The sequence below is a fragment of the Paenibacillus sp. URB8-2 genome, assembly GCF_013393385.1.
Classification (GTDB): domain Bacteria; phylum Bacillota; class Bacilli; order Paenibacillales; family Paenibacillaceae; genus Paenibacillus_AQ.
The window spans coordinates 2,246,995-2,362,337 of sequence record NZ_AP023239.1; the positions used below are offsets into that span (position 1 = coordinate 2,246,995).

The window sequence follows — 115,343 nt, forward strand, 5'->3', positions numbered from 1 at the left end:
TGCATCTGGGTCAAGAACGCGGCCACCTTTGGCTGGGAGTCGACCTATTCGGCGGCAGCGGCTCAACGCTTATGACTTGTGACCAGATCGGTCGTGTTTGCCGGACCATGGAGCTCGATCCGGTTTTCTGCGACGCTTTCAAGAAGCGGTATAAGGAAGCTACAGGCATTGAGCCGGTATTACTTCATCGTGATGATAGCGCAGCATAAAGATTAGGCATCTAGGTTAATGTATAAAACAGGAAAAAGTTGTATGATTGTTTCTCTTTATTTTCCTTATTTACATCGTTATCATTAGTTTGACCCAAACGATGAAGGAGGAGCAGATGTTAACCAGAATGCCTGTTCATAAAAGAAAAGCCTTGTATTTATTTGGATTTCTTCTCATTTCGGATATCGTGTTGTACTTATTACAAAGGCTTGGATATTATCTCATGCCGTATCTTAGCCCACCTGGATTCTATATTCTTCTTTATCATGTAATTCTTATTGTTGTTATTCTGCTTTTGCTAAAAAAAGTGATTCTCACTGCGGTTACAAGTCCATTTTTGTTGATTATATTAGGTATGGGTCTTTTTCTTTTTTCATTCATGGAATGGAAATACGCATACCTACAATCTCCAGGGCATAAAGAAACACTGGTTGTAAAATATAGGGTAGCCACCTTAGGAGAAAGCACTTATTCCTATGAATTTTATCAACAAACACTTTGGCTTACTGATGAGAAAACTTGAGGGGCAGGAGTATGGAGATATGATCAGAGAATATAAAACACCTGAAGAGGTTCTAGGACTGGACTATCCAAAGTGGATTAACGAAAAGGAGCTTATTTTTAGTACATTAGCGGGAGAGAAGAAAATAATAATGAAATAAATAAAGCCGCCTAACTATCTGGGCGGTTTTTGCAGAGCAGCAGCTCATAGATCAGGTGGACACGGACCTGATTATTCAGGCGAACGAGTCCATTTATCTCCTGACTATCCCGCCTCACACATGAAATAGAAGATTGTAATAGTTTCACACGTATAAATGGCTTATTCGAGCGGAGGGCAGGGGGCAGAAATTTTTTTCTTCAAATTCTTTACCGATCGTTCTCAATATGCTAAGATGGTTTTGCAAGGAGGCTGGGGTGAAGAAATATGGCTAGAAGCAAAGAGTTTGACGTGGATACGGTGTTACTGAAAGCGATGCGGTTGTTCTGGAGTCAAGGCTATGAGAAGACTTCGATGAAAGACCTCGTGGAGACGATGGGCGTTCATAAACGAAGCATGTATGATACGTTTGGAGACAAACATGCTTTGTTTATGCAAGCAATGGAGCGGTACCATGAGACGGTGGGAGCTACCGTCAAAGCCCGCATTCAAGATGCGGCTTGCCCGAAGCAGGCGATCCGGGCCATTTTCGACATGACAATTCACGCGGGGGATGTCCGGCCCGAAGGATGTATGATCGTCAATACGGCGTGCGAGTTGTCCTTGCTCGACCCGGAAGCAGCCGCCAAGGTCAACAATTATTTTGCCAAGACTGAAGAACTGCTGCGCGAGCTGATTGAGCAAGGTCAGGCCGCAGGAGAAATTTCCAAAAAGCGCGACGCGGCGCAGCTTTCTCAATATCTGTTCAATGCGTTGACGGGTTTGAGAGTTTTGGTAAAGACAACAAAAGACAAACAGAAGCTGGAAAATATTATCGAGATGACGCTGGCTGTATTGAATTAATTTTTTTTTTGATTATTTGAGAATGATCATTCTCAAATAAAAGGGAATTTAACTTTGTCCACCTGGTAGCCTAGCAACCTGAGAAATGAGGAGATATTTTTATGGAAGCCATATCTGATATAGAGATACTCAAAACAAGAGAAAAATCGTTTAATGAGAAATTGATCGTCCCCTTCTGGAGCTTGGCGGCGATGTTCGTGGTCATGAATACGACGATGTTTAACGTGGCTCTCCCCAGAGTAGCCCATGAATTTTCGTTAACTCCAACGGTGGCATCATGGATTGTAACCGCCTATTCCATCGTTTTTGGGATAGCAACCATTACTTACAGCCGCCTGTCCGATTTTTTGCCGATTCGTAAAATGGTTCTGTTCGGCGCCTTTTTATTGGTCCTGTCCTCATTGCTCGGCTTTTTCGCCCATTCCTTTATTCTATTAATGACCGCCCGGATTTTTCAGGCGATAGGGGCTGCGGCTTTCCCCGGGCTGGGCTATGTATTGTTTTCCCGGTATATCCCGCAAGAACGTAGAGGCAGCGCCATGTCCTTCATTGCTTCAGGCACTTCGCTTGGGTTCGGATTGGGACCGGTGATCGGGGGCGCCTTGACCCAGTATCTCGGATGGAATTTCCTCTTTGTTATGACAGCCGCCGTTTTGTTTATCACTCCGATTTTTAACAGACACGTGCCTATGGAAGAGAAAAAATCCGTCCATTTTGATATCGTCGGAAGCGTCCTGGTGGCGGCTTCGATTACGGGTTTGTTACTGTTTGTTACGACTTTCGCTCTTTGGCCGCTTCTCGTTAGCCTAGTTACTATGGGGCTGTTGTGGTGGCATATCAATCGAATCCGTTCGCCGTTTATCCATCCGGAGCTGCTTCGCCAGAAAGGGTTCACACAGCTGCTTTCGATCAGCTTCACCGCGTATTTCATCAATTTCGCCACGCTGTTCGCTATGCCAATCATCCTGGCTCAAATCTTTCACCGGAGTCCGATGGAAATCGGCTTGATTATCTTCCCGGGTGCGATGGTTACTGCGTTTGCTTCAAGAAAAATAGGGAAAATCATCGACCGGTTTGGAAATGGCATCGTCTCCAGGTGGGGGGCAGGGTTTCTATTGCTTTCCGTCGTCCTGTTTGCAACTGTGGCTAGTGTTTCGATCTACGGAGTTCTCATCAGTTACTTTTTTATGAGTCTTGGATTTTCCAGTTTGACAGCAAGCAATTCCAATGAAATATCACAGTATCTATCGACAGAACACATGGGAGCAGGTATGGGCATGAATCAACTGGGCGGCTTCTTCGGAGGTGCGTTCGGGGTAGGCATTACGGGGATGCTGATTGTTTTACAAAAAGGAATAGGGACGGCAAGTGTGTTTCAACACATTTATCTTGGCCTTTGCGTGCTGCCCCTTATTTCCCTGTACTTGCTCCACAAATATGCACAACGAGATCGCGGGTTAATCACATCAAAATCATAAACATGCTGGAGCATCTGAAAGAAATCGTAGATGCGGTCCGTGGGGTAGGCATTCAGGTGTTTTTTGTGCCGCATCAGCCAAAGCCCAACCCTTTGCCAAAGGCACCTGGGGCGGCGAGTTTCATCCCGATTTCCAGCCGCAGGATGGCGACATTATCATCAAGGAGCATTGGTCTCAAAGCGGATTTGCAAACACGGACCTCGATCACCAGTTGAAAATGCACGGCATCAGCAAAATCATAATTATTGGAATGCTCGCGAATACGTGCATTGAATCGACCGCAAGGTTCAGGATGGAGCTCGGCTACCACGTCACCCTTGTCAAGGATGCGACAGCGGCCTTTAGCCGGGAGGCGATGCATGCGGCGCATGACATCAACGGCCCGACCTTCGCCCATGAGATCCTTACGACGGATGAACTCATTGGCGTCTTGACTTCACGGTAAGCAATGGACGGGAACTCTTCCGGCATTGCAGAAGAAATCTGACATTGACCTCGCCGCTTCCGGCTGTATTGGCGTTCAGTTTGAGGCGGAAGGCATTCCTTTTGAGCATCGTTTTAACCTGCAAGGGCGAGAGACAAGGCTTACGCTGGAGAAGTTGTGCGGCCGCTCCGGAGACGATGGGCGTAGACATGCTGGTGCCGGAGAGCGAAAAGTATTTTTTGCCGACCCGCAGGGAAGGATCCTCGCGGTCCAGCGTAGAACGAGGGGCCCGCAGCGAGATGATCGACTCTCCCGGCGCGACCAGATCCGGCTTGTTTCCGCCGCCCCGTACCGGCCCGCGGCTGGAGAACCAGGTTATGCGGTCGTCCGCTTGCGGGAGAGTGCGGCGGTCGTCAACCGCTCCGACCGTAATGGCCGAAGGGCTGTTCCCGGGGGATTCAATCGTCCCGTACCCCGGACCGCCGTTTCCCGCCGCGATAACAACGCTGAGCCCGGCCTTGACCGCTTGTTCCACGGCCTGGCACATGGGATCGTCCGAACAGGGGGAATTGACCGGACCGCCGAAGGACATAGAAAGAATACGCAGTTTCAGCCGTTTCCGGTTAGCGATGCACCACTCTATTCCTTTAATAATCGTGGAATCGAATCCGCTGCCGTCCCGATCCAATACTTTGACTCCCACTATGCCCGCTTCCGGCGCGGGACCCTTGTATTTCCCCTTGCTCGACCAGCCGTTTCCAGCCGCATCCCCGGCGGTGTGAGTCCCGTGGCCGTTATCGTCGTACGGGCTTCGCCTATGATTGACGAAGTCCTTAAAGGCTATTATCCGGTTTGCGGGCCGGGTCAGGTCCGGATGTGGGTAGACTCCGGTGTCCAGCACGGCGATATTTATCCCTTTTCCGGTAAGCCCCTTTTTTCTTTGAACAGCAGTGGAACCGATGGAAGGCGTCGCTATATTGAGCGACGTTTTTTTGATTCCGTCCAGATATATTTTCTTAACTCCGCCGCAGCCGCACATCCGCTTCAGGCAGTCTACCGAAATCCTGGATGATACCGAATGAAGCAGCGGAAGCCGGTGAAGGACCGGCAAGGCATGCGAACCTGCATGCCGTTTCAGGGAATGGAGCCGGGCCGGGGTTATTTTGTGTTTCAGTTGAATAATGACCGGAATGGCGGCTGTCTTGGCGCCGCCGGATTTAGACAACTGTTGAATTTTTTGCCTCAAAGGCCGATGAAGCTTCGCGGCATGCTGCTGCGGCCAAATCTGTCCGTTCATAGTTCATGCTCACCTCGCAGTGCATTGTATGCACCATTCCGTCTATGGGTGCCAATCTATGAAACTTGGAGGTTGGCACAAGTTAAATAAAACCCTCGGCTGCTCCAGCTAGAAGACGTAGGGTCAGACAAACACTCGAGCAAGGTGTTCGAGAGTGGGGAAGGTTAGTGGTGGATAGGCGGGCTGCGGAAATTCCTGCGTTTATACATCTTTTTCATTGCCCCCTGTCCCTCCCAAACCCAGTTTCTGCAAAAGTGCAGGAAATCTATTCCTATTCTTCCATTTGGCAGCGCGTAGGCTCTAAAAGATGCACAATTGCGCTTTTTCTTCTTCCTGCACAAATTTCACCGGATAAACCTGCAGATTTGCAGGAAGATGCCCAGCCACCGTACTCCGGACACAGACTGAATAGAAGGAATTAATTAGTTAGTGGAAGGCGGTGAAGGGGGGAGTGAGTTGGCGGTTGGTTAGTTGGTTAGTGGGGGCGGTGGATAGGTGTGGAAGGTTAGTTGGTGGGTTGCGCATTAAACAAGCTGCCCGCGCAGCGTCACCCGATGACCGTTTGCCCGGAGTGAATTTCCGGGTCCGCGGCGTAAATGTATTGCAGCATAAGACGATCAAACACGGCGTCCCAATCTCGGGATTTTGCCGTTTCAAGCGCTCTCGCTCCCAGAATCGTCCGATTATGCGGATTGAGCATTTTAATGATCGCCCTGGTTAATTCCGACACGCTGCCGTACTTGCATACTAGAGCATTTTGATGGTCCTCCGTGAAATCGGTCACTCCACCGGAATCGGTGCAGATGACCGGAAGCCCGCTCGCCATGGCCTCAAGCAGTACATTCCCAAACGTCTCGGTGCCGGAAGGAAAGATGAAGACATCTGCGCTCGCATAAATTGCGGCCAGTTCATCGCCCCGGCGGTTCCCCGTAAAAATGGCGTTCGGTATCTTTTGGGCGATCAGCTCCGGCAAATAAGGCCCTTCTCCGGTGAAGACCCATTTTACTTGCTTCTCGTAACGTTGATTAACAACCGCGATGCTGTCGGCCAGCGTCCGCAGCCCTTTCTCCACCGCGATGCGGCCTACATACAGAAATACGATTTCTTCCGATACGCCCATCTCCTCCCTAAGTTTAGGGGAGTAATGCCCGGGATGAAATCGCTCAAGATCAATTCCCCGGGGCCAAAGGTCCAAATTTTGAATGCCGCGCCGTGTCAATTCCTGCATCGTACTTCGGGAAGGGGCGAGGTTGACCAGCGCGAAGCTGTGGAACCAGCGCATGTACGTCCACAAGGCTTTGCTTAAATATGGCATATGGTAAAATTGAAGGTACTTGTCGAAGCTTGTGTGGTACGACATGACGATCGGTATATTTAGCGCTTTCGCGGCCCGCAAGCCGCTCCAGCCGATGCCGAGCTCCGTAACAATATGGACCACATCGGGCTTGAAGTGAGAGAGCTGTTCGAGGATCTTGGGATAAGGAGGGAAAGAAAGGCGGCAATCCGGGTAGATATGAGGTGTAAATCCTTTGAACCGTACGACAGGGACTCCGCTCGCTTCAGGCTCATCGGTCTCATAATCGGGGGCGAAGAACATATGTTCAATCCCGCTGCGGGTCAAATATTGGCTCAAATACATCAACGTATTGGACACACCATTGATTTGCGGGTAAAACGAATCCGTGAAGAAGGCTATCCTCAACCTAATCAAATCCTTTGCCGTTGAATTGAACCACTTTTGTTTAACTATATTATTCATATGCAAATCCCAAACTGCCGAAAGGTAAAATAGCCATTAAATTTAAATTTTAGGGTGGTCGATTAGAATGCTGGAAAATAAAAAGATAATTATTACAGGCGCGGCTTCCGGGATCGGAAAAGAGATCGTAAAGTTAAGCTTGCGCGAAGGCGCTTCGGTGATAGCCTGCGATATAAACGGCCGGTTGCTGGAAGAGCTGAAGCAGTCAACGGATGCTTGCTATGAACTGCACACCTATCAAGTGGATGTAAGCGATTATAAGCAAGTTTGCGATTTTTTTGCCTATGTTGAAAGGGAACACCCGGATTCGGACAACCTGGTTAATAATGCGGGGATTTACTTGGCAAAAAGCATTCTGGATTATCAAGAGAACGAGATCGACAAGGTCATGGATATTAACATCAAGGGAGCCGTCTATTTCTCGCAGCTGTTCGGACGGCGAATGCTTCGCAATCAGCAAACGGGAACGATCGTCAATATGTCATCCGTATCCGGTTTGGAGGGAAGCTCGGATGCGATTTACGGATTGACCAAAGCAGCCTTGCTGGGGTTAACCAAAAGCTGCGCCATGAATTTTTCCCCATACATACGTGTTAATGCTGTCGCGCCCACAATGGTCGACACCTCGATGATGGAGACCATTCCCGAATGGAGAAAGAAGGAGTATCTCAGTCACCAATTGATCCAGACCCCGGTATTGCCTGAGGATGTGGCTGAAACGGTCGTGTTTTTGTTATCCGATAAATCCAAGCACTATACGGGAGCAACCTTTGACATTAACAACGGCGGTTATTTAAGATAATTCGCCGGGGCCGCTTGACTTCGAGTAAACTCTAAGAAATATAATACGGGCATCAATAATCCAATTTGGAGGAGAGATGCCTAATGTTAAACTCAAGAGTAATCGTTGCCGAGTACGGCGGGCCGGAAGTTCTGAAAGTGGTTCAGGAACCCCTGAGGATGCCTCAAAAAGACGAGATTCGCGTTAAAGTTCAAAGTGCCGGTGTTGCGCTGGCGGATATCATGAGAAGAGAGGGGAAGTTTCTCAATCCGCCAACACCGCCGTTTACGCCGGGTTACGATGCGGTTGGCATTGTTGATGAGCTGGGAGAGGATGTGCGGCAATTTAGCAAAGGGGACAAAGTGGCCGTCTTTTATAACGGAACGGGCGGCTATGCGGCTTATGTGTATGCAAAGCAAGACGAACTGGTGGCCGTTCCCCCGCAGGTCGATTCATCACTCGCCGTTGCCGCAATATTAAACTATGTGACCGCCTATCAAATGCTTCACCGGATCGCCAAGGTATCGGAGGGGGAGAGCATTCTTATTCATGGCGCAAGCGGCGGAGCCGGCACCGCCCTTCTTGAACTGGGCAGATTGGCGAAGCTGAAGATGTACGGCACGGCTTCGCTTGCGAAGCACTCCACCGTTTCCGGGTACGGCGCCATACCGATCGATTACGGGAATGAAGATTTCGTCGATTTTCTTCAGCTTCATGCCCCCGAAGGAATGGACGCCGTGTTTGATGCGATCGGAGGCGAGAACTACGTGCGCTCGCTGCGGACTTTAAGCCGGAACGGCCGGTTCGTCAGCTACGGCTACACTTCGGTTCTGAATGAGGAAGACTCCGGAAATTAGCCGAAGGAATGGGGCCATCTGGCGGCAAGCCAAACATCGGAGCAAGGTCACCCTATCCTTCTATACAGCATCACGCTTCTGAAGAAAGAACGGCCGGACTGGTTCCAAGAAGACGCAAAAGCCGTCCTGTCTCTGTTGGCGGAAGGAAAAATAAATCCGCTGGTATCGCATCGCATTCCGCTTCAAGAAGCCGCCCGGGCGCAGGAACTCCTTGAACAGTCTTTGGCCGTTGGCAAAGTGGTGCTGATTAACTGAGCATTTTGTAAATGCTGAATTAACAAAGGAAATGAGGGCGGCCCGCATGTACTCGATCAGCGAAGTATCCAAATTAACGGGGATCACGGCTTTTACCCTCCGGTTCTATGAAAAAATAGGCGTACTGCCGAACCCCTCCCGGAAGGATGGGAAGGAGAACGGACGCCGGCGATACGACGATCAGGACATCCGGTTTATCCGCTTCATCCATGGATTAAAGCAAACGGGAATGAAATTCGGCTATGCTGAATGACCGTTCGTTTTTTTCAGAAGTATGAACCCTATGGCGTGTTTACGGAGGATGAATCGAGAGAAGAAGCGCTGAGGCGTTCATCGGATTCTGCTTTTTGGGCCGTGTGTCTTACGGCTGAACTTCCGTAGAGAAGGCCACTCCCTGCAGACGGTCTATTTTAAATGCGACAAGGATGGAAAACCGCTTTGGCATGATACTTTTTAATATGCTCGGCTTGGAAGCGAATGGTGTGAATAAACAAGTAATAGACCGCAGCCATCGGCAAGGCGGTCTATTGACGGAGCGGCATCGGCATGCCGCGAAATGAGGTTCTCTTGTCAATTGGCGAGCGAGAAGTGGAATATATCTTCGAGAATAATGGAGGCGGCTGCCAATAAGTTCGCCTCTTCGCCCAATGTTGACGGGCAAATTTTAAGGTCGCGCAAAATCGGAAGAGCGTAAGACGATACATACTTTTCAACATTTTCCAGCAACCGGGGGTTGTTCGAGCCGATCTGCCCGCCCAGGATCAAAATTTCCGGATTGAACAAATTGATGAGATTGACCAGGCCAAGACCCAAATATCCGGATATCTCATCGGTTATATCGATCGCGAGTGAATCCTGCATCTTCACGGCCTGATTGAACATCTCGGGTGTGACGCGGGCAATGTCGCCCTCCGCCAAGTCCATGATGGCCGTCTTTCTGCCGCGCGTCGCAGAGGCGATAATCCGTGAATAAACCGCGGGCCAGCTGATATAGTTCTCCAGACAGCCCGAGCTTCCGCATTCGCAGCGGACACCGTTGCGGTCAACGATGATATGCCCAAGCTCTCCGGCCCCGCCGTTGCTGCCTCTAAGCAGAATGTCGTGAAAAAAAATCCCCGCCCCCACACCGTCCGAGATCGAGACGTAGATCAAATTTTGGACCTTCCCGTATGGACCGAATTTCTTTTGGGCAAGCACTGTGGCGTTCAGGTCGTTTTCCAGCCATGTTTTAATATTGAAACGGCTTTCAACAATGGCTTTCAGATTGATATGCTCCAGCCGGAGCTTGGAGTTAAAGTATACAATGCCTAAATCCTTGTCGATAACGCCGGGAACAATAATCGAGATTCCGAGGCATTTCCCGGTACTGGGGCAGTTCTCCAAAAAAACTTCAAGCTCTGAAATGATTGCAGCAATAAGCTCCTCCCCGTATAACGCTCGAATCGGTCTTGATTGTTTACGGCTGATCTTTGCCTCCAGGTCCATCTGGGCAATATCGATGGAAGAATTGGAAACGGAAACCCCGATCAGATAAAGGCGGTCGGAAGCCAGCTTCAACATAATCGGTTTTCTTCCTCCGTTGGAAACCCCCTCGCCCATTTCGCACACATAACCGTCCCGTATTAGCTCCTGAATGGCGGAAGCCACCGTTGTTGCGCTGATGCCGTAGTGCTTCGCAATTTCGCTTCGGGAGACGGGGCCTTTATCCCGGATCACATTTAAAATAATCGATCGGTTCAGTTCCTGTACCAGTTTCAGATCTCCAGTTCTTATCTTGTTCACTTCGTTCAACCTCGCTTTAGGAACAATATAAAATCTACTTTATCACGGCTGCTTTATTCGTCCAACAAGAAGAAGCGCCTGACGGCATCCTTGAAGGACGCAAGTACGTTTCTCGTAGAAATATAAGACCATTTATAAGCGTGAAACTTATTAGTTCTTATATTTTGAAAAAAGTATCTAGTCTTAACTACGAGAACTTAATACACCTAATAGAATAAGATTGGAGGTGAGGTGCAATAAATCTATAATAGTATGTGATAAAAATTAACGCAATGTATTGAAAATATTATTTTTTTGTGACTATAATAGCTTCAATGGTATGTAATCGGACATGTAAACATCATTTTCTTTCATTTTTTGATAGGGAATATAACATCATTGTACATCCATTGGAGAAAGTTGGCAGGAAGGGAGGGCTTCATTAAATTTCTGGTAATCATTAACCCGGCTAAATCGCTGGCGATGGCGTGCCCGTCGTACTTCAAATCCTAATTTTACTGGGGGGTTCTTATGAAACGGAAATCATCAATTATGGTATTGCTTCTGATTGTATTGGCAGTAGCGGCGTTGTCCGGATGCGGAAATAATTCGAATTCGGCGGCCGAAGGCAATACAAAGACTAACGCGGCCAGTAGCGATAAGCCATATGCCGGAGTCGTCCTGCGCACCATCTCTAATCCGTCCAATCAGGAATACTTCGCCAAGGTGAATAAAGAGTTTCAGGAAAAGACGGGTATTGAAGTACAGACCGATACGGTCGGTAATGCCGATGTTACACCAAAATTGATGAATTCCTTCATGTCCGGCGGATCTACGTACGATATTTTTGTAATGGATGTCATCGACTTGCCCCGGTTTGTCGTATCGGGATGGGTTGAACCGGTCGATCAATGGCTGACCGACGACATGAAGAACGAAATGCTGCCTTTTGCAAAACAGGCTTTACAGTATCAGGGCAAGTATTACGGTCTTCCTTTCGCTTCCGAGTACAAGTCCTTTGTATATAACAAGACGATGGTGGAAAAAGCCGGTTTCTCGGGTCCGCCGAAAACATGGGATGATTTCATTAAATACAGTCAGGCTTTGCAGGAAAAAGGAATCGTAAAATACGGATCGGCCTGGGCCTGGAGCCAAACCGAAGGCCTCGTCTGCGATTTCATCGCGATTGCTTCCAGTATGGGAGGCAAGCTGTTTGATGAGGACGGAAACCCTGTCTTCAACAGCCCGGAGAACACCGCAGCGCTGCAGCTGATGGTCGATATGATCTATAAATATAAAGTCGTTGACCCCGCTTCGATTCAATACAATGAAACCAATGTGCTTGACGCAATGTCCGCGGGCGATATCGCCTTTGAATTGAACTGGGGACTGCCGCTCACGCCGCTTAATGATGAATCCAAGTCCAAAATCGTGAACCAGGCTGATGTCGCTCCGCTTCCATATACCGTATCCAGCGCAACGATTGCCGGACCGATGTCCTATGCGATCTCCTCGGGTTCGAAGAATAAGGAAGCGGCATGGGAGTATATCAAATTCCTGAACGATACAGAGGGCAGCAAACGGCAGGCGATTGAAATCGGAATGTTCCCGGGCTGGAAGAGCGTATATGAAGATCCGGAAGTGAAAGCGGGCGTTCCCGGACTTGACAAGATTCTGGAGCAGGCGGAAGTTGCCGTCAACCGTCCGCAAATTCCTTGGTACAATGAATGGTCTTCCAAGTTCCAGGTTGAACTCCAGAATGCATTGACTCAAAAGAAAACACCGGCTCAGGCGTTGGCAGACGCGTTCGCTGAAACGCAGAAAATCCAGGAGAGCAACAAGTAAGGAGAATTGCTATGGATAAGAGCAAACATAGTGACTCGGTCGCGATTCAGAAAGAAGGACTTTCTATGCGGGGTCAAGCGATGCTTCGACAGGCGGCCCGGTCCGGTTCGAACTCGAAAAAAATGATTTCCGAGTCGAAATTTGCGCTCCTTTTACTGCTTCCCACTATCGTTATCCTGCTTGGCCTGCTGCTTTATCCATTCCTGTACTCCATCTACCTGTGTTTTGTCGATCTGAATTTGACGAAACCATGGGTCGGTGCCAAGTTCATCGGACTGGATAACTTCAGCGCGGTGCTTCAGGATGGCGAATTCTGGCTCAGCATGGAGACGACTCTTTATTTTGCGGTATTCAGTGTTGCGGCGAGTATGATTCTGGGGCTTGCCGCGGCCCTTCTCTTTAATGTCAAGTTCCGCTTGCGGGGACTCGGCAGATCGCTGCTCCTGATTCCGTGGGCGATGCCAGGTGTCGTTAACGCCATGATCTGGCAGACGATGCTGCACCCGAACTACGGTCTGCTGAACGGTGTACTGCTGAAGACGGGCCTGATCGAAAGTCCGGTCGGATGGCTGTCCGATCCGAAGCTGGCGCTGGCATCCGTCATTATGGCGCAGGTATGGACATCGTTTCCTTTTGTCGCCTTGATGTATCTGGCCGCTCTTCAGTCGATTTCAGGGGAATTGATTGAAGCCGCCAAAATTGACGGGGCGGGCAGCATACGTATTTTTAAAGATATCGTCGTAAAATTGCTGGTGCCCGTTACACTGGTTCTGCTCGTTCTGCGCACCATCGACTCCTTCCGGGTATTCGATCTGGTCTTTGCCATGACCAAGGGCGGTCCGGCCAATTCCACACAGCTATCCGGCCTGTATCTGTACAAGCAGGGCTTCATGTTCAGCGATTTCGGGCTGGGCTCTGCCGGAAGCTATATCCTGACGGGATTTATCCTGGTGTTCGTGCTGCTGTATATGCGGATACTCCGCCAGAAGGATGGGGTTTGAGAAAGGAGGAGCGGCTGTGAGCAAGTCCGTAAAAAAGGTTTTGTTATTTATTGGCGTCGTGCTTGTCATGATCTTTACTTTAGCCCCTCTGATCTGGGCTTCTATCATCAGTATTTCGCCCGGAAAAGAACTGGCGTCGCTTGCCCGGCATTGGCTTCCGGATAGCTTCACCCTAATGAACTACAAGCAGGTGCTGAGCTTGTCCGACAATGCAGCATCGTTCAAAAACTCGCTGCTTAACAGTTTCATTGTGGCCACCGTCACGACGTTCTTCTCGCTGATCTTCGGCTCCTTGGGAGCCTACGCCTTTGCCAGACTTCGTTTCCACATGAAAGACCGCCTGGCGGTCATCTTTCTGATTACGCAAATGGTGCCCAGCATCGCGATTGCGCTGCCGATGTATTTGATTTTTAACCGGATCGGGCTGCTGGACACCAAATCGGCTCTCGTACTGGCCAATCTGTCTTTCACTCTTCCTTTTATCATTTGGATGATGCGGGCATTCTTCGAATCCATTCCCAAAGAGCTGGAGGAATCGGCCTTTGTGGACGGTTTGGGGCGGTTCGGCGCTCTGCTCCGAATCATTCTGCCGATCTCGGCTCCGGGCCTGTTTGCTATAGGCGTATTCGCCTATTTGAATACCTGGAATGAATTTAATACGGCCCTCGTGCTGACAGGCTCCTCGCAATCGAAGACGATGCCGGTCGTAATCAACGAGTTTCTCGGACGGTTCTCCGTTGATTACGGCTTGATGGCATCGTCTGGAATCATCGGCCTGCTTCCACCGGTGCTTCTGACCCTGTTCTTCCAGCGCTATCTGGTGGACGGGATGACTGCGGGCGCCGTGAAGGGCTAACTATGGAAAAGAGGTGCGCTATTGCCGAGATTAGAAGTCAGGCAGGTACAAAACCGCGAAGAAATCGACAGGATATTTGATTTGCTGGGAAAAGTATTTCCGGAAGACCGTTCGTTTTTTCAACAAAGGCTGGATTACGATGCCGCGTATGATCCCGAAACGACCTGGATCGCCTTGGCGGACGGGGAATTGGCCGCTTCGGTGCAGCTGTTTCCTTACCGGATTCATATTGGAGCCGCGGAACTGCTTGTCGGCGGCATCGGGAGTGTGGCGGCGGACCCGGCTTACCGGGGACTTGGAGCCGTACAGGCGATTTTGGCGGAAATGAGTTTGTGGATGCGAAGTCGCGGCTATGATCTGTCTCTATTGTTTACCGGCATTCATCCCTTTTACGAGAAGGCGGGCTGGGAGACGGTGGAAGCCCCCCTGTACGTGCTGAACGCCGAATCGGTATTCATGGAAGACAGCAGGGGCACGCCCTATCGCATCTCGAAGTTTGAGTCCGGAGATTTGGGCGAAGTGATGGAGATTTGCGAGCGGTACAACCGGAAGAACGCCAACACCCGGGTGCGGACGCGCGAATACTGGGAAGGTCTGCTGAAATGGACCGATAGTATAACGGAATGCTTCTGGGTGGCCAGGAAGGGAAGCGAGATTGTCGCTTACGCCATCGGGGGGAAAGAACAGGCCGGAAAGCTAGGTCTGCTGGATTGCGCTTATCTGGATGGAGAGGGCGAAGCAGTGAAGCCGCTCCTGTCCATGCTGGCCGCCGGGGAATCCGTCAAGCAGTTGGAAGCCACAATACCGGAGGATGGCGTCCTGCCGGAAACCCTCAGGCAGCTCGGTTCCGTGCAGACTGCCGACAACAGCGAGACCATGTGGAAGATTATGGGATTTCCCGCCATGCTGGCCAAGCTTGCTCCTGAACTGACGAACCGGATCGCCGCTCTGACCGGGGAAGAGCTGTCCGCCCTGCCGGAACGACTGCTGCTTCGATGCGGATCCGAGCGGGCCGTGCTTGTTCTGGAGCCGTCTTCGGTAACCGTCCAGACTTCTCCCTGGGGACTGGTCTATGATGAGGAAATCAAATGCACCTCCGCCGAATTTTGCGCCATGCTGACCCAAGGCATTCAGGCGGTGAAGCGGGAGGCGCTGAGAAACCACGCGGCGCTTCAGGCGCTTTTTCCGGGGCAGCGTTATGCGATGTGGATAACAGAAAGGTACTAAAGGCATCCCTTTCCAAAAGGAGACGAGACCAGAATGAAGAATGTGTTGTTGATTGGGGCCGGTACGATGGGGAGAAAGCACGCGGAAGCCTATACGGCCATGAAGGAAGTATTCCTGCTGGGTATCGTCGATTCGGATGCGGCCGCGGCGGACAAAGCCGCCGAGCGGTTCGGCACCCGGGCATTCGGCAGCTATGAGGAAGCGATGATGGAGCTGGATGCCGTCGATGTGGTCGACATCTGTCTGCCGACTTATCTGCACCGGGAGTATGTGCTCAAGGCGGCGGATGACGGCAAGCACATCATATGCGAAAAACCGCTGGCCGGCAGCCTGAAGGACGCGCGCGAGATGATCGACTACTGCAAGGACAAGAAGACGAAGCTGTTTGTAGGACATGTTGTGAGGTTCTTCCCGGAATATGTCCAAGCCAGACAGGTAATGGAGCAGAATGGTCTGGGCGATGTTGCCGTGGTGAAGGCCAGCCGGACCTCCGGTTTCCCGCGCGCATGGAACAACTGGTATGCGGATTCCAGCAAGAGCGGCGGCCTTCTGTTGGACCTGTCCATCCATGACTTCGATTATTTGCGCTGGTGCTTCGGAGAGGTGGAGCGGGTATTCGCCAAAGCCTACGCACCGGAATCCCCGGAAGGGGGAGGCTATGCATTGACAACACTGACCTTCCGCAGCGGCGTCATTGCCCATGTCGAAGGCTCCTGGTCCCATCAGAAATTTACGACATCTTTCGAAATTGCGGGAACCGAAGGGATCATCGATTTCAACAGCGCGAGTGACAATCCTATCCTGTCCTTTAGGAAGGCGCCGGATAAGCCGTCGGAGGGCGCTGCCGTTCCGGAAAGTCCGCTGCTGGAAGCTCCTTATTACCGGGAACTGGCCCACTTTCTGTCTTGTATGGAGACGGGGGAAGAGCCGATCGTTACCGCCGAGGACGCGTATCAGGCGCTGGCCATCTCGCTGGCCGCAATCGAATCGTCCCGAAGCGGCATGCCCGTGGCGCTTGCTTAAGTGTTCGGGTGCAAGACGCCTCATCTCAAACTCAAACAAGTACAGGAGGGTCTTATGATTAAAATTGGCGTAGCCAGTCTTGCTCATATGCATGCCATAGGCTATATGGACGCTTTATTGGAAATCGACGGCGTGGAGCTGGCCGGGATCTGGGACGAGGATGCCGTGAAGGGCAAAGAGATTGCCGACCGGTATCAAACGACATACTATCCGGAGCTGGAGCAGCTGACGGGCAGCGAGATTGACGCGGTCATCGTCTGCTCCGAGAATGTGCGGCATATCGATTGTGTCATGGCGGCCGCAAAAGCGGGTAAGCATGTTCTCTGCGAGAAGCCGCTGGCCACAAGGGTAGAGGATGCGCTGGCGATGATCGAGGTCTGCCGGGAGAACGGCGTACTTCTCCAGACCGCTTTTCCGGTCCGGTTTCAAACCTCGATCAAACGGGGGAAGGAGCTGCTGGACAGCGGAGCTTACGGCAAAATTCTTGCCATGAAAGGGACGAACCGTGGACGCATTCCCGGCGGCTGGTTCCTGGACCGGGAGTTGTCGGGCGGGGGAGCGGTGATGGATCATACCGTTCATGTCGTTGACGTCATGCGCTGGTACATGGGCGCGGAGGTGACGAATGTGTACGCCGAGGCCGCCAGCCGGTTCTCGGAAGGAAAAATCGACGATTGCGGCATCCTGACGATGGAGTTCGATAACGGCGTGTTTGCCAGCCTGGACTGCAGCTGGTCACGCAACAAGAAGTTCCCGACCTGGGGAGATGTGACGCTGGACGTGATCTGCGAATATGGCGTACTGTCGATCAACGCCTTCAATCAGAAAATGAGCGTTTACAGTAATGAAAACGGAGTGAGCTGGGATTACTGGGGAGACAACATGGACCTGGAGCTGATCCGCGATTTTGTCCAGTCGGTCCGTGAAGGAGCGAAGACCGCCTCGGTAACGGGGGAAGACGGGCTTAGGGCGCTTGAAGTCGCGCTTGCCGCTTACCGGTCCGCCGAGGACCATCGGCCCGCTCCAATCACCCTGGCCCACTGAGAGGGCAGGCGCATCTTTCTGGCAAGCCCCCGGGGTGATTTGATCCCGGGGGCTTTTTGCTGAGTGGGGCGGAGTTCCCGGCTTCTTGCTGAGGGGCGGAGTCCCTGCTCTTTTTGGCCATGATGTAATGTTCTCTTCCATTCATCCGACTTTATGGTCAGAAGGTTAGTTATTATGCACAATTAATAGTGAGAAATTTAGATAATATGACAATTAACATGCCATCAAGATTTAAACGGCTCATTAGACAAGATATAATATGATTAATGGCACATATGCTGATTTTAAGCCGCGATTTATATCCTATAAATAAACGCCACTGAAAGGTATGAGGAAGCATGAGTCTGGAAGCTTTGAATGAACGTGTGAAAACCGATCTTTCCTACCTTGCCTTTGGAGGCGCGGCTTGGGTGCAGCCGAAGGCGCATTCCGAAGGGCAAGTCTATGACGTTGTAATTATCGGAGGAGGTCAAAGCGGCTTGGCTGCGGCTTTCGGCCTGCTGCGTGAACGGGTAACGAATATTCTGGTCATTGATGAGAACGCCGAGGGCTTGGAAGGACCGTGGGAAACTTATGCGAGAATGGTGACGCTGCGTACGCCCAAGCATTTAACTTCCATCGATCTTGGCATACCCTCCCTGACCTTCCGCTCCTGGTGGGAAGCGCAGTTCGGACCACAGGGCTGGGAGGAGGTCGTGAAGATTCCGCGGGGCGACTGGATGGACTATCTGCGCTGGTACCGGCAGGTTCTGGATCTTCCGGTCATCAACGAAGTTAAACTGAAGCTGATCGAGCCCGCCGGTGGCGGGATTCATCGCTTGCATATTGAAGGGGCGGGAGCGCCTTCGGAACATTTGCTTACGCGAAAGGTCGTACTCGCCACAGGGATTCAGGGAGGCGGCGAGTGGCATGTGCCTCCAATAATTGCTGATAAATTGCCGGGCCATCTGTATGCCCATACCTCGGAAATGATCGATTTTGAGAATCTCCAGGGCAAAAAAATCGGGATTCTGGGCGGCGGAGCCTCGGCCTTCGATAATGCCAATTTCGCCTTGTCCCAAGGCGTAGCCGAAGCTCATGTCTTTGTCCGCCGGGAGAAGCTGCCGAGTGTCAATCCGATCCGCCAGATGGAATCCTCGGGGATGATCGAACGTTTCCATGTGCTGTCGGATGCCGAAAAATATGCGGCGATCTCCCATTTCTTCAAATTCAATCAGCCGCCGACCAACGATACGTTTGAACGCGCGGCGTCGTGGCCCGGATTTCAGCTGCATCTCGGCGCCCCATGGCTTGATGTGGAGGCGACCGGCGAGGGCGTGGCCGTGACCACACCTCAAGGCAGATTCACCTTTGATTACCTGATTGTCAGCACCGGTCTTCTCAGCGATCCAAGCTTGCGTCCCGAGCTCCGGCTTATTGAGAGCCACATTGCCCGCTGGAGCGATGTCTACGATGCTCCGGAAGAGGTAGCCAATACGCTGCTTGACGCGCATCCTTATCTCAGCCCCGGTTTTGCGCTTACAAGCCGTGACGAAGAGGGAGAGTCGCTTTTGCACGGACTGTTTGTCTTTAACTATTCGGCGTTGGCCAGCTGCGGCCTTTCGGCTTCCGCGATTTCGGGGACGAAGAACGCGGTTCCGAGACTCGTCTCCGGCGTGGCGGACCAGCTGTTCCTCGACGACCGAGAAGACATTTTGCAAGCCTTTCTGGACTATAACGAGGCCGAATTCGTCGGCGAATGGCCGATACAAACGGCGAATGATGTGCTTGAGCAAAAAATATAATCCGTCTGGATCAAGAGCGCCCGGGAAACCGGGCGTTTTTGGCTTCTGCGGATAGCCCCCCAATCTCCGTGATGCTTAAAACGGAATCAGAATATACGGATTGGCATAGAGTTTATTTCGGGTTCCGGTGAAACCGCTCCGGCTCAACGGACGTATTAACGCTCAGACGGCTGGAAGAGGAAGAGGCCTTGAACTAACCTTTAGGAGGAATTGGAATTATGGGAGCGCATGAAATCGATTATGTCATTATGGGTGAAGAAATGCAGTGCGTGGAGGTTCAGCTTGACCCCGGCGAGAGCGTAATTGCGGAAGCGGGCAGCTTCATGATGATGGACCCTGAAATCCGAATGGAGACGATTTTCGGTGACGGCAGCGGCTCAGGGCAGGGTGGCGGCGGTCTGATGGGCAAGCTGATGGGCGCTGGCAAAAGAGTGCTGACCGGCGAAAGCCTGTTCATGACCGTGTTCACGCACGGCGGCGGCCATGGCCGGAAATCCGTAACGTTCGCCGCGCCGTATCCGGGGAAAATTATCCCGCTCGACCTTCTTCAATATGGCGGGAAAATTGTCTGTCAAAAGGACGCCTTTCTCTGCGCCGCGAAGGGCGTTTCCGTAGGGATTGAATTTCAGCGCCGGCTCGGCGCCGGATTCTTCGGCGGCGAAGGATTCATTATGCAGAAGCTGGAAGGCGACGGCCTGGCCTTCGTCCATTCCGGCGGTTATGTAATGGAGAGAACACTGCAGCCCGGAGAAGTGATCCGGCTGGACACGGGTTGTCTTGTCGCCATGACCTCTTCGGTGGACTATGATATCGAGATGGTCAAAGGTATCAAATCGGCGCTGTTCGGAGGGGAAGGCCTGTTCTTCGCCACGCTGCGCGGACCGGGCAAGATATGGGTTCAGTCGCTGCCGTTCAACCGGATGGCCGACCGCATTCTGTCCGCAGCCCGCGGCACTGGTCGCAAGGAAGAGGGCAGCATCCTCGGCGGATTGGGCAATCTGCTGGACGGCAGATAATCCGGTTTCCGCTGCAGCAGTCGCTGCTGAGGGCAGGGGCTTTGATTACATGGGGAAAAGACCGCATCCTTTGAAAGGGAGGCGGTCTTTTCCATGTCTGCGGGATCAGCAGGATATCAGCTTGCCGGTGTACTTGGAATTATTCAATCTTTATAATGGATAGAAAAGGAGCTGATGGTTATGCAAAAGATTGCCCCTTTTCTGTGGTTTGACGGCAAGGCTGAAGAAGCGATGAATTTCTATACCTCAATCTTCAAGAATTCCAGGATCAAGGACATCAGACGCAGCCGGGGAGGAGGACCTTGGCCGGAAGGGACGGTAATGTCCGGAACGTTCCAGCTTGACGGACAGGAGTTTATGGCTCTCAACGGCGGTCCGCAGTTTTCTTTTTCCCCGGCGGTATCGTTCTTCGTCAACTGCGAAACGCAGCAGGAGATAGACGAACTATGGGATAAGCTTTCGGAAGGCGGAGAGAAGCAGAGATGCGGCTGGCTTAAGGACAAGTTCGGTTTGTCTTGGCAAATCGTGCCCACTGTCTTGGGAGAACTCTTGCAGGATAAGGATGGCGAAAAAGCGGGAAGAGTCATGAACGCGATGCTTCAAATGGACAAGCTGGATATTGAAACGCTGAAGCGGGCATAGGGCGGAATTCGACCTGCCTTCTTTTTTTTTCCGGCAGGACCAGACGGGTTCCAGACCATTCTCCAGGCAATAATCAATCAGAGCCGCACAGACATGAGAGGCATAGCCCTTTCCCCGGTGCTGTTCGTTCGTTTCAATTCCGATTTCCAGCTGACTATCCTCTACAAACGCCGCAAACGCGGTCGAGGCGGCTTCGCCGCCGTCCATCAGCGTATAACCGATTCCCCGTTCCGCAAACTGTTCCGCATTTCTCCAGAAAAACTTCGGGGCCACGCCGCCCTCCAATTTCAGAAATATACAGTTCCCTGCAGTGAATATGTATTTTTTTCCTGATTCTACTCACTTATTATCGAGTTAACAAGAGTTGCATTAAAAGTTCAGATCCTCGCCATATCATATCTGTAATTTGATGTTTATGATCATAATCAACATGGGGGTGTGGAAGCTTGATAGACGCGGAAATTGTTAATTTCATTTGCTCCAGATATTTGTCCAAAGGAACGGAGCTTGAGCCCGGGACTCTCAGCGAATCGGGAAGAAGTTTCGAAATCGATATTTTCAGGACAGGTTCAAGAACCCGCAGGCGCATCGGCAAAATTACCGGCGGTCACGCGGACACTGGTCTTTCTCATGAAAAAAATGTCCCTGAAGCACTGGAACGGCTGTTTCATAGTCCAAAGGTCCGGAAGGGCGAACGGGAGCTGCTGCGTGAAATTCAGGATGAATCGCTGTGTTCCGGCGGATTGGCAGAGGGATGGATTATGCGGAAAGACCTGTACGGGTCTGACGGGAAAACTGTGGTGCGGACGGAATACGTTATGGGTTATACGCTTTATCTTCATCTTGAGCGGAAAAAAAGCCGGACGCGGGAACGGGAGAAGCAGACCATTGCGAACTGGAATGCGAGGCTAGGAGCCATACTGAATGAGCGGAATACAGTCAAGATCGACTTGGCCGGGGAGGAAAACCGGCATCTATTGTGGAATTTTATAGAGGATATAGCAGCAAAGATCGAACACTGCACCGTTGTCAAAGAGGTTTCTGAGGTAATTTGGAACAAAGAGCAGCCATGGCAGGGCAGGAAGCTGGAGTTCTATGTTGATTTTATTATCGCACTGGCCGAAATCGCTGCCGCCCGCGCTCATTTTGACTGGAAAGAGATAGGGGCGCGTTATTACCGGGAAATCGGCGGCTCGAAGCGCTTTGATCCCTATAAGGTGGAATTTCTGGAGGAAGCGGAGGAGCAGATCGGCTGTCCTCTCCCGCTGCTTGGGTTATGCAGCGCAGGAACGGTTACCCCGATTTTCTTTGCCGGAGAACTGAGCGGCAGCGGCGGATTCGCTTATCCGCAAGGCTTTTTACATGTGGTTACGGATGTGACGGTTTGGAGGACTGAATTCCAAACCGTCTGCCGGACATTATGGCTGACCGAAAATCGGGCCGTGCTTACACGGATGAGCGCCGAGCCGGACTTTCTCCGAAAATCGGGCAGTCTGATTATAGGGCTGGACGGGCAGCTCAGAAGCGGACATCGCAAACTGATCAAGGATGTATTAGCCGGATCGGAGTCGATCAGGCAGATTATCGTATGGTGCGACAGCGACCGGGCCGGGCTGACCATTTCACGAAATGTGCAAGCCCTGCTGCAAATGGCGGCTCCTGTGGCCGTTAAATGGATTTTACCGGACTCACTGAACCGTAAGGACAACCCGGCAGGATGTGTCTTCCGCACATGGGATGCGTATGAGGCTGAGGCGCTTGCCAGACTTGACCGAAGACTGGCCGGTGAACAGGAAGCGGAAATGGGGGATACGGATAGTTGGAACCTATGGATGGAAATCTGATCTCTATTTTCGGTGATGGGACGCCCGATCACCTTCGCAAGGAATCGCTGCGCGATCTCATCAAGCTTGCGGGCGTGCTGACCGAACTGCGGGAATACTTCGAAGAACCGCTGAAGGTGCTGGAAATTTTAAAAATGTTGAATCTGATTCAGCAGGAAGCGTTGGGGATTGATGAGCCGCTTGAGGATGCGGATGCGCTTTTTTACCGCTTTAGAAACCGCTATGGATATGAGCCGGAAATTCCCATGGACCGCTTGCTGAATGTGTTGCAGAAATATAACTGGATTATTCGCGGCAAGCGCAGGCTTACGATGATGGATGTCGGCAAACGTATGATGGATATGCTGATCCGTCTCGCCAACGATTCGCTGGCTTACTATATGCAGGATGACGTAGCCCGGGCCCTGTTCCAGGCGAAAAGGGACGCGGATCTAAGCGAGGCTTACGACGATAAAGGGATTTCGGGAGGCAACCGGCTTGCCAGCATGATCCGCAATGCCACGGATGCTGTGGACAAGCTGAAAGAGCGGCAGCTCGAGCTTCTCGCTGACAGGAACGCCCTTCCGCAGATCCGGATTATCGTAGATTTGATGCAGGAACTGAACACGCGGATGAATGAGAGGCTGAATAAATTTTCAACTTTTGAGGAAGGAATTTCTTTTTCGCCTCTGCTCAAAAAAGGAACGGAAATCATGCTTGAGGGAACCCATGTATCGATGGGCACATTGAATAAATTTCTGGGTTTTGCACATTTGCAGCAAACCGAGATCAGGTCCGACATTTCCCCGCAAGCCATTCGTCAGTTTATTGTCAACTCCTTCTATAAAACAGCTGATTCCGAACTGCCGAACGGTCATGAAATATTGAGCTTTCTGGAGCAGGACCGCGTTCCCGGAGAACGGATGGACGGAATGTGGGTTCCTGTTCAGTTCGCTTCACCTGTGTCCAATATTCAACTAGCGGATACAGTAAGCTATCTTGAATCCTATGTGCCTTCCACGGAGCCGATCCGGGAACATCTGGAGCCCGAATATGCGGAGGCGGAGGAATGGACCGAAGAGGAAATAGGACATCATTTGGCGCAGATCGAATGGCAGTTGACCAAAGAGAGGATTCGGACGGATGAAGCGGAGCGGATTCTGCATGAAAGGGAAAGCGTCGGGCTAGAGCAGCTAGTACTGGAGGCGGGTTCGGAGCGCTGGAGCGATGCCTTGAATGCGCTGCTGGCGGTCTCCGCTCTGGTGGGCGGGCAGCGGGCGGCCATCGATAGCGAGGAAGACCCGGCCCGGGAGCCAGAAGTGACGGATGAGAAGACCGAATGGCAGCTTATGAACAAGAAAGGAGAAAATCATGTCGTTACAAGAACCGGAGAGCACATACAGCAGCCTGCAGCTGGGAGCGATGGAACGGCTGTCGGCGGTTCTAAGTCCCGATGAGGAATATGCCTTCGTGCAAATTATGTTCTCGTCATCAGCCGCGGTGCGCAGTGACAGCTTCGGCTTGTCCCGGCGCGAGGTCATGAAGATTTTAAAGCTTAAACCTGATGATGATCAGGGTTTTGCCTCTTTTGTCAAAAGAGTAAATCAATCGGTCGCTCGCTACTACAGACTTGTCTATGATGAGCGGAGAGACCGTGCGGTCGTGCTTATTCATGTGCCGGCAAGGCAGGCCAGAGAACTGTTATCCTCCGAAAGTCTGGCACTGCTGATGTTTATTTTTTATCACCAGGAAGTGCTTCAGAACGAGTTCACCCTGTTCACCCAACTGCTGGAAACGTTCGGTCATGAATCGCTTGATGTAAGGAGGAAAATACTTGCGAACCTGGATACGCTCATTAAGCTGGGCGCCGTGTCCAGATATGAGAATCCATCCAATGAAGAAGCTTATGGACTGACTGCGATCGGGGCACGCCTCTTCTCGGATTCCTATTTGAAGCGGTTCGCGGAATTCAGCCATTCCCAGCAATTGAATATGGAGGATGTGCTGAAGTTCTTTAAACGCTACAATTTGGAGGCAGGTGAGGGAGTTTGAACCCTTGGGGGCTGGAATTCAGCGGTATCCGCGATTTCTCCGATACCCGGCTGGAATGGGGCGGTCCGGAAGACCATGTGCTGATCGGGGGGCCGAACGGTTCGGGGAAATCGACGATTACGTTCTGTATGGGAGCGGTGCTTGCTTCGTCAAAAGTCGATCTGGAAGGACTTCGTTCACGTAATTTGCCGCAGGATACCGTTTGGAGAGCGACGATTCAGCTTGTATTTGCCAATAGCGGAGCCTTCCCCGTCGACGCCGCGGCTTACATCGGTTTCCGGCTGAACCTGGAGCAAAAGCCCGGCGATCCGCTGCGGAAGGAATATTTCATTTGCGAGGGAGAGGCGCCGTGGGAATGGGACAAAGAAACCCGTTATACGCCGGGAGGAGGAACCAACCACCTTCATGAGTACCGGCATCAGCTTCAGCATAAATATAAAGTGGACCCTGACGCCTTTTACCTGATCTGGTACCAGCAGGATGTGAACCAGTTTGCGGTGATGCGGCCGGAGGAGCGCTTCCGCATTTTCAGCGAGATGACCGGGATTCAGCGGATGCAGCATCACTGGGAGAAGGTTAAGGAGGAAAGAAAAGATGCGCTCTCCGCGCTCCAGACGGCGGAAAGCAACCAGCATTCGCACAAGCTGAACCTGGGCAACTGGCAGCAGGAACGGGACCGGCTGCTCAGCCGGAACGAGCGGCGCAGGCTGGGGCTATGGAACGTGCTGACGGCCTCGGCCGCGCTCGAGAGGCTGTACGTCAAAGAGCAGGATCTCCTGAAGGAGCAGATGGACGAGCGCGACGAGCGACATGAGGCCGAGCGGGACCGGCGGATGAAGCTGGAAGAGGAGCATGGGGAGTATCGGAAGGAGCTTGAGGAAAAGACTTGGCGCATGAATGAGCTGAACCGGCTGCTTGAGGAACTGGAAAGCGAAGCGGCTGAAGAACGCGCCGCGCGCGAGGAATTGAACGCGGAGTACCGGCAGCTTGAAGATATTCTCAAGGAGCTGGACCAAGAGGTAAGGGCGATTCCCTACTCCAAAGCCGAGGTTGAAGCGAGACTGGCGCAGGATCGGACGGAGCTGCGGGAGAAGGAAGCGAGAAGCCGGGAGACGGACGAGGCTTACCGTGAGGCGCAGACGCACCTGGATTGGCTTGCTGAAGAGATTGGAAAGTTGAATTATGCGATTGAAGAGGACTTCCGGAAGCTTGGCGACGCCAAGAAGATGCTTGCCCAGTACGGGGGCAGCGCCGCGCTTGAACGTGAGACCGAAAATCTGGAAAGCCGGCGCTCTTCCTTGCGCGACAGCGAGCGCGATCTGGAGCGGAGCATCCGGACGCTGAAGGATGAACTGGAGACGTTAACCACTGGAAACGGAATGAATAGCGTGAGACAGGAGACGTCCATCCGCCGCCTGCGGGGCAAAGGGATGACTGTCTTTACCCTGCGGGATCTGCTGGAAATGGATGAGCAAATTCCGCTGGAGCGGGAGGAACAGCTCGAAGCTGTCAAATATACGCTGTTTGTGGATGCGAAGGGTTTTGCGGCTTCGACGGATATTTATCATGTGGAGCTGCCGACGGTTGTGCCGGAAAGAACGGCGAACGAGCTGCCGTCCCTCGGACTCCGGGTGAGAAAAGAACTTGACGACCAGACATACGCCGCGGCTCAAAAAGCGTTATGGTGGGTCGGAACGCTGATTTCCAGTTCGGGCTCCGTCTCTTCAAACCCTAGGCTGAAGAACGGTCAGCTTGTCGATTCCCTGGGCCGGAGAGGCCCGCAGGAGGATAGACGGTGGATACTTAATCCGCGCGGAATCAAGCTGCGGGTGAAGCGCGCCGGCGAAGAACTGGAGAAGCTGGAGCTTCAGCTTGAAGCCGCCCGCCGTGATTTGACGCAATGCGAAGAACGCCTGAGTCTCGTCCGTTCGGTGCTTCAGCTCATTAAGGAAGCGGAAGCGGTTGTGGGCGCCGTTGCCGAACGGGATTTGAGAAAGCGAGAACTGGACCGTAAGACCGGAGAGCAGAAGAAATGGACGGAAATCCGAAACAGCTCCGATGATGAGCGCCAGAGACTGAATCTGGCGGCGGCGGAACTTAAAGTTCGGCTCGATACATTTGAGGGCTACCGGCAAATCTATGACCGCGCCGATCTTGAAAGCGTGAAAATCGAGCGGTTCAGACAGCTCGGCAAAGAGCTGGAGGCCTCCGGAGAGCGGGTCCAAAGAATGGACAGAGAGCTCCAGGACCGACTGGAAGAAAGCGACCGGCTGGATCGTTCGCTGGAATCGACAAAGAGAAGGATCAGGGAGAAGCTTCAGTACATTGAGGAAGTGAACAAGACGCTGGAGGCGCTTGACCGTGAAAAACGGGAAGTGCTTGAGAGTCTGGAAGTTATCCAGGAGAAACGCGCCGCGGAGCGGCAGTTTTACAGCGATTGGACCGTTCGTCTGTCTGCCGTATACGCCGGGTTTCTTGAGGAATCTCCGGAATTTCCTGTGATCCCGGACTGGAATCCGGCGCAGGCGAAGTCGCATAAGGAAGATGCTTTCGTGCAGTTAAACCATGCCCTGAACGAAATCGTCGACGAGAATGCGGTGGAGAATTACGAAAAGGTAAAGCTGGAGTTTGAGCGCGGCGAGCAGGAGGTACAGGATGCCCGCACGCTCCTTCGCCAGCTGGAGGAAAGTCTGGCCGAGCTGGAAGAGAAGCTGGTCAGCACGACCAATTATGAAATCAACCGGGTAAGCAGCCGGTTTGTCCGTTATATGGACCTGTTCTCGTTTGACGGCGAAGTGAGCTGGGATATGCAGGAGATGAAGCAGGGGAATGTAAAGTATTATCTGAACATCAGGGCAAGAAAGCAGGGGCACCGGGGCCCGTTGGAGGAAATCGGCATGAAGGGCCGGGGAGGACGGGTCGGAAAAGGAGTATCAGGCGGCGAGGAATCGCTAAGTTCGCTGCTGTTCGCCCTCGCTCTGCTGAAGACAATTCAAGCGGAACCGGGATATATCGTTCTCGATGAATTCGACAGTGCCCTTGATGAGGGTAGAAAATCCAAAGTGTTCGCGCTGTATGAGCAGGAGCTTTCGAGAAAAATGATCATTTTGTCCCCGAAATCTCATGAATCGGATTATTTGCGGCATTTTAACGAAGCATTCATCGTTTACCATGACGCGAGAATCCCTAAGAGCGCGGTTATAAGGATCAGGAAAAAAGCGAACATAGAGGTTTAAAGACGATATGACATTGACGCTTGGGTTACCCGGGCGTCTTTTTGTTGACTTCGTGCACGGATTGGATTATTCTACTTTTGTCACTGATTTAGTAAATTAGTAAATTAGTAAATTAGTAAATAAAAAGATCGAAGGAACAGGTGAAATTGAAGATGAAAATTCCCACAACGCTTAAGCATAAACCGGTCATTGTGTCCGAGAATTACGAAAATGTGGACGGAAGATACGCCAATCAGACGGACGCCAAGGGATTGTCGCTCGGGCTGGCCCAGTGGAACGACCGGGGAAAAGTGGATATCTCGGCCAAAGTGTGGCGGTACACCGGCGAGAAGTGGTCCAGACAATCGGAGGAACTCCCGCTGCATCGGGTGCTCGATCTCGCCATTCTGGTAACGAGAAGCATGGTTCATTTTCGTGAGGCGTACCAATATCAGAATCTGTATGACCCCGAGAATCCAGTCATTGACCGTGTAGGCCTTCAGGGAGATGCGATGACCGTATCCGTATGCACGGACAACGACAGAATCAATGAAGATATCAAGCTGTTCAGCCAGGCCCTCAGCGATGACGGCGAACTGATCGGAGAACGACTGAAGACGTTGTCCACCATTTTGAAGGAAATGGGCTACTAAGCGGTCCGAAGAAGAAGGGAGGAAGAATGATGGCACTGGACAAACAAAAGAAGAAAGAACTCGCCTCGGCGTACGCGCATTCGTTTCGCCCAATGGGCGTTTACCAGATACGGAATGTGAAGAACGGCAAAGTTCTGGTGCTCGGCAGCATGGACCTGACCGGCGCCAGAAACCGGCTAGCTTTCATGCAGCAATCGAACCTTAACTCGATCCATGAATTGCAAAAGGACTGGAAAGCCTATGGCGGGGACAGCTTCGTATTCGAGGAACTGGATCAGATCAAGCCCCGCGAGGAAACGGTGAACGACATCTCCGAATTAAAAGATTACCAGGAAGAGGTGGATGCCTTACTTGAGCTGTGGATCGAGAAGCTGCAGCCCTTCGGGGACAAGGGGTACAACAAGCCGAAGCGAAAATAATAAGACTGCTGCCGAAGCCGTCCGGCCGGATCACGATGATAAGCGCAAGTCAAAAGAGCGGGCTGGGCGACTTGAGCAGATGATTAAACGGGTTAGAAGTTTAAATAGCACAAGACCGTACCCCTACCCTGGAATACGGTCTTGTGCTTGGTTCCGTCTGTTACCCTTCCGTTTCAAGGCTGCGGCCGTCAAGCGGCTGGACCGGGCGGTTATCATGCGGAAAAATGCTTCGGAACGCGGCGATCTGGTCTGCGGACCATTCCACCGGCTGCTTCAGGACGATCCACTGCACCCCCTCGGTGCACGGCGGTGTTGTCAGTGAACCTTGGTAGCGGTAAGTGTGAAGATCTCCGGGAAGCAAAGCATTCAGGTCGAACTTTCCCTCGATCACCGTCGCCTTTTCGTTTTCTTCCTTAGGGAGCCGGGACCACAGCTTGTTCAGCTCCGCGTTCTCCGCGCCACTGTTAATCAGAGCGCCAAGCACCGCAAATTCCCCGTCTGCGCTCTGGTGAACCAAATGCAATTCCATCTCGCCGTGCTTGCCGCTTACTTCATGCTCACTTGGCAAATGAAAGTGAAACTGTTTCAGCTTGTAGGTCTTTCCCTCCAGAACGATAACGTTGTTCTCCCCTTTAACGCTTACCTGAATGGTATGGCCGTTATTGACGAGAGACACATCCGAGGGAGAATAATTGACTTTAACCGGTGAGAGATTGCTGTCTTTCTCCACAGCGTCGTCCTCAATATCGATCGGCGACTGTTTCTTCCCCGCTTCGCAGGTCTTGAACTCTTCGCCAAGCTCGCCCCAATGTTCGGGAGAAGTCTCGCCCTCATAGGACCAGTGAATCGTCTTGGCACCGGTCCCCTGCACCGGCTTGTTTTCTGTGTTTGGTCCCGAATGTTCCCGGTCCGCGCAGCCTGCAAGCAGGCCGCCGAGCATCAGTCCGGAGAGCAAAAGCCGGGAATACGTGATGGTTGAACGCATCCTCATTCCTTCTTCCATATTATGTATTTGTGCACATGCTGCTCATTTTACTGGATGGAAAATACAGGAACAAGGGCGTGCGGTCCCATTTGGAAGTCTCTTTATCGACGGGACATTATGAGATGGAAGGGATTTCATCTTCCGAGCCCAAAAAAGCTGCTCCAAACGTCATAGGACAGTCCCGCCTGTTAGACGGGAGTTAGTCCCCATGACTTAGGGGGCAGCTTTATTTGAATGGCATAGGCTGGCTTGAATGATTACCGCTTCTTAACTTGCGCTTGTTCCGGCGCCTTCAGCGACCAATTCCGCCGAATCGGCATTCAGGGAAGCGTAGATAGCCTCCACCAATTGGTCCAGTTCCGGCAGCTGCTCCGGCTTAAGTGCGGAATGGATTTCAAACGGCTCGCCGATGAACTCGATTTTCTTCATGCTCTCCAGAATTTCCGTCATGTCTCTGACAGCCGCATTCGCCCAGGTATAGTTGCCGACCAGGGACACTTTGCGGTTCTGAAGGTTCAAAGACGCCATTTCATGAAGCAGGGCCTGCATACCATGGTACAGTCCGAGGTTGTAGGTCGGAGAACCGAATACGAGATGGCTGAACTTCCAGGCGTCTGCGATAATATAGGACGGATGGGTTTTGGACACATCGTACATGCGGATATCCTGAACTCCCTTGGCTGCGAGCTTGCCCGCGATCAGGTTCATAGCATTTTCCGTATTGCCGTACATGGAGGCATAGGCCAGAACAACGCCTTTCTTTTCCGGCTGGTAGGTGCTCCACTGTTGATACTTGTCAATGATATAGGACAGGTTCTCGCGCCATATCGGGCCGTGCAGCGGACAGATCATGTCGATCTCCAGCTTGGCCAGCTTTTTCAGCACCGTCTGCACCTGAGGCCCGTATTTGCCGACAATATTGGAATAATAGCGGCGGGACTCATCGAGGTATACTCCTTCAAAATCCGTCTGATCGGCAAAAATATTTCCCGAAAGCGAGCCGAAACAGCCGAAGGCGTCGGCGGAGAACAGAATTTTCTCCGAAACTTCATACGAGAACATGACCTCCGGCCAGTGAACGAAAGGAGCCATGAAGAAGCGGAGAGTGCGTTTGCCGAGCGGAAGCTCGTCCCCCTCTTTGACGATGAGGTAATTGTCCGGTTTGCTGAACGTGTAAAATTGCTCCATGAACTGGAACGTCTTTTTGTTGCCGACGATTTTCAGATCCGGATAACGGCGCAGCAATTCTTCGATATTAGCGCAGTGGTCGGGCTCCATGTGCCCCACAACCAGATAATCCAGGGAACGGCCATTCAACACATGCTCAATATTTTCCAGAAACTGGGCGCTGATCGCGGCATCCACGGTGTCCATCAGCGCGGTCTTTTCATCCAAAATCAAATGGGAATTATAGGCAACGCCTTGGGGCAGCGGGAACATATTCTCGAAGCGTTCCAGTCTTTTGTCGGTTCCGCCCACCCAAAATATTCCGGATGCGATTTCTTGTACATAATACATCGGTATTCCCTCCACATGCCTAAAATTTTTCTAATAATATACCAATAACGGCCAATAAAATAATTGACATATATCATGTTTTCAGAAATAAAGAGAAATTTTTCAAGATGTACATGTCAATAAATATTACATCGATTGGGCCGGGATTGGACATTTTTTCGAATAATAAATGGAAATGGAGGGGGTTTTCCGTATTTTAAAAGTATTCGGTCCAGAAGGCACGCAAAATATTACAAAATGGAGAACATGTCTGAATTTCAAAACCGTTTTCTCTTGGCGGAAGACAGAATCCGCATTTCTTCCCGGTATTTGGCCACGGTCCTGCGGGAAATCTCCAGACCTTCCTTTGCTAACAGTTCAGCAATGGTCTGATCCGCCAGCGGCTTGCGCTTATCCTCGGCATCAATCAACTGCTTGATGAGCCTTTTGACGCTCTCCGAGGAAGCGGACTCACCGTCCGCCGCGGCGAGAGCGGAGGTGAAGAAATATTTCAATTCGAACAGACCGCGCGGCGTCTGCATGTATTTATTGCTGACCGCCCGGCTGATCGTGGATTCATGCAGGCCGGTCTTTTCTGCGATTTCTTTTTGAGTAAGCGGTTTAAGTCCTTGAATACCCTCATCAAAAAAATCGCGCTGCATTTCCACGATGGCCTCGGCGACGCGCGTCAAGGTCTGCCGGCGCTGTTCCAGGCTTTTGATGAGCCAGGAGGCCGTATTGAACTTGTCATGGATAAACTGGCGGGCTTCCTCCTGATTGGGGAGTTCACGCAGCATTTGCCGGTAATAGGGATTAACCGAGACTTGCGGAGAACCGATGTCGCTCAGCCGAACCAGGTATCCGTCGTCCGATTTCTCAACCGTTATATCCGCAATGATGTACCGGTGCTCGTTATGGGCAAACACCGAGCCTGGAGACGGATTCAGCCGGCGTATCCGGTCGGCCGTTTCCTGGATCTCGGCAATGCTGGCCCCGAGCGAATCCGACATTTTTTGCAACCGATTGCATGACAAATCAGTCAAATGGAGCTGTACCATTGATACGGCAAGCGGATCTTCCTCGCCGCTGCGCCGAAGCTGCAGAAGAAGGCATTCTTCCAGACTGCGGGCGGCAATTCCCGCCGGTTCGAAACTCTGCACCAGCGTGAGGGTGTCCAGTACCTCACCTACGGGGATGCCCAACAGCCCGGCGGCCTCCCGGGCGTCCGTCTCCAGATAGCCTTTTTCATCCAGATTGCCGATAAGATATAACGCTGTCTTCCGCCGGGTGCCGGTCAGACCGCGCACCAGCCCAAGCTGCGCTTTCAGATGCTCATACAGAGTATCCGGCGGTTCGGCGATCCAATCCAGCGTGTCAACGGGATTCGCGCTTTTTGACTTGGAATATTCATCTCTTGTTTGTTCCCGCCGGCTGCTTGCGCCCGATATCGATATATCGTATTCCTGCAGATCAATTACCGGATTTTCATTCGCCTGTTCGCGTAAGTAGGACATCAGATCAGCAGAAGAATACTGCAGGATTTGGATGGCCTGACGCAATTCGGGCGTCATTGTCAGCTTCAATGCCTGTTCTTGTTTCAATCCAAATCGTATCATTGATCTGTCACAACTCCTTCGGGAACAAAACAGCGGCAGCTTGCCCGTGTCAGTTATCTATAAGTAGAGCATTTCGCGAATCCTATACGGGTTTCCTGCTAAATATCGAGCTTTTAGTTACACTTTTTTTGTTGCATTTGCACATCGAATCTATCACATTTTATTAGGGTGCATTTTTCATAGAGATTCATTTCCGGTTCATATATACTGAATCTCTAAAGTATTTTATAATGGTAAGCGCTTACTGTAAACAAGATTTGGGCTGGAGGTGTGCAAATGAAACGAATCGACCGAATTTTGGAATATATCGCGGAGCATACGAGAAAGCTCGCCGAAGAACATTTGCTGTACGACGGAGGAATTACCGCGGCCGAAATCGCCGCTCATCAGAACATGCTGAGGAACAACGTGAGCAAAGAGCTGAGCGACCTTCTCCGCGCCGACCATATCATCAAAATCAAGGGAAGACCGGTCAAGTTTCTGCATAAGCAGACCATCGAGGACATCTTCCGGATTCATCTGAAAGAGAAGCAGATTGAGGTGGGGAGTCTGGACGAGATCCTGCGACCCGGGGAACAGGTTGATCCATTTCATTCCCTGATCGGCTTCAAGGACAGTATGCGCAACCAGGTGGAGCAGGGAAAGGCTGCGATTCTGTATCCGCCGAGAGGCTTGCATACGCTGATTGTGGGTCAGACAGGAGTGGGCAAGACGCTGTTTGCCAAACTGATGTACAACTACGGCAAGCATATGAAGCGATTTTCCGAGGATTCTCCCTTTATCGTATTCAACTGCGCGGATTATTACAATAATCCCCAGCTTCTGATTTCCCATATTTTCGGTCATGTCAAAGGTGCGTTTACCGGAGCCGATTCGGAAAAAAAAGGACTGGTGGAAAAAGCGGACGGAGGCATTCTGTTTCTCGACGAGATTCACCGCCTGCCCCCGGAAGGCCAGGAAATGATTTTCTACTTCATGGATACGCATACGTACAACAAATTGGGAGAATCGGAGCGAAACCGGAGTGCGAATGTGCTGCTTGTTGCGGCTACGACGGAAGATCCGGGCTCTTCCATGCTGAAGACCTTTATCCGGCGCATCCCGATCACAATCAACATTCCTCCCTTGCAGGAGCGCACGCCTGCGGAACAGCTGCAGATTCTGAAGCATCTGCTGGAGAGCGAGGCCCTTCGCGTCAACAAGCCGATCAAGGTCGAATCGGAGGTCGTCAAAGCGCTAATCGGCAGTGTTACCTACGGAAATATCGGGCAACTGAAGTCGAATATCCAGCTCGTTTGCGCCAAAGGGTTTCTGAACAGCATCCGCGAGAACAGGGATGAAATTATACTCGATTTTAAACTGCTGCCGGGGAATATCCGCGAAGGTCTGTTCAACCTTGGAAAGAACCGCAGGGAGATTGAGGAATTCGGAGCGATTGCATCCCAGCTGTATATTACGCCCGAAGGAAGCCATGCGACGGAAGAAGAGGACGTTCTGGAACCGCCGTTCAACCTGTACAAGCTGATTGAAGACAAAATAAGCCTGCTCAAGGATGAAGGCCTCGACGACAGCTACATCAACAGATTCATCACTACGGACGTCAACATCCATATCAAAAGCTTCTATAACCGGTTCTACAACCTGAAAGGCAGCAGGGAACGGATTCTCAAAATCGTGGATAATGAAGTCCTTGAATTTGCCGAAGAGGTGAAGCTGCTGGTCGAGGAGGAGCTGGACCGAAAATGCAGCGAACGGTTCGTCTATGCCTTCAGTCTTCATCTGAGCGCTTTCCTCAAGCGAATCCGGGAGAAGAAATACGGCGGCAAGCCCGTCTATGATCCCGTTAACCAGAATGATGAAGAATACAGAGTGGCCCTGACCATCAAGGACATGATCGAAGCCAGGTTCGGGATAGATGTGCCCGGAGCCGAAATTACGTATGTGGCGATCCTGCTCAAATCGGTGGAGGAGGAGCGGCAGGGCAATGTGGGAATAATCGTCGCGGCGCACGGCAACAGTACGGCGAGCAGCATCGTCGGCGTTGTCGACAGTCTGCTCGGCAGTTCGAATATTTGCGCGGTTGATATGCCGCTTGATGTCAGCCCAAGAGAAATCTTGGAGATTATTATCGACAAGGTTAAGAGCATCGACAGCGGCAGGGGCGTCCTGATGCTGGTAGATATGGGCTCCCTGCTCAGTTTCGAAGCAACCATTATGGAACGGGCCGGAATCAAGGTCAAGACGATCGACATGGTGTCCACGCCGCTTACCCTTGAAGCTGTGCGAAAGGCCAGCATACTCGATATGGAGCTTGAGGATATTTACCGGTCGCTGAAGGATTTCAGAGGTTACAATAATATGGAAGCTTCGGTAAACGCCATATTGGATAACAAGGTCATCGTCACGGTCTGCTCCTCCGGCAAAGGCGCCGCGATCAAGGTTAAGGAATTTGTGGAGAAAATCGTTTACGATCTTACGGAGAAGAAAATGACGGTAATTCCGGCGAAGATCAAGGAACTGGACAAAGTGGTCAAAGAGCTGCAGACCAAGCAAAGCGTTCTGGCCGTTATTGGAGTAAAGCGGCCTAGCGACCGGGGCGTTCCGTTCATTCCTTTGGAACAGCTGATTGATGCAAGTGGCGAAGAGCTGCTGAGAGAACTGCTGCTGCACAATGAGCTTCCTGTCGCACAGACCAATGAGAGTGTGGTCATCAAGGATTTGTGCGAAGACAGCCTGAAGGAATTCCTGACGTATCTGAATCCGCACAAAATATTGGGAACCTTGATGAGATTTGTTCAGGAGCTTGAACGGGAACTGCAGACCGATTTCGAATATGCGATGAAAGTCCAGATTGCCATCCATACGGCCCACGCGCTGGAGCGGATGGTCATACATGACGGGCTGGTTTACCGCGGGGAGACGGAGACGCTCGATTCTCATATCATGAATGCGGTGAACCGCGCTTGTGGCATATTCGCCTCAGGTATTAATTTAACCCTGTCCGACGATGAAAAATATTATATTTGCGAAATGTTGGGCGATGTATATAAAACGGCTCCATTATAGAAGTCAAGAGTATGAAGCGTTTTCATTAGTGTATGACAAATTAAAAATAGAACAAAAACATGCACTTTCAAAAGAGCGAAAATCCCTGATACAGTCGGGGATTTTTTGTTTTTTCGAAATTTTTTGGGGTTATACAGAAGTTTGGCACGGGTCTTGCATATCTAATATAGGCGTAGGGTTATCCAAGGGGGTGAGTAAATGATTGGAGTTATTGTAGGTACACATGGAAAGTTTTCAGAAGAACTGCTGAGGTCGACGTCCATGGTTTACGGAGAGTTGGAAAATGTGGCAGGAGTAACGTTCGAACCCGGTGAAAGCGTTAACGGGCTTGTCGATAAATTCAAAGCGGCTTTGAATACGCTTGATTGGAGCGACGGTGCTATTTTTCTTGTCGATTTGTTCGGTGGCAGTCCGTACAATGCCGCCAGCCGGATTGCGGCCGGTTATGAGAACATAGACATTGTATCCGGAGTGAACCTGCCCATGATTGTTGACGTTCTGGTCAACCGATCGTCGGAGGAATTAGGAGGTTTGGCTCAGCTGGCGATCAACGCAGGTTGTGATTCAATGAAATCGTTCCGCAGCATTAGAGACAGTCAAGCAGAGGAGGAGTTGTAAGATGGAAATTTCATTTGTTCGGATTGATGACCGTCTGATTCACGGCCAAGTGGCAACGGTATGGGTGAAAGAAACGAAGTGCAACAAGATTATCGCGGTCAGCGATGAAGTGGCAGCGGATACATTGCGGAAAACCCTGCTGCTGCAAGTGTCTCCCCCGGGGATCAAGGCTTACGTCGTTACCATCGACAAAGCGATCGAGGCATATAACAATCCGAAGTATGCCGATTTCAAGACCTTGTTCCTCTTTACCAATCCGACTGACGTAGTGCGGGTGGTAGAAGGAGGGGTGCCGTTCAAGTCGGTGAATGTCGGCGGCATGTGCTACAAGGAAGGCAAGACACAGATTACGGGAGCGGTATCTGTCGACAAGCAGGACGTCGATGCTTTCCGCAAGCTTCATGAAAAGGGAATCGAATTGGAGATCAGAAAAGTCGCCAGCGATCCGAAGGTGAATCTGATGTCCAAGATTCATGATTTATAGTCGAGGAAATAAGAGAGGGGTTATAACATGAGTACTTTTGAAATCGTAATGGTAGCGCTCGTTGCGGCCATATGCGGCATGGGCAGCGTACTCGACGAAGGACAGACGCATCGGCCGCTGATTGCATGTACGCTGATCGGTCTGGTCCTTGGCGATATCAAGACAGGGATCATTCTTGGCGGCACATTGGAACTGATGGCGCTGGGCTGGATGAACGTCGGCGCATCCATGGCTCCCGACGCCGCGCTCGCGAGCGTGGTATCGACGATCCTTGTTATCGTAGGGCATCAGTCGATAGGCGCCGGTATTGCCGTAGCCATACCGATTGCGGCCGCAGGCCAGGTTCTTACCATTTTTGTTCGAACGATCACCGTATTCTTCCAGCATTTGGCGGATAAATACGCGGAATCATCGAATTTCAGGGGAATTGAGCTATGTCACTTTATAGCGCTGCTGCTTCAAGGTTTGCGCGTCGCGCTGCCGGCTGTTCTGGTAGCGGTTGCAGCTGAAACGGGGCTGGTTACGAGCCTGTTGGATTCTATTCCGGAGGTCGTAACGAGAGGTCTGCAAATTGCGGGCGGATTTATCGTCGTCGTCGGTTATGCCATGGTTATCAATATGATGTCCGCCCGGTACCTGATGCCTTTCTTCTTTCTCGGTTTCGTCGTTGCCGCCTTTACGGGCATCAACCTGGTCGGCTTCGGTATTGTTGGCGCGGTTCTGGCCATTCTGTACATCCAATTGAATCCGAAATATAACGCGCAGAGCGCGGCGGTGGATGAAATCGATGAGCTGTAGCAAGCTTCCAAAGAAAGAGGGGATTATACAATGGAAGATAAGAAATTAACTAAAAAAGATTTAAACAGCATGTTTGTTCGCTCTTGGTTTCTGCTCGGATCGTTCAACTTTGAACGGATGCAGTCGATCGGCTTCTGCGTCACGCTGATCCCGGCAATCAAACGGCTTTACAGCAAGAAAGAAGATCAAAAAGAAGCTTTGAAGCGACATCTGGAGTTCTTCAACACACAGCCGTTTATTTCAGCCCCGATTATGGGGGTAACGGCCGCAATGGAAGAGCAAAAGGCCAACGGACAGGAAATTGATAACGCTACCATAAGCGGTGTGAAAGTCGGCCTGATGGGTCCGCTCGCTGGTGTAGGCGATCCGATTTACTGGGGAACCTTGCGTCCGGTATTCGCGGCGCTCGGCGCTTCCATCGCCCTGACCGGCAGTATTGTCGGACCGCTCCTGTTCTTCCTCCTCTTCAACGTTTGCCGTCTGGCGACCAAGTGGTACGGCTTGAAGTACGGTTATGAGAAGGGAACGGAGATTGTTTCCGATATGTCGGGCAACCGGCTGCGCAAGCTTACGGAATCGGCTTCCATACTTGGACTCTTCGTCATGGGCGCGCTGGTTTCCAAATGGACTAGTATCAACGTGCCCCTGGTAGTCTCCAAATATACGGGCGCGGACGGCAAAGAAGTGATTACTACGGTCCAGATGATTCTGGACCAATTAATGCCGGGACTGCTGCCTCTTCTGCTGACTTTCCTGTGCATGAAGCTGCTGAAGAAGAAAGTGAACGCAATCGCCCTTATCTTTGCATTATTTGCGGTAGGCATTATCGGATATGCGCTGGGCGTATTGGCATAAAGCGAATACAGCTTTCCGCCCGGTTCCGTCAGGAGCCGTCCATTGGCAGGCCGGTCAAGGATAAAACCTTGGCCGGCCTGTTTGCTTGTGTAAACCTCAGAACTCCGCTAATGACTCATTTTTGCAGTCTTTGGATGTGTTTTTTCGCGTTATGCCTTAAACTGGGGTCATGAGAAGGCTGCCCGAGTGGAGATCCAAGGCAGTGAATTTGTCGAATGAAACCGCAGGGGGTAAGGCATGGAGAAGCTGGTGGAAGCCATACAGGAGGAACTGTTAAAGCATTTGGTCTTGGAGAGCGTTCAACCGGAAGACCCGATCAAGGTCCGAAATGTTCCGGGGCCATGGGTGCTGCTCGGATCGGGGAATTATGCGGCGGTGCTCCTCCATCCCGAATACGAGGATTATGCGGTGAAGGTGTATGCGCCCGGAAGACCGGGCCTTACGGAAGAAGCGGAGGTTTATCGGCGTCTCGGCGCTCACCCCGCTTATTCGGTGCTTTATCATGCCGGACCTAATTTTCTGCTGCTCAAGCGGCTTAGGGGAATTACCTTTTACGACTGCATCAAAAGGGGGATTTCCATTACTGATCAGTCCATCCGCGACATTGATGAGGCATTGAAATATGCAGTTTCACGGGGGCTTCACCCCCATGATGTCCACGCTAAAAATGTAATGCTGGGGGACGGGCGCGGCCTGATTGTGGACATCTCGGATTTTCTGAAGCAGGAAGACTGCACCATGTGGAACGACTTCAAAAAAGCGTACAGCCGCCTGTACCGGCCGGTAGCCTCCTTCGGGGTGTTTCCGGTTCCGGACACGGTGCTGGAAGCGGTCAGGAAAGGTTACCGGTTGTGGAGGCGCAAACGGAGCTGAAGAACCAGCGGGATCGACTGTAAAAGCACGAAGGAATAGTTGATGGCAGGTTACTTTTCCCTTTTGCAAGGCATCCTACAGCTTGGGGCCGATCTTCGGATCGCGCCGGACAAGCAGACCAAGGGTATGCGCGATCCTTCGGTTCTAGGCGATGTCAAGCGAAACGGCGGCTTTTTAACATTTCAGGGAACCAGACCTTTCTGGTTTCTCCAAGTCTTTTAGCTCGCCCGCGCGGATCAAAGTCGGGTCCGGCAGCTTCGTTGCAGCGAATCGCCCAAGGCATGGTGAACGGTGAATAAAAAGGGTAAATGTGAAGTATACCGTTAAGACAAATACGATTAGGTTCACTACAAAGGAGATGCGGAAATGATTGTTACTTTGACCGTTAACCCAAGCGTAGACGCCAGCACCGGAATCCATGAGGTCGTTCCCGACCATAAGCTCCGCTGCCGTGAAGCGACTTATAAACCCGGAGGCGGCGGGGTTAACGTCTCCAGAGCCATCCACAGATTGGGAGGAGAGGCTCTGGCTCTGTATACATCGGGAGGTCTGCACGGACAACTTATTCATCAAATGCTGGAGAAAGAAGGCGTTAGCCATCAGGCAATTCCGATACAAGGACAAACGAGGGAAAATTTAATTGTACTGGAGGAGTCGACCGGGCAGCAGTTCCGGTTCGATATGCCGGGTCCGACATTCAATGAGGAAGACCGGCAGCGGTGTCTCGATCAATTGAATAAGCTAACGGCCAAACCGGATTATCTTGTCTTGAGCGGCAGTCTGCCCCCCGGATGTCCGGCAGATTTCTACGCCCGGATCATCAGGTCCGTTAAGGATTGGAATTGCCGGGTAATCGTGGATACATCGGGAGAAGCTCTTCAACTTGCAGCCGATGCGGGCGTGTATCTGCTAAAGCCCAATGCGCGCGAGCTTGAAGAGTTGACCGGAATGAAGCTAACGGGCGATGATGAATTGAAGGCTGCAGCGAAGAGGCTCATCGCGGAAGGCCGGACCGAAGCGGTCATCGTCTCGCTGGGAGCCAAAGGGGCTTTTATGATTTCTAAAGAAGGAACCGAGCATATTTCCGCTCCCAAGGTTCCCGTTGCCAGTGTTGTGGGCGCGGGCGACAGTCTGGTAGCCGGAGTCGTTCACCGGTTGGAGCAGGGGGGACCTTTAGCGGAAGCCGTCCGCTTCGGAATTGCCGCCGGAGCGGCTGCCGTTATGAATCCCGAGAGGGAGCTGTGCAAACGGGAGGATACCGAAAGGCTGTTCAAGAGCATGACGCAGAATTAGTCAGTCCCTTTCAGGCGGACGGGAGCTGAGAGGATGAATGGGCTGCGCCATCATCCCTAGCAGGAACACGCAAGGACGGGAAAACCTCCCTTTTATTATTGGGAAAAAGGGGTATCGCAAACAATAAGCGGGAAAAGCTCCGGCTTATTGTTTGCGTTTTTTTAGTTTTCGGCAAAAACGCCTGATTTAAGGGGAGGAATTCCCCTCCAATCTTGGCATAGCCCCTTATTGATAAAATAAGGTGGAGGAATTCCGTTTCATTGAAAGGTCGAGCCGGGTAAGCCGTGTACCCGCTGCACGACCTTTTTAACATGGGAAAAAATCGAACGAAGCTGTCCCCCAGTATAGAGAAGCCACTTACGGGACAGCTTCTTCATGTTTTCATTCCGTTAACTGTTTTACGAAAGTTTTACCTCAGCCTGAATTTTCCAATGTTTATGTTTTACATTCAAGTCTTACACTGGCAGAGGTTGTACAAGAGATGATTGTTAATCTTAAGGAGGCATTCGCAATGAGCGAGCTTGATAATCAATGGAGCCTTCCCGCTGGAACAAGAAGGGCTTCTGCCGGTGCCGGCCTGCGGACGGTTTCGTTGAAAAGGCTGAGAATACGGGAAAATATGCTTGCCTATGCCTTTCTGGCGCCTTCGCTGCTGCTGTTCGGGGTGTTTTTGTTCTATCCTCTGCTGCGATCGGTCTATCTTAGTCTGTACAGCACGGACCCGGCTGGAAGAGTGGCTTCATTTGTCGGGACGGAGAATTTCAAGGCACTGTTTACCTCCGGCCTGTTCCTGGATGGCATTCGCGTGACCGCGCTGTTTGCGCTTCTCACCGTTCCGTCAGGGATGCTGATCGCTCTCGTGCTTGCGGCTTTTACCCATAATCTTCTGAGGGGCAAACGGCTGTTCCAATTCGCATTCTCGCTTCCGATGGTGCTTTCCGTCGGTTCCGCGGCCGTCATCTGGAAGTTCCTGTTTCATCCGTCGCTTGGCATGCTGAACTACGGACTGGAGCAGGCCGGTTTCGCGCCGGTTCCCTGGCTGATCAGCCCGAAGTGGGCGCTGCTCTCCGTCTCGCTTATGACCGTCTGGATGAATCTTGGCTTTAATTACATTATTATTTCCAGCGGCATGCAGGGCATTCCCGATGATATGTACGAGAGCGCCAAGATCGACGGTGCAGGTCCGGTGGCGATGTTCCGCCAAATTACGATTCCGCTTCTGTCTCCGACTCTGTTCTTCGTTTTGGTTGTATCGATCATAAGCGCCTTTCAATCATTCGGACAGATTAATATTTTGACCCAAGGCGGTCCGATGAACAGTACCAATGTCTTTGTCTACTCCATTTACCGGGAGGCCTTCGTCAATTTCCGGTTTGGAACGGGCAGTGCGCAGGCGCTAATGCTGTTCCTGGTCATCATGCTCCTTACCCTGGTTCAATTCAAATGGGTCGAAAGGAAAGTGCATTATCAATGAAAAAGCATACCGCTGAACAAGCCGCTGTCTATCTTATCCTCACCGTGACTGCCGTATTTGTGCTGTATCCGGTGGTGTACAGCTTCTTTCTGTCCGTGATGAAGCCGGAGGAAGCAAGCGCCTTTCCGCCGTCAATCGTTCCGCATACGTTCAATCCGGCAAATTTCATCGACGTATTCGGCATCGTGCCGATCGCAGCCTTTATCGGAAATACATTTCTCGTATCGGGCATCGTTATGGCCGGCCAGCTCATTACGGCAAGCCTTGCGGCTTACGCTTTTGCCAAAATGGATTTCAAGGGTAAAGGCTTCATTTTCAGCCTGTTTGTCGCTTCGATGATGGTTCCCTGGGAAGTGACGATGATCCCGAATTATTTGACGGTCCGCAGCTTGAACTGGCTCGACACCTATCAGGGCCTTACGGTTCCTTTTCTGGCGACGGCGTTCGGCACTTTCCTGCTGCGCCAGTTCTTCCTCCAGCTGCCGAAAGAGCTTTTCGAAGCGGCGAGGATGGACGGCTGCGGACATATCCGCTATTTTGTGCTGCATGTGCTGCCGCTGTCCCGGCCTGCGATCGGCACCTTGGCCGTCTATTCCTTTTTGAATATGTATAACTCCTATCTGTGGCCGCTGCTGATTACGAATAGTGAAATGATGCGGACGGTGCAGATCGGCATATCCATGCTGGAATTTCAGGAATCGACGTCGTGGAATCTGGTGTTCGCCGGAATTACGCTCGCCATTTTGCCTTCGCTGCTGCTGCTTGTATTCGGTTTGAAGCAGCTGGTGCGCGGCATGTCGGCGGGAGCGTTGAAAGGTTAGAAGGCCTTGGGCCTTTGGGAGAAATCAACTGCTTCTTGCAGATGATAGATAGAACCAAAAGATGGATAATCGAAAAGGAGAGGTTCGTATCATGAAGAGGTTTATCTTGGGAAGGCTGCGCTTCAGACGCGGCATGATTCTGGTACTCGCAATGTTTTTGGTGGTTTTGGCAGGCTGCGGAGGGAATTCGGGCGCGAACTCGAATACGGAAGCAAACAAAACATCGTCTAACAACGCAGAAGCCAGTGATAAGGCGGTTAGCGCCGCAGCCACACCGGTGAAAATTACGTGGTGGCACTCCATGTCGGGCGCTGGAGAGAAGGCCATCAACAAGATTGCAACCGACTTTAACGCAAGCCATCCGGAGATTCAGGTTGAAGCGATCTATCAGGGCAAGTATGACGAGAGCCTTAACAAGCTAAAAGCTTCGCTCGGTTCTGACAGCGGCCCGGATCTGATGCAGGTATATGAGATCGGCAGCAAATTCATGATCGACTCCAAGATGATTACTCCTGTGCAGAAATTTATCGACGAGGATAAATTTGACTTGTCCTCACTGGAACCGAACATCACCCGCTATTATACGATCGGCGGCCAACTGAACGCGATGCCGTTCAATACGTCCAATCCGATTCTTTATTACAACAAAGACGCTTTTAAAGCGGCGGGACTCGATCCCGAGAATCCGCCCAAGACCTTCGAAGAATTTGAAGCAGCTGCCAAAGCGCTGAGCAAGAACGGCAAGCCGGGAGCGGCGATCGCGATCTACGGCTGGTTCATGGAGCAGCTGTTCGCCAATCAGAATGCCGAGTATGTCAACGGCGGCAATGGACGGGATACGGCTGCGACGGAATCTCTACTTGCTTCGGATGCCGGGGTGAAGACGCTGGAATGGTGGAAAAAGCTGGTGGATGAAAAAGCTGTCGCCAACCTTGGACGCGATACGGATGACACGGACAGCGCATTTGCCGCCGGACAAGTGGCGATGACTCTCAATTCGACGGCCGCCCTGCGGAAGATGGTGGACGCGGTTGGCGGCAAGTTTCAGGTAGGAACCGGCTTCCTGCCGAGACCGGCCGATGCCAAAGAAGGAGGCGTTGTTGTCGGCGGAGCCAGCCTTTATATCATGAACAACAAGTCGGAAGAACAACAGAAAGCCGCATGGGAATTCATCAAATATGTGGCTTCACCTGAAGTACAGGCTGAGTGGAGCGTTAGCACCGGCTACTTCCCGATCACGAAGGCTGCATACGATCAGCAGGTTTTGAAAGACAACATGGTCAAATACCCGCAGTTCCAGACGGCCGTCGACCAGCTTCATGCTTCCAGCGCTTCAAATGCCACTTCAGGTGCGGTAATGGGTGTCTTCCCGGAAGCGCGCCAGATCGTTGAAGGCGCCATCGAAGAGGCACTGAACGGACAGAAGCAGCCGAATAAGGCGCTGCAGGATGCAGCGGCGCAGATAACCGACAAGCTCAAGCAGTACAATGAAACGGTAAAATAATATCATTTAGGGTTCTGAAGCATGGCCGTCGGGTTGCCTGAAAAGGGCGCTTGGCGGCCATTTGAATTTCTTGTGGCGATCTGCATCAATATTATTTTTGTAAACGGTTGCAATTGCTGCGCGATCTAATTTTTTTGTTGAATAATGTCGAAGAAAAGATAAAGGGAGTTTTTTAATAAAACAGGAAGACCCTGAGAGGGGGATGCCGTTCTTGGCTTCCATACATAGCATCGTTTATTTAGCGATTTTCATCATGGCTTATTTTATTGTTCGTCTGTATGTGAAGCAGTTCAAAGCCGCCAAACAGCTGCTGGAAACAGAGAAGAAATACAACGAGCAGCTGCGCCTGTATCTGAATGTCATCGAGCAGTCGCCGCTTTCCATTGTGATCACCGATTCGCACAGCCGGATTCAGTACATCAATCCATATTTCACGGAGCTGACCGGTTACACCAAGGAAGAACTGCTCGGCAAAACGCCTGGTATTCTGAAGTCGGAAGAAGCAAAGCCCGAGATGTACTGGGAAATGTGGCAAACCATCAGCCGGGGCAACAAGTGGCAGGGGGAATTCATCAACAAGAAGAAGAGCGGAGAGAAGTACACGGAAGCCGCCATAATTTCGTCCATCAAGGATAGCAGCCAGAACATCACTCATTATGTCGGCATCAAAGAGAATGTGTCTGAGTACAAACGCATCAAAAGGGAGCTGTCCGATCAGTTCTACTTCACCTCCCAGCTTATTGACACACTGCCCCACCCGTTATTTTATCTGGATGTCGAGGGTTATTTCCTTGGCTGCAATACGGCTTATGAGCGGGCGTTTAACGTTAGCCGCCAGAAACTGGCCGGGATGCATGCGAGGGATTTGTCGTACATGCCCCGCGACAGCTACCGTGTCCTGGACGACATGCGGAAAGAAGTGAGCCGAAACGGCCAGCCGTCCCAAAGGCAGCTCAGAAGGCCCTTTGCCGACGGACATGATCACGACATTCTGTATTCTCTGTCCGCCTATCACCTGTCCGATGGCTCCGAGGGCGGGTACTTAGGCATAATGACGGATATTACCGATCTGAAGTCCACGGAAAAAGAGCTGCTGGAAAGCAGGAATTTCCTGGATGTCATTATCAATCATATTCCTGTCATGCTTTACGTCAAGGACGCCGCAACGTTGAACTTCTATAAAGCGAATCAGGCCTGCGCGGATTTCCTCGGCCTGTCCCCGGAAGATATCCCGGGAATGTGCGATCACGATCTGTTCCCGCAAGAGGTGGCACGGAAGCTGAACACCACGGACCGTAAGGTTCTGGAGAGCGGACAGGCCGTGAACGAAATCGAAATTTTGCCGAACGACAGCGAGCAGGGCACGCTCCGGTATGTCAATGCCTCAAAGCTGCCGATTCTGGACGCCGATGGCAATCCGCTCTTTCTCCTTGGAGTTTCCGAGGATATTACCGAGATGAAACAAAAGGAAGAAGAGCTTAAACATGCTTTATACGTAGCGGAAGAGGCTACAGCCGCCAAGTCGCAATTTCTGGCCAACATGAGCCATGAAATCAGAACCCCGATGAATGCTATTATCGGTTTGGCCCATCTGGCGCTCAAAACCGAACTCAGTCCGAAGCAGAGAGATTATTTGTCCAAAATCCATAATGCCGGGACCTCGCTGCTTGGCATTGTCAACGAGATTCTGGACTTCTCCAAAGTCGAATCCGGCAAGCTGGAGCTTGAGGATACCGGATTTGAACTCCAGGAAGTGATCACGGATGCGGTGGCCCTCTCGAGCCAGTCCGCATATGAGAAAGGCCTGGAGCTGATGTATTACATACCGGCCGATGTTCCGCAGAATCTGAACGGCGATCCTCTCCGCCTTCAGCAGATCCTAACCAATCTGGTAAGCAACGCGGTGAAATTCACCGAGAAGGGCGAAGTCGTCGTCCGGGTCGAGCAAGTCCGCCGAGTGGACAACAGGATTAAGCTGAAAATCAGTGTGCGGGATACGGGCATCGGCCTCAGCAAAGAAGCGGAAGCCAGACTCTTTCAGGCGTTTACCCAGGCGGACAACTCCACCACACGCAAATTCGGAGGAACGGGGCTGGGACTTGCCATAAGCCGAAGACTCGTCGAAATGATGGGGGGAACCCTGTGGGTGGAGAGCAAGGAGGGAGAGGGAAGCATCTTTGCTTTTACGGCTTGGTTCGGCGTCTCCTTGGAGACTGCCTCCTCAGCCAGAGCGGTACCCATAGAGCTAAGGTCTCTCAGGATGCTGATCGTTGACGACAATCAGGCCGCCAGAGAGCTATTGGTCGAATATTTGCAGGATTTCGAATGCAGGGCTACCGCCTTGTCATCGGGTGAAGAAGCGCTGCTCGCTCTTGAACAAGCAGACACGAATGAGCCTTACGATGTCGTATTTCTGAACTGGGAGATAGAGGGCGAACTCGGAACCGAACTCGCCCGGAGGATTAAAAACAACTTGTCTTTAAGGCATGTTCCCGCGGTTATACTCGTTACGGCTTTCGGGAAAGACGATTTTCTGAAGCAGGCCGATGCCGGGAATATTGACGATTATTTGGTCAAGCCGGTCAATCAGTCGCTGCTCTACGATATGATTATCAATCTATTCGCTCCCCATAACGGGGGAATATCCGTTGGCCCAAGCGTAAAGGAGAAGGATTATAAGCTGGCGGGAATCCGGGTGCTGTTGGCTGAAGACAATGAAATCAACCAGCAGATCGCCGTCGAGCTGCTGAAAAGCCAGGGAATCGGGACGGAGATCGCTCCAAACGGAGCGGAGGCCGTCCGCATGGTCAGGGAAATGCCGGCGGGACATTTTCAACTGGTGCTGATGGATATGCAAATGCCGGAAATGGACGGCTTTGCAGCCGCGCTAGCCATCCGGGAGATGGACTCGCGGCTTCCGATTATCGCCATGACGGCCCGGACGATGCCGGAGGAGAGGGAGAAATGCCTGACGGCCGGCATGAACGATCATGTGTCAAAGCCGATCGACCCCGATATTTTGTTTGCTATCCTGGACAAATGGATTCCGGACGACCAGAAGGGCAGGCGGCTGAACGATAGCCGCCACGAAGAGATCGATGAAGAAGGTTTCGAGGCACCGTTCTTCCCGCAGCTTGAGGCCATCGATACGGTTAACGGCCTTAGGCGGACAGGGAGCAACGTCAATTTATACGTCTCCCTGCTGAAGAAATATGCGGACAACCATGGGAATACCGTGATTCAGATCAGGGAGGCCGTAAGGCGCCTGGATTTCGCGACGGCGCATCGGCTTGCCCATAACTTGAAAGGCGTATCCGGAAATATCGGCGCCTTGGAGGCGCAGGCCTTGGCCGACGACGCCGTCATGATGCTGGCGGCGGGGCTGGCCGGGGACGAGACCGATTCGATACTGGACAAGCTTGAAGCTGTCGTCCTGAGGATTTCGAAAGAAATCCGGACCCGATTACGGGGCGCGCCCCTGCCCGAAACGGAAGAGCATGTCCCGCGCAGCATGCCTGAGGAGCAGGTCGTAAACAAACTGCTTGTTCTGCTGAAGGACAGCGACAGCGAGGCGGTCGATTATTTTATATCGGTGAAGGATCAGTTAAAGGCATGGATGGAGCCGGAGGAATGGCGCTTAACGGCACGCTCGATCGGAATATTCGATTATGAAGACGCTATAGGGCGGATTGAAAGGGCGGTACGTAGCAGAATCTGTATATAGGGGTTGATAAAAATGCTTGACCTGAGACCCGTTGTTTTAGTGGTGGACGACACGCCTGATAACATTGCGTTACTGAGCGGCCTCCTGAAAGAGCGGTACAAAGTGAAAGTCGCCACGAACGGCGAGAAGGCGCTCGCGGTAGCCAAAGCCGCGCCGCCCGATTTGATTCTGCTCGACATCATGATGCCGGTGATGGACGGCTACGAAACATGTCGACGGCTGAAAGCGGACAGGGAGCTTGAGGATATTCCGGTCATTTTCCTGACCGCCAAAGAAGAGGTGGAGGACGAGAATAAAGGGTTCGAATTGGGAGCGGTTGACTACATTACGAAGCCGATCAGCTCGCCGATTTTGCTGTCCCGGGTTAAGACTCATTTGACGCTCAAGCAGTCGAAGGATTTCCTCAAGGACAAGAATCATTTTCTTGAAATGGAGATTTCCAGACGGATCAAAGAAATATCCCTGATTCAGGAAGTCAGCATCATGTCCATGGCCGCTCTTGCCGAGATCCGGGATATTGATACAGGAAACCATATTCAACGGACGAAGCTGTATATCGAAGAGCTGGCCAACCAGCTCAGTCGGACCTCTAAATACAGCGAATATTTATGCCAAGAGAGCGTCGATCTGATTGCCGCCTCGGCTCCGCTTCATGATATCGGGAAGGTCGGAATCCCGGATCATATTTTGCTGAAGCCGGGCCCGCTGACCCGGGAAGAGTTCGAGATTATGAAAACTCATACGACGCTGGGTAAAGAGGCGATTCTACGGGCGGAGCAGCTGATGAACAAGACCGAGACTTTTTTCCGCTTCGCCAAGGAAATCGTGTATTCCCATCATGAAAAATGGGACGGCACAGGCTATCCCGAAGGACTTGCAGGGGAAAACATCCCGCTCTCGGCAAGGCTGATGGCCGTGGCCGACGTGTATGACGCGCTCACAAGCGAGAGGGTGTACAAGGGAGCCATGTCCCATGAACAGGCAGTGGCAATTATCACGGGGGATGCGGGCAGACATTTCGATCCGGATATCGTTCAGATATTTCTTAAATGCCAGTTTAAATTCAGGGAGATATCCGGCATGTACCAAGCCGAGGGAGTTCACTGAAACGGATTCAAGTAATAACCTTGCCTGCTCTTATGCATTCGTCCAGTTCCGTGACCATTCCGAGTATTCCGACGTGTGGCGCCGCTAAAACCTGCGCCGTATCTCTATCCGGACAGGCCGTCCGTTCCGATTTGAAATGAACGCCCTGAGCGCATGAGCGCCTCGGGCGTTTTTTGTGAGGATTTCCGTTATAATAGGACTTAGCCAGAAAATTTAAGGAGGACATTCTTTTGAACGAAGTGCTTGGAACACTGAGAAATCACCGCTCTTACCGGCAGTATTCGCAGCGGGTTGTGGAAACGGAAGTTTTGCAGACGATAGTCGAAGCGGCGCAGGCCGCTCCTTCATGGATCAACGGTCAGCATGTGACGGTCATTTCCGTCCGGGACGAGGAGCGGAAACGAAAGCTGTCAGAGTTCAGCGGGAACCAGAGACATGTGGCCGAGGCGCCTGTGTTTCTGGTGTTCTGCATGGATTTTTACCGCGCCAAGCTGGCCGGCGAGATCGAGAATATTTCATTTGACGCGGAAAATGATGTGGATGTTCTGCTTACCGGGGCGACGGATGTGGGAATTGCGCTGGAGGCTGCGATTGTCGCGGCGGAATCTCTGGGCCTTGGCATCATTCCGATCGGCGGCGTCCGGCGGAATACGCGCGGCGTCATCGACCTGCTGAACCTGCCGAAATACGTATTCCCTGTAGTCGGTCTGTGCGTCGGGTATCCCGAAGCGCAGGTGTCCAAGCAGCCGCGGCTCCCGCTGCGCGCGGTGTGGCATGAGGAGAGTTATAATCCTGATCTGGCCGGATATCTGCAGGAGATCAACGAAAGCAACCGCCAGACGTTGAAAGCCCAGGGCTTAGAGGAAAAAGACTGGACCGCCCGGGTCGCCGCGTTCTTCGCCGCCAATCCGGAATACGGGGACGCAAAGCGCACGCTCCGGGAACAGGGCTTTACCTGCAGCAACCTGGACCCGGATCCGAAGTAAGCCTTAAGCCTGTGAGAAAGGAAAAGTCCCATTGACTCTACAACAATTGAAATATGTCATCGAGGTGGCGGGCCGCGGTTCGATGAACGAAGCCGCCAAGCGGCTCTTCATCTCCCAGCCCAGCCTGTCCAATGCGATTCGGGATCTGGAAGAAGAAATAGGGATTACGATCTTTGAACGCACCAACAAAGGCATATCGCTTTCGAAGGAAGGCGCTGAATTTTTGAGCTATGCCAGGCAGGTGGTGGAGCAGGCCGAACTGCTGGAGAACCGGTACCTCGGCGCCAAACCGTCGCCCCAGCATTTCTCCGTGTCCACTCAGCATTACGCTTTTGCGGTCAACGCCTTTGTGAACCTGGTGCGCCAGCACGGCCAGGATGAATATGAAGTGGCTCTTCGCGAGACAAAGACCTACGAAATCATTCAGGACGTCAAAAGCCTGCGCAGCGAGATCGGCATTCTGTATCTGAACGAGTTCAACTCCAAGGTTATGGGCAGGCTGCTGAAGGACGCGGGGCTGATATTCAACAGCCTGTTCATCGCGAAGCCGCATATTTTTATCAGCATTCACAACCCGCTGGCCAAACAGTCCATCGTGACCATCGACCAGCTTCAGGAATACCCGTACTTGTCCTTTGAGCAGGGGGAATATAACTCCTTTCACTTCTCGGAAGAAATTCTGAGCACCCTGTCCCATCTCAAAAGCATCCGGGTCAACGACAGGGCGACGCTGTTCAATCTGCTGATCGGCCTGAACGGTTACACGATCTCCACCGGCGTCCTCAGCGCGGATCTTAATGGCAACGAGATCATTCCCGTTCCGCTGGATTGTGACGAGAATATTAATGTCGGCTGGATTTGCCATAAGGACGCCGCGCTTTCGAAACTGGGTCTCGCTTATGTCGAGGAGCTGAAGAAGGCCATTGCCGAGTAGCCGGACCGTTTGCGCGGAGAGTGAACTTATGGATTTTACAACTATATATGGATGAGAAAGGAGGGGTTTCGCCTGATGCGCGGAATGCCTCCTTTTTTTGATATTTCTCCTTGTGATCCGGCTTGCACCGGACCTTTGCTGGAGCGGCAATTCCTTTTGCGTACATTTCCCCCTCTTCAAAGTTACCCCCTTATACTACGATAGAGCCATTTTTGCCGTGTTTTCTGAAAGTCCATTGACCTTTTTCCTGGCGATAAATATATTGAGGTTAAGACTATATCAGACTGACGGATTCCAGTCGATTTCGAAGTGTGCCTTGAACGAAATTAACGAATCCGCAGTCCGCCGAACGTGAGCCTTTAGTTTAACTTTATTTTCCATGAAAAGGGGTGCCTGCTTCGATGAAACCGGAAATCAGCATCATTGTGCCTGTGTATAACGTGGAGAACTATATCCACAAATGCGTGGATTCGATTCTGGCACAGAGCTTCGAGAACTTTGAACTGATTCTTGTCGATGACGGCTCTCCCGACAATTGTCCCGCCATTTGCGACCAGTATGCGGCCAAGGACCCAAGGGTCCGGGTCATCCACAAACCGAACGGTGGATTGTCCGACGCCAGAAACTGGGGACTGAATATCGCCGAGGGCAAGTACGTCGGCTTTGTCGATTCGGACGACTGGATTGCCGATGATATGTACGAGCTGCTCTACCACTCTCTGATCGAAAATGAAGCGGATATTGCCGTATGCTGCCACTACGAGGTGGTTGACGGCGAGCTGTTCCAAATTAACAACTATGACGGCTATCCCCGCGTGCTGAGCAATGTGGAAGGACTAAGCGAGCTGCTGATGGACGTCCGGATCAAGAATCTGGCCTGGGACAAGCTGTACAAAAGAGAGCTGTTCCGCAATGTAAACTATCCCGTCGGCGTGTATTACGAGGATACTCCGACAACCTATAAGCTGTTCCTTCAGGCTTCCAAGGTCTCTCTGGTCAACATACCCAAATACTATTATTTCAAGCGAAAAGAGAGCATCACCGGGAGCAAAAACCTGAAAAAGCTCCAGGACAAGTTCTACGGAGCCTATGAGAAATACGATAAGGTAAGAAGCCAGTACCGGGACAAAATCGACAAGGCTACCTGGGGCTGGGCCGCTAACGTCGTAATTAATGAAGCGATGGAGCTGTATAATTATCTGCTCAGGCAAAAAGACGGAACCGGTCAAAGCAAGGATGTCGAAAAGGTCAAAAGGTTCCTGCGCGAGAATCTGTCCGTAATTATGACGGCAAAGCCGATCGGACCGAAACTGAAAATGGCAGCCATTATTCTGTCGACGAGCGAGGCATTTTACAGCCTGCTGTACAGCACCCTGATCTTTCCGTTCCGCAAAGAGAAGAATCAGAGCCTGATGTAGGTTGCCCGGCAGAGAGCCGCGTTCGGGTCGAATTCTTATCTACGGGGAGGAACGTATGATGCATATCGGCATTTTCATGCACACCAATTACTTCGAGGATTTCTTCGTGAAGGGCCTCGGCATCAACGAACGGGAGTATGTCGAGTCCTACCACAATGACTTTTCGTTTGATTATGCCCGTCTGCTCCGTGAGCACGGGATCGAAACTACCATCTACAATTTCACAAAAACCGGCGGCGAAGCCCGGACCTATCATCATAAAGTGGTTGATTGTACGGTAAAGTTCATACCGGTCGGCTCGCTGTACCGGATGTATGACCGGATTCCGTTCTCGAGCCGTACCCCCGTCCTGAAATACATTTCCCAGTATGCCTCCACAGTTCAGCCCGATCTTGGGCAGATTCTGCGGGATGACGGCATCGATGTCATCTACGCGCAGGAATATGCGTCCGGACGGTTCGAACGGCTGGCGGGCGTTGCCAAATCTATGAGCATACCGATCGTAGCGGCCTATCACGGCGGAAGCATACCGAAGTTCCTGATGCCGCTTAAAAAACGGACCTTGAACCAGGCCGCATATCTGACGACCCTTAACGAAGACGAGCATCGCAGCATGCAGGCGTCTTTGCCCCATATGAAAGACCGCATCCGCATTATTCCGAATTTCGTCAACCGGTCCATTTTCCATCGGGAAGACCGGGAGGAAGCGCGCCGCGCTTTGGGCCTGGACCCCGGCTCACGGTACATCATAACGGTCGGAAGACTGGATGAGTATCAAAAAGCGCATTCGCTGCTCGTCCAGGCGGTCAAGTCGCTTCAGGACTTTCCGGAGCTGAAGGTGCTGATCGCCGGAAGCGGGCCGGATGAACAGGAGCTGCGGAAGCGGATTTCGGATGCCGGCCTGGAGGACAAAATCATCCTGCTCGGATCGGTGCGCGACAAAAATCAATTGAGGCACTATTACAACGCAAGCGAGCTGTTTGTGCTTCCCTCGCGCTATGAAGGACTTCCGCTGGTTCTTCTGGAAGCGGGAGCCTGCGGCTTGCCCGCCGCGGCCTTCAATGTTATGGGGGTCAGAGGCCTGATCCGCGATGGTGAGAACGGGCTGCTCGCGGAGAATCTCGACCCGCTCCGGCTGGCCGACTCGCTGCGGAAGCTGCTGTCAAGCCCGGAGCTTCGCTCGAAAATGGGGGATCGGGCGATGGAAATTGTCCGCACCCAATATTCCGAGGAGATCATCGGCGCCAAGCTGAAGGCGCTGTTTACCGACAGTATAGACGGCGGCAACGCCGTAAAATTCAAACCGGCCGTTCTGACCGGAAATAAATGAAGGAACAGCCGTCAAAAGGAGGAGAGCTCGTGAAGCTAAGCGTGATCATTCCGGCTTACAATGTCGAGGCGTATATCGGGTATACGCTTGAATCGCTCGCCAGACAGAGCAGCAAGGATTTTGAGACGATTGTCGTTGACGACGGCTCCACCGACGGAACGGGGCAGGCGGTCCGGAACTTTATCGCCAGCGGACGGCTGGCGAACTGCCGCCTGATCACCAAGGAGAACGGAGGAGTCAGCGCCGCCAGGAACCGGGGAACAGAGGAAGCGACCGGAGATTATGTTCTGTTTCTGGACGGCGACGATCATGTGGATGCGGGTCTTGTTGAAGCCTTTGCCAAGGCGGCGGATAACGGTAAACCCGATATCGTATGCTGGAAATGGACGCTGGTCGACGAGAAGGGGAAGCAGCTCTACGACTTTTATCGGGACACCCCCCGTCTCCCGGCGCAAATGTCGGGCGCGGATGCGCTGCGGCATGTGCTCGTCGATCAGGATATGCGGATCTGGACGGCCAGTGTCGCCTACCGAAGACAGCTTCTGGAGGAGGAAGGGATTCTTTACACACCCGGCTGTGTGAACGGCGAGGACCAGGAATATACGTTTAAAGCTTTGGCGCGGGCGGCCGACGTTGTTTTTATCGACAGGGTGCTGTCTTTCTACCTCCACCGGACTACCTCCATCTCCGGCGTGTACAATGTCAAGAAATTTGACTTTGCCGATGCCTTCAAGCGGGCCGGCTCGTTTATGGACGGACGTCCGGAGCTTAAGGAGGTTCAGGATACGCTGCTGTACCGCCATATGATCGAGAACTATTTTTACAATTTAAAGACTTGCTTGGGAAGCTCCGATAAGGTTTCAATCCGGACGCTGATGCGGGATATCGACAGGCATTATCCCCGTTTAAATGAAGAAATGCGTGATTTAATCAAGCGCTGGACCAAAGAAAATGGCAATGCGAAAGCGCATGTGCGCGCTTTTCTGATCGCGCCGGAGCTGTACCGGATGCTGCTTGGATGCCAGCAGGCGGCCATCAAACTCAAGTCCCGCATCCGCTCCACACTCCGTCATGCGACGGCGTAACAGGAAACGGCGGGCAGCTGTCCAATAAGCGGGGTTAATCGAAGCAGCTTATCGAAGCAGTTAAACCATCAAATAAGGAGGAACGGTATGATTGCCAAACGCAGCTTTCTCAATGTCTCCATCGGGTTGCTCAGCCAACTGGTTACCATTGCGCTCAGCTTTTTTATTCCCAGGCTGATTATGCTGAATTACGGTTCGGAAGCCAATGGGCTAGTCGCCTCCATCACACAGATCATCGCCTATTTATCCCTGCTGGAAGCTGGCGTCGGCGCCGCGTCGATTCAGGCCCTCTATCGGCCGATCGGTCAAAATGACCGTTCCAAGATCAATGATATTTTGGCTGCAACCTCGATTTATTACAAAAAAACAGGGCTTTATTATTTTGCCGCTGTCGTATTGATAGCGGTTGTTTATCCATTTGTGATCGAATCCGGATTTGACGCGCTGACGGTCATGGCGGTTGTGGCGCTCAGCGGACTGGGCGGCGCGGTCAACTATTATTTTCAAGGGAAGTTCAGAGTGCTGCTGCTGGCCGAAGGGAAGAGTTACATCGAATCCTCGGTTGGCACAATTGCCAATATCGTAAACAGTCTGGTCCGTATTGTGCTGCTGCTTCAAGGCTTTAATATTATCGCTGTGCAAGCGGTTTATTTCATCGTCATCCTGCTGCAAATCGTGTTCTACCGTTTCTATATCCGTAAATATTACAGCTGGATTGATCTTAACCGGAAACCCGATTATGGGGCGATCAGCCAAAAGAATTCCGCGCTTATCCACGAACTGTCCTATCTGATATTCAGAAATACGGATATTTTGGTGCTGACCGTCTTTACCAATCTGAAAATCGTCAGTATCTACGTTCTGTACAATATGGTGTTCAACTTCGTAGACAATCTCGTGCATATGGTCACCGGCAGCTTCAAATTTGCGCTCGGCCAAAGCTATTTCGACAACCGGGAGAAGTTTATGAAAATGTACAATATGTACGAGACGTACTATACCGGTTTTATCTTTGCGGTGATCAGTGTGGTTACGATTATGATTCTGCCGTTCATGCATCTGTACACGGCCGGGATCAAAGACAACAACTACATCGATGTTCTGCTGCCTCTACTGTTCGCAACGGCCAAGCTGCTGATGAATGCCCGGGCTCCGGTGGACAATGTGATCGAAATTGCCGGCCATTTCCGCAGCACCCAGGGAAGATCGATTCTGGAATCCGTCATCAATCTCGTCTGTTCCATCGGATTTGTCCTGCTGTTCGGAATCTATGGGGTATTGCTGGGCACGATTGCGGCACTGCTCTACCGCTCGACGGATATGATTATTTATGCCAACCGCAGGCTTATGGAACGCAGTCCGTGGCTCACCTTTAAGAAGTGGGGGGCCAATATCGCGGTATTCGTCTTTATTTATCTGGTCGTGGAGAGCGTCAGTATCCCTATTCATTCCTACTTATCGTTCGTAATGTGGGGAATCATGCTGTCTGCGCTGATCTTTCCGATTTATTTTACAGTCAATTCCCTGTTTGAAAAAGACGGGTTTGCGCTCCTGCCCGGACTTGCCAAAAAAATAACGTCGCGCTTCGGAATCGGGAAGAAGCCGGCTGCGCAGGGCGGCTCGCAGTAAACTGCGCGCGGCCGGGAAGCGGGTACTCGGGAGTGGGTACTGATGCGTTCCTGGTCCCCTGCCGCGACAAATAGAAAGCGCCACTGCCTTAAGCCGGCAGGGCGCTTTCTTGTTTGTTAAGCGGGCGGCTTTATGCTGCCATGAGCATAACGGTGCCGCCGCCGCTCCGGCCTGTGCTCTGCGACGGCCGTGCATCCCGCATCCAGCCGACGGCCTCGGCTGGTTCGTCCTCCTGCCGCGCGAGCGCGATCAGCTCGGCAATGTCGGCACGCTCGTAGGCGGCGGACATCCGCTTCACCAGCGCGCGGAAGCCGGGCTCCTCCGGCAGCGGAGGACCGTCCGGGGCCAGCTCCTCGCGCAGCGCGGGCAAGGCCCGGCGCGCCCGGTGCAGCGCCGCTTTGACGGCGCCCTCGGTGGTGCCCAGCAGCTCCGCCGCTTCGGCGGCCGAATAATCCAGCACGTCCCGCAAGAGAAACACCGTCCGCCGAAGCGGGGACAGATGCTTCATCATCGCCTGAAGGGCCATTTCCCCCACGAAATCTCCGCTGCCCTGCGCAACCGGCGCCGGTTCGATCATCAGCGGCAGCTTTCGGCTCAGCGCGGTTTTTCTCCGCGCTGCATCAAGCCATGTATTTTTGGCGATCCGCAGCAGGAAGGCTTCAGGGTTGCCGTGCCCGGACCTTAAGGGGTTAAGCGCTTTTACCCAGGTGTCCTGAACCAAATCCTCGGCATCCCAGCTTGAGCGGGTGAGCGACAAACAGTACCTTTTCAGAGCGGCCTGTAATTGAATAATCCCGCTGTCATCCGGCAGCTTCTCTTCTTCCGCGCGTTTCGGAGTGATCATGCGCATTCCTCCTTTAGCATAAGCGATATCTGGACCCATTCCTTCTTTCTTTCCAGTGTAAACGAATAGCGATGCGGAAACGATACGCGGCTGAAATTATTTTATCGGGGTATCGTTCACCGTATCTTTCGGGCGCCTTCAACCGTATACGGGTCAGATCAAAACATTCAATTCAATCGGTGGAGGTATGCGAAAATGAGCTATATTCCTTATGTGCTGGAACAGACGAGCCGGGGTGAACGTTCCTATGATATTTACTCCAGGCTGCTGAAAGACCGGATTGTATTCGTAGGTGCGGCGATTGACGACCAATTGGCGAACAGTGTCATCGCCCAGCTGCTGTTTCTGGCGGCGGAGGACCCGGACAAGGAGATTCATATGTATATCAACAGTCCGGGAGGTTCCACTTCCGCGGGGTTCGGCATTTATGATACGATGCAATTGATCAAGCCTCAAGTGAATACAATTTGCACGGGCTTCGCGGCTTCATTTGCCGCCTTTCTGCTACTGTCGGGAGCGACCGGCAAACGCTGCTGTCTCCCGAACGGCGAGATTATGATCCATCAGCCGCACGGAGGAGCGCAGGGGCAGGCCAGCGACATCGCGATCAGCGCCAAACGCATCCTGCAGGTGAGGGAAAGGATCGTCCGCATCACCTCGGAGCGGACCGGTCAGCCGATTGAGAAAGTCGAGAAGGATATGGACCGGGATTTCTTCATGTCCGCCGAAGAAGCACTGGAGTACGGCGTTATCGACAAAGTGATTACCCATTTGTAGTAACTGGAAGGAGAGAGAACATGTTAAATTCACTGCAAGGAGAGAAAGCGGCGGTTTATTTTCTGGACGGTTCCAGCCTGAATGATGGCGTTCTGGAAGAGGTGGGTGAGAAGTTCATCAAATATGTGACCGACTACCAGATTCATTACATTCCGATCACGTCCGTCCGGTCAGTATGCGTGGAGACGAAAGAGCGGCAGCGTCCGCGGGTTGGATTCGGGCAGTAGAAGCCGATCTTACTCAATCCTAATATTCAAAAGGACCCATCCTCCGGCTTCCGGGGATTGGGTCCTTGACTTGTTTTATAACTGTGTCTGTGTCGTCCCTATTTCCGTAGTCGGGGAGCGGGCAACTCTTCCGTGTATGCATCAGCTTCCCTTACATAGCTGCCGGCGGGGTATACCGGCGGATTTGGGCGCCTTCGGGATACTGGATTCCGCCTGAATAAGCGATCAGTTCAATGGCGATACCCCAAGGCGTTCTCGCATATCCTGAGGTTACCCTGGCCGCTCTCCACGCCAGCTTAGCGGGTACGACCCGGACAAGAGCTTGCCTCCAGCCCGCTCAAAGCGCTGCGTCAAATTCACCTGACAACCTGCATATTTGCAGGAAAAACCCTGCCACCCTGCACCGGACACAGACTGGGCAGAAAAAGTTAACGGGCTGAATTGCGTGCGGGATGCAGGCATTCCTGCGTTGATACATCTTTTTCAGTGAAATTCATCAAGCCCAAACTCATTCCTGCAAAGGTGCAGGCAATTCTCCTCCGATCTCCCCTCAAATCGGCCAGCAAGCTCTAAAACCTGCATAATCGCAGCTATTACTTCCTCATGCGCCCAATTTACCTGATATACCTGCACATTCGCAGGAAAATGAAAGCTACCCCTTCCCGGCCATTCATACGGGCAAACTCGACGATTATTTTGATCGCAGGTTCGGTCAAGAGCTTGACTCCGGTCTGTTCAAAGCGGTGCGGAGCCATCTCGATATCGTCCGCATACAAATGAAACAAGCGCAAGTCCCAAGGCGAGGTCATGCGCTGTGATCCTGAAGTTGACTGTGTTAGAATGAATGAATTGCTCCATTAAGTATGGCGATTCACGCAAGGGCCGTTTATTCCTGCCGGAAAAGGGTATAGCTAAACTGTAAGCGTCCGTTGATTTTATCGTTTTAAAGCGATGAAAAATGGAGGATTACCATGGATTTTTGAGGATTTCTAAGGAAAATTAGCGTTTGTGTAAATTTATCACGGTATTCGTCGATTTTTATTGATTATTTGCGGTAGGTTTTGTATAATCAGCGTTGTTGATTTTTCATAAGCATGCGCTTTCGAAGCGAATTGTGCTGAAATCATATTTTAATGAAGCTGTTTCACCACAAACTTTTTTGAGGAGGTCTTTCATTTTGGGAAAAGCGTTAATTATCGGCGCTGGCGGCGTCGCAAGCGTTGTTGTTCATAAATGCTGCCAGAACCCGGATGTTTTTGAGGAGATCTGTATTGCGAGCAGAACGGTCGAAAAATGCGAAGCTTTGAAAAATAAATTGGACGGAGGCCGCACTAAGATTCAGACGGCCCAGGTTGACGCGGACAATACCGACGAGGTTATTCAACTCATCAAAAGCTTTGGTCCGGACGTCGTTATTAACGTCGCGCTTCCTTACCAGGACCTGACGATTATGGATGCCTGCCTTGCAACGGGCGTGCATTATCTGGATACCGCGAACTACGAGCCGCCGGAAACGGCGAAATTCGAATACAGCTGGCAGTGGGCGTACAAGAAGAAATTCGAAGAAGCCGGCATTATGGCTGTACTGGGCTGCGGCTTTGACCCGGGCGTAACCGGCGTATTCTCGGCCTATGCGCTCAAGCACTATTTTGACGAAATTCATACGATCGATATCGTGGACGCCAACGCGGGCGATCATGGCTATCCTTTCGCGACCAATTTCAATCCGGAGATCAATATCCGTGAAATCACCGCGAACGGACGCTACTACGAGAACAGCGAATGGATCGAAACGCCGCCGCTTTCCGAGAAGAAGGTATACGACCTGCCGGAAATCGGCCCGAAGGATATTTACTTGCTGTATCATGAAGAGCTGGAATCCCTGGCCAAAAATATTACGGGAATCAAGAAAATCCGCTTCTGGATGACCTTCTCCCAAAACTACCTGACTCATTTGAAAGTGCTGGAGAACGTCGGCATGACCTCCATCGAGCCGATTATTTTTGAAGGCAAAGAAATCATTCCGCTGCAGTTCCTGAAGGCGATTCTGCCTGACCCGGCTTCGCTCGGACCGAGAACGAAGGGCAAGACGAACATCGGCATCATCGCTCAGGGCACCAAAGACGGCGAGCCGAAGAATTACTACGTCTACAATGTATGCGACCATCAGGAATGCTATCGTGAAGTAGGCTCCCAAGCCATTTCCTACACAACGGGCGTACCGGCCATGATCGGCGCTATGCTGATGATCAAGGGCACCTGGATGAAGCCGGGCGTATATAATGTGGAAGAGCTTGACCCGGATCCATTTATGGAGCTGCTGAATACTAAAGGACTGCCGTGGCAGGAAGATTTCTCGCCTACGCTGCTGGATTAGGAAGAACCTATGAAAGAGATCGATTTCAGCGCGGTTCCTTCACCAAGTTACGTTGTAGACGAAAGGCTTCTTGTCAAAAATCTTGAGCTGCTGAACTCCGTTCAGGAGCGCACGGGCGCGCATATTCTGCTGGCCCAAAAAGGCTTTTCCATGCATGCTCTCTATCCGTTGGTAGGGAAATATCTGAAAGGCGTCACTTCCAGCTCCTTGTTCGAAGCCCGTCTCGGCTATGAGGAAATGGGCAAAGAGGTCCACGCCTACGCTCCGGCGTATGTGGACTCGGAATTTGACGAGCTGATGAAGTACAGCGATCATCTTGTTTTTAACTCCTTCGACCAGTGGAGTCGCTACAAGGAGAAGGTTCAGAGCGCTCCGAAGCATATCAGCTGCGGCATCCGCGTGAATCCCGAGTATTCCGAAATCGAGATTCCGCTCTACGATCCCTGCTACAACAATTCCAGACTGGGCGTGACGCTGGATAACTTCCGGCCGGAGGAGTTGGACGGCATCGAAGGCCTGCATTTCCATACGATGTGCGAGCAGAACTCGGATACATTGGAGCGGACGATTAAGGTCGTGGACGAGAGATTCGGTCCATATTTGAAAGGCATGAAGTGGCTCAACTTCGGCGGCGGGCATCATATTACGCGTCCCGATTACGATGTGGAGACGCTTGTGCGCTGTATTCTATATATGAAGGAAAAATACAACGTCCAGATTTACCTGGAGCCGGGCGAAGCCATCGCCCTGAATACCGGATATCTGGTGGCGACAGTGCTGGACGTGGTCAAGAACGGCATGGAAATTGCCATTCTCGACACCTCGGCGGAATGTCATATGCCCGATGTGCTGGCCATGCCTTACCGGCCGAACATCATAGGTGCGGGGCAGCCGAACGAGTATGAGCATACGTACCGCCTCGGTGGACTTACCTGTCTCGCAGGGGACATTATCGGCGATTATTCCTTCAAACAGCCGCTGAAGAATGGCGACCGTCTCGTATTCCTCGACATGGCGCATTACACGATGGTCAAGAATCATATGTTCAACGGCGTCAACCTGCCTTCCATCGTGTCCTACAATGAAGAAGAAGGCATCAAGGTGATCCGCACCTTCGGCTATGAGGATTACAGCGGCCGGTTGTCGTAGATTATAGACGAAGAAATATGAAGCGCAATTAAATATCTGTGTTCGGGAGAAGGGCAGCTTGATGGCTGTCCTTTTCTTTTTTCTTGTGGGAAAATGATTATTCTCATAGGTGGAACTTTTGGTATACTGGGAACAAACCAACCAGAGGAATGAGTGTCGAGTAATGAAAAATGAAGATATGCTTGCGGTGCTGAAGGCTCTGTCTAATGAGACCCGTCTTAACATCCTTTGCTGGCTGCGGGAGCCGGAGAAAATGAATGAGAATCTCCCTAACGTCATTAAAGAAGAGTTCCCGGGCGGTGTCTGCGTGGGAAGCATTCAGGAAAAATCCGGTCTGGCGCAGTCGGTCATCTCCTCATACCTGTCATCTATGCAGAAGACCGGACTGCTGGAGTCCCGCCGCTATGGCCAATGGACCTATTACAGGCGCAATGAAGAGGCGATCGCGGCCTTTTTGGAGAGCTTTGCGGCCGGGCTGCAGGCCAAGAATAAGTAGCCCCGAAAGTTTTCTCCGTATAGCTTGCATTTCCATTTGTTAATCTATATATTTGTATTTATAGATTAATACCTTTTTCTATACAGGAGGAGAGAATAAGATGACTATATCCAAAACAGCAGCGGCTCTGTTCAAGCCTTTTGAAGGCGGCCGACTGAAGCTTGAAAATCGTATTGTCATGGCTCCGATGACCCGATCCTTTTCGCCAACAGGCGTTCCAGGTCCCGACGTGGCCGGATATTACCGCCGGAGGGCGGAAAACGGCGTCGGTCTCATCATCACCGAAGGAACAGTCATTAACCATCCGGCTGCGGCTGCTGACCACGGCGTGCCGCATTTTTACGGGGAGGAAGCTCTGGAAGGATGGGCTCGCGTCGTTCGCGAAGTTCATGAAGCCGGCGGCAAAATCGCTCCGCAGATTTGGCATACCGGAACCGCCCGCGAGCGGGAGAAATTCCCGGATTCGAATGTCGACCCGATCGGGCCGTCGGGCCTCAGCCTCACCGGCGAGCCGGTATCAGAGCCGCTGACGGTTGAAGAGATTCGCGGTCTCGTGCAGGCCTATGCCCAGGCCGCTGCGGACGCGAAGCGCGCTGGCTTTGACGCGGTGGAGATCCACGGTGCGCACGGCTACCTCATTGACCAGTTCTTCTGGGACTTTACCAACAAGCGTACGGATGAGTATGGCGGCGATCTGGTTGGCCGCACCCGATTCGCGGTGGAGATCATCGAGGCGGTGCGAGCTGCAGTCGGCCCTGACTTCCCGATTATCTTCCGTTTCTCCCAGTGGAAGCCGGTCGATTACGGCGTCAAGCTGGCAGCTAACCCGGAGGAGCTGGAGCGTTTCCTCGCGCCGCTGTCTGCGGCAGGAGTCGATATTTTCCATGCCTCTACGCGCCGCTTCTGGGAACCGGAGTTCGAGGGCTCGGACCTCAATCTGGCGGGCTGGACTCGCAAGCTGACCGGCAAGCCGGCTATTACCGTAGGCTCTATCGGTCTGGACTCCGATTTCACCAGCCTGTTCGAGGAGGGCAAGGGCGGGCAGGCTGCCGGCCTTGACAACCTGATCGAGCGTCTGGAGCACGGAGAGTTCGACCTCGTCGCCGTCGGTCGAGCACTGCTGACTGACCCCGCTTGGGCGGCCAAGATCCGCAACGATCGCATCGAAGAACTGCGGCCCTTCACGCGGGAGGATCTTGCTACGCTGAGCTGATTCAACGCCGATTGCCCCGCAGCAGTCGGCATAACTCCAAGGCCTTTTCGGATCCAGTCCGAAAGGGCCTTTTTTCAATGTACGCCCAGCATTGGCGTCATTTTAGGGTGAATAGCTCCGAACGGCGGTCGGCGAGCCTCTGTGGCGTCTTTACATTATAAGAATTCCCTGAAAAATGGCAACTATTTTCCTCCCAACGCGTTTAAAGATAGGGGTTGCTATTTTTATAGGGAACAGGAGAAATGGACTAATGAAGCATTGGGGAAAAATATTGCTGTGCGGCGCGTTGCTTCTGGGGAGCGCTCCGACGATCGCGCCCGGGACCACCTCGGCGGCGGGTGGAGTCCGCATTATACTGGACGGCTATCCGTTGCCTTTTCCGGTGGAGCCCTCAGTTATGAGTGGCACGACGATGGTGCCGTTCCGGGCCATCTCCGAAGCGATGGGCATAACTGTTCAGTGGAATCAGAGCGCGAAGAAAATTACCGCCTTCAGATTGGATAAGTCGGGGGTGAAGAAGGTTGTTCTGACGCTTGGCAGCAAGACCGCGCTGGTGAACGGCGGTTCTGTGAAGCTGGCCGTCGCCCCGCAGACGATACGCGGCACGACGATGATCCCGCTGAGCTTCTTCAGCCAGCAGTTCGGCGCGAATGTAGCGTGGAACCAGCAGGCGAAGACGGTGTCGATCACCTCGCCGAAGACGGAGATGTACACGCTCGGCTTTTACGCGATTTCCTCTTACAGCGAATATGCGCTGCTCCCGGATTTTGACGCGATGGCGTTCGGCTGGAGCCGGCTGGACAAGAACGGAGAGCTTACTACCACGGGCGCGGATCACTACTGGCCGCCGGCAGACGGCGACACTACGCCGGAATATATTGTGGAGAACTCAGGCGCCGGAGGAACAACGCCATATCTTATGGTCTATTCCGGAGACGATGGCCTGGAAGTGACCAAGAATTTGGAGGATAAGGCGCTTCAGGAGAGAACGATCGCGAATATTATGGATCTTGCCGTGCAAAAGGGCTTCAAAGGCATCGTGCTGGATCTGGAGGGTCTCGGTATGACCGGAGACAAGGCGAAGGCTGCGGCGGATTATAACGCTTTTGTGAAGAATCTGTCCGGCAAAGCGCGTGCCCAGGGGCTTAAGCTCAGCATCGCCGTTCATCCGATCAACAGTTCTTACAACGGCTACGATTACAAGACGCTCGCGTCATTGGCCGATGATTTGATTGTGATGGCTTATGCCTATGGGGACCAAAAAAGTCCCGAACCGACATCCAAAGTAGACGAGGCGATCCGGCTCGCCCTGAAGCAGACGACCAAGGACAAGCTTGTGCTGGGCGTCTCTCTCGCAAGCGAGAACGAAAGCTCCGTCAATACGAAGATCGGCCTTGCCAAGCGTTACGGCCTGAAGGGGATCGCCGTTTGGCGTCTGGGCCTGATCGGCCAGAAGGCGTGGAGTGAAATGAACAAATCGGTGGAACTGAGCGAATAAATGTAGCAAATAAAACAAATGAGGCTGACCGAAGGGATCAAAAATCACCTTCGGTCAGCCTCGTTTCGTTTACGGGTGCCGATATGAAACGAGGAAATAGGCATGAAAAACGGGTGTCAAGCCAAAAGGCATGACACCCGTATCTCATTCATCGCTAATCCAAATATTTTTCCATGGCCGCCGGATCTTTCAGAACCAACCGCTTGTTGCCGATGAGCTTGATCAGCTTCAGTTCCTCGAACCGGGCGAATTTTCGGCTGATTGTCTCCCGGGTTACACCGACATAATTGGCCATTTCTTCACGGGACAGGGGAAGCTGTATGTCCAAGCAGCCATCCCGCTGCTTACCGTATTTGACCCCCAGCTCCAGTATCATATGGGCAATCCGGATTTCCGGATCTTTGGTCGCAAGACTCTGCGCCAAATTTTCCGTATGGGCGAGACGCTGGGTAACGGCCTTCAGCAGCCGGAGCGAAATATCCGGATTCGCGTTAATAATAGTCTCCATATCGGCCCGGGTGAGCTTGCAGATAGCGGTATCCTGCAGAGCATAGGCGCTGAAGTTGCTGAGCTCCCCGCCGCCAAAAATACTGAGCTCACCAAAGAACTCGCCCGCTGTCAGGATGCGCAAAATTTGCTCTTTCCCCTGGGGGGTCATTTTTGACAATTTCACATGGCCCCGGCGGATAATAAAGAGCGTATCCGAAGGCTGCTCTTCCAGAACCAGTGCTTGTCCCTTGTCATATTTCCGGTGTTTGATCATGGCCCCAATGCGGGACAAATCCTGATCGGTGAGCGAAGCAAAGATCGGTACCTTCCGGGTGCAGGGCTCAGCGGCGTATTGGCATGAATGCTCGTTCATCTCTCATCACTCCTGTTCTCACGGTCTTGGCGCCGGTCTTTGCTTCATGCAGGCGCCGGTTTAAGCTTGAGCGCCTTCAACCGGCGCGAAATGATCTTTATCCTCGCCGCAGACGGGGCAGACCCAATCTTCGGGCAGATCTTCAAAAGCCGTTCCCGGAGCGACATCCTCGTCGGGATCGCCTACCGCCGGATCGTAAATATAACCGCAAGGCTCGCAGATGTATTTTTTCATCATACTCATCTCCTGAATGTAATTTGGGTTAGGCGCTGCATGTCTTCCCGCTCAGCCGGGACTTCACTTCGTCCATGACTGAGGCTATATCCATAACGTCAAGGTTGATGCCTTCAAGCCCGATTTTCCGCTCGACGGCTTCCTTGTAAACGAGGGAGGCGGCTGCGCCTTCCCAGGAAACGGCGCCGATCATTGTGTTCCCTTTCACAAAAATTGCCGTGTAGACTCCGTTTTGTTCGCCGGACAGCATGAGGGCGCACTGCCCTTCATCAACTGTTCCGATGGAGAACAGCGAGATGCCGAAGGCGTTAAACAGAGTGACGGGCACCGCTTTGACGTAGACTTCAGCGTCTTCGGCCGCCATATTGCTTCCCGCCGTGCGTCCCTGTTCGAGTGCTCCGCCCCACAGCCCCTCCACATGGCCGTCCAACTCGGCTGCGTCTCCGGCGGCAAATATGCCGGGAACGCTGGTCTCCAGGCGGTCGTTCACAACGATGCCGGACCGGACCTGAATAGCCGTATCATTGACGATAGACGTATTCGGCAGGATGCCGATCGAATAGACGACATGATCGCAGGGAATCCGGGAGCCGTCGTCCAGTCTGATTCCCTGAGCTGACTCGGTTCCCTCGATAGCGGCAACGCCGGAATGCAGGCGGACCGTGACGCCGGAGCGTTCCAGCTGCGACCGGAGGAGCTCCGAGGAATGGCGGTCCAGCTGACGGCCCATCAGCCGTGGGCCGGCTTCGATGACGGTTACGGCGTAACCGGCTTCACACAGCGCCCATGCCGTTTCTAGCCCCTGAACGCCTCCGCCGATTACGGCGACGCGGCTGCCGCTTGCAAGGCCGGACTTGAGCGCATCGGCATCCTTCATCTCCCGGATCGTATGAACTCCGCGGAGTTCGGCTCCGGGAACGGGGAGTGCGCGGTTCCGGGCTCCCATGCATAGGAGCAGCTTGCGATAATCCCATGTTCTCCCGTCCTCGGTTTCGACCTGACGGAGATCCGGACGAAGAGATACGACGCGTGTGGAAGTGTGCACGGTTATCCGGTTGGCGAGATACCATTTTTCTTTTTTAATGAGCGCCTTTTCACTGTGGAGGTCGGTGAACAGACCCTTGGTCAGCTTGATCCGGTTGTAAGGAAGATGGTTCTCTGCGCCGAGAATGATGATTTCCGCTTCATCGTCCCGGTCCCGGATTGCCTTTGCCGCATGAACGGCAGCTACTCCGCCGCCAATAATGACATATGGCTTTGTCATGAACGCATTCTCCTTCCTAAAATGAGCTCAGCAGCAGGTCTGAAACGAATTCCGCCGCATGTCTGATTTTTTGTTCTTTCTCGGGTTCTTTGGGAGAGAAACGGACTCTTACCGGAAATTCAACATGGATCATCCCGGTCGTCTTGATGACTCCCGAAGTGCTCTGCACGTTCATGTTGGTCCCGTTCAAATAATCCTGGATTACCTCAATCGCTTCCCCGCTCCATCCGTAGGAGCCAAAGGCGGCTGCCAGCTTGCCTTCAAGGTTCATTGTCTGCATCTGCTCCAAAATCGGTTCCAGATTTCCGATCATATCCGCATATCGGGTGGAGCTGCCAACGAAGACGGCATCGGCTGCTGTGATGCTTGCCAGAATATCCGCCGCATCCGCTTTGTCGGCATCCCAGACCGCTGTCTCGATTCCGTTCTCCTGAAGGGAATCCTGCAGAATTTTAGCCATTTTCCGTGTATTGTTCTTGATGGTGGTATAGACGATGGCGGCCTTTTTCCCTTGAGTCGTTTCACGGCTCAATTCGGCGTACAGGTCGATAAATTTGCGCACATCCTGACGAATGACGAATCCGTGGGAGGGAGCGATCATTTCGATCTCAAGGTCCTTGACCGCTTCGATCAGCGTTCTTACATATCTGCGGTGCGGATGGATAATGGCGCTGTAATAGCCCTTGAAATCTTCGGTTATATCAAAGCCGGCTTCGTCGGCAAAAAGGCGCTTAGCCGCGACATGCGTGCTGAAAATATCGCAAGGGAACAAGATCTTATCTTCGGCGCAGTAAGTGATCATCGTTTCCGCGGTGTGAAGGTAAGGCGTTTCTTTAAACAGCAGCGTCTTGCCGCCGATGTCCAGCGTGTCTCCGTCTTTGACAACAAGGAAGTTCCGGTTGTGAAGCTTGTACATTTCCTGCAGCTCCGGAACGGCGATTTCCGTGCAGACGATAACGGCATTGACGGCTTTTCCCGCGAGCGCGGCCAGCCCGCCGGAGTGGTCGGGTTCGGTATGGTTGATCACAATGTAATGAATGTCGAGCGGATCGATCATTTCAGCCAGGTGTTCCGCATATTCCCGTCCGAACTCCATATCGACGGTATCGATGACGGTCGGCTTGCCCGTTTTTAACAAATAGGAATTGTAGGTGGTGCCCTTTGTCAGCACGAGACGGTGGAACGGAACTTCACGGTCGTCTATTTTTCCGACCCAGTAAGTGTTGTCGGCAATCTTGAGATTTGCAATCATATGATATGACCTCCTGTAGGTTGATTGGTTGACCAGCAAATTCATTGTATACGGGCAGCCGTTCAAAAAAGAGGATTTGAATCAAATTTTGAAAGTTTCAGGATGCGGCAAGATATTTCTTTCATAGTTTTACTATACATGACCGGTATTTGGAGGTAGTGCGTCCGATCACGATAAAAGTCACATATTCCGGAAGCGTAAACCGCTATAATCACTTAGGTTCAAGCATCGGGCGAAGCCCACAAATACTTCTTGGGAGGACCTAAGAGCATGACTTACAAATCACTGGAGCTTGTCAAACCGCAAACTTGGGAGCTGGAGGGGCTGGAAATCGGCGTTACGTCGAACTGCAACTTCCGCTGCGACTACTGCTGCGCATATAAACGGAACGACGGGCAGGGCCTTGAGGGGAAAGAGATTATCCGAATTCTTGAAGAGCTTCCTTCTTTAAAAAGAGTCCGCCTTTCCGGCGGTGAAGTAACGCTGAAGTTCGACGATTGTCTGGAGGTAGTCGCCTACTGCGCATCAAGAGGAATCCAGACGCAGCTTAATTCCAACGGCAGTCTGCTGAGCGCGGCGAGAATTGACAAGCTTGCCCTCGCGGGACTGACGACCATACATATTTCATTTAATTTCACCTCGGCAGAGGAGTTCTCGCGGTATTACAACATCCATCCTAACGTGTACAAAAAAATCAGGGAGAACATCTCGCTGTTCGCGAAGACGGAAGTGGACACGGTGCTGGAAACGCTGCTGTTCAGCGAGACCGAGAATCGTATGCGGGAAATCAGCGAGCATGTCTACTCCATGGGCGTCCGCACGCACGAAATTCAGAACAGTATCGTTATGGACCACAGCGGCTGGAAATCGATTGCGGCCCGGGAGGCGCTTAAACAAGCAGTCAACGATCTGATCGCCCACAAAAAAGAGGATACCGTGCTGTACTTCACCTGCATGGACCGGTTCATGGAAGCGCTCGGGTTCCGGGAGCAGCCCGGCGTTTATTTTCCGCACTGCATTGAGGGCAAGACCCAGCTGCATCTGCACGGCAACGGCGATATACTGATCTCCGAATTATGCCATCCGGTCGTTATCGGAAATATTTACAAAGGAACTTCACTCAAAGATATTTATAAGCCGATGCCGGTGGAATTGGAACGCTTTCTGGACCGCCAGCCTTGCCCCGCGCTGGATGCGCTGTTTCCGCAGGGGATTTAGCGTATAAGGCAAGCGCTGTTTCCGCAGGGAGTTTGGGGTAGAAGTCAGCCGCTGCTGTTCGTCTCCCGCCAAAGGATGCGACAGCGCGGATCTCCGTCGCCGGGGCCAATCTTCAGCAGATTAAGGCATATCTCAATCACAGCCTTCGCATTGAGGTGAACGGCTCCGCTCGTCCGAGAGCAAGGAGCCCCGCAGTATCTGCCCCTCGATTTCCCGGTTCCTCACGATGCCGTTATTACGATTTCTTCGGATTCCGTTCTTGGAGGAGTACGGCAGTCGAAGCTCACGTATTATACAAAAGAAACGTTGGATACGATGGGAATGGTCTATTCGGAGTACGTTCGAATCAAGAGCCTCGGCGAAGGAACGCAGAGCGTGACTTCGAGCTCGATTTCAATAAAGGGACGGCTCGGAGGAACCAGCCCTTTGACCATTAAAGGGGCGGCGTCTAAGACGAAAAAAGGATATAACGAATTTACGGTCAGTTGGTCGGAAAGCTGACACTCTGCCAATCGGCAGCCGATATAGGACAGGCCGTCAGGGCCGTTTCCCAAGCGCAGCAGCGCATCGGGGGACGGCCCTGACGGCGTTTTGCAAGGGGCGATCCGTCTCAAGATGGCCGTCTCAATATGTGAAAGGATTGTTTGGCATTCGGCGTAATCCTGCTCTGAACTTCCGGCACGCCTGTAAGAGGCTGGGTTTTTACGTTTCATCAAGCATAAATCTGTTATGATTTGGGTATGAGAAGCCGGGCAAGCTCAACATGATTTCTTCCATATAGGAACAAGAGCAACTATTGCTCGCAGGTTCAGGCATTATTCCCGAATATTTTATAAAGACGAAGCAGAAAATAATGAATTTTATGAGGAAGAGGGTCTGCTATGATTGCAATGTAAGGGCATTCAATAACAGAAAGGGGAGGACAGTATTGAAAAAGAAAACAAAATTGGCTATAAGCGCAATGCTCATTACCGGTCTGTTGGCCGGATGTGGAAATAGCGGAGGAGGCAACAGCTCGGCGGAGGGGAATTCTTCCGGAACAAAAAGCGAGAAGGTAACGCTTACCTTCTGGAGAAACTCCGGCAACGATTCCGAGAACTCGGCGTACGATAAATTGGTGGCATCCTTTAATGAGAGTCATCCTGACATCAAAGTGGAGATGAGCCCGATCCCGTATGCGGATTACGATACAAAGCTCAGAACGTCCATCGCTTCGGGCAACCCGCCGGATATTATGGCGATCGATGCGCCGAACATGGCTTCCTATGCGCAGGCGGGCGCTCTGCAGCCGCTGACGGAATACTTTAAAAAGGATGGCAATCTGGAAGATATTCCGGAGTCCACCATCAAAACGTATACTTACAAGAACGAGATTTACATGGCGCCGCTGACCGAATCATCGATCGCCTTGTTCTATAACAAGAAGATGTTCGAAGCAAAGGGCATTCCGCTTCCTTCCAAAAATCCGGATGAGCCGATCACCTGGGATCAAGTACTTGAAGCGGCTCAAAAGCTGAACGATCCGGATGGCGGTGTCTACGGCATCGACCCTGCTCAAGGCTTCGGCAACGCGGGCGGAACGGCTTACTTCAAATACCCGATCATCTGGCAATTCGGCGGCGAGATCATGAGCCCGGACGGAACGACCTCCAAAGGCTATCTGGATAAGCCGGAAACGAAAAAAGCGCTGCAATTCTTCTCGGATCTGTATAACAAGTCCAAGGTATCCTCACTGGAATACCCGCCGGATCCGTTCCCTAACAATCAGCTTGCTATGACAATCGACGGCTCTTGGTCGCTGGGCAACTATGCCGAGAAGTTCCCGAACTTCAAGCTGGGCGTCGATTACGACATCGCCCCGCTGCCTAAAGAAACGCAGCAGGCCGTTGCGAACGGAAGCTGGTCGCTGGCCGTCTCCGCGAAGAGCAAGAACCCCGAGGCCGCTTGGCAGTTCGTCAACTATGTAACGGGAGCGGAAGGATCGAAGACTTATTGCTCGATTACCAAAGACATTCCGGCCCGCTATTCGGTAGCCAAGCAATTCCCGGAATTGAACGAATATCCGAAGAACATCTTTGTCGTGCAGAACCAAAAATACGGCAGACCGCGTCCGATTACACCGATCTTCCCGCAAATGTCTGAAGCAGTTAACAAGATGATTGAGGAAGTGACGATCAGCGGACGAAACGTCGACGCCGCCGTCGCCGATGCCATTACTAAGATCGACAAGGCTTACGCCGATCTGCCGCAAAAATAAACGCCTTCCCGGGATAAACGGGAGAGCAGTGAATACGATTGAAGAGAGGCGTCCGGATATCCGGCCGTCTCTTTTCGGACTTCGGAACGGAAAGAAGATGAAGCACATTTCTTTTTGGGTAAAAAGCGTCTATACTGATTAAAGTTTGCTGGCCCTAAAGCGCGAAACCGGGCCTTAGACAGGAGCTGTAACAACATGCCGTACTCGCTGCGAAGCCGATTGATGCTGTCTTTTTCCATACTGCTGATTATTCCTTTTACTGCGGTCGTTTTCATTCTGAGTAAGGAGTCCGAGAAGCAGATCCAATCTTCCATCGAGACCTCAACCCTTCAGACGATCGACCAGTTCGCTGCCCATGCCGATACGCTGCTCTTGCAGATCGAAGACACGGGCAAGCAGGTGCTCAGCAGCACGTTCACCCAGCAATGGATTACAACCCGATTAAACAGGGGCAGTTCAACCGGGGAACGATATTTGGCGATGCAGCAGCTGCGGAATTTTTTCTCCTCCTATGCTATCAACAATTCCAACATCATCTCCATTTCCGCGTTCAGGGAAGACGGCGGGGGAATCTGGACGCAGGATACAAGCTATAAGGACAGCGAGTGGTATAAGCAGTACATGCATCTGAATGTCCGCTGGACCAGGGCCCATAAAGATCCCGATCAGAGCGATGAAAGCATGCGCGGGAGAGAAGTGAACAGCCTTGTCATTCCCCTCGTTCAGCTTCAGTCGCTAAGCAACATCGGACTTCTCAAGATCAACTACCCGACCAGCCTGCTGCGCGGAGACATTGACAAGATCAGGTTCGGCAGCAGCGGAAGAGCTTTTTTGCTGACCGAGGAAGGAACCAGCGTGCTTGACCAGAACCTGGGGAGCAGCAAGCAGGTTGTCAGTGAGGGATTGGCTTATGTGAAGGCGCATTCGGCCGGACTAATCAGCGGAATCATTCCGCTGCGCCAGAAGGATAGGGATTATCTGCTGTTCTACCGCAAGCTGCCGGCGCAGAACTGGATTATTATCGGCGAAGTGCCCGAAGCCGAGCTGTATGCGAAGATCACCGATATCAAGCAGACACTGCTGCTGGGAAGCCTTGGTCTGCTGCTGATCGTTATCGCGGTCGCTCTGTGGCTGTCTATCGGGATTACGAGGCCGCTGAGCGCCATGGCGCGGGCGATGAGGCATGTCAAGCACGGGCGGTTTGATCTTGCACTGCAGCATATGCCCAAAGCCGGGAAACGGCAGAGCGAAGTGAATTATGTCGCCAGCGTATTCGAGCAGATGACCCACCGGCTGAAATATTTGATCGAGACCGAATTCGAGACGGATCTGCGGCGCAAAAATGCCGAATACAAGGCGCTGCTGCTGCAGATTAATCCGCATTTTTATTACAATACGCTGGAAATTATAGGCGGACTGGCGGCGATGAAGCGGGAGGATTTGGTCATGGACGCGACGGAAGCGCTCGCCAAGATGATGAGATATTCGCTCAGGTTGGACAGCGATCTAGTGAAGGTCAGCGAGGAAATGGGCTATATCCGCGATTATTTGTTCATTTTGCAGCTGCGTCATCAAGACAGTCTTACCGTCTCCATCGACTGCGATCCGCAGACCGAGTCACTAAATATTGCGAAGTTCATTTTACAGCCGCTGGTGGAGAATGCGGTGAAATACAGTCTGGAAAAAGGAAACACCGCCGAAATTACGCTTACCTCCGAGCTGCGGGACAACTTGCTGTGGCTGACGGTCAAGGATAACGGAATCGGTATGTCGGAGGAACTGATCCGCAGCGTGCTTGCGGATACGGAGCTGAGGAGCGGGGTCGGCATATTGAACGATAAAGGAAACAGCATCGGTCTGCGAAATGTGCTCTCCCGCTGCCGTCTATATTATGGCGATCTGTTCGAAGCGAATTTGAAGTCCGAATTGGATGTAGGTACTTCCATTACGCTGAAGCTGCCGCCGGTAAGGAGCTGAATGCGATGTATACAATTATGCTGGTCGATGACGAAAAGGGCATCCGTGACAGCATCAAAGCCAAGATTAACTGGGAGGAAGCCGGTTTTCGGATTGCATATGAGGCATCCGGCGGCGGAGAAGCGCTGCAGCTGCTGGAAGAGGGGCCGCTGCCCCATCTTCTCATCTCCGATATCCGAATGCCGAAAATGAACGGCATTGAGCTCATCACGATCTGCAAGGAACGCTATCCGGGACTTCGTACGGCTGTGCTGTCGGGTTATTCGGACTTCGAATATTTGAAAGCGGCTATCCAGTTGGGCGTTAAAGACTATCTGCTGAAGCCCGTCGCGCGCGGCGAACTGACCGAAATGCTAGGCAGAATCGCCGCCGATATTCGCGCGGAGCAGGAAAGGCTTCGCGATTCGGAGCTGGAGCGTCATCAGAAGAATGAGCAGCTTCAGATGCTGCAGGAGCATTACTTATTGCAGCTTGTCAAAGACGAATGGTACAGTCTTTCCGCCGTGAAGGAACGGCTGCAGCAGCTGCAGCTCGCCCCTCTGGCCGCGGACGGCTTTAAAGCCCGCTTCGCCGCGGTGGAGATGCGGATTCCGCCGGACAGGCTGGGCGTTACCCGGGAACGCAGGGACCTGATGAATCTTGCCTTCCAAATGCTGTGCAGGGAGACGGCTTCGCGCCGGGAAGGCATTTATCCGTTCCCGGAAATCGCCCACTCTTCGATGATGTATTTTCTAATCGTGATGAGGGACGGGGTGCCGGAGAACAGCGCGGAGAACTTCGTCGCCGAATTAAAACGGAATATCGCCGAATATCTGAATGTGGACAGTGTGGCGGGAATCGGGGAGAAGGCGGAGGGTTGGGATGCCTTGAAGAACGGCTATGCCTCCTGTATGCTGGCCTGGAGCCGGAGCACCGTGCATGAACAAAAAGACAGCGGACAGAGCGGGCTGCTGGAGCTGACGAACGCTTTTACGCCCGAGACGGAGCGCAAGCTGGTGCAGGCTATCGAGAACCTCGATATGCCGGCGTTCCGAAGACAACTGCAAGCCGTCTTTTCCGCCGACCGGGATACTCCAGTATTCGCCTTCACCTTTCTGGCGCTCCGGCTGCTGCTGCTGTTCAGTTCGGTGGCGAAGAAGTTCGAATTGGGCGACTCTTCGCTGCAAAAGCATTTATGGAACTGCCAGATGACCATATCGGATTATCAATCCAGGAAAGGCATAATGGGGCAGATCGACGAGCTGGCCGGCCTTGTAATGGAAGAGGTCAAGAAGACACGTTTTTCCAGCGGCCAGCATATCGTGGAGGCGGTCCGTCAATATGTGGAGGAGAACTTCTGTTACGAGCTGAATCTATCCTCTTTGGCGGATATGTTCCACTTGAACGAGACGTATCTGTCGGGCCTGTTCAAGCAGCATGTGGGAGTCACCTTCAGCGATTATGTCACGGGTCTGCGCATCGCAAAAGCCCAGCAGCTCCTGAAAGAGAACGAGCTGAAGCTGACCGATATCGCGATGCTTGTCGGCTATTCCAGCTCCAGTTATTTCAGCACCGTCTTCAAGAAGGCGTGCGGCAAAAGCCCGAAGGAATACAGGGAAGAGTATTTGCAGAACGCGCGGTGACGCATTATTCGAGCAGCCGCGGCATCAACTGCCGTCATTTAAACCAAGAGCCGTACCCTAAGCGGATGAACCGCCGGGTGCGGTTTTTTGCTGTCTGAAGCGGGTCAAGAAATTGCAAGTCAATATCCGATGATATTGAAATTTTTAAGCCGGCCGGTCGTCTACAATGAAATCACAAGGGAAGAATCTTATATTTTGAACCCAAGGATAGGAGTAGACGGCATGAGCGGAAAAACAAAAAAGCTGTTATGCCTGATGGCTCTGGCGCTGGTTATGGCAGTATCGGGCTGCGACAAGGGAGGTCCGTCCAAGGGCGGAGAGGCGGAAGGAGAAAGTACGCCAAATGAAGTGACGCCGGCGCCTTTCACCTTCAGCAAGGACCCGAATTATTACACCGAGCTGTATCGGCCGCAATATCATTTGTCCCCTGAAACGGGCAATATGAGCGACCCGAACGGGATGGTCTTTTTCGAGGGGGAGTATCACCAGTTCTATCAGAACAGCGGACAGTGGGGGCATGCGGTCAGCACGGATCTCATTCATTGGCAGCATCTGCCGGTGGCGCTGCTACGCGATTCGCTTGGAGAGATTTGGTCGGGCAGCGCGGTGGTGGATTGGAACGATACTAGCGGTTTTTTTGACGGTAAGCCGGGCCTGGTCGCGATATTCACGCATTTCAAGGGCGGCCAGCAGTCGCAGAGTATCGCCTACAGCGCCGACAAAGGGCGGACGTGGACCAAGTATGAAGGGAATCCCGTCATCCCAAATCCCGGACTTAAGGATTTCAGGGACCCCAAGGTGTTCTGGTATGAACCGTCCAAATCGTGGACGATGGTCGTCTCCGTGGATAACAAAGTCAGGTTCTATTCCTCGCCCGATCTGAAAAAGTGGGGAATGACCAGCGAATTCGGTGCGGATCAAGGTTCTCACGCCGCGGTCTGGGAATGTCCGGACCTGTTCCAGCTTCCGGTTGAAGGCACGAAGGAGAAGAAGTGGGTGCTGGCCGTGAGCATCGGCAACAATGCGGCTACCAAAGGCTCCACCGCACAGTATTTCGTCGGATCTTTCGACGGCAAGACCTTCACGAATGAAAATGATCCTTCCAAGGTGCTCTGGACCGATTACGGAAAGGATTTTTACGCCGCCGTCTCTTATTCCGACATTCCCGAAAGCGACGGCCGGAGAATTTATACAGGCTGGATGTCCAATTGGCGCTATCCCTTTAATATGCCGACGGACCCCTGGAAGGGCAATATGTCCGTGCCTCGCGTGCTGACGCTCAAAGAAGTTCCGGGAGAAGGCTTAAGGCTTGCGCAGCAGCCAGTCAAGGAACTGGAAGCTCTGCGCGGCAAGCCGGTGGAGATACCGGCACAGGAGCTGAAGCCGGGCTTAAACCCCTTCTCCTCGCTGCTGGGCACATCCTATGAGTTGGATACGGCTTTAAATGTGGGAGACGGGGCGGAATTCAGAATTAAGGTAAGAAAAGGAAGCGGCCAGGAGACGGTCATTTCTTACAACGCCGCATCTTCTACCTTAACGGTCGATCGAACCAAATCGGGCGATAGTTCGTTCGAGCCGGGTTTTGCCGAGAAGGTGGAAGCGCCGCTGAAGCCGGAGAACGGGACCGTCAAGCTGCGCCTCTACGTGGATGAATCCACGCTGGAAGTGTTCTCGGGAGATGGAACCACGGTAATCTCCAGCATTATTTTCCCGAGCGCCACGAGCAGCGGCCTGGAGCTGGTTCTCTCCAAAGGCAGCGTTAAGCTGGAAAGCGCAACGCTCTATCCGATGAAGTCCGTTTGGCGGGACGAAGCGCCGGATGGAATAACCCCGCTGAGGGTCGTGCTGAACAAGAGCAGCCTGGATGTGCCGGTCGGAGGCAGCGCGCAGGCGATGGCGGGTGTGCTCCCGTATACCGCGCCGCAGAAGCTGGTCTGGGAATCGTCCGACGAGACGGTCGCAAAGGTTGTGAGTGACGGAGGAACGTCAGCCGTCATCAAGGGAGTCAAGGAGGGTCAGGCGGAAATCAAGGCGCGAACGCCGGACGGCAAAGTCTTCTCCGTGCTCAGCGCGTTCGTTTACAAGCCGTAGCCTGCCCATGAAAATGACTTTAGTCAATAAAAATATCCGCCGCACGGGAGCTTCCTTGCAAGCCTGGGGCTGCGTCCCGGAGCGGCGGAAGGATTGGAGATGAGGTAACATATGGCAAGCACCGCAACAACCGGTAAACCCGCGGCAAATACCTTACCGAAAAAGAACCGTGGTTCCTTTTTGAGAGGCGAAGAGATGACGGCATGGTGGTTTGTGCTTCCTTCGTTCGCTCTCCTGCTTATCTTTGTCTTCTATCCGATGCTGCAGGCGTTCATTATCAGCTTTCAAAATTATAATCTGGTCGGCGGCACCAAAAGCTTTGTCGGACTGGACAACTACAAATCGCTGATGACGGATCATTCTTTCCTTGCCAGCCTCGGGCATTCGTTCTATTTTGCAATCATCGTCATCCCGATACAGACATGCATTTCGCTCGGTATGGCGCTGCTGATTCAGAAAAAGGTGGTCGCGACCGGACTGTTCCGGACGCTCTACTTCATTCCGGTCGTCATTTCGACGGCGGTGGCCGCGACGGTCTTCAAGCTGATTTACAACAAGGAATATGGCCTGCTGAATAATTTCCTCGAGCTCTTGCATTTGCCGACTACGAACTTCCTGTCCAATCCGGACACGGCGATGAACGGCGTCATTATGCTCGGCATGTGGAAAGCCGTCGGATTTTTCATGATCATTTTTCTCGCGGGGCTGAACAATATTCCCCAGGATTTATACGAAGCGGCTAAAGTCGACGGCGCAAGCAAAATCCAGCAGTTCTTCCGGATTACGCTTCCTATGCTTAACCGCACCACGGCTTTTGTTGTCATCATCACGACGATTGACGCCATCAAGATTTCCGGTCTGGTGTTCGTTCTTACCAACGGGGGGCCCAATGGAGCGACCGAAACCGCAGTCTTCTATATTTATCAAATGGCATTCAAGCAAATGCAAATGGGATACGGAACGGCGGCGGCGTTTATTCTGTTCGCGATCGTGCTCGCCATTTCGCTTGTGCAGATGAGACTGTTCCGGAATCAGGATTACTAGGAGGGAAAGCTATGAACCGTTTTGCAAGCTTTGCTAAATATACAATCATGATCATCATCGCCATCGTGTCCATCATTCCGATTATCTGGATGATCACAGGGGCGTCCCGTCCATATGCAGAATTGTTCAAATACTCGAACAGCTTCAATATCCATTTGTTCGTGCCGGTGCAGCCGACTCTGCAGAACTTCAAAGATGTCATCTTTAACGAGCGGAATCCGTTCCTCACGTATATCGGCAACACGCTGTTCGTCGCTTCCATTGTCACGGTGCTCGTGCTGCTGATCAACTCCATGGCCGCGTTCGCATTTGCCAAGCTGCGCTTCCGGGGCAAGGCGATCGTATTCGCCCTGTTCATGTCCGCCATGATTATTCCCGGAGAAGTGACATTGGTTCCCAACTATTTGCTCATGCACAATTTCGGCTGGCTTGATTCGTACAAATCGCTGATTATTCCTTCGATGCTGTCCGTGTTCGGCATTTTCCTGCTCCGGCAGTTCTTCGCCGAGGTTCCGGATGAAATTCTGGAGGCGGCCAAAATCGACGGCGCAACCATGCCGCGCACCTTTGCCCGGATTGTACTACCCGCGGCCGTGCCTCCGATGATCACGCTGGGTCTAATGACCTTTCTCGGCAACTGGGACTCCTATTTGTGGCCGCTGATCGTCATCAACGACGACAAGAAGCAGATGATCCAGGTCGCCATTGCCGCATTCTCTTCTGCGGAGGGTACGGACTGGTCGAAGATTCTGGCGGCGAGCACAATTTCAACCGTTCCCATTCTAGTTCTGTTCCTGTTCCTCCAGCGTTATTACATTCAGGGGATTACCATGTCGGGTGTAAAAGGCTGACGGGATGTCAAAAATGTGCAAGACTGAGGGCTGCCAAGGCATATCCTCGTTGCAATATAGCAAGACCGCGGCGGCGAACGCCCGGTCTTGTTCATTTGGGTTAAAGGAGCGAATGTATGAGAAGAACCAAAGGTAAATGGGCCGCATTTTTGTTAGCGCTTGCATTAGGGGTGTCCGGTCTGTATGCTTCTTCGACCGCCCATGCGGCAGGGTTAGCCGGCAACACTCCCGGGTATTTGCCTGTATCGGGAACGTGGACGCAGGATGCAGGCGGGCTGCGCGGAGTCAGCCCGGGAGCGGACAACGCCTTTAATATGTCGACGGCGGCGGTGGGCGCGAACTTTATATACGATGCCGACGTGAAAGTGGACGCTTCTTCACCGTACGGCGTGGCTTCGCTAGTTTTCCGGGCGAGCGCGGACGGTTCCAAAGGTTATGTCGTCAGCCTGGACCCGAACATGGACCGCATCCGTCTGTTCGATTATGCAACGGGAACGGATGTGGCGACACCTTTTTCCAAAACGATGAGCGAGGGCAATTCCTATCATCTTAAGGTGGCTGCCGATGGAAGCTCGCTAAAAGTTTACGCAGACGGTACACAGGCCTTTTCTGTAAGCGACTCCAAATATAGCTCGGGGCTTACTGGTTTTCATGTCTATAACGGCACTGGGTATTTCCAGAACGTGTTCGTGAATGTGCTAAATACGAATGTGACGGGCTGGAACACTTCAGGGACATGGGATCTTACTTCGCAAGGCTGGAAGGGGACGGCTGCTGCCAATCAGAATATTGCGGCCATCTCTTCGACAAGCTCGGATAATTTCACCTATGAATCGGATGTGCTGATTAACGATCCGTATGCCCTGGGCACACTGCTGTTCCGCTCGAATGCGGACGGATCGCAGGCTTACGGACTGCAAATCGATCCGAACCTGGACCGCATCCGGCTGTACAAGACGGCGGGAGACGTCACTCTGGCGCAGACGACTACGCAGATCTCCACCGGCAAAGTCTATCATGTCCGGATCAAGGCGCAAGGCTCCTCAATCAAGGTCTACTGGCAGAGTGATTTCATAAGCTCCAGCGGTTATAACCCGCTGCTTACGGCTACGGATGCTTCGTACACGCAGGGATTTACCGGTTTGGGCGTCTTTAACGGCTCGGCTGTTTTTCAAAATATTATGATCAGCGCCCTGAACACAAACCTGGAAGGATGGACGGCGCCAAGCGGAAGCTGGACCCCGCAGCTCGGCGGCTTGAAGGGTACAAGCGCCGCAAGCTCGGACGCTTATAATGTGGCAGCGGCGGGAATGTCCGATTTTATTCTGGAGGGCGATCTTTCCGTCGATGCCGGAACGCCGCTTGGTACGGCGGGCCTTGTCTTCCGCGCTGCCTCCGCGTCAACCGGAGGTTATGTACTGAATATCGATCCCAATCTGGACCGTGTCCGCCTGTTCAACCGCAGCGGGGGAAGCACTGTCGCTACGGCCAACATGAGCATCGATACCGGTCGGGTATATCATATTGAAATTTCGGTAAGCGGTTCTAATATTAAGGTTTATGTTGATGGCACGGCGTCTCCGGTCATCTCGGCGACCGACACGGCCTATACATCCGGACAAATTGGACTGAACACGTTCAATGGCACCGCCTATTTCCAGAACGTCTATGCCACGGATCTGAGCCAATACTACAACGAGACATACCGTCCGCAGTACCATTTTACCGAAGCGAGAAACCGGGCAAGCGACCCGAACGGCTTGGTCTACTATCAGGGAGAATATCATTTGTTTCATCAGCAGGACGGGCAGTGGGCCCACGCGGTGAGCACTGATCTGGTAAACTGGAAGCGCCTTCCCATCGCCATTCCGTGGAACGACGCTGGGAATGCCTGGTCGGGCGGGGCCGTGGCGGATCTCAATAACACCTCCGGTCTGTTCCCGGGCGGCTCCGGTCTGATAGCTTACTATACTTCATTCAATCCGGACAAGCCGAATGGCAACCAAAAGATCAGCATCGCATACAGCAGCGACAAAGGACGCACCTGGACCGATTACGCAGGCAACCCCGCGGTGCAGAATCCCGGCGGAGCCGACGGCGGCTGGGACTTCCGCGACCCTAAGGTAGTCTGGGATGCGGATCACTCGAAATGGGTCATGGTCGTCTCGGGCGGAGACCATATCCGCTTCTACACATCGACCAATCTCTTGAACTGGACGTTTGCCAGCGCATTCGGGTATGGAGCGTATCTGCATGGCGGCGTATTGGAATGTCCGGATCTGTTCCAACTGCCTGTCGACGGCAGCTCGTCGAACAAGAAGTGGGTGCTGATGCTCAGCACCGGCGCAGTCGCCGCCACACAGGGCTCGGCAATGGAATATTTCGTCGGCAGCTTTGACGGCACGACATTTACCAGCGACAATCCCGCCGCGACCGTGCTGCGGAGCGAGAAGGGCAAGGATATGTATGCGGCGATGACGTTTGACGGGATTCCCGCCGCTGACGGGCGCCGGATTTCCATCGGCTGGATGTCGAACTGGGACTATCCTTTCAGCTTTCCGACTTCGCCCTGGAACGGGCAGATGTCCATCCCGCGCGAGCTGAAGCTGACCGACATCGCCGGAACCGGCGTCCGGATGACGGAGACGCCAGTTGCCGAACTAAACGCGCTCCGGGGCACGGCAACCTCGCTTAGCGACGTTACCGTCACCCCTTCGAGCGCCAATCCGCTCGCTGCGGTCTCGGGCACGGCCTATGAGATCGAAGCGGTGCTCGAGCTGCCGGCCGGCAGCACGGCATCCGAATTCGGCTTCCGCCTGCGGGAGGGAGGCAGCCAGAAGACGGTCGTAGGCTACAAGACCGGCACCTCGGAAATGTTCGTGGACCGCACTTCCGCAGGAGCAGACGGATTCACGGCGGGCTTCCATCCCGTACAGAGCACGGTTCTTCCGCTGGAGAGCAATAGGGTCAAGATGCATATTTACGTCGATCAATCCTCCGTCGAGGCATTCGGTAACGAGGGCAAAGCGGTCTTCTCCGATATGATTTTTCCCGGTTCGGCGAGCACCGGACTGAGTTTTTATACAACCGGCGGCAATGTAAAAATCGTCTCGCTCAATTATTATCAGGTTGGCAACGTCTGGCGTTCCGAGCCCGCCTCCGGTTCAACGCCTCAAAAGGTCGTCATGGACCAAACACGCGTTCAACTGGCCGCAGGCTCCGTCTACCGGCTGTACGCGGATGTGCTTCCGCGCTCGGCAACCAATAAAACGCTGGTGTGGAGTTCAAGCAATCCGGCGGTGGCGTCGGTATCCCAGGCCGATTCCGTCAGCGCGGACGTCACGGCGGTTGCACAGGGCAGGGCTGTCATTACAGCGACGACGCAGGACGGAGGTATTGTCGGAACCGCAGTCGTTGAAGTCGGCTCATTCACGACGAACTTGACTGGCTGGAACAGCCTGCCGGTAGATGCTTGGACGGCGAGCGGCGACGGAATTTCCGGCACGTTCGACAAAGACAGCAATTACATGTCCGGCACCACCGCCTCCGATTTCACTTACGAGGCCGATGTCAAGCTGGACCGGTCCGGAGGAGCGGGCTCCATAATCTTCCGCGCCACAGCCGACGGCTCAAGCGGTTATTTTTTCAATATCGATCCCAATATCAGAGCGCTGAGATTGTTCTATAAACTGAATGGCAGCTTCTCCGATACTCAGGTGCTCGCCAATATTCCGGCAACCCTTACTTCCGGCACGGCGTATCATGTTAAAATCGTGACCTCCGGGTCGAATATCAAGGTGTACTTCGACGGCGCGTCCACTCCGGTCATCGATGTTAACGACTCCACGTTCACCAGCGGGTATTTAGGCCTGAATGTATTTGGAGGTACAGCCAGCTACCAAAATGCAATTAAAAATTAGACCTGAAAAAAGCGGTTCCCTAAAAATCCGTCGGACGAATTATATTCGTTTCGGCGGATTTTTTGCTGTATATGGGCTTTATCTTATTTCAGCGTGCCATTTTTGGACGTTTACATTAGAATCCATGAATTTTGACAATATCCCTGTTCACTTTTTATAATGTTTTTCCGATAAGAATCAATATTACAATTTGTACATCGAGCGTATTTCGACAGAAGTAACGACCGTGTTGAAAGGGTGTTAGAGAAAAATGAAGATTCGTTCCAAGCTTTCACTTATGGTTCTTGCTGTAACCCTGCTATCCACCGCTCTGATGGGGTACTTCAGCTATTCGAAGTCGGCCGATTCTCTGGCGTCCATGTCCGACGAGTCGATGCTGGGACTTAACAAGAACCGTGGCGAAACGATTAATGCCATGGTCGAGAAAGAGCAGAGAAGCGTGGCTGTTTTCGCCGGGGAGGTTGGGGTTACTGAACTGCTTGCCGCTGAGCGGAACGGGTCCGTGGACGGAGGGACGCATGCGGAGGTCACCGCCAGACTCAAGCAGCTGGTGAAGGATGCGGGAAATCTGGAGCATATGTTTGTCGTCGGAATGGATGGAATTATTGTGGCGGACAGCGACCCTTCGCTAGTCGGCAAAAACATCAACGACAGAGCGTATGTAAAAAAGGCGCTTGAAACCGGAGAACCCGTAATCAGCGAGACATTGAAATCCAAATCGACGGGCGCGTTTATTCTCGTCATAGCGCAGCCGGTGAAGGTTAACTCCGAGTTGGTAGGCTTTGCGGCATCCGCGGTTCACGCGGACAGCCTGACGACCTATCTGAAAGGCGCCAAGGCGGTGAACGGAGCGACCAGCTACGCCTATCTGGTTGACGCTCAAGGAACGATGCTCTTTCACCCCACCAAGGAGAAGATCGGCCTGCCGGTGGAGAACGAAGGCATCAAAGGCGTTGTGGCCCGTGTCCAAAAAGGAGAACAGGTCGTCGACGGAATGATCGATTACGATTTTTCGGGCAAGGCGAAAAAAGCGGCCTACACCGTTCTTCCGGGCACGAAATGGACGCTTGTTCTGGCGGGTGATGTCGGAGAGATCATGCAGCCCGTCCGGCAAATGACAATCTTTATTGTCATTCTCGGTCTGATCAGTCTGGCTTTGACCCTGCTGATTGGCATGTTCGTTTCCCAGAGAATCACCGCTCCGATCATTAAGCTGACTGAACTGATCAACAAGACGGCTGATCTGGACCTGAAGTTCGACAGCCAATACGAATATTTGCAAAAAAACAAAGACGAGACAGGCACCATCGCCAAAGCGATGTTCCGGACCCGCAGCGTGCTGAGGGATATGGCGGGCAGCCTCATCGGCATTTCCAGCCAAGTGCTGAGCAATGCGGAAATGCTTGAACGGGTGGCCGTCGAGGTCAGAGAGAACGCCCACGACAACGGAGCGACGACCGAGGAGCTATCCGCAGGCATGGAAGAAACAGCCGCTTCCACGCAGGAAATGACCGCCGCGATCCAGGAGATAGACAGCAATGTCGGCGCCATTTCGGAGAAGGCGAAGGAAGGCGGCAGAGTGTCGGCGGGCATTACGAGCCGCGCCTTGTCCCTGCGCAAAGATGCGGTGGAATCGGCGGAGCATGCGCAGGATATCTACAATTCGGTCCGCGCCAAGATGGAGCAGGCGATTGAGGAATCGGGTACGATTACCCAAATCAATGATTTGGCGAAGACGATTATGGACATCACGAGCCAGACGAATCTTCTGGCGCTCAATGCCGCGATTGAAGCGGCGCGGGCGGGAGAAGCCGGGAGAGGATTCGCGGTGGTGGCCGGGGAAATCCGCAAGCTGGCAGAGAAATCGTCGGCGACCGCATCGGGTATTCAGGATATTGTAAAAGGGGTCCATCATTCCGTCGGCCAGATGAAGGACAGCTCGGAGGATCTGTTGTCCTTCATCGACCGGAATGTGCTGAGCGACTACGAGAAGCTGAAAGAGGTCGGAGAGCAGTATAATCAGGATGCGGATCTGATTAACCATCTGATGGGCGATTTTGAAACCTCGGCCGGGCATTTGAGCGAGACGGTCTCGGCGATAACGATCGCGGTCAACGAGGTTGCCGCGACGATTTCGGAAAGTGCCGCGGGCGTACAGGATATTGCCGAAAAGACCTCCGATATCGTGGAAAAGACGTTCAAGGAAGCCGAGATGGCGGATGAGAATACTCAATGCGCGAAGGAGCTTCAGGAGCTGGTTGAGAAATTTAAAATTTAGGGGCGGCATCCCGGCCCCGCAGGAAAATCATATATTAATAGAGCGTCTCTGCCGGGTGGCAGGGACGCTCTTAACGTGAATTGGATGCGGTCGGTGTTTCGGATCGTCGTCAGTCCGCGAAAAAAAAGTATTGCTTTTCATATGGAAAAGGTGTATATTCTTAATTACGGTGATTACAGCCGTGATTACATAACATGCGGTCGTGGCGGAATTGGCAGACGCGCACGGTTCAGGTCCGTGTGGGCTAACCCCCCGTGGAGGTTCGAGTCCTCTCGACCGCACCATACCGAAAACTCACAGATTCTTGGATTGGCGTTCTTGCCATCAGGAATCTTTTTTATTTGGAAATTTCAGGCTATCGCTCCTTACCTGTGCCGTTACATGGTGTTTCAGGCGTGTTCACTAATCATCCCAATTTATGGATGATAGACTCTTGAAATGATAGATTGACGATGATATATTGTTAAAAACCTTCCAGCAATTGTAACCAGTCTACTGGCGATTTTTTTTGAGGTTAAAACTCACTAAATAGATTGGTGAAATTGTAATTAATTAAGCAGCATATTCATTCCATTGCCAACTGGAAAACCGGAGGCCAGATTAATGTTCAACATTAATTCGGGTCTCTTTTATTTATCAAAAAGAAGTATCAGAACAAGGAGGTTATAAGCTATGTACCCAGTGTTACCTTATAAGAACAGTCTTCACAGCATTAATCCGTACATCCCCGGTAAGCGGCTGGAGGAGGTAGTGAAGGAGCTTGGACTTCGAGAGGTCATCAAGCTGGCTTCCAATGAAAATCCTCTGGGCTGTTCCCCCCGGGTCCTGGAAGCGGCGGCGGCTGTACTGCAAGCCCCTTCCCGCTATCCGGACGGGGGCAGCTCGGAGCTAAGGGCTGAACTTTCCCGGCATACCGGGCTCAAACCGCAGCAATTCGTTATCGGCGCAGGCTCCTTTGAGCTGATTGCCTTTGTTGCGGAAACATTCATCGGGCCGGGGGATGAAGCCATTATGCCGACTCCCTCCTTCTCTTGGTACGCTACTGTCACCAAGCTCCAGGAAGGCAGGATTATTGAGGTGCCGTTGACAACGCACCGGGTCGATCTGGATGCCATAAAGAGAGAAATAACAGATAAAACCAGGGTCATCTGGCTTTGCAATCCCAACAACCCCACCGGCACCATCTTTACAGGCGAACAGCTTGGCCGGTTCCTGGAGGATATTCCGTCTTCGATTGTGGTCGCTATGGATGAGGCCTACTGTGATTTTGTAACCGGACAGGGCTACCCGGATACGCTCAATTGGATTGGGCAATATCCGAATCTCATCGTTCTCCGTACCTTTTCCAAGATTTACGGGCTGGCCTCTCTGCGCATCGGGTACGCCGCCGCAAGCGAGGAAACGGCTGATTATATGAACAGATGCCGTCAGATTTTTAATGTGAACGCCGTTGCCCAAGCTTCGGCTCTAGCCGGACTAAAGGATGCCGGATTTCGAGAGAGAGTCTACGAGAACAACCAGCTGGGAAAGGAATATTTCTACAAAGTCTTCGGAGAGCTGGGATTAGACTACATTCCAACGGAAGCCAGCTTCATTATGGTGCATACCGGACAGGATAGCGAAGTCCTGTATCAGCTGCTTCTGAAGGAAGGCGTGATCATTCGTCCCGGTTCAGCTTACGGCATGCAGGAGTGGCTTAGAGTCAGCATTGGAACCATGGAAGAAAACCGCATTTTTATAGAAGCGCTGCACAAAGTGTTGGAAGTACCTGCGGCGGCTGGCAGTTCAAAGGGCTAAGTCGTCAAGTTAGCTCATTATTGAAGGGAGAGAATGAATATGATTTTGGCAAAGGCTCCAGAGAAATACTGGAATGAACCGGGAATTCTTGCAAAAGGAGGAGAGGTTGTTGCCTCTATCGGCAAGCGGGCTTGGATTTTGGCAGGAAAGACAGCGTTGTCCGTCGCCGGCGAGACGTTATTGAAAAGCCTAGACGGAAGCGGGATTGTGTACGAGATTCAGGTGTATGAAGGCTACTGCACCCTGGAAGATATCGATATTCTCGCGGCAGCGGTACAAGCTTCGGCTTCCGATGTGCTCATTGGGATTGGCGGCGGCAAAATCCTGGATACCATCAAGGCGGTGGGAGATAAGCTGAGCCTTCCAGTTGTATCGGTGCCTACCATCGCGGCAACTTGCGCCGCATGGTCCGCCCTGTCCGTCATCTATACGCGTCAGGGAACCCAGACCGGGGGAATTGTGCTGGAGAGATCGCCGAAGGCGGTATTGTCCGACACGGCAATATTGGCGGCTGCGCCGCCTCGCTATATCGCGGCCGGGATTGCCGACACTCTTGTCAAATGGTATGAAGCAGCGCCCAATGTGGGAAAAGGACCGGACAGTATTCATGCCAGAGCGGGACTGGCTACCTCCAAGCTGGCGCTGGATATTCTGGAAGAGCTCTCCATCGACGCCTATCTGGCGTCAGGCTGCGGGGAGATCACGGATGCCATAACCGAGGTAACCAATGCCATCATTTTTCTGGCAGGCCAGGCTGGCAGCTTGAGCAGCGGCAGACAGCAGGCATATATTGCGCATGCCGTTAATAACAGCCTGACCAAGCAACATGAGACCCATATCCGGCTGCATGGTGAGAAGGTAGCGTTCGGTCTGGTGGTCCAGCTGTTTCTGGAAGGGTACAGTCAGACCAAGATCGATACCGTAGCCCGCCTGTTGCATGCTCTTGGCCAGCCGCTAACCCTGCGCGGGCTCGGATTTAAGGACAGTTTCGGGGACAAAGCGGCGCTGATAGCAAACGGCGTCTCCCTTAACGAAGAAGCGGCTGCCGCGCTTCCCTTCAAGGTCAATGCGGAGCTTCTGGAGCAGGCCATCTTGAATACCGACCTAACCGGACAACGCATCGCCGAGCAGGAGCAGAACGCTTCAAGACAGGTTCAGGCCGTATGACCCGGTCGCGCTTTGACTTTGACAAACCGGTTGACAGGGACAATACCCAATCGGCTAAATGGAACTATATCAAGGAATCCGTAGGAGTGGAGGATGCTCTGCCCATGTGGGTGGCCGACATGGATTTCGAGACCGTTCCCGAGGTTAAGGCTGCGATCCTGGCCAGAGCGCAGCATGGCATATATGGTTACACGGCACGTTCCCAGGGCTATTATGATGCGATTATCGATTGGAATCTTAAGAGGCACGGCTGGCAGGTGGACAAGAAGTGGATTACCCACAGCCCCGGTGTGGTCAATGCTTTGTTCACTGCCGTACGCGCCTTCGTCAAACCGGGAGACGGGATTCTCATCCAGCCTCCGATTTATCCCCCTTTTTATAACGCCATCAGCAAAAATGATTGTGTGGCCGTTCTTAATCCGCTGAAGGTCGAACAGGGTCGCTACGTTCCCGATCTGTCCGACTTTGCAGACAAGGTCGGGAGCGGCAGGGTCAAGCTGTTTATTCTATGTAATCCGCATAACCCTGTGGGAAGGGTGTTCACGGAAGAAGAGCTCCGGGCTATGGGCGAGCTGTGCTTGAAGCATGGCGTTATCGTCATATCCGACGAAATTCATTCCGATCTTCTGTTCAAGCCGCACCGTCATGTTCCGTTTGCATCCATCTCGGCGGCATTTGCACAGAATGCTGTTGTATGCACGGCTCCAAGCAAAACGTTCAATTTGGCGGGTCTCTCCACATCCAATATCATCATTCCGAATGATGAACTGAGACGCCGGTATGATGCAGCCAATGAGCAAGTGGCGCAAAAGAGCCATAACCTATTCGGCGCAGCGGCCTGTGAAGCGGCATACAGGCATGGAGAGGAATGGTTGGATCAGCTTATGTCCTACATAGATGGAAACCGGCAATATGCAGTGGAATTTATTGAAGCCAGACTGCCGGAGCTGAAGGTGTACAATCCGGAAGGAACCTATTTCCTATGGATGGACTGCCGTTCGCTCGGTCTAGGTAATCAGGAACTGGAAAAATTTTTGCTGCACGAGGCGAAGCTCTGGTTCAATCAGGGATATACTTTTGGCAAAGAAGGAAATGGATTCGTCCGGATCAACATCGGCTGCCAGCGCTCGACTGTGGAGGAAGCCTTGAAGAGGCTGGAGAATGCAGTTCACTCGCTCGCCAGTACAGCCGGGATAGCCGATTAAACAACTTTCATCGTTAAAGCTAATTACCGATTTGGCCCTTCAGCCTATATTCCACATGCCCATAAAATCGGACACTCCAAACAGCTCAACAGATGTGGGAGTGTCCGATTTTTATTTTTCAAATATAGCTCATAATCTGGGCGGAAGAGGTTGGGAATTAATATCCTCCACCGTATCCATAACCGGGATAGTACGGAGGATATGGATAGTAGTATGGATAAGGTGTGAAAAATGGAAATGCAAAGAAGTAAAATGGGAACCGGCGCCGACGAAACCGGCGAAATCTCCTTTGACCATAGCCCAATGCTCTGTAAGTATAATCATTTTCCCGTTCTGCGGCATCAATCTCTTCAGGAACTAACATAGTGATCCCATCGTCGTCCATCCCATCGATAATTCCATCAAACTGCGAACCGTCTCTCGTCTGGGCAATAACATGGTAATTCATATACCTTTGACATAGTGATTTTACATCGCCTCCCATTGGATGAGCCGCCTTGCTTTCATTAGGATATGTTGGATTTGGATTGATCATTTGCCTATCCCTCCTTTATAGCGTTATGATATTCGCCCATTTCGGAAAATGTTACTGGGATAGAGAAATAGAAAATGGACATGTAAGCAAAAGTTTCGACATTTTTCTTGTTTTCCGGAAAAGTCCTGCCGATATATATTCTAGTGTTTGTATAAAATCAAACCGAAAATGGGGTTTATTGCCTTTGAAAAAGAGAGAGGATGGGTTTTTTGAAAAAAGTGCGAAGTAGGAAGTTGAATTTTCGTTCGGTCAAAAGCAGGCTGATTTTGTCTTTTTTATGTATCTTGCTTTTGCCCAGTCTGGCGATTGGCAGCGCCGCTTATGTTACCGCCAGAAACAAAGTGGATGAGGAGATAAGGAGTTCGGCATCCTCCAACGTAAATCTGCTGAACCAAATGATTGACAAGTACATACGTGAAAAAATGAATGCTATTGATTTTTTGTCCCAGCAGGTGCCGGTCGATAACCTGAATTCGGAATCGGGCGCTGAAAATGCCGAATTAAAAGCGCTGCTTGTCGGCTTCAAAGCGCTCCATCCCGATCTGGAAACGGTATTTGCTTCAAATGATCAAGGGGGAATACTTAGCGCAACAAAATTGAACCTTCCCAAAGGGTTTGATCCACGGACAAGACCTCACTACATCAAGGCCATGGAGAATAAAGACCGGGTGATTATCACCGACACTTACATATCCGCGTCAACGAACAGCACGGTGGTGACCATTGCCAAGGCGACGAAGGACGGACATGGAATCGTCGGGGCCAATTTCAGCCTGGCCGAGCTCAGCGAATCGGTAAGAGGAGTGAAAATCGGCAGACAGGGTTATGTCATCATGATTGACAACCAAAAGAAATTTCTGGTGGCTCCGGGAGTAACCATCGGGGATACGGTTAAATTGGGAATCATCGGCCCCATGTTTAAATCCGGTTCGGGCCAATTGGAATATGTGAACGAAGTAGACGGGAAATCCAAAAAAATGGTGTTTGCCACCAATTCGCTGACCGGATGGAAAATAGCTGGCACCTGGTACGTCGACGAAGTGAAGGAAGAGGCGGCGCCGATTTTTCGCACGACGCTTATTGTTCTAATCGCCGCCATGGCGGTGGGTTTAGCCGTTGTTCTGTTAATTATCCGCTCAATCACTTCTCCGCTGCGTATGCTCACGCAAGCGTCCGAGAAGCTTGCCGAGGGAGATTTGACTTCTCACGTGCAGGTGAGAACCAAGGATGAGCTGGGGCAGCTTGGAGCGACTTTCAATCGGATGACCGATTCGCTGCGTGGGGTCCTGAGCGATGTGAGCGAGCTGTCCAATCAATTGGCCGCTTCGGCGGAGCAGCTCGCGGTTAGCTCGGAGCAGACCGTCAAGGCTACCGAGCATATTGCCGGCGCTACGGAGAAGATGTCGGATGGAGCCGAGCATCAGGCCGCCACGGTGGAGAAAGGGGCCCGGACCGTCTATGAAATGACCGCACGAATCCAGGAAATCGCCGCCGCCGCCCAATCGGTCGCGGACTCGTCAAGCAAGACGTCTTCTCTGTCGGCGGAAGGGGCTGTCGCCATCGGAAGCGCCGCCGAGCAGATGATTTCCATCGACCATTCAGTGGAACATCTGGCGCGGCTTATTCATGTATTATCCATGACCTCAGAGAAGATCGGCGAAGTGACGGATGCGATCAACAAATTTTCCCGGCAGACGGGAATGCTTTCGCTGAACGCTTCCATCGAAGCGGCGAGAGCGGGGGAGCATGGACGGGGATTTGCGGTAGTGGCCGAAGAAGTGAAGAAGCTGTCGGACCGGTCCTCGCGCTCGTCGCAGGAAATTTCCGAACTGGTCCACAGCATAAGGGATGAAATCGTCAACGTCGAAGCATCCATGGAAGCCTCAACGAGCGAGGTGAAAGGCGGGATGCACACCGTGGAGACGGCCGGCAGCCTGTTCTCGCAGATTGAACGGTTTATCGGCGAGGTTAACGGTCAAATCGGCGAAGTCTCCTCGGCCGCATTGCAAGTTTCCGCGGGAGCGGCGGAAATGAACGAGGCAATTGAAGCGATTGCGGGCGTCGCCCGGTCAAGCGCGGCCGAAACGGAGAGCATTTCCGCCGCGGCCCAGGAACAACTGGCGTCCATGGAAGAAATATCATCGTCATCGGCTGATTTATCCCGGATGGCGGGGGAAATGCATGATCTAGTCGATAGATTCAAGTTGTAAATCACGGCGATTATTGTCGCTCTCAGCTGAGACAAAACGATGTCCTTCATGCGGGCCTCCGGGGAAGAATTCTTCCCCGGAGGCTTGTTTTTGAAATATCAGAAAGTATAAGCTTCGCGCTTATCCTTAACCTGATATTTTTACGAGAAACGGGTGCCTTCCTCTTCCAGAGGACGGCGCAGCCGTTTCTTCTTATTAAAATTCGAAGTTGAGCGCTCCCCTGTTCCTTTTTGTGGAAAGTTCTTAGATTATTTTGTCGAAACCCGGTATACTTAAGGTAGTATTTCAATATACCGCCGCATGCTTGCAGAGGAGGGCTCCTTTGTGTCCGATATCATATTTGAACAGATTTATCTTCACTCATCCAGCGGAATAGCCGTGGTTTTGTTGCAAGAAGGGGCGATGATACGCTGTAATCCGGCTCTTTGCCGCATGTTCGGGTATACCGAGGATGAACTGACGGGCCTTTGTTATGGGGATCATATGATGGCGGGTGGAGAGTACACATCCGATCCCTCTTCCATTGTTACCTTTTTGCTGTCGCTCCCAGGAGAGGAATGCAGCAAAGAAAAGCGGTTCATCCGCAAAGACGGCGGGCTGCTGTGGACACAGCTTCATTTATTCTTGATCCGGGAACAGCCGGACGGCGCCCCTTCTTGCCTGGTTGTCGAAATGACCGATATCACGAATCGCAAGCTGGCCGAAGAGAAGCTGCGGGAAAGCGAGCATTTATATAGACTGATCACTGAGAACAGCCCCGACATGATTTCCTTAAGCAAGCCGGACGGCACGCTGCTTCATGTTTCCCCTTCCGTCGAGCAGCTTCTCGGTTACTCAGTGGATGAAGTTATCGGGAAGAAGCGGCCTCTTTTCTACCACACGGACGACGCTCTGGATGTAACACAGTACGGTGAGTATAACTCGTTCGGCAAGGTCTTCACCCGTAGGGTCCGCCACAAGGACGGCCGCTATTTATGGATTGAGAGCAGTTGTAAGGTGATGCGGGACGAAGAGGGTGATATGCAGCAGATCATGACCATCGCCCGCGATGTCTCGGAGCGCAAGAAGCATGAGGACATGCTCGCGAAAGCGCAGCATTTGGCCCGCATGGGCTCTTGGGAATGTGAAGCGGGTACGGGCCGTTTGACGGTATCAAAAGAGCTGCGGCATATATTTTGGATAGACGAAGAGGAAGGAGGCTCCCCCGGACACGGAAGCAGCGATCCGGATTTGTTCCTGTCCCGTATGGAGCCGGGCGATCGCGAAAGGTTCCTGGAAGTGTTGTGCCAGTCGGTAGAGGATGGAAGAAGCGGCCAGATGGTTATCCGCATTATGAACGGCGATAGCCTGAAATACATTGACTGTCACTGGGAAGCGGTAAAGGATGAAAACGGCAGAATGCTTTCTGTCAGCGGTATAATGCAGGATGTCACCGAGCACCACCAGATGGAAGAGAAGCTGCGGGTAAGCGAGCGGAACTACCGTCTGATCTCGGAGAATTCGCTGGATTTCATATCGCGTAACGCGGTTGACGGATATGCGACTTATCTGTACGCTTCGTCGATCTGCCTGCCGATGTACGGCTATACGCCGGAAGAGATGACAGGGACCCGGGGGATCGATTATATCCATCCGGATGATGTGGACAAGGTGAAGCATTATTTGGAGGAATGCATCGAGGGTAAAGAGAATCTTCCGATTCTGTTCCGCTTTTTATGCAAGGACGGAACCTATATGTGGACCGAGACAACGATCCGCCTTGTGTATTCCGAGGAGAGGCAGGCCTTTGAGATTATTGCGGTTTCACGGGACGCCCGGGAACGCAAGCAGTATGAAATGAGGCTTGAGGAAAGCCAGAACCGTTATAAATCCTTGTTCGAGTATAACCCTTCCGCCATCAGCGCGATGGACTTGCTAGGACGTACTCTCTCCGTGAATTCCAGTATGGAATATTTGACCGGCTACAGCTACTCCGATCTCCTGATGTCCTTCTTCACGGAAGTAATCGACACGGATGAACTGGAGTATGTGAGCGAACGTTTCCGCCGCGCTGCGGGAGGCATTGCCCAGACCTTCGAGAGCCGGATCGTTCATCGGGACGGGCAAATCGTGGAAGCCAGCGTGATTCTGGTCCCCATCCTGGTGGATGGCGAAGTGGTGGGCGTGTTCAGCATAACCAGCGACATCACGGAACATAAGCGCCATCTTCGGCAGATTGAGAAGCTCAGCTACGAGCATGCGCTGATCCTTAATTCGGTGTCCGAAGGGATTTTCGGCATCGATATGGAAGGCAAGACAATGTTCATTAATCCGGCCGCGGCCAATTTGCTGGGGTACGGACCGGGTGAATGGGCAGGGCGCAGCCATGAAGGCCCCATTCAGCTGACACGGCTTAGCGGTGAATATGCGGGCGAACAGACGAGCCTGATTAAGACCCTATCGGAAATCGGGATGTACGATGAACGGGAGGGCGTCTTCTGGCGGCAGGACGGCTCAAGCTTTTTGGCCAAATACCGTATGACTCCTCTGTATGATAATGGCATAAGAAAAGGAACCGTCGTCGTATTCCGGGACATTACGGAAGAGAAGGAGATCAGACGGGCCAAAGAATCAGCCGAGCAGGCGGACCGCGCCAAATCGGAGTTTCTGGCGATTATGAGCCATGAGCTGCGCACGCCGATGAACGGCATCATCGGTATGACGGATCTCCTCAAGGATACGGAACTGGATGAGGAGCAGCGCGGATATGCCGAGATCATCAGCCAGAGCGGCGAATCGCTTTTGCATATTCTGAATGAAGTGCTGGATTTCAGCAAAATTGAAGCGGGCATGATGACGCTGGAACTGAAAGAGGTGGACTTGCGAAGCGTGCTCCAGGGCATAAGGGACCTGTTCTATCCGAAGGTAACGGATAAGAAGCTGAATCTCAGCTATGACATTGATCCGGTTCTTCCGAATACGCTGGTGACCGACGAGGCCAGACTGCGGCAAATTCTCGTGAATCTGGTTGGCAACGCTGTTAAGTTCACGGATAGCGGCAGAATTGACATTGAAGTGAAGCTGGGCGCGGTCCGGGATTATTCCCGAATCATCGTACAGTTCACGGTAACGGACACTGGTATCGGCATTCCAGAGAACCGGCTTGGACAGCTCTTTCAATCCTTTACGCAGCTCCATCCGTCCATTAACCGGAAATATGGTGGAACTGGCCTTGGGCTTGCGATCAGTAAAAAGCTGGTCGAGCTTCTCGGCGGCACGATCGGAGTGGACAGCCGGGAAGGCGAAGGTTCTTCATTTTATTTTACAGTGGAAGCCTCCCTTCCGGGCGGAGCACCGGCATCCGGAACGAAGGCGGCTGAGGATAAGAAGAAGAACAAACGGATTGCCGTAAAATTGGCTGCGGAAGGCCTGTATGGTCCGTTGTCCATCCTGATCGCCGAGGATCATCCGGTCAACCGGCATTTGCTCAGAACTTATTTGCGGAAACGGGGATATCAGGCGGATATTGTGGAGGATGGAGAACAGGCTGTGCGAGCCGTGGGCTTAAAGGACTACGATTTGGTCTTTATGGATATTCAAATGCCGGTCATGGATGGCCTTGAGGCGACCGCTCTGATCAGGGAGAAGCACGGCTCCCATCCGGTCATTGTTGCGGTAACGGCTTTTGCAAGAAAAGAAGACAGGGAGATGTGCATCAATGCGGGAATGCAGGATTTCATTTCCAAGCCCATCCACGGCGATGATCTGGACAGGGTGCTGAAGCAGTGGGCGCCGGGGAGCGCCATGACCGGCAAGGCAATCTCGAAAGAGCGCGCGAATAAGACTGATAGTCTATAATTGCGGAACAAGGATTTATGCGGCTGGGGTTCCCCGGCACGGCCGTTTCAGATCATTAACGATCAGGCAGTCATTGAGCGGTGATCTGGAGAACAATCGGGAAGCCGTAACTCTGTAACCGTCTGCAGGATCAATCGGGAAGCCTTCATTGAGCAGCCGTCTGCAGCTCGTTCCACGCCTCCACGGAATCGGGGCTGGTATAGACATACGGAGTGGAAGGCTGTTTAACCGGCGTCACCGATTCGGCGTCAATCTGCAGCGTTTCCTTGCCTTTATAGACCACAATTTGAAGCTTGCCCCGAACCTTGATCCAGGTGTCGGCTGGCAGGCTTTTTTGCTGTCCGGCGTTGACAAGGACGCCGAGCGGTGTCGCATCCGCGGTGCAGCACTGCACCAGAAAGCGGCTCACCGCAAAACGGCCGCCCAAGTCGTGGTTATTCTCCCGGTACAGGAAGCCGCTGACCACAACCTCTCTTCCCTTGAAATCCTGTTTGTATTGATCAAGCGCCCCCAGTGTTTCCGAGAAGATTTGCGGATACACGGGTATGACCGGCTGGGTGTACAGCTTCCTGGCCAAGGCGGCAAATTCCGCCGCGAACGGATCGGAGGTCCGGAATCTTGCAGCATCTCCGTTCCGTTCCGATGCAAAGGTTAGCGCCACTCCCTTGCTGGCTGCGGCGGCGCTGCCAAGCGCTCTGTCCGGCAGGGCGAAGCCGAGCAGCAGGGGGAACAAGAAAGCGCCGTAAACTGCGACACTGCGGGCCTTTGAGCGGGGGAGCTGATGGCCGCAATCGCACCCGGCGCTTTCTCTGCCGAAGATGGCCTGTACTGCCAGACCAAGCGCCATGAAGGCGAGCGGGACCGGGCAGAGCCTGACCCAGAACGCCAGACCAGGAGTGACATAATAATGGAGCGCGTCCCGTCGTGCCAGGTGTTCGATATAGACGGCGAACGCCAGCAGAATGGCCGCCCGAAACATGTAGTGGCGCTGGATGCTCGCGGAGTTATTCATAAGCGGTCCTCCTATAATAGCATCGGCAAAACCGGCCGGATCATGGTCATGAGGCCGTCACAGCCATCCGGACAGCAGGATCGAGCCGGTAAACACAATGGAAGCGATCAGAAAGAACAAATATAAGGCAAAACGGGTCTTGAATAACGACAGCAGCATCAAGGCATTTTTGAAATCGAGCATCGGACCGAGCACCGTAAAGGCAAGCAGCGATCCGGCCGGAAAGGAATGCAGAAAAGCCGCCCCGACGAAGGCGTCGGAGGTCGAGCAGAGCGACAAAATAAACGCAAAGCCCATCATAAACAAATAGGAGCCAAGCGGTCTGGCGCCGATGGAAGCAAGGCTGCTCTGGACGACAAACGTCTGGATCAGGGAGGTGAGCATGCAGCCAAAGATAAGGAATTTTCCCATCTCAAAAAAATCATCTGCGGCATGCGTGAACACAGCTGCAAACTTTCCTCCCCTTGTGCCGTGCTGATGCTCCGGCCCGCTGCCGCGCGGAATCGAAAGGCGGAGCGGCGATTTTTTGACCGTGATATACAGGATGAATCCTATAAGGAAAGCCACGGCGAAGGCAAGCCCCATGCGGGCATACGCCAGACTTGGATGACTGCGGAAAGCGGTCAGCGTGGCGGCGAAGACGACCGGATTCAGGATGGGGCCGGACAGGATAAAAGCGACCCCGACGTGCAGCGGCATGCCCTTCCGCATCAGCCGCCTGACAAGCGGAATCATACCGCATTCGCAGATGGGGACGATCACGCCCAGCAGACAGGCGAACAGCAAGGCCGGAAGCACCCGGCGCGGAATCCAGCGGGCAATGGCTTCATCCGGCACGAATACGCCGATCAGAGAGGACAGCAGCGAACCGGCCAGCACAAAAGGCAGGGCCTCCAGTAAAATGCCGATAAACCCCGTTTTGAACGTATACAGATAAGCGCTGTCCAGGAGCTCGCTGTGCTGCGGCAGCCACAGGACGGCGGGAATGATCAGAAAAGCCGCAGGAAGAAGCAGCGGCAGCGCTTTGAGGGGCGAAAAGGCGGTCATGCGGCGGCTTCCTCCTTTGCTCAGCGGAACAGGGCGGACCAACGCTCAGCCAGTCGTTCCTTGTCGATGTTCATGCCGATAAAGACGACATAAGGCGTCCCTGGATAGCGGGAGTTTTCCCAGGTTGTCCGGGCGCCCGCATGCTGAACAAGCTGCACCGGCTCTCCGCCCGGAAGCCGTACATGCCCTTTAGCGCGCAGCAGCCTGTCCGCCCATTCCCGGAAAAAGCTTTCCAGAACCGCCTTGGGCAGAGTTTTTCCTTGGGGAAAAGCAAGCGTAACGGCGCCGACCTGCGAGAATGAACCGCCGTTCTGTGCGGTAGCAAGGTCCGGCGTGGCCTCGCAATGCTGTGCAGGCGCCGGCTCCGGTTTGGCCCCGCCATGCTGTGCAGGCGCCCGGCCCGGTTCGGTCCCGCCCTGCTGTGCAGGCGCCGGGCCCGGTTCGGTCCCGCCCTGATGTACGGGCGCCGGGCCCGGTTCGGTCCCGCCCTGATGTACGGGCACCGGGCCCGGTTTGGCCTCGCCATGCTGTGCAGGCGCCGGGCCTAGTTTGGCCCCGCCGTGTTGTGCGGGCACCGGGCCCGCTTTAACCCCGCCGGGGTCCGCCGCCGCTTTCTTAAGCAGGCCCTCCTTGAATTCAGCAGGTGCCCGCTTTGGCAGGGGCTTCGCTCCCCGTGAAACGATCCCCTCAAGCAGCGGGTCTAGCGAAATCCGGCTGAAAATTGTAAATTCGATGCCCGCCGAGGCGTTTTGCTTACGGATCAGCTTTTCGATTTTCCAGAGCGTTTCCTGCTCCACAAGATCGCTTTTGTTCACGATAATGAGATGTGCTGCGGCCAGTTGGCTGCGCAAAGTGCGTACAAGCTGCTTGTCGGCTGACAGCCTGCTGCCGTAGTCCAGCACATGTTCGGCATCCACCAGCGTCACCAAAGAATGCAGCGACAGCCTGCTGTCCCAGTAAGGTTCCAAGAGCGACTGCGCAATTTCATCGGGGTTCGCCACCCCGGTAAGCTCTATATAAATAACGTCGGGGCGCCGTTCGATCAGCAGCTCAAGATTGGCTCCGAGCTCTTCCTTGCGGCTGCAGCATAGGCAACCGTCCAGCAGCTTCTCAACCGCCGCGCCGGTCTGCTCCTCCAGAATATAGCCGTCCACATCCTGCATGCCGAGCTCGTTCATCAGAACACCCGGCCGCAGGCCACGAGCATAGCTCTCTTTGAGCAGCGACAGCAGCAGGGTTGTTTTACCGCTCCCCAAAAATCCGCTCAAGACAATAACCGGTATTCTCATCCTTCCTTCCGCTCCTTCAATTCCTCGTAAAGATGAATATATTCCCGATTCTATCTATACGTGTCCAGCGCCCCATAAAGACCGATTTTGTTGTAATCCCCTGATGGGAGGGGCGGCGAATTTTCAAAGCGCAGGATTCGTAACGCGGCGGGCAAACCGTTTAAATCCCAAATATTGCCGCAAAAGGTGAACCTCCTGATGAATGAACTCAGAAACGGGACCTTTTTTCCTGATTTGGGAGGCCGTGATCTTTTTTGAAAGGGAGGATTTGGAAGCTTGGGGCGCGAAATTATTGAGCACAGGAACTGCATAGGCATCCACTGCCGGGAATGGGCTAATTATATGCTTCGCGGGATAAGAGTTGAACAGACTTTACAAGTACGAGGTGATACGCAGTATTAGTAACGGTAAAACGGCGAAGAACCAATCGCTCAATGGGGCGCATGTCTGATGGATAACGTTAGATTAGGATGTGGAAGGGACGAAACGGAATTTCTCCACTATATTTTTTAAAAAAGGCGCTTTTTCAGCCCTGGGCGGGAAAATCTCCATCTCAATTCAGGCATTTAAGCCAGCAATTAAGAAAAGCGGCCAATAAGCCGGAGATTTTCCCGTTTATTGCCTGAGATCTCTTTTTTCCATGTAATAAAGAGGAGTTATTCCCGTTCATCCCATTGTCTAGCGCAGAATCGAGCTAAAGCACCTACGCAGTCCGCGTGTTAAGCTTTGAGCGATGCCTTGACCTAACATCCGGCTGAAAAATCACAAAAAATCAAACGGGGGACTGTATGCGAATAAACGAGCAATATTGGGAACGGCGGTTCGGCAGCGAAGGGATGATCTGGGGAACGGAGCCCAGCCCGACCGCCCTCGAGGCAAGGGAGCTGTTTCTAAAGCATGGCGTACGGACGGTGTTCGTTCCCGGAGCCGGTTACGGCCGAAATACGAAGGCATTCTCGCGGGACTTCATCGTGGAGGGAGTCGAACTTAGCGAAACCGCCGTGAAGCTGGCAAGGGAGTGGGACCTGGACAGCCTCATCCGCTGCGGCTCTGCACTGGATGCTCCAGAAGAGGGCGAGCTCTTCGATGCGGTATACTGCTATGACCTGCTGCATTTGTTTCTTGAACCGGAGCGCCGGAGGCTGGTGGCTTCCTGCTTGAGTCGGCTTCGGCCGGGAGGACTTCTGTACTTCACTGGCTTCTCCGACGAGGACCCGTGCTGCGGGCGCGGTGAGCAGTTGGAACCAGGGACTTACCGGTATAAAGAGGGCAAATACGCCCATTTTTTCAGCGAAGATGACTGGAAGGCCCATTTCTCCAGAACGGAAATTCTGGAAACCGGCGGCTTGAGGGAAACTCTTGACGGTGCGGCGGAAGGCTTGCATGATTACATGCTGCGAACGATTGCTGCCCGGAAAAAAGGGTAGAAGGAACCGCCGGATCCCCTGCGGCCAGCCTTCACACGCAACATGCCACAAAAAGACCGCAGGTATCGGACGATCCTCGATCTGTCCGCCGTACGGTCTCTGGTAGGCCTGTCAATACTAGCTTAAATATTTCCCGTGGTCCGGGACCGCCATTTCTTTGAAATGGCCAGCCAATTCCTTAAGCCGGACGGTCAGCTCCGCCCCGCTTACAGGCAGGCCGTGGCCGGTCAGCGCTATCAGAGGCTTCATGCCGGCGAGCATAACGACCGACTTCTCGGCGGCCGCCCAGTCGGTTGTAAAATAGGTCGGCGGCCCATGAATTTCCTTGCTCTGCTGAACGACGGAGAGAGCGGATTCCTGCTTAACGGTGATGAAGGCGTCCCCTGCAATAAGCGCCTTGTCAGCGTCACGAAACAGAGAAATATGCCCGGGAGTATGGCCGGGCGTATGCACCCAGCGCCATCCCTGTGCCCCCGGAACACTGCCGTCCTGCGGCAGCGCGGATACCGCGCCGCCCAGATTGATTCCCCGGTGGGGATACAAGGGAGAAACCTCGGCCATCATACCTCCGCCGACGGAAGGGTCGCCGGGAGGATAGTCCCGCTCGCCCGTCAGAAAAGGGAGCTCCAGCAAATGGGCGAATACAGGGACGCTCCATTCTTCAATAAGTTCGCCAAGCGTGCCGACATGGTCGAAATGGCCGTGGGTCAGGATAATCGCCACCGGCGGACGGCCGAACCGTTCCCGGGCCAGCTTGCGGATGCTGCCAGCGAACATGCCGAGCCCCGCGTCCACCAGAATCCAGTCGCCTCCGGCATGCCCAAGAAAGGCAACGTTGACGAACAGCGTCCTAAGACCGACGATGCCGGTAGCAACTTCCCACGTATCCGTTAAGCCCGTTTTCAGCATACTGCCTGATTCCAATACGAGCACCTCCTGTGCTTCTCGCTGGATCTATGATCCGTTTACCGCTTATCTTTTACCGGAGAAAGAAACAATAACCCTGCATTTCAAAAACAGAGCCCTAAAAAAACAAACAGACCGTCCTTCGAAAAGGAACGGTCCGAGTGGTTTATGTATGATTGTCCTAATATCTCCGGGCGGGTACCGCGGCTCCCAAGAAGATCCCGAAGAATCCGCCGAACAAGGCGAATTCCAAAGAAACCGGGTCCTGCCAGCTGAATAATACGCCAAGACTGTGACCCAGCGCCGTTCCTGCCATAAAGCCCAGAGACATTCTCAAAGTTCTGCTTGTTCTCATTCCGACCCACCGCCCCGCTAAAAGTATAGGGTGTTGATCTTAATTAACCGGGTGGCGCCGGAATTTAACAGCGGAATTGAAAAATTAATTATGTTTCTTGGCAGGAACGCAGTCGGCAAATAAAATGGCGCGAGGTATCCGGAAAAACGCTTCCGCCTTTTCCTGAAGGGAAGGAGCCGGAAGCAGGCTCTGGTGCATCCATTTGCGGAAGGTGCCGGGATGAACCCCGATCCAGCGGGCGGCGTCGGTCACCGAAAGATCATGAACCATGCATAGTCCGGTCAAAATGTCGCTGCGATGCGGCTGTTCCGCGCTTCGTTTCATAAAGCGGGAAGAAGACGGCTGGCACAGGATCGGGCTCTGCCGAAGCAGCGCTTCGTTAAACAGTACATGCTGGGGGTAACCGAGAAAGCGGCAGGCTTTGTCCATATTCGTCTTGGACGGAATGCGGCTTTCATATACCCAGGCGCTGACGCTCCGCGAAGATACGGAGAGCTCTTCCGCAAGACGGGACAGCTTGATGTCCCGGGACATCAGCACGGCGAGCAGCACGCGGTTGCGGATCTGGCTTCTTTGGGGACGGCGGAATCTTTTGATCCGGACGCCCTTTCCCAAATACTTGCGGTTGACCAGAGACCACGCCTGTATCATATAAGGCTCTGACTGATTTGTAGGCATACAATCCTCCGATTTTTTAAAGATATACTACAATACTTGTCGGTTTCAAGGCAATGGATATTCCTTACACTTCACATCCTGGCGCGGATTCCTTTCGGAAAACGGGGGGGTATGATATATTTTAATAAACTTGTAAGCAGCAGCTACAATCCAATTACAGGGAGCGAATGAAATGATAAAGCACATCGTATTTTTTAAGCTGAAGGACGGTTCGGAAGACAGCGTGGCCAAGACTGTTGCCGTACTGCGCAACATGGAAGGGAAAATTCCGCAGCTGCTCTCGCTCGAGATCGGTTCCGACATCCTGCGTACCGAGCGTTCGTTCGATATTGCCCTGACCGCGACCGTGGCTAATCTTGAGGATCTCGAGAAGTACCAAGTGCATCCCGCGCACAAGGAAGTCATCGCTCATATCAACGAGGTCAAGGAGCTTTCATTGGCCGTGGATTACGAGCTCTAAAGGGGATTTCACCCGCCTTAGGCACAGCCATCTCATGACGGAAAGCGGTGACTGGTATGCGTGAGCTTGAATATCCGATGGAAGCGTTAACGTACCTTGTCGTATTTTTTGCGGCCTGTCTGATCATGCTTTTTTGGCTGAAGCGCCGCGGCAAACGCCGTAAATAGGAAGGAGAGCCCCGAATGTACTATGTCAATCGAGAGCAAATTGAGCACATTTTGCGGCAAATCCCCGATATTGCGGACGGGCTGCGAATGGCGACGTCTTCCTGGGACGGAGGGAAAATCTGGGGAATGGTGCAGGAACGCTGCCTCCATCTCGCGATTGAAGTCGTTACCGATGCCGGAAGCTGTCTCATAGACGGCTTTATTATGCGCGACGCCGGCAGCTACGAGGATATCGTCACTATCATTTACGAGGAGTCGGTATTTCGCGACCAAGAGATGTACGACCGGCTGATCGAGCTGGTATCGCTGAGGAGGCCGCTTGTGCAGGAATATTATGCCTGGGAGCGGGGGCGTCTGCATCCGCTGACGGCCGTGCTGCCGGAACTGCTGATGCGCTTCGCCTCCGAGGTCGGAAGCTATCTGAATCGAGAGCTCGGGGCGCCCTGCCGGTGAGTTAAGTCCCGCCGGCGCCCGTATAGAATCTTTAGCAGAAGGGAGGTCCGAGGGTGAAGAGAGGGCAGGAGAACGGTTCGACCAGGCGAATCATTATGACGCTCCTAAAGATGAAAGGACCGTTGACCATCGGCGCGCTCGCCGAGGAGCTCGGCATTACGGAAATGGGAGTAAGACGCCATGTCCTGCAGCTAGAGAGGGAGGGTCTGGCAAGAAACAAGATTGTGCGTCAGGCGATGGGCCGACCGATGCATATGTATTCGCTGACGGAAAGAGCCGAGGATCATTTTCCGAAAAATTATCATAATCTTGCGCTGGAGCTCCTGCGCGAACTGGACCACACCAGCGGGACCGAGGCCGTAAACGTCCTGTTCGAAGGGCGGCGGCGCAGGCTGCTGGCGCAGTACAGTCCCATGATGGAGCGCAGAAGCCTCGAAGAGCGAGTGGCGGAGCTGTCCGCCATCCAGAACTCGGGTGGGTATATGGCAGAGTGGGACCGGGAGGCTGACGGTTCATATGTGCTCAGGGAGTACAACTGCCCCATACGTCAGGTTGCAGTTCAGTACAGTAGAGCCTGCCAGTGCGAGCAGCATTTGTTCGAGGAGCTGCTGGGAGCGACGGTCTCGCGCAGCGAGTGCATGGCCGATGGCGGACAGTGCTGCAAATACTCGATCAAACCGAAGAACCCGTCATAAGGGAATCTCACGCTAATCTTTTAAAAAAAGTTCTTCACCAGTCACAGGACAAACTCTCTTTGCTTATGATAAAGCAGGATCTAGGCATTCGCCCGTAAAGGAGAGATGAAAGATGAAGAAGAACACGAAAAGCCTGCTCTGGGGGATCGTAGCCGGCGGAGCGGTCGGTTCGGTGACCGCCCTGCTGTTCGCTCCTAAAGCCGGAAAAGAGCTGCGCAAGGATATTTCGGACGGAGCCTCGGCCACGCTGGATAAAGCCCAGGATCTTGTCCAGCAGACTACGGATAAAGGCGCGGAATGGTACGGCAAAGCGAAGGATTCGGTGGAGCAGGTGATTCAGGAGATATCCGAATGGAGCAAGCAGTTCACCGGAGCCGAGGATGAAACGGAAGCGGCAACGGTAAGCTCCATTGCTGATACCGAAGCATCCGCCAGCGTGTCCTCGGACGATGAAGTCGCCGCGTCCTCGGCAGATCTTGCGGGCAATGAGGCCGGGAAACAGGCTTAGCGCTTTGGGCTCCGAGCGGCTGTGAAGGTCGGGATTTTGAAGCCGCTGCATCTTCAATGTCTCTAGCAGTCGCTTCCCACAGCCGGACGGTATGCCCTTGAAAGGCCGCTGCTTCGCTCCCCGCGAACAGGCGCTTTTCAAGGGCATTCATCTTTTTCGAAAGGCCCGATGACCGCCCAAGGCGAGCTTGAAGTCAAAGCTGGACTTTGCAGGATTTTGGCGGAAGGCGCGGTTTCTCCCCTTGAACTGGGAAGCCAAAAGGAGTATTATCTGCAATTGGGACAGGAAGCCCGGTACACTTTGCTTCCGCCTTACATAAGCTACTCAAAACAAGATGAAGGAAGCGGTGTGTTCGTGCAGCAAGCTATTGCAATACTAGATTCAGGCGTGGGAGGATTGACGGTTGCCAAGGAAGTTATGAGGCAGCTCCCGCGGGAAAAAATCATTTATTTCGGAGACACCGCCCGCGCCCCGTACGGACCCCGTTCGTCAGAGGAAGTAAAATTGTTTACCGAGCAAATTGTCGATTACCTTATTCAATTTGATCCCAAAATGATCGTAATCGCCTGTAATACGGCGACCGCGGCAGCTCTCGATTATATATCGGCGAAAGTGGACATTCCGGTCATCGGTGTTATTCATCCCGGGGCCAGGGCAGCCATCAGCTCAACAAAGACGGGCCGGGTAGGCGTTATCGGCACCGTCGGAACGATCGGCAGCGGGGCATACACCTCAGCGCTGAAGCAGTTGTCGCCTTACATTGAGGTTGTCAGTCAGGCATGTCCGGCGCTTGTCCCTCTGGTCGAACAGGGAATGTTCCGTTCGAAGGAATGTGATCAGGCGGTGATCGACTCGCTGAATGGCATTAAGCTTGAACCCATTGATACCCTAATACTCGGATGCACGCATTACCCGTTTCTGGTCGAACCGATCGGCCGGGCGATGGGATCCGGCGTCAAGCTGATCAGTTCAGCGGACGAGACGGCGCGCGAGATCAGCACCATTTTGTACGACAAGGGAAAGCTGGCTAGAGGGGACGACAGTCCCGTGCATCAGTTCTTCTGCAGCGGCGACGCCGGCATATTCCAGAAAATCGCCATGGACTGGCTTGGCGAGCAGATCAAGCGCACTCCGGTCGTTTGGCAGGTATCGTCGCTTGAGCCTACGGATGCTTGAGCGGAATCGGGACAACTCTGACAGAATTAATATTAATATATTTTCCTTTTTGAAACGGCCGGGCTGCCCAAGCTTGGCCGTTTTTTGCTATTTTGGAGGACCGTAAAGGATTGGGAATAAGCTTCGAGTGAAAGGCCCCGTTTCGTTGGGGTCTTGCGCATTTGGGACAAGAGAATCCGCATACAATAAGAGAACTCCTATTGAACCCTTGCCGGAGTTGCCGTCCAATTCTTCATATCGTCACAGCCATCATTAGAAAAGCAGCGGAGAGGATGAGGGGTATGCTTCAATATATTGTCCGTAAAGGAGATACCGTGGCGCGGATTGCCGCGGCGCACGGACTTGCTCCGGGGCATGTGATCCAGGGCAACCCCTGGGCGGCGGACCAGCCTTATCTCTTCCCCGGACAGGTGCTGTTTCTGCCTTCCGTCCAGCGCAGACGGCATGTCGCGCAGGAAGGGGAATCTGCGCGGGAGGTGGCGGCTTTATACGGAGTAGGCATGGAATCGCTGATAAAGCTTAACCCCGGAATATTTCCGGACGGGTTCTGCACGCCCGGCACAACGCTGGTTATCCCGCCGTCCGAAGGCACGGCGATCGTGGAACTGCGCGGGGAGTATGGGCCTGGAGAACTGAACGCTGATATCAACCTGCTGACGGCCAAATATCCGTTTATTTGGGCTGACACGATAGGCAAAAGCGTCCTTGGCCAACCGCTTCATTTGCTGCGGATCGGCAGCGGCCGCCGAAGGCTGCATGTGAACGCGGCGCTCCATGCCAATGAATGGTTGACCTCGCCGTGTCTTCTGTCCTTTCTGGAGCAGTATGCCGAGGCCTACGCGAACGGCCGGAAATGGAACGGTCACAGCCCGGCGGACTGGTTCAGCAACTGGACGGTATGGGCTGTTCCAATGGCGAACCCCGATGGCGTGGAACTGGTGCAGGAGGGAGCCGGCCCAGGACATCCATACCGCCGGGAACTTGCGGAATGGAACGGCGGGCGCCGCAGCTTCCGCCACTGGAAGGCCAACATCCGGGGCGTGGACCTGGGGGATCAGTTCCCGGCCTTTTGGGAAGAGGAGCGGTCGCGACGGGGAATCACCGGGCCTTCTCCAAGAGACTACGGAGGCCCCTCGCCGCTGAGCGAGCCGGAGGCCGCGGCGCTCGTCTCGCTGTGCGAGAAATCCCCAGCGGATACGGCGGTATCGCTCCACAGCCAGGGTCAGGAGATCTACTGGAACTACCGCGGATATGAGCCGCCGGAGAGCCTGGAGCTCGCGGAACGTCTGGCGCAGGCCGGCGGCTACCGGGCAGTCGCGTTGACGGAGAGTGACGCCGGTTTTAAGGACTGGTTCATTATGAAATTTCGGAAGCCGGGATTCACAGTGGAACTGGGACTGGGAAGAAATCCGCTCCCGCTTGAAGATTTTGAGGATATGGCTTTGGAAACGGGGCGCATTTTGGCGTCCATTTTATCCGGGTGAAAGAGATTGAAACATTTTCAGGAAAGCTGCGTAATCTATTGTAGAGGGTATGGCCGTAACTTCGCGTAATATTGTTAAACGGCCATACCCTTTTTGCAATCAAAGAAGAAGTAAAGGTTTTACGGAAAGGAGGCCGAAGGTGAAACTGAAGAAGCTGCTGTCGCTGAAAAGCTGGTCCAAAGTGCTGAGAGGCACCTGGCAGTATATAATTTCTCCTCAGGTTGCAATGGGGGACAAGCTGTTGTTCACGATTCCGGTCGCGCTGTACTGGGCGCTCCCCGATGTCATGCCCTTTATGCCGGTTGACGATATCGGCGTATCGATGCTGCTGATGGCTTGGTTTGTTTCCAGAATGGATCGCAAATACCCGTCACTGCACCGTGGGAAATAAAATTTGAAGCTTGACGGTTGCAATATACGGCTATTTTCCCTAAAATAGATTACTGAGTATTTAAATCCAGTTGTCAGGAGATGGACGGATCATGAAAGTCAAAATTACCCGCAACGCGGCTAAAGTCATAAAGAAGCAAATAGATTTGGAAGAAAACAAGGATTTGAAGCTGCGGGTGCTGATTACCCACTCCCATGGCGACCATGCCCATTATGGTCTTGATTTGGACACGCCTAAGGAGAATGACGAGATTATTCCAACGGATAAGGACATCGACGTTATTCTGGAGAAAGGCCAACCGCTGCTCGACGGCGTAAAGGTCGATTATCTGTATTTTCCGCAGGAAGGCTTTGTCATTACAAATCCTTCCCAGGGCAATCACGGCGACCATTAATCCGGCCCATGGCAGGCTTGGACAGATCGGATCGCAAAGAAGGGAACAGCAATGGCTAACGATATACGCATCTGCGACAAATGCAATCATATGAGCATCAAGAGCGTGCTTCCAAAGCTTCGCAAAATGGCGCCGGACGCCGAGATCAAAATTGGCTGCAAGTCCTACTGCGGTCCGTGCGGCAAGCGTGCGTTCATTTATATTAACGGCCGCTATGTGAGCGCTCCGACCGAAGACGAGGTATTGAAGAAAGCGGAGCCCTTCGTTAAGCACCCCGTTATAAAAGAGTAGAATTATTATATAGATGGTGCGGGCTTCAACAGACTTTGAAGAACGCCGCATGGATAAGGCCGTTTTCACAGATCAAGCTGCGAAAACGGCTTTTTAGTTTCGGGAACGATACAACAATACCGTTGCGCCTTGCAATCTCGGAACGTTTTTGATAGAAAAGTACAGCGTGATATAATAGCCTTGTTGTATTGAAATCGAGCGTGTACATAGAAAGGAGTTAAACGAATGAAGCAATTATCGGGTACCACTTTGCTCAACAACGGCGTTGCCATGCCATACTTTGGTCTCGGAACGTATAAAGCGGAAGGCGATGCGGTGGAAAAGGCGGTTACGGCCGCGCTTGAACTGGGCTACAGGGCCATTGATACGGCCTCTCTGTACGGGAACGAGCATGAAGTGGGACGGGCCATTCGGACGAGCGGTCTGAAGAGAGAAGACGTGTTCGTCACAACGAAGATATGGAATGACGATCAGGGCTATGACCGGGCGCTGGCTGCCTTTGAGAAGAGCCGGGAGGCGCTGGGACTTGATGTGATCGATTTATACCTGATTCATTGGCCGGGAGTGAACAAATACAAGGAAACGTGGCGCGCGCTTGAACGTCTGCACGAAGAAGGAAGCGTCCGCGCAATCGGCGTCAGCAATTTCCAGATTCATCATCTGGAGTCACTGATGAAAGACAGCAATACCGTTCCGGCAGTAAACCAGGTAGAGCTGCATCCCCGTCTGAGACAGCGGCAGCTGCATGATTTCTGCTTGCTGAACAATATCCAGATTGAAGCCTGGGCGCCGCTTATGAAAGGACAGCTCCAGGATAACGGAACGTTGGCATCTATCGCGCGCATGCATGGTAAATCGGTCTCCCAAGTCATCCTCCGTTGGGAACTGCAGCATGACATCGTCACGATTCCGAAATCCATAACGCCTTCCCGTATTAAGGAGAACAGCGAAATCTTCGATTTCAACCTGTCCCAGGAGGAAATGAACGCCATCGACACTCTGGATACCGGAGAACGCATCGGCAGACATCCGGACGAGCTGGAGTTCTGAGAAGTCGGCAGGTGGGACGGCATTAGAGAATATGAAACGACGGACTATTGCAAAAAGAAACAGGCAGGCTGCGGGAAAACCGCAGCCTGCCTGTATTTCGTCAGACAAAATCAATGAACCGGCGATTATCTGCCGATCTCGTCCGGACGGGTTCGGTTTGACTAAGTAGCATCCGTGTCCTTCCTCGGCGCTCTTGGAGGCAGTGGTCCGAGGTACTGATAATACTGGCACTCGATCCGTCCGTTATACAGCTTGCGCCGTTTGTCCGCCTTGCGGCCAAAGTGGTGCTCAAACTGCTTGGAAGGACTGATGGCGAAGAACGACCAGGTAGGCAGGTGCAGCATCATTTGCCCGAATTGGCGGGTGAGCTTCTCCACTTCCTTATCGTCGCTCAGCCGCTCCCCGTAGGGGGGATTGGTGATCATACAGCCGTATTCACCCTCCGGCCTTGCTTTGGAGGCGGGCATGACGGAGAAGGCGATTTCGCCAGACAGACCCGCGCTCTTCGCGGCGGCCTGTGCGATTTCGATCGCCTTCGGATCGATGTCGCTGCCGGCAAGCTGCAGCGGAGAGTCGTCGCGCACGGCGTCGAACGCTTCCTCGCGGGCGGTCTGCCACGCATCCTCTGGGATCGCCGGCCAATGCTCTGACGGAAAAGAGCGCCGGAGTCCGGGCGCGATATTCCAGGCCATCATGGCCGCTTCGATCAGAAACGTGCCCGAGCCGCAGCAGGGGTCGTACAGAGGGCGGCTGCCGTTCCAGCGGCTGAGCTTCAGCAGCGCGGCGGCCATGGTCTCTTTGATCGGCGCTTCCGTAATCAGCTTGCGGTAGCCCCGTTTATGCAGCGCGGGACCGGTTGTGTCCAGCGTAATCAGCGCGATGTCGTTCAGCAGCGTGACCTCGATGACGTATCTCGGCCCGTTCTCGGAGAACCAGTCGGTGCGATAATACTGCTTCAGCTTTTCGACGACCGCTTTTTTGACGATGCCCTGCGCGGCCGGAACGCTGCTGAGCTGTGATTTGTGCGAGCGTCCCTCTACAGGGAATTCGCCATGCTCGGGAATCCAATCCTGCCAGGGAATTGCCTTGACGCCTTCGAACAGCTCGTCGAAGGTTTTGGCTGGAAATTGTCCCATGTTGATCAACACCCGGTCCGAGGTGCGCAGCCACAGGTTGCAGCGGCAAATGTCGATGACATCCCCGCTGAAGTGAACGCGGCCGTTCTCGGTAGTCGTTTCATAACCCAATTCATTTAATTCGCGTGCGACGATAGCCTCCAATCCCATCGGGGCGGTGGCAATCAACTGCAATTTGCTCAAGAATCTCAACTCCGTTGCTTGTAGGTATGTGCGTAATGCCGTTACAATCGAGAAGAAACATTTTGTCCGTAGGTATAGGTGCGGCACCCGTTTCTCGAAAATTTGTACTTTTCTAAGTATAGGCGAAGGAAGGACTCATCACAACGTCCCCTTTCGGCCGGGAATGCCGGATGCCAACTTCAAGATAAAGAAAGTGATGATAAAGGAGATCAGACATGCTTAATCAGGACCAATACTTTAATCAAGAACAATACAGCGAGCAGCTCTATGAGGAGGATGAACTTCTGCTGTCGGTAAAAGAAGCCATCCGGGAAAGCGGTATGCCCGAAGTGTCGATTGCTCCGGGTTACGGAAGGCTGCTGGGCATGCTCGTCTCGCTGTCCCGCTCGGCAAGTGTGCTCGAAATCGGAGCGCTCGGCGGCTACAGCGGCATTTGCCTGGCCAGGGGGCTGGCTCCGGGCGGAACGATGACCTCCCTGGAGCTGAAGCCGGAATATGCCGATATGGCGCGCCGCCATCTGGAGCGGGCGGGGTTCGGCGGCATTGCCGAATACCGCACGGGACCCGCTCTGGACAGTCTGGCAGGCCTCCAGGAAGAAGGCCGGACCTTTGATTTCTTTTTTATCGACGCCGACAAGGAGAATTATCCGAACTATTTGGAGTACGCGATCCGGCTGGCAAATCCGGGAGCGGTCATCGCCGGAGATAATATCTTCCTGCGCGGCCGCACGTTGAACGAGGGCAAGAACGGACCGGCGGTGCAAGCGATGCGCCGTTTCAACGAAATGATCGCAAGCGACAGCCGGCTGACCAGCACGCTGCTGCCCGCCTATGACGGGCTAGCTCTTGCGATGGTGAAATAACAAGATCGGCCGGACGCCTTAAGCCGCATTTTAACGGAACAGCCTTATCGGGGTAGCCTTGTACAACATGAAGCGAACCCAAACCGTATTGAGCAGCAGCATGCAGCCGGAGACGATGAACAGACCTTCGATGCCGATGTAGCCGGCCATGAAGCCGCCGATAAGCGAGCCTGCCATATTGCCGAGGGCCAGCGTGCTGCTGTTGAAGCCGAAGGCCCGGCTCTCCTTGCCGTCCGGCGTATAGGAACGAATCAAGGCGTTGACGCTCGGAAGCAGCCCGCCCATGAAGACGCCCATCAGAAATCGGACGAGAATGAGCTGCCAGACGCTGTCAACGAGCGCCTGCGGAATGAGGAACAGAGAAGCGCCGATCAGGGCGTAGGTCAGAATCCGGTGAGCGCCGACCTTGTCGCTCAGCTTGCCGAGGACCGGCGAGGCGATCATATTCGAGACTCCGGTTACAGCGCTGACGACCCCTGCCCAGAACGCGATGTTGACAGCGGTCCCATGCAGCCTCTCGACATAGAGCGGAAGAAGGGCCATCGGGCTGATCATGGCGAACTGAATCAGAAAGGTGACGGCGAACAGCGCCGGAAGCTGCGGAACCTTGATGAGATCCTTAAGCCCTTCGAATGTGGATACCTGCGGCTTATGGGCGGCTTCCTCACGGTTGAAAGTCTCTTTGACGAGGAACAGGGCGAGCAGAGAAGCGATGAACAGCAGCAAGCCGATCACGTAAAAAATCGGACGGAATCCGATCCAGTCCGCAAGCAGTCCGCCGATCAGCGGCCCGAGAATCGTTCCGGCAACGGAGCCGGACTGCATCAGACCCATGGCGAAGCCCATCCGGTGCTTCGGCGTCGTGCCGGAGACAAGCGAGATGGAGGCGGGATTGAAGCCGGAGATGGTGCCGTTGAGCAGCCTCAGAAGGAGCAGCTGCCAGGGCGTCTGCGCAAAGCCCATCATCGTGATGACGATCGCCATGCCGAAGCCGGAGCGAAGCAGCATGATTTTACGGCCGTATTTGTCGGAAAGCGATCCCCACAGCGGCTGAAATAGAAACGAAGTCATAAAGTTGGCGGAAAAAATAATACCGGCCCAAATCCCGACGGCATCTCCCTGCACACCGAGGTCCTTGGCCAGATAGAGCGACAGAAACGGTGTAATCATTGTCATCCCGGCATTGACCAGAAATTGTCCGAACCAAAGCACATAGAGATTGATCTGCCAAGTCTCCCAAGTTTTCCATTTTTTCAATGTGCTTTCACATCCTTTCAAAATTCAATGAGTTCACGAAGATGACATTCCAAAAGTATACCATATTTTTCTGTGCAACTTGAGACGGATTCCGCCCGTTGTCAAGGAATTGTCATGCCTTGTAAGGTGTGACGGTTGTTACATTCTTTTAAAAAGGGCATAATATATTTTGAGAAAAATTTTATCTAAAAACATTCTAAAAACATATGGAGACTTTATCATGACCTATAACGATACATTTATCCGCGCCTGCAGGAAGCAGGAGACGGAGCACGTCCCCGTATGGTATATGCGGCAGGCTGGCCGCTACGATCCCGAATACCGGAAGATCAAGGAAAAATATTCGCTGCTTGAAATCAGCAGACAGCCCGAATTGGCGGCGGAAATTACGATGATGCCGGTGCGAAAGCTGGGCGTTGACGCGGCCATTTTGTACTCCGACATCATGAATCCGGTGGCTTCCATCGGCGTCGAGTTCGACATTGTCAAAAATATCGGTCCTGTCATCGAACAGCCGATCCGAAGCGCTGCCGACGTGGAGCGGCTGCGGCCGGTGGACGTGGAAGGCGATCTCGGCCATATTCTGGAAACGATCGCGATTCTGGACAAGGAGCTTCAGGTGCCGCTGATTACGTTTGCCGGCGCGCCCTTTACGATCGCCAGCTATCTGATTGAAGGCAGACCCTCCAAAAGCTATATCCGAACCAAAGAACTCATGTATGGCGAACCTCGCGTATGGGCGAAGCTGATGGACAAGCTCGGCGATATGGTCATCGCCTATTTGCGTGCTCATGTCCGCAGCGGAGGCAAGGCTTTCCAGCTGTTCGACAGCTGGGTCGGAGCTTTGTCGCCCCGGGATTTCGAAATCTTCGTTCTACCGACGGTCTCCCGTATTT

General features: G+C 52.8%; 96 protein-coding genes, 1 tRNA gene and 3 pseudogenes (1 of these 100 running past the window's edge). 76 read left to right on the plus strand and 24 right to left on the minus strand.

The window, feature by feature from the left end; all coding sequences use genetic code 11:
* Positions 1 to 325: 325 nt before the first annotated feature.
* The 4 genes and pseudogenes from PUR_RS10245 to PUR_RS26525 all read left to right on the plus strand — a co-directional run.
* Positions 326 to 733: a hypothetical protein gene (locus PUR_RS10245; protein WP_179035155.1), complete on the plus strand. Its 408-nt coding sequence runs from the start codon at positions 326 to 328 to the stop codon at positions 731 to 733.
* A gap of 405 nt (positions 734 to 1,138) precedes the next feature.
* A complete protein-coding gene (locus PUR_RS10250; RefSeq protein ID WP_179035156.1) occupies positions 1,139 to 1,714 on the plus strand; it encodes a TetR/AcrR family transcriptional regulator in 576 nt (191 codons plus the stop codon).
* 101 nt (positions 1,715 to 1,815) lie between these two features.
* Complete coding sequence (locus tag PUR_RS10255; RefSeq protein ID WP_179035157.1) at positions 1,816 to 3,192, plus strand: MFS transporter; 1,377 nt, start codon at positions 1,816 to 1,818, stop codon at positions 3,190 to 3,192.
* A gap of 133 nt (positions 3,193 to 3,325) precedes the next feature.
* A pseudogene (locus tag PUR_RS26525) lies at positions 3,326 to 3,637 on the plus strand (isochorismatase family cysteine hydrolase); the annotation flags it as partial.
* Here PUR_RS26525 and PUR_RS10265 read toward each other — a convergent pair.
* Both PUR_RS10265 and PUR_RS10270 read right to left on the minus strand, forming a co-directional pair.
* A complete protein-coding gene (locus tag PUR_RS10265) occupies positions 3,612 to 4,913 on the minus strand; it encodes a S8 family peptidase (protein WP_179035158.1) in 1,302 nt (433 codons plus the stop codon). The pseudogene PUR_RS26525 and the gene PUR_RS10265 overlap by 26 nt on opposite strands.
* 547 nt (positions 4,914 to 5,460) lie before the next feature.
* Positions 5,461 to 6,615: a glycosyltransferase family 4 protein gene (locus PUR_RS10270; RefSeq protein ID WP_179035159.1), complete on the minus strand. Its 1,155-nt coding sequence runs from the start codon at positions 6,613 to 6,615 to the stop codon at positions 5,461 to 5,463.
* 124 nt (positions 6,616 to 6,739) lie between these two features.
* Between PUR_RS10270 and PUR_RS10275 the strand changes: the two genes are divergently transcribed.
* From PUR_RS10275 to PUR_RS10285, 3 genes and pseudogenes are all read left to right on the plus strand, one after another.
* Entirely contained in the window at positions 6,740 to 7,474 is a 735-nt protein-coding gene (locus PUR_RS10275; protein WP_179035160.1) for an SDR family NAD(P)-dependent oxidoreductase, read from the plus strand.
* A 158-nt stretch (positions 7,475 to 7,632) separates the two neighbouring features.
* Positions 7,633 to 8,565, plus strand: a pseudogene (locus PUR_RS10280) (medium chain dehydrogenase/reductase family protein).
* A 46-nt stretch (positions 8,566 to 8,611) separates the two neighbouring features.
* A complete protein-coding gene (locus PUR_RS10285; protein WP_179035161.1) occupies positions 8,612 to 8,818 on the plus strand; it encodes a MerR family transcriptional regulator in 207 nt (68 codons plus the stop codon).
* Between the two features lie 317 nt (positions 8,819 to 9,135).
* On the opposite strand, the gene PUR_RS10290 is transcribed toward PUR_RS10285, so the two are convergent.
* A complete protein-coding gene (locus tag PUR_RS10290) occupies positions 9,136 to 10,347 on the minus strand; it encodes an ROK family transcriptional regulator (RefSeq protein ID WP_232101800.1) in 1,212 nt (403 codons plus the stop codon).
* Positions 10,348 to 10,857: 510 nt separating this feature from the next.
* Here PUR_RS10290 and PUR_RS10295 point away from each other — a divergent pair.
* The 9 genes from PUR_RS10295 to PUR_RS10335 all read left to right on the plus strand — a co-directional run bounded on the left by PUR_RS10295 (position 10,858) and on the right by PUR_RS10335 (position 20,764).
* The gene (locus PUR_RS10295) at positions 10,858 to 12,171 is read left to right on the plus strand and encodes an extracellular solute-binding protein (protein ID WP_179035162.1); all 1,314 of its coding nucleotides are present in this window, start codon (positions 10,858 to 10,860) and stop codon (positions 12,169 to 12,171) included.
* Positions 12,172 to 12,182: 11 nt separating this feature from the next.
* The gene (locus PUR_RS10300) at positions 12,183 to 13,172 is read left to right on the plus strand and encodes a carbohydrate ABC transporter permease (RefSeq protein ID WP_179035163.1); all 990 of its coding nucleotides are present in this window, start codon (positions 12,183 to 12,185) and stop codon (positions 13,170 to 13,172) included.
* A 16-nt stretch (positions 13,173 to 13,188) separates the two neighbouring features.
* Positions 13,189 to 14,028, plus strand: a complete 840-nt coding sequence (locus PUR_RS10305) for a carbohydrate ABC transporter permease (protein ID WP_179035164.1) — start codon at positions 13,189 to 13,191, stop codon at positions 14,026 to 14,028.
* Positions 14,029 to 14,049: 21 nt separating this feature from the next.
* On the plus strand, positions 14,050 to 15,255 hold the full coding sequence (locus tag PUR_RS10310; protein ID WP_179035165.1) for a GNAT family N-acetyltransferase: 1,206 nt from the start codon (positions 14,050 to 14,052) through the stop codon (positions 15,253 to 15,255).
* A 33-nt stretch (positions 15,256 to 15,288) separates the two neighbouring features.
* Positions 15,289 to 16,278, plus strand: coding sequence for a Gfo/Idh/MocA family protein (locus PUR_RS10315; RefSeq protein ID WP_179035166.1), 990 nt, complete (start codon positions 15,289 to 15,291; stop codon positions 16,276 to 16,278).
* Positions 16,279 to 16,335: 57 nt separating this feature from the next.
* Complete coding sequence (locus tag PUR_RS10320) at positions 16,336 to 17,322, plus strand: Gfo/Idh/MocA family protein (RefSeq protein WP_179037848.1); 987 nt, start codon at positions 16,336 to 16,338, stop codon at positions 17,320 to 17,322.
* 338 nt (positions 17,323 to 17,660) lie between these two features.
* A complete protein-coding gene (locus PUR_RS10325) occupies positions 17,661 to 19,106 on the plus strand; it encodes an FAD/NAD(P)-binding protein (protein WP_179035167.1) in 1,446 nt (481 codons plus the stop codon).
* Between the two features lie 218 nt (positions 19,107 to 19,324).
* Entirely contained in the window at positions 19,325 to 20,122 is a 798-nt protein-coding gene (locus PUR_RS10330) for a TIGR00266 family protein (RefSeq protein WP_179035168.1), read from the plus strand.
* Positions 20,123 to 20,302: 180 nt separating this feature from the next.
* Positions 20,303 to 20,764, plus strand: coding sequence for a VOC family protein (locus tag PUR_RS10335; RefSeq protein WP_179035169.1), 462 nt, complete (start codon positions 20,303 to 20,305; stop codon positions 20,762 to 20,764).
* Positions 20,765 to 20,800: 36 nt separating this feature from the next.
* On the opposite strand, the pseudogene PUR_RS26530 reads toward PUR_RS10335, so the two are convergent.
* A pseudogene (locus tag PUR_RS26530) lies at positions 20,801 to 21,037 on the minus strand (GNAT family N-acetyltransferase); the annotation flags it as partial.
* Between the two features lie 173 nt (positions 21,038 to 21,210).
* Between PUR_RS26530 and PUR_RS10340 the strand changes: the two are divergent.
* The 6 genes from PUR_RS10340 to PUR_RS10365 all read left to right on the plus strand — a co-directional run bounded on the left by PUR_RS10340 (position 21,211) and on the right by PUR_RS10365 (position 28,926).
* Positions 21,211 to 22,608, plus strand: coding sequence for a toprim domain-containing protein (locus tag PUR_RS10340; RefSeq protein ID WP_232101801.1), 1,398 nt, complete (start codon positions 21,211 to 21,213; stop codon positions 22,606 to 22,608).
* Positions 22,593 to 24,044 (plus strand): hypothetical protein, encoded by a 1,452-nt coding sequence (locus PUR_RS10345; RefSeq protein WP_232101865.1) that lies wholly within the window; start codon positions 22,593 to 22,595, stop codon positions 24,042 to 24,044. Before PUR_RS10340 ends, PUR_RS10345 begins: the two co-directional genes overlap by 16 nt.
* Complete coding sequence (locus PUR_RS10350; RefSeq protein ID WP_179035172.1) at positions 23,959 to 24,639, plus strand: hypothetical protein; 681 nt, start codon at positions 23,959 to 23,961, stop codon at positions 24,637 to 24,639. Before PUR_RS10345 ends, PUR_RS10350 begins: the two co-directional genes overlap by 86 nt.
* A complete protein-coding gene (locus PUR_RS10355; RefSeq protein ID WP_179035173.1) occupies positions 24,636 to 27,875 on the plus strand; it encodes a chromosome segregation protein SMC in 3,240 nt (1,079 codons plus the stop codon). The genes PUR_RS10350 and PUR_RS10355 overlap by 4 nt, the downstream gene beginning before the upstream one ends.
* A gap of 152 nt (positions 27,876 to 28,027) precedes the next feature.
* The gene (locus PUR_RS10360; RefSeq protein ID WP_124697769.1) at positions 28,028 to 28,507 is read left to right on the plus strand and encodes a DUF6530 family protein; all 480 of its coding nucleotides are present in this window, start codon (positions 28,028 to 28,030) and stop codon (positions 28,505 to 28,507) included.
* 29 nt (positions 28,508 to 28,536) lie between these two features.
* Positions 28,537 to 28,926 (plus strand): GIY-YIG nuclease family protein, encoded by a 390-nt coding sequence (locus PUR_RS10365; RefSeq protein ID WP_179035174.1) that lies wholly within the window; start codon positions 28,537 to 28,539, stop codon positions 28,924 to 28,926.
* Between the two features lie 160 nt (positions 28,927 to 29,086).
* On the opposite strand, the gene PUR_RS10370 is transcribed toward PUR_RS10365, so the two are convergent.
* The 3 genes from PUR_RS10370 to rpoN all read right to left on the minus strand — a co-directional run bounded on the left by PUR_RS10370 (position 29,087) and on the right by rpoN (position 33,024).
* Positions 29,087 to 29,911 (minus strand): carbonic anhydrase, encoded by an 825-nt coding sequence (locus PUR_RS10370; protein WP_179035175.1) that lies wholly within the window; start codon positions 29,909 to 29,911, stop codon positions 29,087 to 29,089.
* A gap of 267 nt (positions 29,912 to 30,178) precedes the next feature.
* Positions 30,179 to 31,429 (minus strand): FprA family A-type flavoprotein, encoded by a 1,251-nt coding sequence (locus PUR_RS10375; protein ID WP_179035176.1) that lies wholly within the window; start codon positions 31,427 to 31,429, stop codon positions 30,179 to 30,181.
* Between the two features lie 257 nt (positions 31,430 to 31,686).
* Entirely contained in the window at positions 31,687 to 33,024 is a 1,338-nt protein-coding gene (gene rpoN, locus PUR_RS10380) for an RNA polymerase factor sigma-54 (protein WP_179035177.1), read from the minus strand.
* Between the two features lie 276 nt (positions 33,025 to 33,300).
* On the opposite strand from rpoN, the gene PUR_RS10385 reads away from it, so the two are divergent.
* The 11 genes from PUR_RS10385 (at position 33,301) to PUR_RS10435 (ending at position 44,810) form a co-directional block, all read left to right on the plus strand.
* Positions 33,301 to 36,090 (plus strand): sigma-54-dependent transcriptional regulator, encoded by a 2,790-nt coding sequence (locus PUR_RS10385; protein WP_179035178.1) that lies wholly within the window; start codon positions 33,301 to 33,303, stop codon positions 36,088 to 36,090.
* Positions 36,091 to 36,288: 198 nt separating this feature from the next.
* Positions 36,289 to 36,708, plus strand: coding sequence for a PTS sugar transporter subunit IIA (locus PUR_RS10390; RefSeq protein ID WP_179035179.1), 420 nt, complete (start codon positions 36,289 to 36,291; stop codon positions 36,706 to 36,708).
* A gap of 1 nt (position 36,709) precedes the next feature.
* Positions 36,710 to 37,192 carry a mannose/fructose/sorbose PTS transporter subunit IIB gene (locus PUR_RS10395; RefSeq protein ID WP_179035180.1) on the plus strand — a complete coding sequence of 161 codons (483 nt, stop codon included), beginning with the start codon at positions 36,710 to 36,712 and terminating at the stop codon, positions 37,190 to 37,192.
* Positions 37,193 to 37,219: 27 nt separating this feature from the next.
* A complete protein-coding gene (locus tag PUR_RS10400) occupies positions 37,220 to 37,990 on the plus strand; it encodes a PTS mannose/fructose/sorbose transporter subunit IIC (protein WP_179035181.1) in 771 nt (256 codons plus the stop codon).
* Between the two features lie 30 nt (positions 37,991 to 38,020).
* Positions 38,021 to 38,845 (plus strand): PTS mannose transporter subunit IID, encoded by an 825-nt coding sequence (gene manZ / locus PUR_RS10405; protein WP_179035182.1) that lies wholly within the window; start codon positions 38,021 to 38,023, stop codon positions 38,843 to 38,845.
* A 237-nt stretch (positions 38,846 to 39,082) separates the two neighbouring features.
* On the plus strand, positions 39,083 to 39,718 hold the full coding sequence (locus PUR_RS10410) for a serine/threonine-protein kinase (protein WP_179035183.1): 636 nt from the start codon (positions 39,083 to 39,085) through the stop codon (positions 39,716 to 39,718).
* A gap of 42 nt (positions 39,719 to 39,760) precedes the next feature.
* Entirely contained in the window at positions 39,761 to 39,940 is a 180-nt protein-coding gene (locus PUR_RS10415; RefSeq protein WP_179035184.1) for a hypothetical protein, read from the plus strand.
* 144 nt (positions 39,941 to 40,084) lie between these two features.
* Positions 40,085 to 41,011 carry a 1-phosphofructokinase family hexose kinase gene (locus PUR_RS10420; protein WP_179035185.1) on the plus strand — a complete coding sequence of 309 codons (927 nt, stop codon included), beginning with the start codon at positions 40,085 to 40,087 and terminating at the stop codon, positions 41,009 to 41,011.
* Between the two features lie 511 nt (positions 41,012 to 41,522).
* Entirely contained in the window at positions 41,523 to 42,485 is a 963-nt protein-coding gene (locus PUR_RS10425; protein WP_179035186.1) for a carbohydrate ABC transporter permease, read from the plus strand.
* Positions 42,482 to 43,306, plus strand: a complete 825-nt coding sequence (locus tag PUR_RS10430; protein ID WP_179035187.1) for a carbohydrate ABC transporter permease — start codon at positions 42,482 to 42,484, stop codon at positions 43,304 to 43,306. The genes PUR_RS10425 and PUR_RS10430 overlap by 4 nt, the downstream gene beginning before the upstream one ends.
* 133 nt (positions 43,307 to 43,439) lie before the next feature.
* A complete protein-coding gene (locus PUR_RS10435; protein WP_197970148.1) occupies positions 43,440 to 44,810 on the plus strand; it encodes an ABC transporter substrate-binding protein in 1,371 nt (456 codons plus the stop codon).
* 6 nt (positions 44,811 to 44,816) lie between these two features.
* Here the strand turns inward: PUR_RS10435 and PUR_RS10440 are convergent, their stop codons facing one another.
* Complete coding sequence (locus PUR_RS10440; RefSeq protein ID WP_179035189.1) at positions 44,817 to 45,032, minus strand: hypothetical protein; 216 nt, start codon at positions 45,030 to 45,032, stop codon at positions 44,817 to 44,819.
* Between PUR_RS10440 and PUR_RS10445 the strand changes: the two genes are divergently transcribed.
* The 8 genes from PUR_RS10445 to PUR_RS10480 all read left to right on the plus strand — a co-directional run bounded on the left by PUR_RS10445 (position 45,022) and on the right by PUR_RS10480 (position 57,023).
* Positions 45,022 to 48,534, plus strand: a complete 3,513-nt coding sequence (locus PUR_RS10445; RefSeq protein ID WP_179035190.1) for a PAS domain S-box protein — start codon at positions 45,022 to 45,024, stop codon at positions 48,532 to 48,534. The genes PUR_RS10440 and PUR_RS10445 overlap by 11 nt on opposite strands.
* Positions 48,535 to 48,546: 12 nt before the next feature.
* Positions 48,547 to 49,641 carry a response regulator gene (locus tag PUR_RS10450; protein WP_179035191.1) on the plus strand — a complete coding sequence of 365 codons (1,095 nt, stop codon included), beginning with the start codon at positions 48,547 to 48,549 and terminating at the stop codon, positions 49,639 to 49,641.
* Positions 49,642 to 49,880: 239 nt separating this feature from the next.
* Complete coding sequence (locus tag PUR_RS10455; protein ID WP_232101866.1) at positions 49,881 to 50,627, plus strand: NADPH-dependent oxidoreductase; 747 nt, start codon at positions 49,881 to 49,883, stop codon at positions 50,625 to 50,627.
* A gap of 31 nt (positions 50,628 to 50,658) precedes the next feature.
* A complete protein-coding gene (locus PUR_RS10460; RefSeq protein WP_179035193.1) occupies positions 50,659 to 51,561 on the plus strand; it encodes a LysR family transcriptional regulator in 903 nt (300 codons plus the stop codon).
* 401 nt (positions 51,562 to 51,962) lie between these two features.
* Complete coding sequence (locus tag PUR_RS10465) at positions 51,963 to 52,979, plus strand: glycosyltransferase family 2 protein (RefSeq protein ID WP_179035194.1); 1,017 nt, start codon at positions 51,963 to 51,965, stop codon at positions 52,977 to 52,979.
* A gap of 55 nt (positions 52,980 to 53,034) precedes the next feature.
* Entirely contained in the window at positions 53,035 to 54,309 is a 1,275-nt protein-coding gene (locus PUR_RS10470) for a glycosyltransferase (RefSeq protein WP_232101802.1), read from the plus strand.
* A gap of 29 nt (positions 54,310 to 54,338) precedes the next feature.
* Positions 54,339 to 55,394, plus strand: coding sequence for a glycosyltransferase family 2 protein (locus tag PUR_RS10475; protein WP_179035196.1), 1,056 nt, complete (start codon positions 54,339 to 54,341; stop codon positions 55,392 to 55,394).
* An 87-nt stretch (positions 55,395 to 55,481) separates the two neighbouring features.
* Positions 55,482 to 57,023 (plus strand): lipopolysaccharide biosynthesis protein, encoded by a 1,542-nt coding sequence (locus PUR_RS10480; protein WP_179035197.1) that lies wholly within the window; start codon positions 55,482 to 55,484, stop codon positions 57,021 to 57,023.
* A 130-nt stretch (positions 57,024 to 57,153) separates the two neighbouring features.
* Here the strand turns inward: PUR_RS10480 and PUR_RS10485 are convergent, their stop codons facing one another.
* On the minus strand, positions 57,154 to 57,867 hold the full coding sequence (locus PUR_RS10485) for an RNA polymerase sigma factor (RefSeq protein ID WP_179035198.1): 714 nt from the start codon (positions 57,865 to 57,867) through the stop codon (positions 57,154 to 57,156).
* Between the two features lie 195 nt (positions 57,868 to 58,062).
* Between PUR_RS10485 and clpP the strand changes: the two genes are divergently transcribed.
* Positions 58,063 to 58,644 (plus strand): ATP-dependent Clp endopeptidase proteolytic subunit ClpP, encoded by a 582-nt coding sequence (clpP, locus tag PUR_RS10490; RefSeq protein ID WP_179035199.1) that lies wholly within the window; start codon positions 58,063 to 58,065, stop codon positions 58,642 to 58,644.
* 20 nt (positions 58,645 to 58,664) lie between these two features.
* Positions 58,665 to 58,871 (plus strand): hypothetical protein, encoded by a 207-nt coding sequence (locus PUR_RS10495; RefSeq protein ID WP_179035200.1) that lies wholly within the window; start codon positions 58,665 to 58,667, stop codon positions 58,869 to 58,871.
* 614 nt (positions 58,872 to 59,485) lie between these two features.
* Here the strand turns inward: PUR_RS10495 and PUR_RS10500 are convergent.
* Entirely contained in the window at positions 59,486 to 59,680 is a 195-nt protein-coding gene (locus tag PUR_RS10500; protein ID WP_179035201.1) for a hypothetical protein, read from the minus strand.
* 368 nt (positions 59,681 to 60,048) lie between these two features.
* On the opposite strand from PUR_RS10500, the gene PUR_RS10505 reads away from it, so the two are divergent.
* From PUR_RS10505 to PUR_RS10525, 5 genes are all read left to right on the plus strand, one after another.
* Positions 60,049 to 61,248: a saccharopine dehydrogenase family protein gene (locus PUR_RS10505; protein WP_179035202.1), complete on the plus strand. Its 1,200-nt coding sequence runs from the start codon at positions 60,049 to 60,051 to the stop codon at positions 61,246 to 61,248.
* Positions 61,249 to 61,257: 9 nt separating this feature from the next.
* Entirely contained in the window at positions 61,258 to 62,397 is a 1,140-nt protein-coding gene (gene nspC, locus PUR_RS10510; protein WP_179035203.1) for a carboxynorspermidine decarboxylase, read from the plus strand.
* A 163-nt stretch (positions 62,398 to 62,560) separates the two neighbouring features.
* A complete protein-coding gene (locus PUR_RS10515; RefSeq protein WP_179035204.1) occupies positions 62,561 to 62,893 on the plus strand; it encodes an ArsR/SmtB family transcription factor in 333 nt (110 codons plus the stop codon).
* 100 nt (positions 62,894 to 62,993) lie between these two features.
* Positions 62,994 to 64,106 (plus strand): NADH:flavin oxidoreductase, encoded by a 1,113-nt coding sequence (locus tag PUR_RS10520; RefSeq protein WP_179035205.1) that lies wholly within the window; start codon positions 62,994 to 62,996, stop codon positions 64,104 to 64,106.
* A 250-nt stretch (positions 64,107 to 64,356) separates the two neighbouring features.
* Positions 64,357 to 65,604, plus strand: a complete 1,248-nt coding sequence (locus PUR_RS10525) for a stalk domain-containing protein (protein WP_179035206.1) — start codon at positions 64,357 to 64,359, stop codon at positions 65,602 to 65,604.
* 154 nt (positions 65,605 to 65,758) lie between these two features.
* Here the strand turns inward: PUR_RS10525 and PUR_RS10530 are convergent, their stop codons facing one another.
* Genes PUR_RS10530 through PUR_RS10545 form a run of 4 tightly spaced genes read right to left on the minus strand, consistent with a single transcriptional unit; the run spans position 65,759 to position 69,216 of the window.
* On the minus strand, positions 65,759 to 66,466 hold the full coding sequence (locus PUR_RS10530; RefSeq protein ID WP_179035207.1) for a Crp/Fnr family transcriptional regulator: 708 nt from the start codon (positions 66,464 to 66,466) through the stop codon (positions 65,759 to 65,761).
* Positions 66,467 to 66,526: 60 nt separating this feature from the next.
* On the minus strand, positions 66,527 to 66,700 hold the full coding sequence (gene rd / locus PUR_RS10535) for a rubredoxin (protein ID WP_025334356.1): 174 nt from the start codon (positions 66,698 to 66,700) through the stop codon (positions 66,527 to 66,529).
* Positions 66,701 to 66,728: 28 nt separating this feature from the next.
* Positions 66,729 to 67,964 carry an NAD(P)/FAD-dependent oxidoreductase gene (locus tag PUR_RS10540; RefSeq protein ID WP_179035208.1) on the minus strand — a complete coding sequence of 412 codons (1,236 nt, stop codon included), beginning with the start codon at positions 67,962 to 67,964 and terminating at the stop codon, positions 66,729 to 66,731.
* 16 nt (positions 67,965 to 67,980) lie between these two features.
* Positions 67,981 to 69,216, minus strand: a complete 1,236-nt coding sequence (locus PUR_RS10545) for an FprA family A-type flavoprotein (RefSeq protein ID WP_179035209.1) — start codon at positions 69,214 to 69,216, stop codon at positions 67,981 to 67,983.
* Positions 69,217 to 69,486: 270 nt separating this feature from the next.
* On the opposite strand from PUR_RS10545, the gene PUR_RS10550 reads away from it, so the two are divergent.
* Positions 69,487 to 70,434 carry a radical SAM protein gene (locus tag PUR_RS10550; RefSeq protein WP_179035210.1) on the plus strand — a complete coding sequence of 316 codons (948 nt, stop codon included), beginning with the start codon at positions 69,487 to 69,489 and terminating at the stop codon, positions 70,432 to 70,434.
* A gap of 326 nt (positions 70,435 to 70,760) precedes the next feature.
* On the opposite strand, the gene PUR_RS10555 is transcribed toward PUR_RS10550, so the two are convergent.
* Complete coding sequence (locus tag PUR_RS10555; RefSeq protein WP_179035211.1) at positions 70,761 to 71,048, minus strand: hypothetical protein; 288 nt, start codon at positions 71,046 to 71,048, stop codon at positions 70,761 to 70,763.
* Between the two features lie 314 nt (positions 71,049 to 71,362).
* Here PUR_RS10555 and PUR_RS10560 point away from each other — a divergent pair, with 314 nt between their 5' ends.
* From PUR_RS10560 to PUR_RS10615, 12 genes are all read left to right on the plus strand, one after another.
* Complete coding sequence (locus PUR_RS10560) at positions 71,363 to 72,691, plus strand: ABC transporter substrate-binding protein (RefSeq protein WP_232101803.1); 1,329 nt, start codon at positions 71,363 to 71,365, stop codon at positions 72,689 to 72,691.
* Between the two features lie 195 nt (positions 72,692 to 72,886).
* A complete protein-coding gene (locus PUR_RS10565) occupies positions 72,887 to 74,668 on the plus strand; it encodes a cache domain-containing sensor histidine kinase (protein ID WP_179035212.1) in 1,782 nt (593 codons plus the stop codon).
* 5 nt (positions 74,669 to 74,673) lie between these two features.
* Positions 74,674 to 76,290 (plus strand): response regulator transcription factor, encoded by a 1,617-nt coding sequence (locus PUR_RS10570; protein ID WP_179035213.1) that lies wholly within the window; start codon positions 74,674 to 74,676, stop codon positions 76,288 to 76,290.
* A 222-nt stretch (positions 76,291 to 76,512) separates the two neighbouring features.
* The gene (locus PUR_RS10575) at positions 76,513 to 78,381 is read left to right on the plus strand and encodes a glycoside hydrolase family 32 protein (protein ID WP_179035214.1); all 1,869 of its coding nucleotides are present in this window, start codon (positions 76,513 to 76,515) and stop codon (positions 78,379 to 78,381) included.
* Between the two features lie 195 nt (positions 78,382 to 78,576).
* Positions 78,577 to 79,425, plus strand: a complete 849-nt coding sequence (locus PUR_RS10580) for a carbohydrate ABC transporter permease (protein ID WP_179035215.1) — start codon at positions 78,577 to 78,579, stop codon at positions 79,423 to 79,425.
* Between the two features lie 11 nt (positions 79,426 to 79,436).
* On the plus strand, positions 79,437 to 80,276 hold the full coding sequence (locus PUR_RS10585; protein ID WP_179035216.1) for a carbohydrate ABC transporter permease: 840 nt from the start codon (positions 79,437 to 79,439) through the stop codon (positions 80,274 to 80,276).
* 116 nt (positions 80,277 to 80,392) lie between these two features.
* Positions 80,393 to 84,196, plus strand: coding sequence for a GH32 C-terminal domain-containing protein (locus PUR_RS10590; protein ID WP_179035217.1), 3,804 nt, complete (start codon positions 80,393 to 80,395; stop codon positions 84,194 to 84,196).
* Positions 84,197 to 84,446: 250 nt separating this feature from the next.
* Complete coding sequence (locus PUR_RS10595) at positions 84,447 to 86,474, plus strand: methyl-accepting chemotaxis protein (RefSeq protein WP_179035218.1); 2,028 nt, start codon at positions 84,447 to 84,449, stop codon at positions 86,472 to 86,474.
* 196 nt (positions 86,475 to 86,670) lie between these two features.
* Positions 86,671 to 86,758 (plus strand) — tRNA-Leu (locus tag PUR_RS10600).
* A 388-nt stretch (positions 86,759 to 87,146) separates the two neighbouring features.
* Positions 87,147 to 88,271 (plus strand): histidinol-phosphate transaminase, encoded by a 1,125-nt coding sequence (gene hisC / locus PUR_RS10605; RefSeq protein ID WP_179035219.1) that lies wholly within the window; start codon positions 87,147 to 87,149, stop codon positions 88,269 to 88,271.
* A gap of 39 nt (positions 88,272 to 88,310) precedes the next feature.
* A complete protein-coding gene (locus PUR_RS10610; protein WP_179035220.1) occupies positions 88,311 to 89,438 on the plus strand; it encodes an iron-containing alcohol dehydrogenase family protein in 1,128 nt (375 codons plus the stop codon).
* Entirely contained in the window at positions 89,435 to 90,643 is a 1,209-nt protein-coding gene (locus tag PUR_RS10615; protein WP_179035221.1) for a MalY/PatB family protein, read from the plus strand. The genes PUR_RS10610 and PUR_RS10615 overlap by 4 nt, the downstream gene beginning before the upstream one ends.
* A 157-nt stretch (positions 90,644 to 90,800) precedes the next feature.
* On the opposite strand, the gene PUR_RS10620 is transcribed toward PUR_RS10615, so the two are convergent.
* Positions 90,801 to 91,178 (minus strand): hypothetical protein, encoded by a 378-nt coding sequence (locus PUR_RS10620; protein WP_232101804.1) that lies wholly within the window; start codon positions 91,176 to 91,178, stop codon positions 90,801 to 90,803.
* Between the two features lie 266 nt (positions 91,179 to 91,444).
* On the opposite strand from PUR_RS10620, the gene PUR_RS10625 reads away from it, so the two are divergent.
* Both PUR_RS10625 and PUR_RS10630 read left to right on the plus strand, forming a co-directional pair.
* Positions 91,445 to 93,388: a methyl-accepting chemotaxis protein gene (locus tag PUR_RS10625; protein WP_232101805.1), complete on the plus strand. Its 1,944-nt coding sequence runs from the start codon at positions 91,445 to 91,447 to the stop codon at positions 93,386 to 93,388.
* Positions 93,389 to 93,712: 324 nt separating this feature from the next.
* On the plus strand, positions 93,713 to 97,225 hold the full coding sequence (locus tag PUR_RS10630) for a PAS domain-containing hybrid sensor histidine kinase/response regulator (RefSeq protein WP_179035223.1): 3,513 nt from the start codon (positions 93,713 to 93,715) through the stop codon (positions 97,223 to 97,225).
* Between the two features lie 145 nt (positions 97,226 to 97,370).
* Here PUR_RS10630 and PUR_RS10635 read toward each other — a convergent pair whose 3' ends face one another.
* From PUR_RS10635 to PUR_RS10645, 3 genes are read right to left on the minus strand one after another with little or no spacing between them, the layout of a single operon-like run.
* Positions 97,371 to 98,237, minus strand: a complete 867-nt coding sequence (locus tag PUR_RS10635; RefSeq protein WP_179035224.1) for a TIGR03943 family putative permease subunit — start codon at positions 98,235 to 98,237, stop codon at positions 97,371 to 97,373.
* Positions 98,238 to 98,294: 57 nt separating this feature from the next.
* Positions 98,295 to 99,284: a permease gene (locus PUR_RS10640; RefSeq protein ID WP_179035225.1), complete on the minus strand. Its 990-nt coding sequence runs from the start codon at positions 99,282 to 99,284 to the stop codon at positions 98,295 to 98,297.
* 20 nt (positions 99,285 to 99,304) lie between these two features.
* Positions 99,305 to 100,573, minus strand: a complete 1,269-nt coding sequence (locus PUR_RS10645; protein WP_179035226.1) for a CobW family GTP-binding protein — start codon at positions 100,571 to 100,573, stop codon at positions 99,305 to 99,307.
* Between the two features lie 788 nt (positions 100,574 to 101,361).
* Between PUR_RS10645 and PUR_RS10650 the strand changes: the two genes are divergently transcribed.
* Entirely contained in the window at positions 101,362 to 102,000 is a 639-nt protein-coding gene (locus tag PUR_RS10650; RefSeq protein WP_179035227.1) for a class I SAM-dependent methyltransferase, read from the plus strand.
* 117 nt (positions 102,001 to 102,117) lie between these two features.
* On the opposite strand, the gene PUR_RS10655 is transcribed toward PUR_RS10650, so the two are convergent.
* The 3 genes from PUR_RS10655 to PUR_RS10665 form a co-directional block, all read right to left on the minus strand.
* On the minus strand, positions 102,118 to 102,909 hold the full coding sequence (locus tag PUR_RS10655) for an MBL fold metallo-hydrolase (RefSeq protein WP_179037851.1): 792 nt from the start codon (positions 102,907 to 102,909) through the stop codon (positions 102,118 to 102,120).
* Positions 102,910 to 103,087: 178 nt separating this feature from the next.
* Positions 103,088 to 103,261: a hypothetical protein gene (locus tag PUR_RS10660; RefSeq protein ID WP_179035228.1), complete on the minus strand. Its 174-nt coding sequence runs from the start codon at positions 103,259 to 103,261 to the stop codon at positions 103,088 to 103,090.
* 84 nt (positions 103,262 to 103,345) lie between these two features.
* Positions 103,346 to 103,939, minus strand: coding sequence for a helix-turn-helix domain-containing protein (locus PUR_RS10665; protein WP_179035229.1), 594 nt, complete (start codon positions 103,937 to 103,939; stop codon positions 103,346 to 103,348).
* 172 nt (positions 103,940 to 104,111) lie between these two features.
* Between PUR_RS10665 and PUR_RS10670 the strand changes: the two genes are divergently transcribed.
* The 10 genes from PUR_RS10670 (at position 104,112) to PUR_RS10715 (ending at position 111,008) form a co-directional block, all read left to right on the plus strand.
* A complete protein-coding gene (locus tag PUR_RS10670) occupies positions 104,112 to 104,399 on the plus strand; it encodes a Dabb family protein (RefSeq protein WP_179035230.1) in 288 nt (95 codons plus the stop codon).
* A 182-nt stretch (positions 104,400 to 104,581) separates the two neighbouring features.
* Complete coding sequence (locus PUR_RS10675; RefSeq protein WP_179035231.1) at positions 104,582 to 105,019, plus strand: DUF86 domain-containing protein; 438 nt, start codon at positions 104,582 to 104,584, stop codon at positions 105,017 to 105,019.
* A gap of 53 nt (positions 105,020 to 105,072) precedes the next feature.
* On the plus strand, positions 105,073 to 105,714 hold the full coding sequence (locus PUR_RS10680) for a helix-turn-helix transcriptional regulator (protein WP_269474716.1): 642 nt from the start codon (positions 105,073 to 105,075) through the stop codon (positions 105,712 to 105,714).
* 112 nt (positions 105,715 to 105,826) lie between these two features.
* Positions 105,827 to 106,222: a YtxH domain-containing protein gene (locus PUR_RS10685; RefSeq protein WP_179035232.1), complete on the plus strand. Its 396-nt coding sequence runs from the start codon at positions 105,827 to 105,829 to the stop codon at positions 106,220 to 106,222.
* A 354-nt stretch (positions 106,223 to 106,576) separates the two neighbouring features.
* The gene (gene racE, locus PUR_RS10690) at positions 106,577 to 107,398 is read left to right on the plus strand and encodes a glutamate racemase (RefSeq protein ID WP_269474726.1); all 822 of its coding nucleotides are present in this window, start codon (positions 106,577 to 106,579) and stop codon (positions 107,396 to 107,398) included.
* Between the two features lie 281 nt (positions 107,399 to 107,679).
* Positions 107,680 to 108,882, plus strand: a complete 1,203-nt coding sequence (locus tag PUR_RS10695) for a M14 family metallopeptidase (RefSeq protein ID WP_179035233.1) — start codon at positions 107,680 to 107,682, stop codon at positions 108,880 to 108,882.
* Between the two features lie 139 nt (positions 108,883 to 109,021).
* Positions 109,022 to 109,273, plus strand: coding sequence for a hypothetical protein (locus tag PUR_RS10700; RefSeq protein ID WP_179035234.1), 252 nt, complete (start codon positions 109,022 to 109,024; stop codon positions 109,271 to 109,273).
* 91 nt (positions 109,274 to 109,364) lie between these two features.
* Positions 109,365 to 109,667 (plus strand): HesB/IscA family protein, encoded by a 303-nt coding sequence (locus PUR_RS10705; protein ID WP_179035235.1) that lies wholly within the window; start codon positions 109,365 to 109,367, stop codon positions 109,665 to 109,667.
* Positions 109,668 to 109,718: 51 nt separating this feature from the next.
* Positions 109,719 to 109,958: a YuzB family protein gene (locus tag PUR_RS10710; protein WP_179035236.1), complete on the plus strand. Its 240-nt coding sequence runs from the start codon at positions 109,719 to 109,721 to the stop codon at positions 109,956 to 109,958.
* Between the two features lie 225 nt (positions 109,959 to 110,183).
* Positions 110,184 to 111,008 (plus strand): aldo/keto reductase, encoded by an 825-nt coding sequence (locus PUR_RS10715; RefSeq protein ID WP_179035237.1) that lies wholly within the window; start codon positions 110,184 to 110,186, stop codon positions 111,006 to 111,008.
* A 161-nt stretch (positions 111,009 to 111,169) separates the two neighbouring features.
* Here PUR_RS10715 and PUR_RS10720 read toward each other — a convergent pair whose 3' ends face one another.
* Entirely contained in the window at positions 111,170 to 112,327 is a 1,158-nt protein-coding gene (locus PUR_RS10720) for a THUMP domain-containing class I SAM-dependent RNA methyltransferase (protein ID WP_179035238.1), read from the minus strand.
* Positions 112,328 to 112,542: 215 nt separating this feature from the next.
* On the opposite strand from PUR_RS10720, the gene PUR_RS10725 reads away from it, so the two are divergent.
* A complete protein-coding gene (locus PUR_RS10725; RefSeq protein ID WP_179035239.1) occupies positions 112,543 to 113,190 on the plus strand; it encodes an O-methyltransferase in 648 nt (215 codons plus the stop codon).
* 30 nt (positions 113,191 to 113,220) lie between these two features.
* Here the strand turns inward: PUR_RS10725 and PUR_RS10730 are convergent, their stop codons facing one another.
* Positions 113,221 to 114,447: an MFS transporter gene (locus PUR_RS10730; protein WP_232101806.1), complete on the minus strand. Its 1,227-nt coding sequence runs from the start codon at positions 114,445 to 114,447 to the stop codon at positions 113,221 to 113,223.
* Between the two features lie 220 nt (positions 114,448 to 114,667).
* Between PUR_RS10730 and hemE the strand changes: the two genes are divergently transcribed.
* Positions 114,668 to 115,343 carry the 5' portion of a uroporphyrinogen decarboxylase gene (gene hemE, locus PUR_RS10735; RefSeq protein ID WP_179035240.1) on the plus strand. Its footprint extends 392 nt past the window's final position, so only the first 676 of its 1,068 coding nucleotides appear in the window; its start codon is at positions 114,668 to 114,670; the stop codon falls past the right edge of the window.

Excerpts from the sequence above, each read along its gene's own strand:
- PUR_RS10565 (WP_179035212.1), top strand. The coding sequence starts at position 72,887 with ATGCCGTACTCGCTGCGAAGCCGATTGATGCTGTCTTTTTCCATACTG.
- PUR_RS10485 (WP_179035198.1), bottom strand. The coding sequence starts at position 57,867 with ATGATCACTCCGAAACGCGCGGAAGAAGAGAAGCTGCCGGATGACAGC.
- PUR_RS10670 (WP_179035230.1), top strand. The coding sequence starts at position 104,112 with ATGATAAAGCACATCGTATTTTTTAAGCTGAAGGACGGTTCGGAAGAC.
- PUR_RS10590 (WP_179035217.1), top strand. The coding sequence starts at position 80,393 with ATGAGAAGAACCAAAGGTAAATGGGCCGCATTTTTGTTAGCGCTTGCA.
- PUR_RS10465 (WP_179035194.1), top strand. The coding sequence starts at position 51,963 with ATGAAACCGGAAATCAGCATCATTGTGCCTGTGTATAACGTGGAGAAC.
- PUR_RS10500 (WP_179035201.1), bottom strand. The coding sequence starts at position 59,680 with ATGACCTCGCCTTGGGACTTGCGCTTGTTTCATTTGTATGCGGACGAT.
- PUR_RS10265 (WP_179035158.1), bottom strand. The coding sequence starts at position 4,913 with ATGAACGGACAGATTTGGCCGCAGCAGCATGCCGCGAAGCTTCATCGG.
- PUR_RS10610 (WP_179035220.1), top strand. The coding sequence starts at position 88,311 with ATGATTTTGGCAAAGGCTCCAGAGAAATACTGGAATGAACCGGGAATT.
- PUR_RS10545 (WP_179035209.1), bottom strand. The coding sequence starts at position 69,216 with ATGATTGCAAATCTCAAGATTGCCGACAACACTTACTGGGTCGGAAAA.
- PUR_RS10705 (WP_179035235.1), top strand. The coding sequence starts at position 109,365 with ATGAAAGTCAAAATTACCCGCAACGCGGCTAAAGTCATAAAGAAGCAA.
- PUR_RS10595 (WP_179035218.1), top strand. The coding sequence starts at position 84,447 with ATGAAGATTCGTTCCAAGCTTTCACTTATGGTTCTTGCTGTAACCCTG.
- PUR_RS10450 (WP_179035191.1), top strand. The coding sequence starts at position 48,547 with ATGCTTGACCTGAGACCCGTTGTTTTAGTGGTGGACGACACGCCTGAT.
- PUR_RS10385 (WP_179035178.1), top strand. The coding sequence starts at position 33,301 with ATGAAACGAATCGACCGAATTTTGGAATATATCGCGGAGCATACGAGA.
- PUR_RS10635 (WP_179035224.1), bottom strand. The coding sequence starts at position 98,237 with ATGAATAACTCCGCGAGCATCCAGCGCCACTACATGTTTCGGGCGGCC.
- PUR_RS10715 (WP_179035237.1), top strand. The coding sequence starts at position 110,184 with ATGAAGCAATTATCGGGTACCACTTTGCTCAACAACGGCGTTGCCATG.
- PUR_RS10675 (WP_179035231.1), top strand. The coding sequence starts at position 104,582 with ATGTACTATGTCAATCGAGAGCAAATTGAGCACATTTTGCGGCAAATC.
- PUR_RS10725 (WP_179035239.1), top strand. The coding sequence starts at position 112,543 with ATGCTTAATCAGGACCAATACTTTAATCAAGAACAATACAGCGAGCAG.
- PUR_RS10575 (WP_179035214.1), top strand. The coding sequence starts at position 76,513 with ATGAGCGGAAAAACAAAAAAGCTGTTATGCCTGATGGCTCTGGCGCTG.
- PUR_RS10585 (WP_179035216.1), top strand. The coding sequence starts at position 79,437 with ATGAACCGTTTTGCAAGCTTTGCTAAATATACAATCATGATCATCATC.
- rd (WP_025334356.1), bottom strand. The coding sequence starts at position 66,700 with ATGAAAAAATACATCTGCGAGCCTTGCGGTTATATTTACGATCCGGCG.
- PUR_RS10250 (WP_179035156.1), top strand. The coding sequence starts at position 1,139 with ATGGCTAGAAGCAAAGAGTTTGACGTGGATACGGTGTTACTGAAAGCG.
- PUR_RS10650 (WP_179035227.1), top strand. The coding sequence starts at position 101,362 with ATGCGAATAAACGAGCAATATTGGGAACGGCGGTTCGGCAGCGAAGGG.
- PUR_RS10540 (WP_179035208.1), bottom strand. The coding sequence starts at position 67,964 with ATGACAAAGCCATATGTCATTATTGGCGGCGGAGTAGCTGCCGTTCAT.
- nspC (WP_179035203.1), top strand. The coding sequence starts at position 61,258 with ATGAAAGAGATCGATTTCAGCGCGGTTCCTTCACCAAGTTACGTTGTA.
- hisC (WP_179035219.1), top strand. The coding sequence starts at position 87,147 with ATGTACCCAGTGTTACCTTATAAGAACAGTCTTCACAGCATTAATCCG.
- PUR_RS10395 (WP_179035180.1), top strand. The coding sequence starts at position 36,710 with ATGGAAATTTCATTTGTTCGGATTGATGACCGTCTGATTCACGGCCAA.
- manZ (WP_179035182.1), top strand. The coding sequence starts at position 38,021 with ATGGAAGATAAGAAATTAACTAAAAAAGATTTAAACAGCATGTTTGTT.
- PUR_RS10365 (WP_179035174.1), top strand. The coding sequence starts at position 28,537 with ATGGCACTGGACAAACAAAAGAAGAAAGAACTCGCCTCGGCGTACGCG.
- PUR_RS10480 (WP_179035197.1), top strand. The coding sequence starts at position 55,482 with ATGATTGCCAAACGCAGCTTTCTCAATGTCTCCATCGGGTTGCTCAGC.
- PUR_RS10520 (WP_179035205.1), top strand. The coding sequence starts at position 62,994 with ATGACTATATCCAAAACAGCAGCGGCTCTGTTCAAGCCTTTTGAAGGC.
- PUR_RS10285 (WP_179035161.1), top strand. The coding sequence starts at position 8,612 with ATGTACTCGATCAGCGAAGTATCCAAATTAACGGGGATCACGGCTTTT.
- PUR_RS10425 (WP_179035186.1), top strand. The coding sequence starts at position 41,523 with ATGAGCGAGCTTGATAATCAATGGAGCCTTCCCGCTGGAACAAGAAGG.
- PUR_RS10440 (WP_179035189.1), bottom strand. The coding sequence starts at position 45,032 with ATGGAAGCCAAGAACGGCATCCCCCTCTCAGGGTCTTCCTGTTTTATT.
- PUR_RS10665 (WP_179035229.1), bottom strand. The coding sequence starts at position 103,939 with ATGCCTACAAATCAGTCAGAGCCTTATATGATACAGGCGTGGTCTCTG.
- PUR_RS10255 (WP_179035157.1), top strand. The coding sequence starts at position 1,816 with ATGGAAGCCATATCTGATATAGAGATACTCAAAACAAGAGAAAAATCG.
- PUR_RS10370 (WP_179035175.1), bottom strand. The coding sequence starts at position 29,911 with ATGCGTTCAACCATCACGTATTCCCGGCTTTTGCTCTCCGGACTGATG.
- PUR_RS10335 (WP_179035169.1), top strand. The coding sequence starts at position 20,303 with ATGCAAAAGATTGCCCCTTTTCTGTGGTTTGACGGCAAGGCTGAAGAA.
- PUR_RS10325 (WP_179035167.1), top strand. The coding sequence starts at position 17,661 with ATGAGTCTGGAAGCTTTGAATGAACGTGTGAAAACCGATCTTTCCTAC.
- PUR_RS10245 (WP_179035155.1), top strand. The coding sequence starts at position 326 with ATGTTAACCAGAATGCCTGTTCATAAAAGAAAAGCCTTGTATTTATTT.
- PUR_RS10660 (WP_179035228.1), bottom strand. The coding sequence starts at position 103,261 with ATGAGAACAAGCAGAACTTTGAGAATGTCTCTGGGCTTTATGGCAGGA.
- PUR_RS10430 (WP_179035187.1), top strand. The coding sequence starts at position 42,482 with ATGAAAAAGCATACCGCTGAACAAGCCGCTGTCTATCTTATCCTCACC.
- PUR_RS10710 (WP_179035236.1), top strand. The coding sequence starts at position 109,719 with ATGGCTAACGATATACGCATCTGCGACAAATGCAATCATATGAGCATC.
- PUR_RS10435 (WP_197970148.1), top strand. The coding sequence starts at position 43,440 with ATGATTCTGGTACTCGCAATGTTTTTGGTGGTTTTGGCAGGCTGCGGA.
- PUR_RS10495 (WP_179035200.1), top strand. The coding sequence starts at position 58,665 with ATGTTAAATTCACTGCAAGGAGAGAAAGCGGCGGTTTATTTTCTGGAC.
- PUR_RS10655 (WP_179037851.1), bottom strand. The coding sequence starts at position 102,909 with ATGCTGAAAACGGGCTTAACGGATACGTGGGAAGTTGCTACCGGCATC.
- PUR_RS10360 (WP_124697769.1), top strand. The coding sequence starts at position 28,028 with ATGAAAATTCCCACAACGCTTAAGCATAAACCGGTCATTGTGTCCGAG.
- PUR_RS10470 (WP_232101802.1), top strand. The coding sequence starts at position 53,035 with ATGATGCATATCGGCATTTTCATGCACACCAATTACTTCGAGGATTTC.
- PUR_RS10420 (WP_179035185.1), top strand. The coding sequence starts at position 40,085 with ATGATTGTTACTTTGACCGTTAACCCAAGCGTAGACGCCAGCACCGGA.
- rpoN (WP_179035177.1), bottom strand. The coding sequence starts at position 33,024 with ATGATACGATTTGGATTGAAACAAGAACAGGCATTGAAGCTGACAATG.
- PUR_RS10275 (WP_179035160.1), top strand. The coding sequence starts at position 6,740 with ATGCTGGAAAATAAAAAGATAATTATTACAGGCGCGGCTTCCGGGATC.
- PUR_RS10640 (WP_179035225.1), bottom strand. The coding sequence starts at position 99,284 with ATGACCGCCTTTTCGCCCCTCAAAGCGCTGCCGCTGCTTCTTCCTGCG.
- PUR_RS10350 (WP_179035172.1), top strand. The coding sequence starts at position 23,959 with ATGTCGTTACAAGAACCGGAGAGCACATACAGCAGCCTGCAGCTGGGA.
- PUR_RS10530 (WP_179035207.1), bottom strand. The coding sequence starts at position 66,466 with ATGAACGAGCATTCATGCCAATACGCCGCTGAGCCCTGCACCCGGAAG.
- PUR_RS10415 (WP_179035184.1), top strand. The coding sequence starts at position 39,761 with ATGGCAGGTTACTTTTCCCTTTTGCAAGGCATCCTACAGCTTGGGGCC.
- PUR_RS10550 (WP_179035210.1), top strand. The coding sequence starts at position 69,487 with ATGACTTACAAATCACTGGAGCTTGTCAAACCGCAAACTTGGGAGCTG.
- PUR_RS10570 (WP_179035213.1), top strand. The coding sequence starts at position 74,674 with ATGTATACAATTATGCTGGTCGATGACGAAAAGGGCATCCGTGACAGC.
- PUR_RS10685 (WP_179035232.1), top strand. The coding sequence starts at position 105,827 with ATGAAGAAGAACACGAAAAGCCTGCTCTGGGGGATCGTAGCCGGCGGA.
- PUR_RS10315 (WP_179035166.1), top strand. The coding sequence starts at position 15,289 with ATGAAGAATGTGTTGTTGATTGGGGCCGGTACGATGGGGAGAAAGCAC.
- PUR_RS10645 (WP_179035226.1), bottom strand. The coding sequence starts at position 100,573 with ATGAGAATACCGGTTATTGTCTTGAGCGGATTTTTGGGGAGCGGTAAA.
- PUR_RS10615 (WP_179035221.1), top strand. The coding sequence starts at position 89,435 with ATGACCCGGTCGCGCTTTGACTTTGACAAACCGGTTGACAGGGACAAT.
- PUR_RS10295 (WP_179035162.1), top strand. The coding sequence starts at position 10,858 with ATGAAACGGAAATCATCAATTATGGTATTGCTTCTGATTGTATTGGCA.
- clpP (WP_179035199.1), top strand. The coding sequence starts at position 58,063 with ATGAGCTATATTCCTTATGTGCTGGAACAGACGAGCCGGGGTGAACGT.
- PUR_RS10695 (WP_179035233.1), top strand. The coding sequence starts at position 107,680 with ATGCTTCAATATATTGTCCGTAAAGGAGATACCGTGGCGCGGATTGCC.
- PUR_RS10400 (WP_179035181.1), top strand. The coding sequence starts at position 37,220 with ATGAGTACTTTTGAAATCGTAATGGTAGCGCTCGTTGCGGCCATATGC.
- PUR_RS10330 (WP_179035168.1), top strand. The coding sequence starts at position 19,325 with ATGGGAGCGCATGAAATCGATTATGTCATTATGGGTGAAGAAATGCAG.
- PUR_RS10390 (WP_179035179.1), top strand. The coding sequence starts at position 36,289 with ATGATTGGAGTTATTGTAGGTACACATGGAAAGTTTTCAGAAGAACTG.
- PUR_RS10620 (WP_232101804.1), bottom strand. The coding sequence starts at position 91,178 with ATGATCAATCCAAATCCAACATATCCTAATGAAAGCAAGGCGGCTCAT.
- PUR_RS10345 (WP_232101865.1), top strand. The coding sequence starts at position 22,593 with ATGGATGGAAATCTGATCTCTATTTTCGGTGATGGGACGCCCGATCAC.
- PUR_RS10300 (WP_179035163.1), top strand. The coding sequence starts at position 12,183 with ATGGATAAGAGCAAACATAGTGACTCGGTCGCGATTCAGAAAGAAGGA.
- PUR_RS10375 (WP_179035176.1), bottom strand. The coding sequence starts at position 31,429 with ATGTATTATGTACAAGAAATCGCATCCGGAATATTTTGGGTGGGCGGA.
- PUR_RS10410 (WP_179035183.1), top strand. The coding sequence starts at position 39,083 with ATGGAGAAGCTGGTGGAAGCCATACAGGAGGAACTGTTAAAGCATTTG.
- PUR_RS10580 (WP_179035215.1), top strand. The coding sequence starts at position 78,577 with ATGACGGCATGGTGGTTTGTGCTTCCTTCGTTCGCTCTCCTGCTTATC.
- PUR_RS10515 (WP_179035204.1), top strand. The coding sequence starts at position 62,561 with ATGAAAAATGAAGATATGCTTGCGGTGCTGAAGGCTCTGTCTAATGAG.
- PUR_RS10525 (WP_179035206.1), top strand. The coding sequence starts at position 64,357 with ATGAAGCATTGGGGAAAAATATTGCTGTGCGGCGCGTTGCTTCTGGGG.